The organism is Herbaspirillum sp. GW103 (genome assembly GCF_000261365.1).
Taxonomy (GTDB): domain Bacteria; phylum Pseudomonadota; class Gammaproteobacteria; order Burkholderiales; family Burkholderiaceae_D; genus Herbaspirillum.
Map to the genome: position 1 here is coordinate 692,058 of NZ_AJVC01000004.1, position 114,002 is coordinate 806,059.

Annotated in this window: 106 protein-coding genes and 1 pseudogene (2 of these 107 cut by a window edge); 41 read left to right on the forward strand and 66 right to left on the reverse strand. The window is 62.7% G+C overall.

Going from position 1 to position 114,002, the window contains the following annotated elements; genetic code table 11:
• Positions 1–275, reverse strand: partial view of a branched-chain amino acid ABC transporter permease gene (locus GWL_RS15210; RefSeq protein ID WP_008331767.1) — the start only. Its footprint begins 604 nt before the window's first position; only the first 275 of its 879 coding nucleotides appear in the window; it begins with the start codon at positions 273–275; the stop codon falls past the left edge of the window.
• A 72-nt stretch (positions 276–347) separates the two neighbouring features.
• Positions 348–1,532, reverse strand: coding sequence for an ABC transporter substrate-binding protein (locus GWL_RS15215; protein ID WP_008331769.1), 1,185 nt, complete (start codon positions 1,530–1,532; stop codon positions 348–350).
• Between the two features lie 211 nt (positions 1,533–1,743).
• Here GWL_RS15215 and GWL_RS15220 point away from each other — a divergent pair, with 211 nt between their 5' ends.
• From GWL_RS15220 to GWL_RS15235, 4 genes are read left to right on the forward strand one after another with little or no spacing between them, the layout of a single operon-like run.
• Positions 1,744–2,187 carry a hypothetical protein gene (locus GWL_RS15220; RefSeq protein ID WP_050978124.1) on the forward strand — a complete coding sequence of 148 codons (444 nt, stop codon included), beginning with the start codon at positions 1,744–1,746 and terminating at the stop codon, positions 2,185–2,187.
• 9 nt (positions 2,188–2,196) lie between these two features.
• Positions 2,197–3,165, forward strand: coding sequence for a polysaccharide deacetylase family protein (locus GWL_RS15225; RefSeq protein WP_008331774.1), 969 nt, complete (start codon positions 2,197–2,199; stop codon positions 3,163–3,165).
• A gap of 26 nt (positions 3,166–3,191) precedes the next feature.
• Positions 3,192–4,430, forward strand: a complete 1,239-nt coding sequence (locus GWL_RS15230) for an amidase (RefSeq protein WP_008331776.1) — start codon at positions 3,192–3,194, stop codon at positions 4,428–4,430.
• 31 nt (positions 4,431–4,461) lie between these two features.
• Positions 4,462–5,298, forward strand: coding sequence for a GntR family transcriptional regulator (locus GWL_RS15235; RefSeq protein WP_008331786.1), 837 nt, complete (start codon positions 4,462–4,464; stop codon positions 5,296–5,298).
• Between the two features lie 84 nt (positions 5,299–5,382).
• On the opposite strand, the gene GWL_RS15240 is transcribed toward GWL_RS15235, so the two are convergent.
• The 4 genes from GWL_RS15240 to GWL_RS15255 form a co-directional block, all read right to left on the reverse strand.
• Positions 5,383–6,393 (reverse strand): LLM class flavin-dependent oxidoreductase, encoded by a 1,011-nt coding sequence (locus tag GWL_RS15240; protein ID WP_008331787.1) that lies wholly within the window; start codon positions 6,391–6,393, stop codon positions 5,383–5,385.
• Positions 6,394–6,484: 91 nt separating this feature from the next.
• A complete protein-coding gene (locus GWL_RS15245; protein WP_008331789.1) occupies positions 6,485–7,513 on the reverse strand; it encodes an NADP-dependent oxidoreductase in 1,029 nt (342 codons plus the stop codon).
• 69 nt (positions 7,514–7,582) lie between these two features.
• Entirely contained in the window at positions 7,583–8,188 is a 606-nt protein-coding gene (locus tag GWL_RS15250; RefSeq protein ID WP_008331792.1) for a TetR/AcrR family transcriptional regulator, read from the reverse strand.
• 57 nt (positions 8,189–8,245) lie between these two features.
• The gene (locus GWL_RS15255) at positions 8,246–9,493 is read right to left on the reverse strand and encodes an MFS transporter (protein WP_008331794.1); all 1,248 of its coding nucleotides are present in this window, start codon (positions 9,491–9,493) and stop codon (positions 8,246–8,248) included.
• A 101-nt stretch (positions 9,494–9,594) separates the two neighbouring features.
• Here GWL_RS15255 and GWL_RS15260 point away from each other — a divergent pair, with 101 nt between their 5' ends.
• Positions 9,595–10,554 carry a GlxA family transcriptional regulator gene (locus GWL_RS15260; protein WP_008331796.1) on the forward strand — a complete coding sequence of 320 codons (960 nt, stop codon included), beginning with the start codon at positions 9,595–9,597 and terminating at the stop codon, positions 10,552–10,554.
• Positions 10,555–10,565: 11 nt separating this feature from the next.
• Here GWL_RS15260 and GWL_RS15265 read toward each other — a convergent pair whose 3' ends face one another.
• Positions 10,566–11,723, reverse strand: a complete 1,158-nt coding sequence (locus GWL_RS15265; RefSeq protein ID WP_008331798.1) for a metallophosphoesterase — start codon at positions 11,721–11,723, stop codon at positions 10,566–10,568.
• Positions 11,724–12,050: 327 nt separating this feature from the next.
• Here GWL_RS15265 and GWL_RS15270 point away from each other — a divergent pair, with 327 nt between their 5' ends.
• Entirely contained in the window at positions 12,051–12,593 is a 543-nt protein-coding gene (locus GWL_RS15270; protein ID WP_008331800.1) for a hypothetical protein, read from the forward strand.
• Positions 12,594–12,710: 117 nt separating this feature from the next.
• Here GWL_RS15270 and ppk2 read toward each other — a convergent pair whose 3' ends face one another.
• On the reverse strand, positions 12,711–13,622 hold the full coding sequence (gene ppk2 / locus GWL_RS15275; RefSeq protein ID WP_008331801.1) for a polyphosphate kinase 2: 912 nt from the start codon (positions 13,620–13,622) through the stop codon (positions 12,711–12,713).
• 243 nt (positions 13,623–13,865) lie between these two features.
• On the opposite strand from ppk2, the gene GWL_RS15280 reads away from it, so the two are divergent.
• Entirely contained in the window at positions 13,866–14,813 is a 948-nt protein-coding gene (locus GWL_RS15280) for a LysR substrate-binding domain-containing protein (RefSeq protein ID WP_008331807.1), read from the forward strand.
• Between the two features lie 80 nt (positions 14,814–14,893).
• On the opposite strand, the gene GWL_RS15285 is transcribed toward GWL_RS15280, so the two are convergent.
• The 4 genes from GWL_RS15285 to ugpB all read right to left on the reverse strand — a co-directional run bounded on the left by GWL_RS15285 (position 14,894) and on the right by ugpB (position 19,292).
• Positions 14,894–15,988 (reverse strand): sn-glycerol-3-phosphate import ATP-binding protein UgpC, encoded by a 1,095-nt coding sequence (locus GWL_RS15285; protein WP_008331808.1) that lies wholly within the window; start codon positions 15,986–15,988, stop codon positions 14,894–14,896.
• A gap of 26 nt (positions 15,989–16,014) precedes the next feature.
• Positions 16,015–16,866 (reverse strand): sn-glycerol-3-phosphate ABC transporter permease UgpE, encoded by an 852-nt coding sequence (gene ugpE, locus GWL_RS15290; protein ID WP_008331809.1) that lies wholly within the window; start codon positions 16,864–16,866, stop codon positions 16,015–16,017.
• 52 nt (positions 16,867–16,918) lie between these two features.
• Positions 16,919–17,803 carry a sn-glycerol-3-phosphate ABC transporter permease UgpA gene (ugpA, locus tag GWL_RS15295; protein ID WP_008331810.1) on the reverse strand — a complete coding sequence of 295 codons (885 nt, stop codon included), beginning with the start codon at positions 17,801–17,803 and terminating at the stop codon, positions 16,919–16,921.
• 175 nt (positions 17,804–17,978) lie between these two features.
• Complete coding sequence (gene ugpB, locus GWL_RS15300) at positions 17,979–19,292, reverse strand: sn-glycerol-3-phosphate ABC transporter substrate-binding protein UgpB (RefSeq protein ID WP_008331811.1); 1,314 nt, start codon at positions 19,290–19,292, stop codon at positions 17,979–17,981.
• A 335-nt stretch (positions 19,293–19,627) separates the two neighbouring features.
• Here ugpB and ubiA point away from each other — a divergent pair, with 335 nt between their 5' ends.
• Both ubiA and GWL_RS15310 read left to right on the forward strand, forming a co-directional pair.
• Positions 19,628–20,482 carry a 4-hydroxybenzoate octaprenyltransferase gene (gene ubiA, locus GWL_RS15305; RefSeq protein ID WP_008331812.1) on the forward strand — a complete coding sequence of 285 codons (855 nt, stop codon included), beginning with the start codon at positions 19,628–19,630 and terminating at the stop codon, positions 20,480–20,482.
• A gap of 80 nt (positions 20,483–20,562) precedes the next feature.
• The gene (locus GWL_RS15310; protein ID WP_008331813.1) at positions 20,563–21,222 is read left to right on the forward strand and encodes a thiopurine S-methyltransferase; all 660 of its coding nucleotides are present in this window, start codon (positions 20,563–20,565) and stop codon (positions 21,220–21,222) included.
• 12 nt (positions 21,223–21,234) lie between these two features.
• On the opposite strand, the gene GWL_RS15315 is transcribed toward GWL_RS15310, so the two are convergent.
• The 4 genes from GWL_RS15315 to GWL_RS15330 form a co-directional block, all read right to left on the reverse strand.
• Complete coding sequence (locus GWL_RS15315) at positions 21,235–21,462, reverse strand: hypothetical protein (protein ID WP_008331814.1); 228 nt, start codon at positions 21,460–21,462, stop codon at positions 21,235–21,237.
• Positions 21,463–21,513: 51 nt separating this feature from the next.
• Complete coding sequence (locus GWL_RS15320) at positions 21,514–22,275, reverse strand: peptidoglycan DD-metalloendopeptidase family protein (protein WP_008331815.1); 762 nt, start codon at positions 22,273–22,275, stop codon at positions 21,514–21,516.
• Complete coding sequence (gene proC / locus GWL_RS15325; RefSeq protein ID WP_008331817.1) at positions 22,275–23,087, reverse strand: pyrroline-5-carboxylate reductase; 813 nt, start codon at positions 23,085–23,087, stop codon at positions 22,275–22,277. The genes GWL_RS15320 and proC overlap by 1 nt, the downstream gene beginning before the upstream one ends.
• A 63-nt stretch (positions 23,088–23,150) precedes the next feature.
• On the reverse strand, positions 23,151–23,852 hold the full coding sequence (locus tag GWL_RS15330) for a YggS family pyridoxal phosphate-dependent enzyme (protein WP_008331819.1): 702 nt from the start codon (positions 23,850–23,852) through the stop codon (positions 23,151–23,153).
• Between the two features lie 73 nt (positions 23,853–23,925).
• Here GWL_RS15330 and GWL_RS15335 point away from each other — a divergent pair, with 73 nt between their 5' ends.
• Positions 23,926–24,954, forward strand: a complete 1,029-nt coding sequence (locus tag GWL_RS15335; RefSeq protein WP_008331821.1) for a type IV pilus twitching motility protein PilT — start codon at positions 23,926–23,928, stop codon at positions 24,952–24,954.
• Between the two features lie 83 nt (positions 24,955–25,037).
• Positions 25,038–25,523: a glutathione peroxidase gene (locus tag GWL_RS15340; protein WP_008331823.1), complete on the forward strand. Its 486-nt coding sequence runs from the start codon at positions 25,038–25,040 to the stop codon at positions 25,521–25,523.
• 13 nt (positions 25,524–25,536) lie between these two features.
• On the opposite strand, the gene GWL_RS15345 is transcribed toward GWL_RS15340, so the two are convergent.
• The 3 genes from GWL_RS15345 to GWL_RS15355 form a co-directional block, all read right to left on the reverse strand.
• Positions 25,537–26,433: a phosphate/phosphite/phosphonate ABC transporter substrate-binding protein gene (locus GWL_RS15345; protein WP_008331825.1), complete on the reverse strand. Its 897-nt coding sequence runs from the start codon at positions 26,431–26,433 to the stop codon at positions 25,537–25,539.
• Positions 26,430–28,715 carry an EAL domain-containing protein gene (locus GWL_RS15350; RefSeq protein WP_008331827.1) on the reverse strand — a complete coding sequence of 762 codons (2,286 nt, stop codon included), beginning with the start codon at positions 28,713–28,715 and terminating at the stop codon, positions 26,430–26,432. Before GWL_RS15350 ends, GWL_RS15345 begins: the two co-directional genes overlap by 4 nt.
• Positions 28,716–29,005: 290 nt before the next feature.
• Positions 29,006–30,139, reverse strand: coding sequence for a sigma-54-dependent Fis family transcriptional regulator (locus GWL_RS15355; RefSeq protein ID WP_008331829.1), 1,134 nt, complete (start codon positions 30,137–30,139; stop codon positions 29,006–29,008).
• A 190-nt stretch (positions 30,140–30,329) separates the two neighbouring features.
• Between GWL_RS15355 and GWL_RS15360 the strand changes: the two genes are divergently transcribed.
• From GWL_RS15360 to GWL_RS23435, 4 genes are all read left to right on the forward strand, one after another.
• Entirely contained in the window at positions 30,330–31,268 is a 939-nt protein-coding gene (locus GWL_RS15360) for a LysR family transcriptional regulator (protein ID WP_008331831.1), read from the forward strand.
• Between the two features lie 180 nt (positions 31,269–31,448).
• Complete coding sequence (locus tag GWL_RS23070; RefSeq protein WP_081486091.1) at positions 31,449–32,027, forward strand: CHC2 zinc finger domain-containing protein; 579 nt, start codon at positions 31,449–31,451, stop codon at positions 32,025–32,027.
• Between the two features lie 197 nt (positions 32,028–32,224).
• Entirely contained in the window at positions 32,225–32,788 is a 564-nt protein-coding gene (locus tag GWL_RS15370) for a hypothetical protein (RefSeq protein ID WP_157174257.1), read from the forward strand.
• A gap of 174 nt (positions 32,789–32,962) precedes the next feature.
• Positions 32,963–33,718 carry a hypothetical protein gene (locus GWL_RS23435; protein ID WP_157174258.1) on the forward strand — a complete coding sequence of 252 codons (756 nt, stop codon included), beginning with the start codon at positions 32,963–32,965 and terminating at the stop codon, positions 33,716–33,718.
• A 1,011-nt stretch (positions 33,719–34,729) separates the two neighbouring features.
• Here GWL_RS23435 and GWL_RS15380 read toward each other — a convergent pair.
• The 4 genes from GWL_RS15380 to GWL_RS15395 form a co-directional block, all read right to left on the reverse strand.
• The gene (locus tag GWL_RS15380; RefSeq protein WP_008331835.1) at positions 34,730–35,530 is read right to left on the reverse strand and encodes an SDR family NAD(P)-dependent oxidoreductase; all 801 of its coding nucleotides are present in this window, start codon (positions 35,528–35,530) and stop codon (positions 34,730–34,732) included.
• A gap of 10 nt (positions 35,531–35,540) precedes the next feature.
• A complete protein-coding gene (locus GWL_RS15385; RefSeq protein ID WP_008331842.1) occupies positions 35,541–36,311 on the reverse strand; it encodes an SDR family NAD(P)-dependent oxidoreductase in 771 nt (256 codons plus the stop codon).
• Positions 36,312–36,420: 109 nt separating this feature from the next.
• Positions 36,421–38,304 carry a TRAP transporter large permease subunit gene (locus tag GWL_RS15390; RefSeq protein ID WP_008331844.1) on the reverse strand — a complete coding sequence of 628 codons (1,884 nt, stop codon included), beginning with the start codon at positions 38,302–38,304 and terminating at the stop codon, positions 36,421–36,423.
• A 103-nt stretch (positions 38,305–38,407) separates the two neighbouring features.
• A complete protein-coding gene (locus GWL_RS15395) occupies positions 38,408–39,442 on the reverse strand; it encodes a TRAP transporter substrate-binding protein (RefSeq protein ID WP_034350964.1) in 1,035 nt (344 codons plus the stop codon).
• Between the two features lie 764 nt (positions 39,443–40,206).
• On the opposite strand from GWL_RS15395, the gene GWL_RS15400 reads away from it, so the two are divergent.
• The 4 genes from GWL_RS15400 to GWL_RS15415 all read left to right on the forward strand — a co-directional run bounded on the left by GWL_RS15400 (position 40,207) and on the right by GWL_RS15415 (position 44,137).
• Positions 40,207–41,388, forward strand: a complete 1,182-nt coding sequence (locus GWL_RS15400; RefSeq protein ID WP_008331847.1) for an acetyl-CoA acetyltransferase — start codon at positions 40,207–40,209, stop codon at positions 41,386–41,388.
• Positions 41,389–41,499: 111 nt separating this feature from the next.
• Complete coding sequence (locus GWL_RS15405; RefSeq protein WP_255347973.1) at positions 41,500–43,116, forward strand: acyl-CoA synthetase; 1,617 nt, start codon at positions 41,500–41,502, stop codon at positions 43,114–43,116.
• Entirely contained in the window at positions 43,113–43,682 is a 570-nt protein-coding gene (locus tag GWL_RS15410) for a hypothetical protein (protein ID WP_008331849.1), read from the forward strand. Before GWL_RS15405 ends, GWL_RS15410 begins: the two co-directional genes overlap by 4 nt.
• Before the next feature lie 2 nt (positions 43,683–43,684).
• Positions 43,685–44,137: a PPC domain-containing DNA-binding protein gene (locus tag GWL_RS15415; RefSeq protein ID WP_008331850.1), complete on the forward strand. Its 453-nt coding sequence runs from the start codon at positions 43,685–43,687 to the stop codon at positions 44,135–44,137.
• A 73-nt stretch (positions 44,138–44,210) separates the two neighbouring features.
• Here the strand turns inward: GWL_RS15415 and GWL_RS15420 are convergent, their stop codons facing one another.
• From GWL_RS15420 to GWL_RS15445, 6 genes are all read right to left on the reverse strand, one after another.
• Positions 44,211–45,506, reverse strand: a complete 1,296-nt coding sequence (locus tag GWL_RS15420) for a dicarboxylate/amino acid:cation symporter (protein WP_008331851.1) — start codon at positions 45,504–45,506, stop codon at positions 44,211–44,213.
• Positions 45,507–45,857: 351 nt separating this feature from the next.
• Entirely contained in the window at positions 45,858–47,102 is a 1,245-nt protein-coding gene (gene glcF / locus GWL_RS15425) for a glycolate oxidase subunit GlcF (RefSeq protein ID WP_008331855.1), read from the reverse strand.
• Positions 47,103–47,126: 24 nt separating this feature from the next.
• Positions 47,127–48,200: a glycolate oxidase subunit GlcE gene (gene glcE, locus GWL_RS15430; protein WP_008331858.1), complete on the reverse strand. Its 1,074-nt coding sequence runs from the start codon at positions 48,198–48,200 to the stop codon at positions 47,127–47,129.
• 2 nt (positions 48,201–48,202) lie between these two features.
• A complete protein-coding gene (locus GWL_RS15435; RefSeq protein ID WP_008331860.1) occupies positions 48,203–49,690 on the reverse strand; it encodes an FAD-linked oxidase C-terminal domain-containing protein in 1,488 nt (495 codons plus the stop codon).
• A gap of 251 nt (positions 49,691–49,941) precedes the next feature.
• Positions 49,942–50,832 (reverse strand): LysR substrate-binding domain-containing protein, encoded by an 891-nt coding sequence (locus GWL_RS15440; protein ID WP_008331861.1) that lies wholly within the window; start codon positions 50,830–50,832, stop codon positions 49,942–49,944.
• Between the two features lie 125 nt (positions 50,833–50,957).
• A complete protein-coding gene (locus GWL_RS15445) occupies positions 50,958–52,373 on the reverse strand; it encodes an FAD-binding oxidoreductase (RefSeq protein WP_034350970.1) in 1,416 nt (471 codons plus the stop codon).
• 307 nt (positions 52,374–52,680) lie between these two features.
• On the opposite strand from GWL_RS15445, the gene GWL_RS15450 reads away from it, so the two are divergent.
• Positions 52,681–53,235, forward strand: coding sequence for a cob(I)yrinic acid a,c-diamide adenosyltransferase (locus GWL_RS15450; RefSeq protein WP_008331863.1), 555 nt, complete (start codon positions 52,681–52,683; stop codon positions 53,233–53,235).
• 31 nt (positions 53,236–53,266) lie between these two features.
• On the opposite strand, the gene GWL_RS15455 is transcribed toward GWL_RS15450, so the two are convergent.
• The 5 genes from GWL_RS15455 to GWL_RS15475 all read right to left on the reverse strand — a co-directional run bounded on the left by GWL_RS15455 (position 53,267) and on the right by GWL_RS15475 (position 60,892).
• Positions 53,267–54,610 carry a DUF3999 domain-containing protein gene (locus GWL_RS15455; protein WP_008331864.1) on the reverse strand — a complete coding sequence of 448 codons (1,344 nt, stop codon included), beginning with the start codon at positions 54,608–54,610 and terminating at the stop codon, positions 53,267–53,269.
• Entirely contained in the window at positions 54,607–57,495 is a 2,889-nt protein-coding gene (locus GWL_RS15460) for a DUF2339 domain-containing protein (RefSeq protein WP_008331866.1), read from the reverse strand. The genes GWL_RS15455 and GWL_RS15460 overlap by 4 nt, the downstream gene beginning before the upstream one ends.
• Before the next feature lie 208 nt (positions 57,496–57,703).
• A complete protein-coding gene (dxs, locus tag GWL_RS15465; protein ID WP_008331873.1) occupies positions 57,704–59,569 on the reverse strand; it encodes a 1-deoxy-D-xylulose-5-phosphate synthase in 1,866 nt (621 codons plus the stop codon).
• 91 nt (positions 59,570–59,660) lie between these two features.
• Positions 59,661–60,608, reverse strand: coding sequence for a polyprenyl synthetase family protein (locus GWL_RS15470; RefSeq protein ID WP_034350971.1), 948 nt, complete (start codon positions 60,606–60,608; stop codon positions 59,661–59,663).
• Positions 60,608–60,892, reverse strand: a complete 285-nt coding sequence (locus tag GWL_RS15475) for an exodeoxyribonuclease VII small subunit (protein WP_008331876.1) — start codon at positions 60,890–60,892, stop codon at positions 60,608–60,610. The genes GWL_RS15470 and GWL_RS15475 overlap by 1 nt, the downstream gene beginning before the upstream one ends.
• Before the next feature lie 267 nt (positions 60,893–61,159).
• Between GWL_RS15475 and GWL_RS15480 the strand changes: the two genes are divergently transcribed.
• The 3 genes from GWL_RS15480 (at position 61,160) to GWL_RS15490 (ending at position 64,337) form a co-directional block, all read left to right on the forward strand.
• Positions 61,160–62,281: an aromatic ring-hydroxylating dioxygenase subunit alpha gene (locus GWL_RS15480; protein ID WP_034350972.1), complete on the forward strand. Its 1,122-nt coding sequence runs from the start codon at positions 61,160–61,162 to the stop codon at positions 62,279–62,281.
• Between the two features lie 230 nt (positions 62,282–62,511).
• Entirely contained in the window at positions 62,512–63,429 is a 918-nt protein-coding gene (locus tag GWL_RS15485; protein ID WP_008331881.1) for a DMT family transporter, read from the forward strand.
• 50 nt (positions 63,430–63,479) lie between these two features.
• Complete coding sequence (locus tag GWL_RS15490) at positions 63,480–64,337, forward strand: sulfurtransferase (RefSeq protein ID WP_008331882.1); 858 nt, start codon at positions 63,480–63,482, stop codon at positions 64,335–64,337.
• A 79-nt stretch (positions 64,338–64,416) separates the two neighbouring features.
• Here the strand turns inward: GWL_RS15490 and GWL_RS15495 are convergent, their stop codons facing one another.
• From GWL_RS15495 to GWL_RS15510, 4 genes are all read right to left on the reverse strand, one after another.
• Positions 64,417–66,618 carry a chemotaxis protein CheA gene (locus GWL_RS15495; RefSeq protein ID WP_081486081.1) on the reverse strand — a complete coding sequence of 734 codons (2,202 nt, stop codon included), beginning with the start codon at positions 66,616–66,618 and terminating at the stop codon, positions 64,417–64,419.
• Between the two features lie 15 nt (positions 66,619–66,633).
• Positions 66,634–68,808 (reverse strand): methyl-accepting chemotaxis protein, encoded by a 2,175-nt coding sequence (locus GWL_RS15500; protein ID WP_008331886.1) that lies wholly within the window; start codon positions 68,806–68,808, stop codon positions 66,634–66,636.
• 104 nt (positions 68,809–68,912) lie between these two features.
• Positions 68,913–69,497 carry a chemotaxis protein CheW gene (locus GWL_RS15505; protein WP_008331889.1) on the reverse strand — a complete coding sequence of 195 codons (585 nt, stop codon included), beginning with the start codon at positions 69,495–69,497 and terminating at the stop codon, positions 68,913–68,915.
• A gap of 463 nt (positions 69,498–69,960) precedes the next feature.
• The gene (locus GWL_RS15510) at positions 69,961–70,113 is read right to left on the reverse strand and encodes a rubredoxin (protein ID WP_006461975.1); all 153 of its coding nucleotides are present in this window, start codon (positions 70,111–70,113) and stop codon (positions 69,961–69,963) included.
• A gap of 98 nt (positions 70,114–70,211) precedes the next feature.
• On the opposite strand from GWL_RS15510, the gene GWL_RS15515 reads away from it, so the two are divergent.
• Together GWL_RS15515 and hemL are read left to right on the forward strand one after the other, a co-directional pair.
• A complete protein-coding gene (locus GWL_RS15515) occupies positions 70,212–71,060 on the forward strand; it encodes a hydroxymethylpyrimidine/phosphomethylpyrimidine kinase (RefSeq protein WP_008331894.1) in 849 nt (282 codons plus the stop codon).
• Positions 71,061–71,096: 36 nt separating this feature from the next.
• Complete coding sequence (hemL, locus tag GWL_RS15520; protein WP_008331896.1) at positions 71,097–72,380, forward strand: glutamate-1-semialdehyde 2,1-aminomutase; 1,284 nt, start codon at positions 71,097–71,099, stop codon at positions 72,378–72,380.
• Positions 72,381–72,544: 164 nt separating this feature from the next.
• On the opposite strand, the gene erpA is transcribed toward hemL, so the two are convergent.
• The 6 genes from erpA to rplM form a co-directional block, all read right to left on the reverse strand.
• Positions 72,545–72,910, reverse strand: a complete 366-nt coding sequence (erpA, locus tag GWL_RS15525) for an iron-sulfur cluster insertion protein ErpA (RefSeq protein ID WP_008331898.1) — start codon at positions 72,908–72,910, stop codon at positions 72,545–72,547.
• A 73-nt stretch (positions 72,911–72,983) separates the two neighbouring features.
• Positions 72,984–73,379 carry a polymer-forming cytoskeletal protein gene (locus tag GWL_RS15530; RefSeq protein WP_008331899.1) on the reverse strand — a complete coding sequence of 132 codons (396 nt, stop codon included), beginning with the start codon at positions 73,377–73,379 and terminating at the stop codon, positions 72,984–72,986.
• Between the two features lie 9 nt (positions 73,380–73,388).
• Positions 73,389–74,102 carry a DUF6776 family protein gene (locus GWL_RS15535; protein ID WP_008331900.1) on the reverse strand — a complete coding sequence of 238 codons (714 nt, stop codon included), beginning with the start codon at positions 74,100–74,102 and terminating at the stop codon, positions 73,389–73,391.
• 23 nt (positions 74,103–74,125) lie between these two features.
• Positions 74,126–75,163, reverse strand: coding sequence for an N-acetyl-gamma-glutamyl-phosphate reductase (argC, locus tag GWL_RS15540; protein ID WP_008331901.1), 1,038 nt, complete (start codon positions 75,161–75,163; stop codon positions 74,126–74,128).
• Between the two features lie 293 nt (positions 75,164–75,456).
• Entirely contained in the window at positions 75,457–75,849 is a 393-nt protein-coding gene (gene rpsI / locus GWL_RS15545; protein WP_006461968.1) for a 30S ribosomal protein S9, read from the reverse strand.
• A gap of 9 nt (positions 75,850–75,858) precedes the next feature.
• Complete coding sequence (gene rplM, locus GWL_RS15550; RefSeq protein ID WP_006461967.1) at positions 75,859–76,287, reverse strand: 50S ribosomal protein L13; 429 nt, start codon at positions 76,285–76,287, stop codon at positions 75,859–75,861.
• Between the two features lie 643 nt (positions 76,288–76,930).
• Between rplM and GWL_RS15555 the strand changes: the two genes are divergently transcribed.
• Positions 76,931–77,389 carry an OsmC family protein gene (locus GWL_RS15555; protein ID WP_034350979.1) on the forward strand — a complete coding sequence of 153 codons (459 nt, stop codon included), beginning with the start codon at positions 76,931–76,933 and terminating at the stop codon, positions 77,387–77,389.
• Positions 77,390–77,469: 80 nt separating this feature from the next.
• On the opposite strand, the gene coq7 is transcribed toward GWL_RS15555, so the two are convergent.
• The 9 genes from coq7 to GWL_RS15600 all read right to left on the reverse strand — a co-directional run bounded on the left by coq7 (position 77,470) and on the right by GWL_RS15600 (position 88,431).
• Positions 77,470–78,096 carry a 2-polyprenyl-3-methyl-6-methoxy-1,4-benzoquinone monooxygenase gene (gene coq7, locus GWL_RS15560; protein ID WP_008331904.1) on the reverse strand — a complete coding sequence of 209 codons (627 nt, stop codon included), beginning with the start codon at positions 78,094–78,096 and terminating at the stop codon, positions 77,470–77,472.
• 100 nt (positions 78,097–78,196) lie between these two features.
• A complete protein-coding gene (gene pyrC / locus GWL_RS15565) occupies positions 78,197–79,231 on the reverse strand; it encodes a dihydroorotase (RefSeq protein ID WP_008331906.1) in 1,035 nt (344 codons plus the stop codon).
• Positions 79,232–79,456: 225 nt separating this feature from the next.
• Complete coding sequence (locus GWL_RS15570) at positions 79,457–80,185, reverse strand: amino acid ABC transporter ATP-binding protein (RefSeq protein ID WP_008331909.1); 729 nt, start codon at positions 80,183–80,185, stop codon at positions 79,457–79,459.
• An 82-nt stretch (positions 80,186–80,267) separates the two neighbouring features.
• Positions 80,268–80,963: an amino acid ABC transporter permease gene (locus tag GWL_RS15575; protein WP_008331911.1), complete on the reverse strand. Its 696-nt coding sequence runs from the start codon at positions 80,961–80,963 to the stop codon at positions 80,268–80,270.
• A gap of 3 nt (positions 80,964–80,966) precedes the next feature.
• Positions 80,967–81,716, reverse strand: a complete 750-nt coding sequence (locus GWL_RS15580; protein WP_008331912.1) for an amino acid ABC transporter permease — start codon at positions 81,714–81,716, stop codon at positions 80,967–80,969.
• Between the two features lie 187 nt (positions 81,717–81,903).
• Positions 81,904–82,851, reverse strand: a complete 948-nt coding sequence (locus GWL_RS15585) for an amino acid ABC transporter substrate-binding protein (protein ID WP_034350981.1) — start codon at positions 82,849–82,851, stop codon at positions 81,904–81,906.
• A 926-nt stretch (positions 82,852–83,777) separates the two neighbouring features.
• The gene (locus tag GWL_RS15590; RefSeq protein WP_008331915.1) at positions 83,778–85,070 is read right to left on the reverse strand and encodes a Glu/Leu/Phe/Val dehydrogenase; all 1,293 of its coding nucleotides are present in this window, start codon (positions 85,068–85,070) and stop codon (positions 83,778–83,780) included.
• Positions 85,071–85,398: 328 nt separating this feature from the next.
• Positions 85,399–86,439 (reverse strand): LysR family transcriptional regulator, encoded by a 1,041-nt coding sequence (locus tag GWL_RS15595; protein WP_008331917.1) that lies wholly within the window; start codon positions 86,437–86,439, stop codon positions 85,399–85,401.
• An 87-nt stretch (positions 86,440–86,526) separates the two neighbouring features.
• Complete coding sequence (locus GWL_RS15600) at positions 86,527–88,431, reverse strand: ABC transporter ATP-binding protein/permease (protein ID WP_008331919.1); 1,905 nt, start codon at positions 88,429–88,431, stop codon at positions 86,527–86,529.
• 159 nt (positions 88,432–88,590) lie between these two features.
• Here GWL_RS15600 and GWL_RS15605 point away from each other — a divergent pair, with 159 nt between their 5' ends.
• Together GWL_RS15605 and GWL_RS15610 are read left to right on the forward strand one after the other, a co-directional pair.
• Complete coding sequence (locus tag GWL_RS15605) at positions 88,591–89,025, forward strand: acyl-CoA thioesterase (RefSeq protein WP_008331921.1); 435 nt, start codon at positions 88,591–88,593, stop codon at positions 89,023–89,025.
• Between the two features lie 113 nt (positions 89,026–89,138).
• Positions 89,139–90,089 (forward strand): 2-hydroxyacid dehydrogenase, encoded by a 951-nt coding sequence (locus GWL_RS15610; protein ID WP_008331923.1) that lies wholly within the window; start codon positions 89,139–89,141, stop codon positions 90,087–90,089.
• A gap of 145 nt (positions 90,090–90,234) precedes the next feature.
• Here the strand turns inward: GWL_RS15610 and GWL_RS15615 are convergent, their stop codons facing one another.
• The 10 genes and pseudogenes from GWL_RS15615 to GWL_RS15655 form a co-directional block, all read right to left on the reverse strand.
• Entirely contained in the window at positions 90,235–90,597 is a 363-nt protein-coding gene (locus tag GWL_RS15615) for a DUF1851 domain-containing protein (RefSeq protein WP_008331924.1), read from the reverse strand.
• Between the two features lie 39 nt (positions 90,598–90,636).
• Positions 90,637–90,687: pseudogene (locus GWL_RS24115) on the reverse strand (hypothetical protein); the annotation flags it as partial.
• Positions 90,674–91,297 carry a GAD-like domain-containing protein gene (locus GWL_RS15620; RefSeq protein WP_034350984.1) on the reverse strand — a complete coding sequence of 208 codons (624 nt, stop codon included), beginning with the start codon at positions 91,295–91,297 and terminating at the stop codon, positions 90,674–90,676. The gene GWL_RS15620 and the pseudogene GWL_RS24115, both read right to left, overlap by 14 nt.
• Complete coding sequence (locus tag GWL_RS22770; RefSeq protein ID WP_050978127.1) at positions 91,294–91,746, reverse strand: polymorphic toxin type 15 domain-containing protein; 453 nt, start codon at positions 91,744–91,746, stop codon at positions 91,294–91,296. Before GWL_RS22770 ends, GWL_RS15620 begins: the two co-directional genes overlap by 4 nt.
• The gene (locus GWL_RS15630) at positions 91,739–92,839 is read right to left on the reverse strand and encodes a DUF2169 domain-containing protein (protein ID WP_008331926.1); all 1,101 of its coding nucleotides are present in this window, start codon (positions 92,837–92,839) and stop codon (positions 91,739–91,741) included. Before GWL_RS15630 ends, GWL_RS22770 begins: the two co-directional genes overlap by 8 nt.
• Positions 92,840–92,852: 13 nt before the next feature.
• The gene (locus tag GWL_RS15635) at positions 92,853–93,509 is read right to left on the reverse strand and encodes a type VI secretion system Vgr family protein (RefSeq protein ID WP_008331928.1); all 657 of its coding nucleotides are present in this window, start codon (positions 93,507–93,509) and stop codon (positions 92,853–92,855) included.
• Positions 93,506–93,751 carry a hypothetical protein gene (locus GWL_RS15640; protein ID WP_034350986.1) on the reverse strand — a complete coding sequence of 82 codons (246 nt, stop codon included), beginning with the start codon at positions 93,749–93,751 and terminating at the stop codon, positions 93,506–93,508. The genes GWL_RS15635 and GWL_RS15640 overlap by 4 nt, the downstream gene beginning before the upstream one ends.
• Before the next feature lie 326 nt (positions 93,752–94,077).
• Positions 94,078–95,778, reverse strand: coding sequence for a long-chain fatty acid--CoA ligase (locus tag GWL_RS15645; RefSeq protein ID WP_008331930.1), 1,701 nt, complete (start codon positions 95,776–95,778; stop codon positions 94,078–94,080).
• 252 nt (positions 95,779–96,030) lie between these two features.
• On the reverse strand, positions 96,031–97,176 hold the full coding sequence (locus GWL_RS15650) for an aminopeptidase (protein WP_008331937.1): 1,146 nt from the start codon (positions 97,174–97,176) through the stop codon (positions 96,031–96,033).
• An 8-nt stretch (positions 97,177–97,184) separates the two neighbouring features.
• Positions 97,185–99,284: a molybdopterin-dependent oxidoreductase gene (locus GWL_RS15655; protein ID WP_008331938.1), complete on the reverse strand. Its 2,100-nt coding sequence runs from the start codon at positions 99,282–99,284 to the stop codon at positions 97,185–97,187.
• A 107-nt stretch (positions 99,285–99,391) separates the two neighbouring features.
• Between GWL_RS15655 and GWL_RS15660 the strand changes: the two genes are divergently transcribed.
• On the forward strand, positions 99,392–100,201 hold the full coding sequence (locus tag GWL_RS15660; RefSeq protein WP_008331940.1) for an AraC family transcriptional regulator: 810 nt from the start codon (positions 99,392–99,394) through the stop codon (positions 100,199–100,201).
• Here GWL_RS15660 and GWL_RS15665 read toward each other — a convergent pair.
• On the reverse strand, positions 100,198–100,821 hold the full coding sequence (locus tag GWL_RS15665) for a LysE family translocator (protein ID WP_008331942.1): 624 nt from the start codon (positions 100,819–100,821) through the stop codon (positions 100,198–100,200). The genes GWL_RS15660 and GWL_RS15665 overlap by 4 nt on opposite strands.
• Before the next feature lie 158 nt (positions 100,822–100,979).
• On the opposite strand from GWL_RS15665, the gene GWL_RS15670 reads away from it, so the two are divergent.
• The 4 genes from GWL_RS15670 (at position 100,980) to GWL_RS15685 (ending at position 104,124) form a co-directional block, all read left to right on the forward strand.
• A complete protein-coding gene (locus tag GWL_RS15670) occupies positions 100,980–102,173 on the forward strand; it encodes a M20 aminoacylase family protein (protein ID WP_008331944.1) in 1,194 nt (397 codons plus the stop codon).
• Between the two features lie 130 nt (positions 102,174–102,303).
• Positions 102,304–102,654 (forward strand): DUF1304 domain-containing protein, encoded by a 351-nt coding sequence (locus GWL_RS15675; RefSeq protein WP_008331946.1) that lies wholly within the window; start codon positions 102,304–102,306, stop codon positions 102,652–102,654.
• A 15-nt stretch (positions 102,655–102,669) separates the two neighbouring features.
• Positions 102,670–103,188: a DUF695 domain-containing protein gene (locus GWL_RS15680; protein ID WP_008331948.1), complete on the forward strand. Its 519-nt coding sequence runs from the start codon at positions 102,670–102,672 to the stop codon at positions 103,186–103,188.
• Between the two features lie 216 nt (positions 103,189–103,404).
• Positions 103,405–104,124, forward strand: coding sequence for a DUF4088 domain-containing protein (locus tag GWL_RS15685; protein WP_008331958.1), 720 nt, complete (start codon positions 103,405–103,407; stop codon positions 104,122–104,124).
• An 18-nt stretch (positions 104,125–104,142) separates the two neighbouring features.
• Here the strand turns inward: GWL_RS15685 and GWL_RS15690 are convergent, their stop codons facing one another.
• Together GWL_RS15690 and GWL_RS15695 are read right to left on the reverse strand one after the other, a co-directional pair.
• Positions 104,143–104,919, reverse strand: a complete 777-nt coding sequence (locus GWL_RS15690; protein ID WP_008331961.1) for a DUF3047 domain-containing protein — start codon at positions 104,917–104,919, stop codon at positions 104,143–104,145.
• Positions 104,920–105,147: 228 nt separating this feature from the next.
• On the reverse strand, positions 105,148–106,140 hold the full coding sequence (locus tag GWL_RS15695) for a LysR family transcriptional regulator (protein WP_008331968.1): 993 nt from the start codon (positions 106,138–106,140) through the stop codon (positions 105,148–105,150).
• Between the two features lie 242 nt (positions 106,141–106,382).
• Here GWL_RS15695 and araD1 point away from each other — a divergent pair, with 242 nt between their 5' ends.
• From araD1 to GWL_RS15740, 8 genes are all read left to right on the forward strand, one after another.
• Positions 106,383–107,378 carry an AraD1 family protein gene (gene araD1 / locus GWL_RS15700; protein ID WP_008331969.1) on the forward strand — a complete coding sequence of 332 codons (996 nt, stop codon included), beginning with the start codon at positions 106,383–106,385 and terminating at the stop codon, positions 107,376–107,378.
• Positions 107,379–107,579: 201 nt separating this feature from the next.
• Positions 107,580–108,263, forward strand: coding sequence for an amino acid ABC transporter permease (locus GWL_RS15705; RefSeq protein ID WP_008331973.1), 684 nt, complete (start codon positions 107,580–107,582; stop codon positions 108,261–108,263).
• Between the two features lie 9 nt (positions 108,264–108,272).
• On the forward strand, positions 108,273–108,923 hold the full coding sequence (locus GWL_RS15710; RefSeq protein ID WP_008331975.1) for an amino acid ABC transporter permease: 651 nt from the start codon (positions 108,273–108,275) through the stop codon (positions 108,921–108,923).
• On the forward strand, positions 108,907–109,641 hold the full coding sequence (locus GWL_RS15715; RefSeq protein WP_034350988.1) for an amino acid ABC transporter ATP-binding protein: 735 nt from the start codon (positions 108,907–108,909) through the stop codon (positions 109,639–109,641). The genes GWL_RS15710 and GWL_RS15715 overlap by 17 nt, the downstream gene beginning before the upstream one ends.
• Before the next feature lie 67 nt (positions 109,642–109,708).
• A complete protein-coding gene (locus tag GWL_RS15720) occupies positions 109,709–110,515 on the forward strand; it encodes a transporter substrate-binding domain-containing protein (protein ID WP_008331980.1) in 807 nt (268 codons plus the stop codon).
• Between the two features lie 99 nt (positions 110,516–110,614).
• Positions 110,615–112,150 (forward strand): UxaA family hydrolase, encoded by a 1,536-nt coding sequence (locus tag GWL_RS15725; protein WP_034351254.1) that lies wholly within the window; start codon positions 110,615–110,617, stop codon positions 112,148–112,150.
• A 258-nt stretch (positions 112,151–112,408) separates the two neighbouring features.
• Positions 112,409–113,584, forward strand: a complete 1,176-nt coding sequence (locus tag GWL_RS15735) for a fumarylacetoacetate hydrolase family protein (protein WP_008331984.1) — start codon at positions 112,409–112,411, stop codon at positions 113,582–113,584.
• 16 nt (positions 113,585–113,600) lie between these two features.
• Positions 113,601–114,002, forward strand: partial view of an SDR family oxidoreductase gene (locus GWL_RS15740; RefSeq protein ID WP_008331986.1) — the 5' portion only. 363 nt of this gene lie beyond the right edge of the window; only the first 402 of its 765 coding nucleotides appear in the window; it begins with the start codon at positions 113,601–113,603; the stop codon falls past the right edge of the window.

Sequence of the window (114,002 nt, forward strand, 5' to 3'; positions counted from 1 at the left end):
TTCGATCCCTGGCGCGCAAACGGACGTACCGCCAGCACCTCGACCAGCATGCCGTAGAGCGCGCAGGCGGCCAGCGCCAGCACGATGGCCAGCCACATCGGCCAGCCCAGCGTCTGGGCGAAGGTGAAGCACAGCACGGCACCCAGCATCATGGAGCTGCCCTGCGCAAAATTGACGGTGCCGGAGACGGCATACGTCATGTAAAAACCGAGCGCCATCAGACCGTACATGCTGCCCAGTCCGAATCCGCTGATCAGTGCCGACAACAGCAGCATCGCGTTCTCCTGGCGCCGCCCTGCCCGCGCAAAGCTGCGGGCAGCGGCGGCGCATTGTCTTGACCAAGGGGTTTACCGGGACATGCCGACCGGCAGGATGCGGTTGTCGATGAACTGCGCCCAGACGTAATCATCGGCTTGCAGGGCGTCATGCACGGTCGGGCTGAAAGGCTTGACGTAGGTCTTGATCAGCCCCTCGTAGCGGTCGATCTTGTAGAAACCTTCGCGGATCGCGTCCCCATCGGTGGACCCGGCCTTGGCAATGGCCAGCGCCGCCAGCTGCATGCCGTCGTAGGCATTGGCCACGCCCACGGCGGGGGTGATATCGTCCGGGCCCTTGATGGCGGGATATTTGGCCTTGAGCTCGGCCACCACCTTCTCGCCTACCGGCGAGAGCTTGCCGAAGAAGCTGAAGGTCTGGATGAAGTGGACGTTCTTCGCGTTCGGTCCCGCCAGTTCGGTGAAGCGACCACCGGCCGGGCCCCAGTGCGAGACCACCGGCACCTTCCAGCCCATGCGGTCGAGCGACTTGACCACCTGGGCCGAGGGGCCGACGTTACCCACCAGATACAGGGTATCGGCACCGGCGGCCTTCAGGCGGCTCAGTTGCGGTACCACGTCCACGTCGCTGGCCTCGAACTTCTCGATGCCGGCGGGCTTCAGGCCCTTCTCGGCGAGCGCGGCGACGATGCCCTTTTCATTCGATTCACCCCACGGATTGTTGACCAGAATCAGGCCGGCCTTGCTGCTGTTGAAGGTCTTCTGCGCGTAGTTGAGCATGGCCTTGTCCACCAGCTCATCGACTGCCGAGACGCGGAAGGCATAGTTGGGATTGGCGCCATTCTTGGTCACTCCGGTGCCGGCCGCCCAGGGACCGACGAAGGGCACTTTCTGCTGGTTGATGATGGGCACGATGGCCATCGAGACCGGCGTATCGAGGCCACCGAAGAGCACCGCCACCTTGTCCTTGAAGATCAGTTCACGTGCGGCCACCACCCCCTTGGCCGGATTGCCCTCGTCATCGCGACGCACCAGTTCCAGCTTGCGCCCACCGAGCAGGCCGCCCTTGGCATTGATCTCGTCGATGGCGATGCTCATGCCGCGCGTGAGCGCCTCGCCGGCCTGGGCCGACTGGCCGGACAGCGCGGTGACCAGACCGATCTTGATGGGCTCGGCCGCCATGGCCAGGGGGGACAACGCGGCGGCCAGGGTGGCGGCAGCGACGGCGATGAGGGTGCGGCGGGTAAGGTGGATCATGGTGTTGCCTCCATAAGGTTCCGGTAAGTGAGAGTGACTCTGCCCGGCATGACTTATGCAAGGGCTATGCCAAGCGCAGCAGAAAGACTTAATTTTTGCCGACAATATCTCTCTAATAGTGACGTCATTTAATAATCTTTATTGCCGCTGATAATCCATCCAACTTGCAATCAATAAATGCACAATGCTTGTGCATAACCTGGAGAAAATGATGCACGCCGCACCATCATCAATCACCCCGCAGGCCACTGCCCTGCCCTACGATCCGGCCGCCCTGGTGGACGAATACCTGCGCGTGCTGATGATTCCCGACCCGGTGGCCGCGCGCCGCTTTGTCTCCCCGGAGCTGAAGATCCGTTTTACCGGCGGGCGGGAAATGATCGATCCGGCGCAATGCGCCGCCTTCAATGCCACGCGCTACGGTTGGGTCAAGAAGCGTTTCGAGGGGACCGAAGTGGTGGCCGGCGCCACCGTGGCACAGGCCATCGTCTACAACCGTGGCACGCTGTACGGCGTGTGGCCCGATGGCGAGGCCTTCGAAGGCAATCGCTACGTGGACCGCTATGTGGTCCGCCATGGGCTCATCGTGCAGATGGATGTCTGGAACGACAGTGCCGAACGCCTGCTGGTGCGCGCCGGTTTGGCCGAGCTGTAAGGAGGCCCCATGCAAGCGACGATCCTGCCCCCCGACGCGCGCCAGGCCGCAGGCCATGACGAGGGATGCGCCCCCTTCGGCGCCCTGCGCGCACATGGCCGCTTCGGCTACTCGCCCATCCATCGCCGGCCCGACTATTGCTGGCCCAATGGTGCAAGGCTGGCGGTCTACCTGGGCTTCAACATCGAGCACTTCGCCTTCGGGGAAGGACTGGGGGCCAAGCTGGGGCCGGTGTGCCCCGAGCCCGATGTGCTCAACTATGCCTGGCGTGAATACGGCAACCGCGTCGGTGCCTGGCGCTGCCTGGAATTGTTCGAGCAACTCGGCTTGCCCGCCGGCGTGCTCATCAACACTGCGCTCTACGATCATTGCCCGGAACTGGTCGAAGCCTTCGCCGCGCGGGGTGACGAACTGATCGGCCATGGCCACACCAACGCGCATCAACAGGGCAAGCTGGACGAGTCGGCCGAAGCCGCTCTGCTGCGCCACTGCCGCGACCGCATCCAGGCCGGGAGCGGGGTACTGCCCACGGGCTGGCTCTCGCCCTGGATTTCGGAAAGTCTGGTCACGCCCGACCTGCTGCAGGAGAGCGGCTATCGCTACACCCTCAACTGGGCACATGACGACCAGCCGGTGCACATGCGCACCCGCACCGGCGAAACCCTGTGGTCGATTCCCTACCCGCAGGAATTGAACGACATTCCCATGATCGTGGCGCGCCAGATGGATGGCCGCGACTTTGCCCGGATGATCGTGGACAATTTCGACGAGATGCGCGAGCAGGCCCTGCGCCAACCGCTGGTGATGGGCATTGCCCTGCATCCCTATCTGGTGGGCCAGCCCTATCGCCTGCGCCATCTGCGCGGCGCCCTGCAACACCTGGCGGCGGCGCGCGATCGCGGCGAGATCTGGTTCACCACGCCCGGCGCCATCTGCGACCATGTGGACAGCCTCGAACAACTGCGCCAGCCGTTCTGAGCTGGCATGACGCATCAGGAGAATCAATGAGTACCGCCCAGGCCTTTACCAGCACTACCACCGCCACCGCCTTCGAGATCGATGATCACGTGGCCGCCTTCGTGCCGCATGGCCGCTTCACCCTGGCCGGTGCTGCCAGCGGACCGCTGGCCGGATTGCGCTTTGCCGCCAAGGACCTGTTCGACGTGGCCGGCCACCCGACCGGGGCGGGCAACCCCGACTGGCTGCGCAGCCACCCCATCCCCATGCGCAGCAATGCGCTGGTCGGGCAATTGCTGCAGGCCGGTGCCACGCTGGTGGGCAAGACCCTGACCGACGAGCTGGCCTACAGCATCCACGGCGACAATCACCACTACGGCACCCCGGTCAACAGCGCCGCGCCCGATCGCGTGCCGGGCGGCTCCTCCAGCGGATCGGCGGCGGCGGTGGCCGCGCGCCTGTGCGACTTCGCGCTGGGCACTGACACCGGTGGCTCGACCCGTGTGCCGGCCAGCTATTGCGGCGTGTGGGGGCTGCGTACCAGTTTCGGCCTGCTCTCCACGGCCAGCATGGCACCGCTGTGTCCCAGCTTCGATACGGCGACCTGGCTGGCCCACGATCCCGACACCTTCGAGCGCGTGGGGCAGGTGCTGCTACCCAAGACCGGTTCATTGCAAGTGCGCAAGGTCCTGCTGCCCTTCGATCTGCTGGAACTGGCCGAGCCCGAGTTCCAGCCGGTGGTGCAACGGGTCTACGACGCGCTGCGCTCGGAACTGCCGGGAGAACACATGCGCATGTCGGGTGAGGAAGGCGAACTGGAGAAATGGCGCATGGCCTACATCAAGGCCTCCGCCTTCGATGCCTGGCAATGCCATGGCGCGTGGATCAGCTCGGCGCGTCCGGTATTCGGGTCGGCGGTGCAGGCGCGCTGGGACATGGCGCAGCACATCAGCGCCGACACCGCCCGCGCAGCGCGCGAAAAACAGGACCTGGTGCGGCATCGCGTGCGCTCCCTGCTGGGGGCGGACGGGGTGGCCGTGATGCCGTCGGCCTCCAGCGTAGCGCCCTTGCGCGATGCCTCGGCCGCCGCCATCGATGAGGTGCGTGCGCGCACCTTCGGCCTGACCTGCGTGGCCGGACTGGCGGGCCTGCCGCAGGTGAGCATGCCCTTCACCACTCCCGCCGGGCTGCCGATCGGCGTATCATTGCTCGGCCCGGCCGGCAGCGACCTGGCCCTGATCGGGCTGGCGACCCGCCTGTGGCGCAATCTCCAGGCTGCGCACTGAGACCGGGCAAGATCCACCATTCGAAGAGACGATGAGCGACCTTTCTCCCCGCAAGACTTCCAGGCCGTCTTCCCGCACTGGCAAGCCCCAGGAACACGCCCCCAAGCCAGATCCGGCACGCCAGAGCCGTGCCGGCCGGCCGCGCGTGCGGCACGACGATCTGGCCGACACCTCGCAGCTGGCGCTGGAGGGCGAAGCGGGCGAAGACATCATCGTGCGCATCTACCAGACCGTGTTCGACAGCGTGATGAGCCAGCGCCTCACCCCCGGCACCAAGTTGCCGGAGGCGGCGCTGTGCGAACTGTTCGGGGTGGGCCGCACGGTGGTACAGAAGGCCTTGCAGAAGCTGGCGCATGAACACATCGTCGAGTTGCGACCCAATCGCGGCGCCGTGGTGGCAATGCCCACTCCGGAAGAGACGCGCGAAATCTTCGAGGCCAGGCGCGCCCTGGAAGGCGCCATCATGCGGCTGGCCGTCAGCAATGCAACCCGCGCCGATCTGGCCAAGTTGCGCCGCCAGCTCAAGGAAGAACATCAGGTCATGCACAGCTATGCGCAGACGCACTGGGCACGTCTGGCCTCGTCCTTCCACATGCGGGTGGCCGAGGTGGCGCGCAATCCGACCTTGCAGCGTTATCTGGGCGAGCTGGTATCACGCTGTTCACTGATCGTGGCCCTGCACGAGCCGGCCGGATATGCGGCCTGCGAGCATGACGAGCATACCCATATCGTCGACCTGATCGAACGCGGTGATGCCGAAGGAGCGGTGGCGGCGATGGAAGCGCATCTGCTCTCGCTGGAGGAGCACATCCATCTGGTGAGCGAGAAGAGCGGCAACAGTCTGGCGCGCATGCTGGGAATGGAATAGGCGCTTCATCAGCCCGGCGGCGCAGGTAAAAGAATGGCGGCCAGGACCGCTCCCTGCCGCCATTTTCACGTAGTGCGCTCAAGCTCAGAGCGTGACCGTTTCCTTCAGCGACTCGCGCGCCTGGGCGGCGATTTCGAAGGAATGCAGACGCGCCGCATGGTCGTAGATCTGCGCGGTGATGATGAGCTCATCGGGCGCATGTTCATCGATGAAGGCTTGCAAGCCTTCTTCCACGGTCTCGCGGTCACCGACCACGGCGCAGGAAAGCGAGCGCTCGACATGGGCCTGTTCTCCTGGCTGCCACAGCGCATCGATGTCATCCACCGGCGGGCGCAACTGGCCGGGAGTGCCACGGATGAGATTGAGGAACTGCTGCTGCAGCGAGGTGAAGAGGCGCTCGGCTTCGCGCTGGGTATCGGCGGCGAAGACATTGAGCGCCAGCATCACGTAAGGTTTCTTCAGGGTCGCCGACGGCTTGAAGCGCTCGCGGTAGATCTGCACCGCCGACTTCATGAAGCCCGGCGCGAAGTGCGAGGCGAAGGCGAACGGCAAACCCAGTTCGGCCGCCAGCTGCGCGCTGAACATGCTGGAACCCAGCAGCCAGATTGGCACTTTCAGACCGCTGCCCGGAACGGCGCGCAGCGCCTGGTAGTCCGAGGGTTCATCGAAATATTCCTGCAGTTCCAGCACGTCCTGCGGGAAGTTCTCTGCGGTATCACCGCCCATGTGACGGCGCAGGGCGCGCGCGGTGCGCTGGTCGGAACCGGGCGCACGGCCCAGGCCCAGATCGATGCGTCCGGGATAGAGCGACTCGAGCGTACCGAACTGTTCGGCAATGACCAGCGGCGAATGATTGGGCAGCATGATGCCGCCGGAACCGACGCGGATGGTCCTGGTGTTGGCCGCCACATGCGAGATCACCAGCGCCGTGGCGGCACTGGCGATGCCGGGCATGTTGTGATGCTCGGCCAGCCAGTAACGCCGGTAGCCCAGGGCTTCGGCGCGCTGCGCCAGTTCCTTGCTGTTGTTGAAGGCCTGGGCGGCGGTACTGCCCTGATTGATCGGCGACAGATCGAGGACGGAAAACGGAATCATGCGGCAATCCTTGTCGAGTCGGCACAGCCCTTGCAGGCCGTGCCGGTGGCCGGGTAGCTTCCCCGGAAATGGCATACCGTGGTGCGTGGACTCAGTCCAGCTTCACCACCAGCTTGCCGAAGTTCTTGCCTTGCAGCAGGCCCATGAAGGCTTCGGGGGCCTTCTCCAGGCCCTGCACCACGTCTTCGCGGTAACGCAGCTTGCCTTCCTTGAGCCAGGTGCCGACTTCCTGCTGGAAAGCGGCATACAGGTCGGGGCGGTTGACGTAGTAATCGAAGATGATGAAGCCCTGCACACGAATGCGCTGGGTCAGCAGGCGGCGCAGGATGGCGCCGCTCTCGGTGGCCAGGCTGCCACCGTTGTAGTGGGCGATCAGCCCGCACACAGGCACGCGGGCGTGGATGTTGAGCAAGGGGATGACGGCATCAAGCACGGCGCCACCGACGTTCTCGAAATATACATCGATGCCACGCCCGCAGGCCGCCTTGAGTTGCTCGGCGAAGTCGGGCGCACGATGGTCGATGCAGGCATCGAAGCCCAGTTCCTTGACCGCCGATTCACACTTCTGCGCGCCACCGGCGATGCCGACCACATGGCAGCCACGCTGCTTGGCGATTTGTCCGACCAGCGAACCGACCGCGCCGGTGGCTGCGGCCACCACCACGGTTTCACCGGGGCGCGGCTGGCCGATGTCGATCAGGCCGGCGTAGGCGGTATAGCCGGGCATGCCCAGCACACCCAGCGCGTGCGAAGGATGGTCGAAGTCGGCCGGCAGCTTGTTGGCGCCGCTGCCGTCGGAGATGGCGTACTCCTGCCAGCCGGTGTAGGCCATGACGAGATCGCCTTCCTGAAAATCTGGATGACGCGAACTGACCACGCGCGAGACCACGCCAGCGGTCATGACGCCATCGATTTCCACCGGAGGAGCATAGGAAGGGGCATCGCTCATGCGGCCGCGCATGTAGGGGTCCAGCGAGAGCCATAGTCCACGCAGCAGCATCTGGCCGTCCTCCAATGGCGGGATGGCCACTTCTTCGAGACGGAAATTCTCGGCCGTGGGGGTCGTAGTCGGGCGCGAGGCGAGGACGATGCGGCGATTGGTCTTGGGTAGTTGGGTCATGGAAATCCTTTCCGTATTCGGTTCATGTTCGCTTCATCGAGCGTGTGGGCGACAGGCCGCGGGACTCTGTTACCGTGGAGCCACCAGCACGCGTCGCGTGACCAGCATGGCCGCTTCCATCGGCGCGCGGTCACGCCCGAGCCTGGACAGCAGACTGGCGCCCAGCCATTGCTGGTAAAGCATGGTGGCCGTGGCCTGCGGTTCCAGCACGGTATGCAGCGATCCTTCGGCGATGCCTTCCTCGATGCAGGCGGCGATGCGCCCGATGAAGCGCTGCGTGCCCTCGTGCAGGGCCTGTCGCATGTCGTCGGACAGGTCGGCGACTTCTGCGGAGAGCTTGACCACCAGGCAGCGCTGTTCGGCCTCCTGGCAGCATTGACTTTCCAGCCAATACCCCCAGTACGTCAGCAGACGCTGGCGGGCATCTTCGCCTTGACCCTGGCCGTGGTCGGACAGGGCATGGTCCAGCCGTTCCAGGTAGGCGGACACATAATGCTGGATCAGTTCGCGACCATATTGTTCCTTCGATCCGAAGTAATGATAGAAGGAACCCTTGGGAATCTGCGCCGCCGCCAGGATCTCCGCCAGACCGACGCCGGTATAGCCCTTCTGCGCGATGAGCGCATGGCCGGCTTGCAGGATGTGACGCTTGTTGTGATCGTAGTGTTCTCGCATGCACTGCATTCTAACGGAAAATTAGACCGGTCGTCTAAGGCCGGTCTTTTCCGCGGATCAGCTTGATGCAGGCTGCTTGTGCGCGGACGGAAACAGCGGCAGGACCAGCATCGCCACGATGGCCACGCCGATCCACACGGCGGCCCATCCGTGCCAGTGCAGCAGTACCGGAACCGCCTGCGCGGTCAGGAAGAACACACCGAAGACACAGCTGTTGCCCAGCCCCAGCGCCGTGCCGACCTGGGACGCACCGGCGGCTACGGCCAGTTCGGTGTAGGCCACGCCATGCCAGGCGGAGACCACCACGCCGGCCGCTACCAGCACGCCGCCCAGCCAGGGAAGCGCAGCGGACATGCCGCTGAGCGAGGACAGGCCGAGCAGCAGGAACAGCACCGCACTGCCCAATGCACAAGCCCGCAGATAAGGGCGGCGCTGGCCGCGCCGGTCGGTCCAGCGGCCACTGGCGATGCGCGCCACCGCCGCCCCCAGTTGCACCAGCGTGAGCAACACGCTCATGAGCAGCAGGCTGGCCTGCCCCACTTCATGCAGGAAGATGCCGCCGAAGCTGATCAGCGCCACCTGCGGCGCGCACAGCAAACCGGTGCCCAGCGCCAGCCGCCATACCAGCGCGCTGCGCAAGGCCGATCCGGCAGGCTCCGGGGCTGCCTGCGAACTGGCCACCATGTCCGGTTCGCGCAGCCAGCGCAGCACCAGCCCCCCACTGGCCAGGCACAGTGCCATCAGCAATCCGAATACCGCGCCAAAGCCCGCGCGGTCGGCCAGCGAGGGCAGCAGCAAGGCACCGATACCGCCCCCCAGCGGCACGGCGGTCTGGCGGATACTCATGGCCAGGCCGCGTTCGCCTTCGCCGAACCAGGCCATGATGGCACGTCCGCTGGCGCCGTTGACACTGCCACCCAGCAGACCCGCCAGCATGAGACCGCCATACAGCCACAGGATCGCCGACGCGCCCTGCGTCGGACGGGCCATCGCCATGAGCAGCAGGAGCGCGGCACTGGTGCCCAGCAGGCCCGCCAGCAGGACCTTGCGATCACCCAGGCGGTCGGTCAGTACTCCCCAGGGCAGTTCGCCCAGCGCCACGCCCAGGCTCAACAGGCCCAGCGCCAGTCCCAGTTGCGCATTGCCGAGTTGATAGTCATTGCGCAGCACCAGCGAGGTGACCGGGATGCCGGAAAACACCGCCGAAAAACTGGCGTTGGCGGCAACGCCCGCGGCCAGCACTTTCCAGCGATGTACGGAAGGAACGCCGGTGACTGTTGCGGGAGGGGTGGAGAGGATGGACAAGGCGGGCTCCGGTGGGGATCAGGCCTTGCAGTGTGCCGTGCAGGGGTATGGCTTAAATGTCATAATTCCGGCATTACCAGCCATTTGACGTTTTCTGCACCATGCCCGCGCGCGACATTGCCTTCCTCATTTTTGCCGATTGCAGCATGCTCGATTTCACCGGTCCGCTGTCGGCCTTCGATGCCGCCAACCGGGTCAGCGGGCGCGCGCTCTATCGGATCACGCTGCATTCCGAGCCGGGCGGCATGATCCGCAGTTCGGCGGGGGCGCTGATCCAGACCGAACGCATCGGTCGCGCCAGCTTCGATACCGTGGTGGTAGCAGGAGGCGGGGCACCGCGCGAAGGACTGGTGTCCGAAGGGCTGCGTCGCTACATCGTGCGCGCAGCCGGTCGCTCGCGCCGCATCGCCGGCGTGTGCACGGGCGCGTTCGTGCTGGCGGCAGCGGGCCTGCTCGATGGCAGGCGCGCCACCACGCACTGGCGCATGGCGGCCAAGCTGCAGCAGATGTATCCGCAGGTGAAGGTGGACAGCGAGCGCATCTATTCCTGTGATGGCAAGGTGTGGACCTCGGCGGGAATTTCCGCCGGGATCGATCTGGCCCTGGCGCTGATCGAGGAAGATCACGGTGCCGAACTGGCCAAGGCGGTGGCGCGCGAGCTGGTGGTGTATCACCGGCGTCCGGGCGGACAGTCGCAGTTCTCGGCCCTGCAGGAGATGGATGGTGGCTCGGAACGCATACGCCGCGCCCTCAGTTTTGCGCGCGCGCACCTGCATCAGGAAGTGAGCATCGACACGCTGGCCGAAGTGGCCTGTCTCAGCCGCCGTCAGTTCGATCGCAGCTTCGCGGCCGAGACCGGCCAGACCCCGGCACGTGCCATCGAACAGATGCGTGCGGAAGCGGCGCGGCTACGCATCGAGCAATCGCAGGACAGCCTGGAGAGCATCGCCCGCGCCACCGGCTTTGGCGATGCCGAGCGCATGCGGCGCGCCTGCCTGCGGCTGTTCGGACAACCGCCACAGGCCATGCGGCGCCTGGCGCGTCTGGACGATGCGCAATAGGCGGCGTCGGTTCAGCCTGCGGTCAGGCGTACGCGCGTGATCTCGGAAGGTGCCAGCAGTCGCTTGGGCGGCCCCCAGTAGCCGGTACCCCGGCTGACATAGATCCACAGTCCCTGCAGGCGCTTGAGACCGGCCACATAAGGTTGCTGCAGCGGCACGAAGAAATTCCACGGGAAGAACTGGCCGCCATGCGTATGCCCCGAAAGTTGCAGGTCGAAGCCGGCCTCGACGGCGACGGTGGCGCTGCGGGGCTGGTGCGCCAACAGCACGCGCGGATGGTCGGCGGGCGCGTTGGCAATGGCGGCATGCGGATCGCTGCGATGGGCTTCATCGAAATGATGAGCGGTGTAATCGGTCACACCGGCCAGCACCAGGCCCGCGCCGTCATGGCGCAGGACCACGTGTTCATTCATGAGCACCGTCACGCCCAGGCGGCGCACCTCGTCTATCCATTCGTGGGCGTTGGAGTAGTACTCGTGATTGCCGGTGACGAAGTAGGCACCATGCCGCGCGCGCAGTTGTGCCAGCGGTGCGGTGTGCGGCGCCAGCTGGTGCACGCTGCCATCGACCAGGTCGCCGGTGATGGCCACCACGTCCGGCTGCAGGGCATTGACCCGGTCGACGATGGCTTGCAGGTAGGCTGCCTTGATGGTGGGGCCGACGTGAATATCGCTGATCTGGACGATGGTGAAGCCCTCCAGCGCCGACGGCAGGTTGGCAATCGGCACGCTGACCTCGACCACGGCGGCGGTGCGGCGGGCATTGAGATAGCCGATGACGGTGGCCGCTGCGGTAAGGGCCAGCACCAGCCAGGCGCTCAGCTCGATCATTTCGTGTTGCTGGATGGGCGACAGGTGCAACCAGGGCAGCGCCGCCAGCCCCAGCGCGCGCAACAGGGTCAGGAGCAAGGCCGAGGAAAACGCGCCCATGGCCAGCATGCCGGCCCAGGCCAGACGATCGGCTGCGGTTTCCGACAAACCGCGTCGCTTGAGGTAAGGCACGGCCAGCGCCACCGGCATCAGCAGGAAGGACAGCAACAGCACGACAGCGCCCAGCGTGATCCAGCCCGCCCGGGGAGTCAGTGCCGGCAGCAGTTGCCAGCCGATCCAGGCGTGCAGGGCGGCCAGCAGGCCGAGGACGGTGAACAGCGAGACGAGGCTACGGCGCATGGAAAACCTTTGAAAGAGGAGACATCGCCCGGGATTGCGAAGGCCGGCCTTGCTTGCCGGAAATCTGAGATATGAAGGCTGCAGGGATGCTTTTCAAGCAATTCCTGCGAAAAACCTCGTAAATCCTGCCCAAAATGCCGCATCGGCAGACAGCAGAAACCGCCAGATGAAGAAAAAGTCGGCCACGGGCATGCAGGAAGACGCTCAGAGGAGGATAATATTGCTTCTATCCCCCCGTTTTTAATTCGCGCGACCTTGGCGGCACCTGCCGCATCGATGGCAAGAGCATCGACACCAGGCCGCGCCTGCATCATTGGAAGAGTTATTTTGAGTTCAAGCAAAACCAAACGCTGGCATGGCAATGTCGAGGCGATCAAACCCGAATTCCTCAACGGCGTGATCACCCAGATGAGCTCCTACGGCGACCGCGTCCATTTCAGCATGTTCGGTTCGGTGCAAAAGCCGCACTATGAAGTCATCAACAGCTTCGACAAGAAGATGGCCTTCGATGGCAACCACCACCTGCACCGTGCCGAGGAAACCGAGTTCGGTCCCGGCAACGTGACCCCCATCTTCACCCTTGACCAGATCAAGCGCATCGTCGCCACCGGCGGCAGCGGCACCCGCAGCACGCCCCGTTCGGCACGTGCCTCCTCGGCGCGCAGCGCCGCCGGCACCGCCCGCCCGACCACCGCCGCAGCGCGCGCACGTGAAGCGGTCGATGGCGAGAAGTACGCCTACTTCAAGGCCAATCGCCACATGCTGCCCGATGAAATCAACCAGCATTCCGATGAGATCAGCAAGCTCATGCTCAATGGCATGTCGGCCGAGCAGGCTTTCGGCGAAGTGATTTCCAAGTACTTCGACTGAGACGGGACGACGGCACGATCCGTCTGAACGGCCCTAAAAGGGAAATCAACATGGAAATGGCCGGAGCTTCGTCTCCGGCCATTTTCGTTGAGGCGCCCTGCTCTGCCGATCAATCGATCAGTAGATTTCCGGCACCATCATGGTATCGGGTACCGGGTGGCGCTCATAGTCCTCATGGCGCTCACGCTCGGGCAGCAGCACCGGCGGATGCGGCACTTCGGCATAGGGCATCTGCTGCAGCAGGTGATGGATGCAGTTCAGACGGGCCTTCTTCTTGTCCACTGCCTGCACCACCCACCACGGCGCTTCCGGAATGTGGGTGCGCTCCAGCATCACTTCCTTGGCCTTGGTGTATTCCTCCCAGCGACGACGCGACTCCAGGTCCATGGGGCTCAGCTTCCACTGCTTGAGCGGATCATGAATGCGCGAGAGGAAACGCAGATGCTGTTCTTCATCGGTGATGGAGAACCAGTACTTGATGACCTGGATGCCGGCACGGGTCAACATGCGTTCGAACTCGGGCACGGAGCGGAAGAATTCCTCGTACTGTTCGTCGGTACAGAAACCCATCACCCTTTCCACACCCGCGCGGTTGTACCAGCTGCGGTCGAACAGCACGATCTCGCCGGCCGCCGGCAGATGCGATACATAACGCTGGAAGTACCATTGCGTGCGTTCGCGGTCATTGGGTGCCGGCAGCGCAGCCACGCGGGCCACGCGCGGGTTCAGGCGCTGGGTGATGCGCTTGATCACGCCCCCCTTGCCGGCGGCGTCGCGTCCCTCGAAGACGATCACCACCTTGTGCCCGGTCTGTACCACCCAGTCCTGCAGCTTGACCAGCTCGCCCTGCAGGCGGAACAGTTCGCGGAAATACAGGCGACGGTATTCCTTTTCCTCGCTGCCATGGGCGCTGGAAAATTCACCGGTCACCGGATCGACGGTGCGGTCTTCCAGTTCCAGCTCCATTTCTTCGTCATAGCTGTCGGCCAGTTCGCGGTGGACGCGCTTGACCAGTTCTTCCTTATCCATCATGTCCTCGTGTGCAAGATAAAGTGGCGAACGCGGCACTTCCCTTCGCCTGAAAGTGCGTGACAACATACCTGCCCTTTGTGACCAAGACATGACAGGCGGATAACATCGCAACAGCAATACCGCCGGCCCTGCCCCTGAAGGTCCATCCTGCATCAACTGGCTTCCAAATGCCATGATGCCCTGCAGAACCTGCCGCACGAAAATACGCTATAGTCCCGAAAACGATTCCGGCATAAGAGCATGACACTTACAGAACTCAAATACATCGTGGCCGTCGCGCGGGAAAAGCATTTCGGCCATGCAGCAGAAGCTTGTTTCGTCGCCCAGCCCACGCTGTCGGTGGCCATCAAGAAACTGGAAGATGAGCTGGGCGTTGTCATCTTCGAACGCGGCGGCACCGAGGTCTCGGTCACTCCGCTGGGTGCGCAGATCGTCGCCCAGGCCGAGCGCGTGCTGGAGCAGACCGCCGCCATCAAGGAAATCGCCAACCAGAACAAGGACCCGCTATCGGGCCCCTTGCGTCTGGGCATCATCTACACCATCGGCCCCTACCTGCTGCCTTCGCTGGTCAAGACCATGATCGAGCGGGTGCCGCAGATGCCGCTGATCCTGCAGGAGAATTTCACCACGCGGCTGATCGAACTGCTGCGCCAGGGAGAGCTCGATGCGGCCATCATGGCCCTGCCCTTCCCCGAGCATGGGCTAAACGTGACGCCGCTGTACGACGAGCAATTCATGGTGGCGCTGCCGCGCCAGCACAAGTGGGCCGAGCGCAAGGAAATCGATGCGCGTGAACTCAAGAGCGAGACCATGCTGCTGCTGGGCAACGGCCACTGCTTCCGCGATCAGGTGCTGGAAGTCTGCCCGGAGATGTCGCGCTTCTCCACCAATGGCGATGGCATCGCCCGCACCTTCGAGGGGTCGTCACTGGAGACCATCCGTCATATGGTGTCCTCGGGCATCGGGGTGACCGTGTTGCCGCGCGCCTCCATCGCCGATGCCGACGCGCGCGACGGCATGGTGCGTTATGTTCCCTTCGTCGCGCCGGCCCCTTCGCGCCGAGTGGTCATCGCCTGGCGCAAGAGTTTTACACGGCAGGCCGCCATCGATGCGGTGCATCAGGCGGTGCTGGCTTGCAAGCTCAATGGGGTGGAGATGCTCACCGAAGAGTCGGCCAGCGCGGCTTGATCCCTGCGTCAGCTTGCAAGGAAAAGGGGCCTCGCAATTGCGAGGCCCGTGTCATTTCTGCCAGTACGACGTGTTGGAACTCAGGTAATGCGATGCGTGCTCTTCACATCAAACCAATGCACATCCCCCGCTCCGAACGAAGCCCCGATCCGCTGACCGGTACTGACCGGCACATTGGCCGGGCAGCGCAGCACCAGCGCCTGTCCGCCACAGCGCGCATGCACCAGCAATTCCGCACCCAGCGCTTCGACCAGCTCCACCTCCAGTGACAGCTGCGCGGCCGAGCCGTCGAGGATGGGCAGCAGGTGTTCCGGCCGCACGCCCAGGATGCGCTCCTGGCCGGCCGCACCGGGCAGCGCCTGCGGCAGTCGCACGGTGGCGGCAGCCTCGCCCTTGCTGGCCTCGAAGCTGGCACCGTCAGCCGACAGCCTGCCCTCCAGCAAATTCATCGGCGGCGAACCGATGAAGCTGGCCACGAAAGTGGTGGCCGGACGTGCATAGACTTCAGCGGGCGTACCGATCTGCTCGGCCACGCCGCGGTTCATCACGATCATGCGCTGGCCCAGGGTCATGGCCTCGACCTGATCGTGGGTGACATAGAGACTGGTGGTGCGCAGGCTGGCATGCAGCTTCTGGATTTCCAGACGCATCTGCACGCGCAGCTTGGCGTCCAGATTGGAGAGCGGTTCGTCGAAAAGGAATACGGCGGGCTTTCTCACGATGGCACGGCCCATGGCCACGCGCTGGCGCTGGCCGCCGGAGAGTTGGCGCGGGGTACGCTCCAGCAGCGCGCCGAGTTCGAGGATGGCGGCGGCGCGCTGCACGCGCTCGTCGATCTCGGCCTTGGACAGCCCCTGGATCTTCAGCCCGTAGGCCATGTTCTGGTACACCGTCATGTGCGGATACAAGGCATAGTTCTGGAACACCATGGCGATGTCACGCTCCTTGGGTTCCAGGTCATTGACCACGCGATCACCGATGACGATCTGTCCGCTGCTGATCTCTTCCAGCCCCGCGACCATGCGCAGGAGCGTGGACTTGCCGCAGCCCGAGGGACCGACCATGACGATGAATTCGCCATCGGCGATCTCGGCATCGATGCCATGGATGACGTCGACCGCCTTGGCACCCGTGCCATAGGTCTTGCGGACTTGCTTGAGATGGATTGCTGCCATGGTTGTCAGTAGTTAAATGATATAAATTATTTCTCGGAATCGACCAGGCCCTTGACGAACCATTTCTGCATCAGCACCACCACCAGCCCGGGCGGAAGCATGGCCAGGATCATGGTGGCCATTACCAGGTTCCACTCGACGGCCGAATCGCCACCGGAAATCAAGGTCTTGATGCCGATGCCGATGGGATACATGCTGGTGTCGGTGGCGATGATGAGCGGCCAAAGGTACTGGTTCCAGCCGTAGATGAACATGATCACGAACAGCGCAATGACATTGGTTCGCGACAGCGGCCACAGCACATCCTTGAGGAAGCGCAGCGGCCCGGCACCATCAATGCGCGCGGCTTCGGCCAGTTCATCAGGCACCGTCAGGAAGAACTGGCGGAACAGGAAGGTGGCCGTGGCCGAGGCGATCAGCGGAATGCTCAGACCCGCATAGCTGTTGAGCATGCCCAGGTCGGAAACGACCTGGTAGGTCGGCGTGATGCGCACCTCCACCGGCAGCATCAGCGTGACAAAGATCATCCAGAAGAACAGCCCTCGCCCCGGAAAGCGGAAGTACACGATGGCAAAGGCCGAGAGCATGGAAATGGAGATCTTGCCGATGGCGATGATGAGCGCAGTGGCCAGGCTCACCCACAGCATGTGCAGCACCGGTGGTGCGCTCACCTGGCCGGATGCGCCCTTGAAGAGCACCGCGCCGTAGTTGTTCAGAAATTCCCCGCCCGGCACCAGCGACAGCGGCGACAGCGCCGATTGCTCGGCGGTCTGGGTGCTGGCCACGAAGGCGACATACAGCGGGAAGAACACGATGAGTACACCCAGCACCAGCACCACATGGCTGAGGAAATCGAGGATGGGGCGACGTTCGATCATGCGGTCACCTCTTCGATCTGGAGGAAGAAAAGAGCGTTCATGGGAGCGGGCTTCATGCGTATTGCACCTTCTTTTCAACGTACTTGAACTGCACCACGGTCAGCAGGATCACCAGCGCCATGAGCACCACCGATTGCGCCGCCGAGCCGCCCAGGTCGCCGCCTCTGAAGCCGTCGGTGAAGACCTTGTAGACCAGGATCTCGGTATCCTTGCCGGGACCGCCGTGGGTGGTAGCATCGACGATGACGAAGGTATCGAAGAAGGCATAGACCACGTTGACCACGAAGAGGAAGAACGTGGTCGGCGAGATCAGCGGGAAGACGATGGTGAAGAAGCGCTTGACCGGCCCCGCGCCATCGATGGCGGCGGCTTCGATGAGCGACTTGGGAATCGACTGCAGGCCGGCCAGGAAGAACAGGAAGTTGTAGCTGATCTGCTTCCAGATGGCCGCGATGACGATGAGGATCATGGCATGCGTGCCATTGATCATGTAGTCCCAGGGCAGACCCAGCCAGGTCAGCACGTGCGAGAGGATGCCCAGGGAGGGACTGAGCAGGAACATCCACAGCACCCCGACCACCACCGGCGAGACCGCATAGGGCCAGATGAGGAAGGTCTTGTAGACCGAGGCGCCACGGCGCACACGGTCGGCGAAGACCGCCAGCAGCAAGGATAGCGCCAGGCCGAAGAAGGCCACCAGCGCCGAGAAGATGGCCGTGGTACGGAAGGATTCGAGGTAGGTCGGGTCGGCGAAGAGGGTCTTGAAATTGTCGAGCCAGACGAATTCGGAATAGCCGCCGAAGGCATCCTGCAGCAGCATGGACTGATACAGCGCCTGCACCGCAGGCCAGAAGAAGAACAGCAAAGTGATGATGATCTGCGGTGCCACCAGCAGATAGGGCAACCACTTCGAGGTGAAGCGCGCGCGTTTTTCCACGATCGTTCCGGCCAGGGATCGCCTGGCCGCAGAGGTTGATTGAATCGGAACCGGATGTCAGCTTGCTGACATCCCAAAACGGAAGCCGGCGTTGCCCTCCAGGATCGTGGAGGACAGCGCCGGTTCCTGTCCCGTCGTCGCGTTCAGGCCGGACGGGAGCTACTGCGCAAGGAAATTACTGGTTGCCCTTGTTGGCCTTCTCGAAACGGGCCAGCAGTTCGTCGCCGCGCTTGACGGCGGAGTCCAGCGCTTCCTTGGCGGTCTTCTTGCCGGTCCAGACGTTTTCCAGTTCCTCGTCGAAGACGGTGCGGATCTGCGGATAATTGCCCAGGCGCAGGCCACGCGACTTCTCGGTGGTCTTGACGATCATCTGCTTGACGGCCACGTCGGTGCCCGGATTGCGCTCATAGAAACCGGAGCTCTTGGTCAGCTCGTAGGCCGCCTTGGTGACCGGCAGGTAACCGGTATCCTGGTGCCACTTGGCGGCCACTTCCGGCTTGGAGAGGTAGCTGAAGAACTTGGCCACGCCCTTGTATTCATCGGCCTTCTTGCCGTTCATCACCCACAGCGAAGCGCCGCCGATGACGGTGTTCTGCGGGGCGCCCGGCACGTCGCTGTAGTACGGCAGCGGCGCCACGCCGAACTTGAACTTGGCGTTCTTGCGGATATCCGCGTAGGCCGAGGAAGAGCCGGTGATGATGGCGCATTCGCCCGCGTTGAACTTGGCGTTGGCCTCGTCCTTGCGGCCGGCGTAGGTGAAGTAGCCCTGCTTGGCCCAGTTCGACAGGTTCTCGATGTGGCGCACGTGCAGCGGGCTGTTCATCTTCAGGCGCGCATCCAGGCCGCCGAAGCCGTTGTTCTTGGTCGCCAGCTCAACGTTGTGCCAGGTTGAAAACGATTCCAGATGCACCCAGGATTGCCAGGTCGTGGTGTAGACGCACGATGCGCCGCTGGCCTTGATCTTGGCGGCCATGCCGATGAATTCCTGCCAGGTGGCGGGCGGCTTTTCCGGATTCAGGCCGGCCTTGGCGAACATGTCCTTGTTGTAGAACATGATGGTGGTGGAGCTGTTGAAGGGGAAGGACATCATGCCCTTCGGGGTCGAGTAGTAACCGGCCACGGCGGGCACGTAGGCGTTCTGGTCGAACTTCTCGCCGGCCTGGTGCATCACTTCATAGACCGGTTTGACTGCGCCCTTGGCGTAGATCATGGTGGCGGTGCCCACTTCGAACACCTGCAGGATGTCGGGCGCGTTGCCGGCACGATAGGCGGCAATGGCGGCGGCCATCGATTCGTCGTAGGTCCCCTTGTAGACCGGCACGATCTTGTAATCGCTCTGGGTCTTGTTGAAGTCGTCAGCCAGGGCATTGACGCGTTCGCCCAGGGCGCCGGTCATGGAATGCCACCAGGTGATCTCGGTTGCGGCGAAGGCGGAGGATGTGATCGTCGCCAGGACACCGGTCGCGATCAGTGTTTTCATCATGTTCATCAGAGGGAACCTCTCGAAAAAAGGGGGTTTGATGCTAACAACGCTCCATGACAGCCGCGTTACATTAGCCGTACTGCTGGCTTTGGGCAAAGGAAATGCGTGTGGCCATGCAGCACGAAAACCGAAAACGTCTCAGGAAATGGGAATTGGTTTTTATTATTTCTGCTACAGATGCTACGGATGCTACGGATGCTGCCGCTACGACTGCCTCGCAACGCCGCGCCGCATCGGTCCCGGGACCGGCCCGGCCTGCCGTTGGCACACCAGAAAAAGCACGACGGTGCGAAAACGTCGTCGCGAATTATAATGCGGTCTTTCGATTTTGCGGACATTCCATGGACAGGCTCAGGCTTTACGCGCTGCTGGTGCGCGCCCACAAACCCATCGGCATCCTGCTCTTGTTGTGGCCCACCCTGATTGCCCTGTGGCTGGCGGCGGGCGGTGTGCCCGACTGGCGCATCCTGGTGATCTACGTGCTGGGCACGGTGCTGATGCGTTCGGCCGGCTGTGCCATCAACGACTACGCCGACCGCGACTTCGATCGCCATGTGAAGCGCACCGAACAACGTCCCCTGACCTCCGGCAAGATCAAGTCGTGGGAAGCCCTGATGGTGGCCGGTGTGCTGGCGCTGCTCTCGTTCCTGCTGATCCTGCCGCTCAATGCCTTGACGCTGCAGCTGTCGGTGGCGGCGGTCATCATCGCGGGCAGCTATCCGTATTTCAAGCGCTTCTTCGCCATCCCCCAGGCCTATCTGGGCATTGCCTTCGGCTTTGGCATTCCCATGGGCTTTGCCAGCGTGAGCGGCACGGTGCCGCTGGCAGCCTGGGGCCTGCTGGTGGCCAACATCTTCTGGGCGGTGGCCTATGACACCGAGTATGCGATGGTGGACCGCGATGACGACCTCAAGATCGGCATCAAGACCTCGGCCATCACCTTTGGCCGCTACGATGTCGCCGCGGTCATGCTGTGCTACGGGGTGGCGCTGGCACTGATCTGGGTGGTCGGCCTGCAATACGGACTGGGGCTATGGTTCTCGGCAGGGATGCTGGTGGCCTGCGGCTTTGCGGTGTATCACTACACGCTCATCCGCGAGCGCGACCGCATGCGCTGCTTCGCAGCCTTCAACAACAACAACTGGTTGGGCGCGGCCATCTTCGCCGGTGTCGCGCTGGATTACCTGATGCACTGATGCACTGATGCACTGATGCACTGATGTCCTCACGCACGCCAGGCGGTGACACTGTCTGGCCCAACAACAAAGGAGACGAGATGGAAGCGGAATTCTGGCTGGAACGCTGGCGCGACGGGCGGACACATTTTCACCAGGCGCGGGTGACGCCATTGCTGCAGAAGTACTGGCCGCAGTTGTCCCTGAGCGCGGGCAGCACGGTGCTGGTTCCCCTGTGCGGCAAATCGCTGGACATGCTGTGGCTGGCCGAACAGGGTCACCGTGTACTGGGCGTGGAACTGTCGGAACTGGCCATCACGCAATTCTTCAGCGAGCACCAGCTGACGCCGGTGGTGCATGAAAGCGGGCAAGGCCGACACTACGTGGCGGGCCAGATCGAACTGATCTGCGGCGACATCTTCGCGCTGGAAGACGCCACGCTGGCCGCCTGTGCCGGCGCCTACGACCGGGCGGCCCTGATCGCCCTGCCGCCGGAGATGCGTGCGCGCTACGTCGCGCAGATCTATGGACGCCTGCCGGCGCAGGCACGCAGCCTGTTGATCACGCTCGAATACGACCAGCAGAAGATGGACGGCCCGCCATTCTCGGTGAGCCAGGAAGAAGTCACCACCCTGTACGCCCCGCACAGCGCGGTCGAGGCAATTGACCGGCGCGACATCCTGGAGAAGGAACCCAGGTTCCTGGAGCGCGGCCTGCAGGCGCTGGAGACGGTGGTTTATCGCCTGCAACGCCAGCGCTGAGGCCCTTTTCGCTCACACCTCAGCCGTGGTCCGCACCACCGTCACCCGGCTGATGAAGAATTCCCCGTCCACCACCACGCGAAACGGCACCCCGGCCACATTGAAGCCAGGGCCGCCCTCGTCGTCCCAGACCTGGGCTACGGCATCGAAGTCGCGCGGGGTCATCTGCAGCATCTGTGCGCTGATGACGAAGGTGGCGCCGGTCTTCTGCCGGCGCACGATGTCTTCCAGTTTGGCCATGTGGATTCCTGATTCTGTCCTGCGTTGCGGCGCCAAGCGCCGGCGCCGGTCTCAGCGCGCCGGCAGCAGCGCCATCACGTTGACCGGCTTGCCGTTGCGGCGGATTTCAAAATACAGTTTGACCTTGTTGGTGTCGCTGTTGCCCATGGTGGCGATCTGCTGGCCACGCGTGACCATCTGGCCTTCCTTGACCGTGATCGTCGCATTGTGCGCATACACCGACAGCAGCTGCGGTGTGTGCTTGATGATCACCATGTTGCCGTAGCCGCGAATGCCGTGACCGGCATAGGTGACCTTGCCGGCCGCCGCCGCCACCACCGGCTGCCCCTGGCTGCCGACGATGTCAATGCCCTTCTTGTAGCTGTCGGCACTGGGCGCGGACTTGCCCTGGGTGGGCCACATCCAGTCCAGTCGGGCATCGGCCGGGGCCGGTGCATCGTCCTCCTCATGCGACTTTGACGATGGTTTGGCCGCCGGCCTGCCGGTACTCTTGCGCGAGGCGCTGGCGGCGCCAGGCGAGGATGCCGTCGGCCGCGGCGTCTGCCCGGCACCGGTGCGGGCAACCACGCCGACCGGCGGACGCACCAGCAGGCGCTGGCCGACATCCAGATCATCGGGATTGCGCAGGCGATTCCAGGCCCGCAGGTTGGCCGGACTCTGGTCGAAGTCGCGACCGATGCTGTAGAGCGTGTCACCTCGCCTGACCGTGTAATAGCCATCGCTGTCGGCCGTGGAGGCGCAGCCGGAGAGCAGCAGGGTCGAGACCAGCGGCAAGGCCGCCAGCGCACCGAGGAAGCGGTAAGCCTGTCCCATCAGGCCTTGCCGAATTCGTCGCCCAGCTCCTTGCTGCGGTGGGCGGCGGCTTGCAGGGCATCGACGATGGCCGCCTTCACGCCCGCTTGCTCCAGGCTGGTCAATGCAGCATAGGTGGTACCGCCCTTGGAAGTGACGCGCTCGCGCAGCGTGGCCACCGATTCATCGGAACGGCGCGCCAGTTCGGTAGCGCCGGCAAAGGTGGCCTTGGCCAGTTGCAGGCCGTCTTGCGCGGACAGGCCCAGCTGGGCGGCGGCCTGCTCCATCGCTTCGAGGAAATAGAACACGTAGGCCGGACCACTGCCCGACACGGCTGTCACCGCATCGAGCTTTTCTTCGCTGTCGAGCCACAGGGTTTCGCCCACGGCCTTGAGGATGGAATCGGCCTGCGCGCGCTGCAGGGTCGAGACCTGCGCATGCGGCACCACGCCGGAAATGCCACGGCCGATCAGGGCCGGAGTGTTGGGCATGGCGCGCACGATGGCCTGATGACCATCCAGCCAGCGCGACAGGTCCACCATGCGGATGCCCGCGGCAATCGAGACGATCAGCTGGGCAGCGATGAAGGGCTTGAGACTGGCCACCACCTCGCGCATCTGCTGCGGCTTGACCGCCAGCACCACCACATCCGCATGGGCGATGCTGCCATCGATGGACTGCGCGGTGCTCACGCCAAACTTGTCCTTGAGCGCCTGCAGCGCATCGGCATTGAGGTCGACCACGTGGATGTCTTCTGCTGCGGCGACCTTGCCGGCCAGTCCGCCGATCAAGGCCGCTGCCATGTTGCCGCCGCCGATAAACGCAATCTTCACTTCTGCTCCTTGTGTCTTGTGTGAGGCTGATGATGGTGGGTTGAAAACTTCATACGGGCTGTTTCACCCGTAATGCCGCGCCCCGAAAATGGCGCTGCCGATGCGCACGATGGTGGCCCCTTCGGCCACTGCCGCGGCCAGATCGGCCGACATGCCCATGGACAGAGTATCGAGCGCCAGTCCGCTGGTGCGCAATTGTTCATAGAGCCCCCGAACCGCAGCAAAGGCGGCGCGCTGTTGCTTCATATCGTCGCTGGGGGCCGGTATCGCCATCAGCCCGCGCAGACGCAAACGAGGCAGTTGCGCCACCTGGGCCGCGACCTCGGGCAACTCCTGCGGACTCAGGCCGCTCTTGCTCTGTTCGGCACTGATGTTGACCTGCAGACAAATATCCAGCGGTGCCAGTTCCGCCGGTCGCTGCTCGGACAGGCGCTGCGCGATCTTGAGCCGGTCCACCGAATGCACCCAATCGAAGTGCTCGGCGATGGGCCGGGTCTTGTTGCTCTGAATGGGACCGATGAAATGCCAGGCCAGCGGCGTATCCGGTACCAGAGTCGGCAGCGCGGCGATCTTGTCGAGCGCTTCCTGCAGATAATTCTCACCGAAGGCACGCTGGCCGGCCGCGACGGCTTCGGCCACCGCCTCCGGACCAAAGGTCTTGGAGACCGCCAGCAGCTGGACCGAGGAGGGTGAGCGCCCGGCCTGGCTGGCCGCCTGGGCGATCTGTTGTTGCACGTGTTGCAAGTGTTGAGCGATTGACGACATAATCCGGGAGCCGGAAGGGGCGAGCCTGCAGGGAGATAACGATATTGTTGGTCCAACCTTGCCGGGATTATAAATGGACATTGCCACCCTACTGGCATTTGCCGTCAGGAATCAAGCTTCCGATCTGCATCTTTGTGCCGGGCTGGCCCCTCTGCTGCGGGTCCATGGGGCGATTCGGCGCATCAATCTGCAACCGCTGGACGGCCCGCAACTGACGCAGGCCCTGCTGGCGGTGATGCCGGCGTCGCTGCAAGCGCAGTATCGCGCCGGTGCCGATTGCGATTTCGCGCTGACGCTGGCCGGACTGGGCCGCTTTCGCGTTCACGCCTTCCGGCAGCAACGCGGTCCGGCGGCGGCCATTCGTCCGCTGGGCCAACAGCCGCCCGCACTGGCCGAGCTGGATGCACCGGCCTGCTGCGCCGACCTGGCCGGGCGTGCGCACGGCCTGGTGCTGGTGAGCGGACCGACCGGATCGGGCAAGAGCAGCACCCTGGCGGCCATGGTCCGGCTCATCAATGAGACGCGCCCGGTCCATATCCTCACTCTCGAAGATCCCATCGAATTCCTGCATGCGCCGTGCCGCGCGCTGGTGACCCAGCGCGAAATCGGTACCCATGTCCCCAGCTTTGCGCAGGCCCTGCGCGCGGCCTTGCGCGAGGATCCGGATGTCCTGCTGGTGGGCGAACTGCGTGATACGCCCACCATCCGCCTGGCGCTGAGTGCGGCCGAAACCGGTCATCTGGTCCTGGCCACGCTGCATGCCGCCTCCGCCGCCCGCGCGGTCGACCGTATCATCGATGCTTTCCCCGAAGGTGAAAAGGACACCGCTCGCGGCCTGCTGGCCGAGGCATTGCAGGCAGTGATCGCCCAGATCCTGCTGCCGGACATCACCGGCGCTGCGCGGGTGGCGGCCCATGAGGTGCTGGTGGCCACGGCGGCGGTGCGCAATCTGATCCGCGAAGGACGCAGCGCGCAACTGCTCTCGGCCATGCAGGCCGGTGCCGCGCAGGGCATGCAGACGCTGCAGGCCAGCCTGGCCCTGCTGCTGCAACAGGGCCGCATCAGCGCGGCAACGGCGCGGGAACAGGGCCTGTCGGCCTGAGCCCGCCCGGACGCTCACAAGCAGGCGCGGGCGCTGCGGTTTAGAATGGCGGCCACAACGATGCTAGCCCCGAGGAACAGTCCATGACCACTCTCTACGATTTCCAGCCCAAGCTGGCCGACCAGACGCCCTTTTCCCTGGAACAGCTGCGCGGCAAGGTGCTGCTCATCGTCAATACCGCCAGCAAATGCGGCTTCACCCCGCAATACAACGGCCTGGAAGCCATCCACCGTCAGTTCCACCCACGCGGACTGGAAGTGATGGCCTTCCCCTGCAACCAGTTCGGCGCGCAGGAGCCCGGCAATGCCGAGGAAATCGGCGCCTTCTGCGAAAAGAATTACGGTGTGAGCTTTCCCCTGTTTGCCAAGATCGATGTCAATGGCGAACAGGCCGATCCGCTGTACCAGTACCTGAAGAAGGAAGCCCCGGGTCTCTTGGGCAGCAAGGCCATCAAGTGGAATTTCACCAAGTTCCTGGTACGCCGCGATGGCAGCGTCTTCAAGCGCTACGCGCCGCAGACCCGTCCCGAGGAAATGATTTCCGATATCGAAACACTGTTGGCCGAATAAGTCCGTCCGCCTTTCAGGGCAGCGCGCGGATGATCTGGTAGGCCGCGTCGTGCACCGGCACGAAATGCGTGGCGCGCAGGCTGTCCAGGGTCAGCTTCACGCGCAGCGCGTTCTTGTCCAGGAACACCTCGCGGATCTTCTTGCGGATATCGGCGCACAGCTGGCCGCGATAGACGAAGGGATCGAAGGGAATCGCCCCCGAGCGCCACAGCACGCGCACATCGCTTTTTCTGAGCTGGCCGTCGCTGATCATGCGCGAGAGATTGGTGCTGGCCACAAAGGCCGCATCGGCATTGTGGTTCAACACGGCCATGACGGATCGCTCATGATTGCCGGAATAGCCGATGCGCGAGAAATAGCGTTCGAACTGCAGCTTGTACTGGCGCGCAAACAGATGGCGCGGGATCAGCGCGCCCGAGGTACTGTCCGGATCGGCCAGCGCCAGTACCCGGCCCTTGAGCGAGGCCACGCTGTCATAGGGCCCCTGCTGGCGCGTGATGAGCAGCGAGTAATACACCGATGACACCCCGCCCTGCGCAGCGAAATTGGGCTCCACCTGCTCCATCGAGGCAAAGGGCGTGATCTGCGGATCGCCCTTGTGTGCCGTCACGTAGGAGGCCGGCCCCAGCCGCGCCACATCGACGGCACCGGCGATGAGTCCCTCGATGACACCGCCGTAGGAAGTGGGGATGATCACGTCCACCGGCATCTTCAGGCGTTCGCGCAATTCGTCCACCAGCGGACTGAGCGCCGTCTGCTGGTCGAGATCGCGGCCCTGCGGCACGAAGGAGAAGCGCAGCCGCTGCGGCCGTTCGCAGGCCGCGCGAGCGCCGGCCAGGACCGGTGCCGCGGGCAGCAGCATGCAGGCCGCACCTGCGGCCAGCACCAGGGTGGCGAAGTGGGTCTTCATGCGATATCGAACCTGCCTTTCTGCAAGAGCGGCACCAGTTGCGCGGCCGCGACCGGACGCTGCAGATAGAAGCCCTGCACTTCGTCGCAGCCCATCAGTTTGAGGTGCATCAGTTGCTCGCGCGTCTCCACGCCCTCGGCCACCACCTTCAGTCCGAGATTGCGCGCCAGCGAGACGGTGGAAGCGACGATCATGCCGTCGCTGTTGTCGTTGCGGATGTCACGCACGAAGGAGCGATCGATCTTCAGCGCCACCACCGGCAGCGCCTTGATATGACTGAGACTGGAATAGCCCGTGCCATAGTCATCCAGATAGATGCGCAAGCCTTCGTCGCGCAGCTTTTCCAGGGTCTGGCGCGCCTGCTCCAGGTCGGCAATGAAACAGCTTTCGGTGACCTCGATCTCCAGCCACTGCGCACTGAGCTGGTGGCGCTGCAAGGCTTCGCGCACGGTCGCAATGAGGCGTTCGTCATTGAGCTGCTTGGCCGACACGTTGATGGCCACCGGCACCAGGGGCAGGCCATCGGCGCGCCATTGCGCCAGCTGGCGGCATACGGCTTCGATGATCCAGTGGCCCAGCGGTTGCACCAGGTCATGGGTCTCGGCCAGGCCGATGAATTCGCCCGGATAGATCAGACCGTGCTCGGGATGCTGCCAGCGGATCAGGGCTTCCATGCCGACCACGCGATAGTCCTGCAACTCGACCTTGGGTTGATAGTGCAGGCAGAATTCGTTTTCCTTGAGCGCCTGGCGAAAGCGCCCCAGCAACTCCAGCCCGCGCACCGCAATCGCATTGAGCGAGGCATCGTAGAAGCGGTACAGGCCGCTGCCGGCGTTCTTGGCGCTGTACATGGCCGAATCGGCGTTGGTCATCAGGGTGGCGATGTTCTGGCCATCGCGAGGGTAGAGGGCGATACCGATGCTGGGCGTGGTTTCCACATCGCAGCCCAGCAGATCGGGATAGGGAGCGCGCAGGGTTTCAACCAGCTTGTCGGCGATCTCGGCGACGACTTCCTCGCTGCGGATTTCCGAGACCAGTACCACGAATTCATCCCCGCCCAGGCGCGCCACCAGGTCGTATTCGCGCACGGCTGCGCGCAGCCGACGCGCCACTTCCTGCAGCAGCGCATCGCCCACGGCATGACCGAGGGTATCGTTGATGAGCTTGAACTTGTCCAGGTCGAGAAAGAACAGCGCATACAGGTTGCGGCTGCGACGCGCCCGCGAAAGTTCGGTGGCGGCCAGTTCGTAGAACAGCATGCGATTGGGAATGCCGGTCAGGTAGTCATGCGAGGCCAACTGGTAGGCGCGACTCTTTTCCTCTTCAAGCTGCTGGATCAGGCCGCTCTTCTCCCGTTCGGAATAGCGCAGTTGCTCGTAGAGGAAGCGGCGCCGGTGGGCCATGCCGATCAGACCGCCCGAGAGGACCAGCACCAGCATGGAAATCAGGATGGCCTGCAAGACATACTGCCGGTGCGCCGGCCACAGCTTGCCCAGCAGCACCTGCTGGTCGCGGCTGACCACCACCGCCAGAGGATAATGCGCCAGCCGCCGCTGCACGCCGACATGCTGGGCGACATCGCCCGGACGTAGTGCATGGATGAGTCCGTCACCCTTGCCGGTCAGCAGGAAGGTGGCGTATTCCTGGCCGGCGTAATCGGAGCCGCCCGAGAGGATGCCACCGGCCAGCTCGGCCAGCTGCAGCCCGGCGGTGTTGATGATCTCGATGCGGCTGGAGCCGTCCACGCTGACTTCTTCGTAGGTCTTGAGGAAATAACCGAGATCGAGAATGGCCGCGAAGAAGCCCTGTAGCCTGCCCTTGCCGTCCTGCAAGGGGATGAGCAGCGGCACGCGCCAGCTGTAGCCATCGCGGTTCAGGGGCGGCGTGATGATCATCTGACCGTGTTCGCCGGTGCTGGTGAGCGTGCTCATGAATCCGGCATTGATGAGACGACTCAGTTCTGGCTCGCTCTTCTGTCGTGCCGAGGAATAGACCAGCCGTCCGCGCGCATCGAACATGGCCACGCGCAGATAGGCCGAATCGCCATTGAAGAGGGGATTGAAATAGGCCGACGAGGATTGCTCGCCATTGAGCATGGACTGCCCGATGCGCGAATACAGCAGGGTCTTGCCCAGTACCTCATCCAGATTGGCCGAGACGATGGCAGCCACGTTGCGGCTGTCGGCGATGGACGCGGCGATGGCCAGCTGCTTTTCGTTCTCGATGCGGATGAGGGTGAAGTACCACAGCAGCGACAGCGCCCCGGCAGCGAGCAGCACCATTCCCGCCGACACGCCCCTGCCCGCGAGCAGTCTGGTCAGCAGCCCTTGCGGCTCGAACGATAACGGCTTACGCAATCCCCACTCGCTTGATTGTGGCGCCTTGAGTGACGCCTTCGCTTGTCCCTTTATGATCCGGCGAGGGTAACGGGCATTTATTTCAAGTGAATGACAAGCGCGCGAGCATTAAGAGAAATTTAATGCTGGCCAGCGCGCCGCGGGGAGCGCACTGACCTGGGCCCTTTCTGGACAGAACGCATCTCACGCCTATTGATGAAATGGGTTCTAGCATTTCAGGCGACCGCATAGGCCGCGTGTGCAGGCATGGCCTGATCCCTGACATGCGGGATATCCAGCTGCCGCAACTTGCGATACAGCGAGGCGCGGCACATGCCCAACTGGCGTGAGGCTGCGGAAATGTTCCAACGGCTGCCGTTGAGGGCTTCGATGACGCGGGTGCGCTCATCGCGTCTGAGATCGGCAGGACCGCCCTGCCCCGGCGCCTCCAGTGCCATGCGCGAGGCCGGACGATGCAGGGGCAGCACCTGCGCCAGGCCGGCGGGCTGGAACTGCATCAATTCCTCCGGCAGGTCGCGCAGGGTGATGCGTCCCTCGTTCATGACGGCGCAGCTGTAACGGATCACGGCATGCAGCTGGCGCAGATTGCCCGGCCACGGATAGGCCAGCAGACGCTGCAGGACGGCGGGCTCGATCATGCTGTCCTGGACCGGATGGCCCAGCTCGTCGGCCATCATCTGCATCACCAGCGCGCGCCGGTCGCTGCGTTCGCGCAAGGCGGGCAGGCGCAATACGCCACCGGCAACGCGGTAATACAGGTCTTCCCGGAAGCGGCCATCGGCGATCAGGGTTTTCAAGTCCTGGTGCGTGGCGCAGATCAGTTGTACGTCCACCGGCACCGGGCGTTGTGCGCCCAGGGGCATCACTTCGCGTTCGGAGAGCACGCGTAGCAGGCGCGTTTGCAGCGCAAAGGGCATGTCGCCGATTTCATCGAGGAAGAGCGTGCCGCCATCGGCCTGTTGCACCTTGCCCTTCATCCCGCCGGGCAGCGCACCGGAGAAGGCGCCCTTGCAGTAGCCGAACAGTTCGCTTTCGGCCAGGCTCTCGGGGATCGAGGCGCAATTGACGGCGATCCAGTTGGCGCGACGGCGTGCGCTGTAGTCATGCAGGGCACGGGAGAGATATTCCTTGCCGGTCCCGGTCTCGCCCAGAATGAGCACGGGGATGCCGCGATCGATGAGGCGCTTGCCGCGTTCGACCAGATCGCCCATCAGGTCGTCGCCAGCGGCGAGCTGATCGATGTCGCGATAACGCGGCGCATGAGGCGCGCAAGTCGAATGGGCTGTGCCAGCCGGGATGGAGCAAACGTCACGATCAGGCAAGGGCTGCGCTACCGGGGTGGTCGGCATGATGGTCTCCTGTCTTGGACTGCTTTTTTATCGAGCCGGCATCCGCAGAACCGGTTCTTTATGCGCGGGAACCTGCCTGGGGCGGTCCCGGAAACGTGTCGCAATGGCACGTCTGCGGCAAAGAATAGCCAGTCCGACTCATGACTTCCAATACAATGTACAGACAGAATCAATACCTTGAAGGTATCAAATGATCGAATTGAGACATCTCACCTATTTCCGCACCGTAGCAGAAACCCTGCATTTCGGCCGCGCGGCGGAACTGCTGCACATCTCGCAACCGCCGCTGACACGGCAGATTGCGGCACTGGAGAAGGAGTTGGGAGCGCAATTGTTCGACCGCAGCAAACGCGCCATCCAGCTGACGGCGGCGGGCAAATATTTTTATCGCGACACCACAGAAATTTTCAAGGCCCTGGAACGGGCCAAGCGCAACGTGGCCTCTTCCAGCACGGGTATGAGCGGGGCGCTGAAGGTGGGGTTCATGATGTCCTCGGCCTACAACATCCTGCCAGCGGTGACGCGCCATTATTCGGCGGCCTATCCGGAGGTGGACATGCGCCTGAGCGAATACGTGCCCAACCTGCTGGCCACTGACATTGAGGATGAGAAAATCGATGTGGGCATCATGTATCGCCCCGAGGATTGCCGCCGGCTCGACAGCCACACCATCTACGCCGAACCCTTGCTGGCGGTGCTGCCGCGTGGGCATCGCCTGGCCGACAAAGCCGCGATCTCGGCCGCCGAGCTGGCCGAGGATGCCTTCATCAGCATTCCGCGCCCGATTGCGCCGGTGGTGTATGACCTGATCCGGCAGCATTGCCAGCTGCATGGCTTCCGTCCGCGCATCGTGCTGGAGACCAACCTGCAGCAGACCATCGTCAACCTGGTCGGCGAAGGGCTGGGGGTGGCGCTGGTACCGACCTCGATGCAGGCCATGCACCTGGACACCACGGTCTTCAAGCCGCTCATCGGTGCGCCGACGGTGGAGGTGGCGGTGATCTGGAACCGCGAGAATACCAATCCCTGCATACGGACCTTTGCACAGACGGCGGTGGAGGTTTGGCAGGCAATGCAGTCGGTTAATCAGGGGGCGGGCGCGTTTGGGGATTTCGTTGTCCAGCCCTAGTTAGTTTCTTCGATTAGTACGCTACATGAATTTGCCCCGCGTCACATGAGCAACGAAGAAATTCGGAGGTTTAGGTGGGCGTCACGTGCGACAGATGTGACAGAATGTCAAAAAATGGTAGCTTGTTCATTAAAGAACTTAATAGTTACTTAAAAGCAAATCAAAAAATTGGGGAATTCCGTGGATCGATACGATATCAGTGAGCTTCTTACCAAAGTTTCTTTAGAGGACGTGGTAAGCCGGCTGGGGATAAGAACTGAGCAACGCGGCGCACAGCTCCGTGCGCTTTGTCCATTTCACCAAGATACTCGTCCATCGCTGAATCTCTATGGAGCTGATGGAGTCTCCCCCGCTCATTTTCATTGCTTCGCTTGCGATGCTCACGGTACCGCTATTGACCTAGTAAAGAAAGTTGAGGGCCTTGATTTTTTACCTGCGGTGGAATGGCTCGCCCAGCAATATGGTCTTAAGCCTCTTCGCCAGAAGGCTAGGCAGCAGGGCGAGCGAAAAACGATTAACCAGACCGCGCTGGACTTTGCTTTACGCACTTTCGATGCACAGCACGATGCCGATCATTTCAGGTCGTGGTGTACAGATCGCTCCTTTAGTGATGAATTCCTTTACTGCCAAGGATTACGCTGCGTCAAGCGAGGCGTTTTGGTGGAGGCATTGCAGAGCAAGGACATATCCTCGGCGACTTACCCCCCGGGCGCGCGGAAGACTGGGTACAGGACGACACTCTTGCCGTATTCCCTCTAATCCGTGACAGGGCATGGATTCCGACTTTGGCTGAGCCTCCTTTCGACGCTGACCCGCCAGAGGAGGATCCCACGCTCTCGGCAGACCGACCACCCGAATATCTATTTGGCAAGGATGCGATACTGCATCGCAACATGCGAGTCTTGTCTCCCATAAACCTACGGGTATGGGATAAGGCTAAGTGGAAGGGGACAGGCGTGGCACTTCCGCAGGCCCCAGGGGAATTAGTACCCCCAATTATGGCGCTTGCATTCGAGAACTTCGATGCGGGGCAGAAAATTTTTCGCGGATGGCGTAAAAAAGTGGGGGCGGTAACTCAGGATGGATGGCTGAGCGTGACTATTATCACGGGTATCCGGCGTGATAGCCCATTACACTATCGCGTAGCAATTGGTATCAGCGAGTCTTATATGAAGGCCGCAACGGATGACAATCGTGTGCTGGCCATGGTCTACCGGATACATGATATGACGCCTTCATCTAGTCGCAATCTAGACGTTCTGCAAGAACACTTCCGACGCGCTGGCTCCGTCTTCCTGATCCCCGTGGCATTCAATCCTGTATCGCCAGATATCGAGATGACAAGCAAGAATTTCGATTTAGGTATCAAGCTTTCCCACTTGCAGTTCATTCCGGCATGGAAAGTTAGCGAAAATTCGCCATTGGTCTCGGCCATGAGCGGCATTACTGATCCCGTGCTTCCATCGGGAGTGACCGATGCCCCCTTTTTACAAGCTCTCGAACGTCTCAAACGAAATTAGTGACTCGTCTTCATAGATTGTTTCGTTAAGTCAGGACGCATTATTTGATCGAGCGAACTTGCTATGTGGTCCGACAATATTCTGAGTAACTACCGTGGAATTGTTCCCCGCAACGAAGATTCATTTGAAGTGACGGCGTTGTTCTTCTTGCCACATCGAAAGTAGGCTTAATCTATGCGAAAAGCATGTCACCCCGATACTAATAAACGAATAACTGTTCCCGAATATATTCGTGATTTCGGAAATGACGCAGTTGAAACACATGAGCAAGTCACATGTCCCGTTTGCAAACAACGTTTAAATATCGTCGCTCCATCAACTGTTGATTCCGTGGGACATTTCGCGCATAGGCGAAATTCAGGTTACTGCCCTACAAAAAATAAAGCTGCAGCGCCCTACGTTGGGCTTCATCCCCATCACCCGGATCCAGAAGCTGCCAATAGGATAAAGACAATCTTCTTACAGAATTGGCAGAAACATTTCAAAATGCTCGATTGGCTAGTTAAGGGACTCGCGGTCGATGAATTTATTAGCGTGCTTCGAGCTGCCAATGAAGAAAGAATATGGGAGTACGCACAACTCAGAGAATTTCAATTGCCGTACATTTTTGCAACTCTGATGGATTTCCCTCCGAGTCATAGTTACAGGGAAAAAGATGGCTCGCCCGCGAGGAAGAATTGGTTCCGCTGCTGGTTTGATGCAACGGTACAGCGTTACGATGATCTTTGGATTCATCGACAAGAGCCACTGATGTTTTGGCGTGCTTGGTACGAACTCCCTGAGGGAAAAAAGAAGCCAAGATCGGAAGATCTGCTTGACTCGTATGGAATGGAGTTGAACAGCGACTTCCTGAATCGGGACGTGACGTTATTTCCATTTATAGAAAACAAAATCACGCGATGGCTTGAACGGAATGTTCAAGTGAGTTGAAAAGTAGCTTCATGCAGAGGTCGGGAAATTCGCGATTTATACTCGAACCTGACGACCATGAGACTTCAATTGGTACCGCATTGAAAGATAGGCGATCAATAGCTATACCCGCTCGGTGAGCGAGATTTTCTGACCAACCTTCTGTAAGCAATTTTTCGACATCAGGGAAGTCTTTGCTAGAGCATATCCATGCTCTTAACCCGATATGCGCTGGATTTTTCTCCGCACTTGTCTTCCACTCCAATTCCGAATTCTCAATCTTCAATATGCGCTCGCATGCTTTTATAAAGTCGTCATGGGTGCAAGGAAACGGTAAGAGGTCATAGCGGCATTGAGATCTGCCGGGGCGCGCCTTCGATTCTGAAATTGCCGGAAATCGCAGGCACAGCCTGCGCGCCATACGGACTGGCCACGGCATAGCGGACCGGATAGATCAGCAAGCCTTTTTTGTCGCAATAACTGCATGTCAACATCGCTGCGTTCCTGTTGAATCATCAGTCCCTCCGGCACTTGACCAGTACAGGCTGAAAAGAAAAACGCAGATGTTTGCATGACGACATGCTCACGTCTGTTGAAATACTACGAGAAATCCCAAGCATTTAGGGCCTGTTCACATTAAATTTGCGAGATGCGTTGCCCCCAGAAGGCGTGCTGGCAAGACGCGCGTCAGGGCTGGTGGTGGTGCCCACCAGCCCTGACGTGCAACGCGGCCAGCGCGCCTTCTGGGGGCAACCCTCCGGGAGAGGCCGCCAAGCGTCGCCTGCCGTTGTTGCAGCTCCTTGCCGTGGCACCACCACGGCGCGTCGCTGCGCCTAGGCAGTCAACGCTTGGCGACCTCTCGCACTCGCAGATTTAATGTGAACAGGCCCTAATGTTGAGCACACGCAGTCGGCCAATATGCTCAGAAGAAAAAAACCCGGACGCTCTTGGACGCCCGGGCATCAAACCGCGGCAGGTCGGCTTCCACGCCCGCCTGTCCGTGGTCAACAAACAAATGTCACACCCGGCGGCTCACCCCGCACAGCGCAGCGACAGGCCACCATCGACGATCATGTCCAGCCCCGTGATGTAGCGCGCGTTGTCGGAAGCGAGGAACAGCGCGGCATGCGCCACATCCCAGGCATCCCCCATGAAGCCCATCGGACACTGTGCATTGCGCCTGGCGCGCATCTCTTCGACATCGCCGCCATAGGAGGCCTTGAGCGGTTCGCGGATCATGGGCGTATCCATCATGCCGGGCAGCACGCAATTGGCGCGGATGCCCATGGGCGCATACTGCATCGCCACGTTCTTGGTGAAGGCGAGGATGGCCGCCTTGGTCGCGGTATAACCCAGGTAGGGAAAACCGATCCAGCGCAAGGCCGCCAGCGACGAGATATTGACGATGGCCCCCTTGCCCTGCCGCTCCATGATCGGCAGCACATGCTTGTGCGTCAGGAACAGGCTGGTCTGGTTGACCGCCACCAGCCGGTTCCAGCTCTCTTCACTGGTTTCCACCGGGCCGCCCACCTCGGCGATGCCCACATTGTTGTGCAGCACGTCGACCCGACCGAAATGATCCATGGCCGCCTCCGCCATGGCCTTCACATCAGCACTGCGCGAGACATCGGCGGCCAGCACTTCACACACGCCCCCCTCGCTGCGGATGATGTCTTGCGTCTGCATGGCGGCCTCGATGCTGCGGTCCACCGCCAGCACCCGCCCGCCCTCGCGCGCATACAGCACGGCGGCAGCCTTGCCATTGCCCCAGCCCGCGCCGACCGAACCGGCGCCGGTGACGATGATGGCCTTGCCTTGCATGAGCTTGTCCATGCACGTCCCCTCAGATTTCCAGTACGCCGCCGGCGACGAAGCCCCCATCGACCGGTATCACGTGGCCGGTGATATAGGCTGATTCTTCAGCGGCCAGATAACAGACGGCCGAGGCGATCTCATCGGTTGTGCCATAACGGCGCATGGGGACCAGGCGATAGTAGCTCTGGCGCGTCTGCTCCGAGTGCATGGCCTGGGTCATGGGCGTATCGACCGGACCGGGCGCAACGCTGTTGACGGTGATGCCGTATTGCGCCAGCTCGATGGCCATCTGGCGCGTCAGTCCGATGACGGCGGCCTTGGAGGTGCCATAGGCGGTGCGCCCGGCGCCCGCACGAATGCCCGAGATGGACGAGATATTGACGATGCGTCCCCATCCTTGCCTGAGCATCAGACGCGCCGCCTGCTGGCCTGCCAGCAGCACGCCGGTGACGTTGACGTTCATGGTCTGCAACCAGTTCTCCAGCGGATAGTCGAGGAAGGAATAGGTGCGTGCCACGCCGGCATTGTTGACCAGCACGTCGCAGCGCCCATAGTCCTTCTCGATGTGGGCGAAGGCCTGCGCAATCGACTCGGGGCTGCCGAGATCCATTTGCAGCGGGGCCGCCCGATGGCCGGCGGCCACCAGTGCGTCGGCGGTCTGGGTGGCCGCCTCCAGGTTGATGTCAGCGACCAGGACGATGTGCCCTTTGGCCGCGAGTTGTTGCGAAATGCTGGCGCCGATGCCCATGGCTCCGCCCGTCACGAGCGCCACGCGGGCGCCGCTCTCATTGCGATTCATATTGTCTCCGTGGATTGGGACGGCCCCGCAAGGAGGTGGGGCCGCCGTTTTTAATTAGGGCAGGTCAATCATGGAAGCTTCCCGATCGCTCGCACGACTGGTGAGGGGATCAGAGGAAACCGATGGAAATCCAGGGCACGAAGGCCACCACCAGAAGCGCCACCACCAGCGCGGCCAGATAGCCCCAGACCCGGTTGAAGACGCCGTCCGGCGACACCTTGCCGATGGCGCAGGCGGCATAGAAGCCCACACCGAAGGGCGGTGCGAACAGGCCGATGCCCATGGACAGGATCACCACCATCGCGTAGTGCACGTCATGCACCCCCAGCGAACGTGCCACCGGGAACAGCAGCGGCCCGAACAGCACGATGGCGGGAATGCCTTCCAGCAAACTGCCCAGCACGATGAAGATGACGATGGTGATCAAGAGGAACCCGACCCCGCCTCCCGGCACGCCCTGCATCAGACCCACCAGCTTGGCCGAGAAGCCCGACTGCGTGAGCGCCCAGGCCATCGCGGTGGCCATGCCGATGATGAGCAGGATCGCACCCGACAAGGCGGCGGACTCGACCAGCATCGGATAGAGACGCCTGAAGTTCAGGTGCTTCATGAACAGGTGCATGATCAGCCCGACCACTACCGTATAGGCCACGCCGATGGTGGCCACTTCGGTGGCCGTGGCGACCCCCTCGATGACGGCCACGCGGATCAGCATGGGCAGCGCCAGCGCCGGCAGCGCGGTGATCAGGGTCTTGAGGATGAGCGAGACCGGGGCGCGCTTGACATCCGGCATCGGCTCGCGGCGCGCACGCATCCAGCACACCACGGCGATGGCGATGGTGGCGATGGCCGCCGGCATGAGGCCACCGATGAACAGTGCCGTGATCGATACGCTGCAGACAGCGCCGATGGTGATCAACACCAGGCTGGGCGGAATGGTCTCGGTCATGGCGCCGGAGGACGAGAGCAGTGCCACCAGTTCTTCCGGCTTGGAGCCGCGCTTCTTCATCTCGGGGAACAGCGCCGGAGCAATGGCCGCCATGTCCGCCGCCTTGGAACCGGAAATGCCGGAGACCAGGAACATCGCGCCCAGCAGCACGTATTGCAGGCCGCCGCGCACGTGGCCCAGCAGCGCGGCCATGAAGTCGATCAAGGTCTTGGCCAGGCCCGACATTTCCAGCAACGACCCGAGCAGCACGAACAGCGGCACCGACAACAGGATCAGGCTGGACATGCCTTCGTCCATGCGGCTGACCACGATCATCAGCGGTGCCGTCGTGGCCAGCGCCAGGTACGCCATGGTGGCCGTGCCGAAGGCAAAGGCAATGGGGATGCCGCCGGCCACGCATACACCAATGAGCAACACGAAGAACACGATCAGGTTGTAATTGCCCATGCCCAGCAGCATGGGCTTGGCCAGCCACAGTGCGCCACCGATCACGGCCACCACGGCCAGCGCCGACAGCAGCAGGCGCATCGTGGTCATGGCCGCCATGCGCGAGACCGCCGCCAGCAGCATCAGGATGGCGCCGACCGGCAAGGCTGCCGCGCGCAGGCCGTCGGGAATTTCCAGGGCCGGTGTGGTGATGGGCATCTGTTCCACCGCGTGGTCCACGGCGGGATGGATCACCATCAGCACGAAGATGCAGACCACCAGCGCGGCCACCGTTTCCAGCCAGATGCGGCCCTTCTCGGAACATTTGTTGATGATGGCGGTGAGCCGCATGTGCTCGCCGCGATCCAGCGCCAGCACCGCGCCCAGCATCGACAACCAGATGAAGAGAATCGAGGCCAGTTCATCGGACCATACCAGGGGATCATGCAGGGCATAGCGGTAGATCACGCCCGTGAGCAGCACCACGGTCTCGGCCAGCACCAGGGCCGCCGCCACCGCGCCGACCACGTGCATCACCATGCGATTGAATGCGACCAGGGCGCGCGCTGCCGGGTTCATGTTGACCGGGGCGCGGTAAGTCATTGCAGCTTCCATCATCAAGCTCCAGCGAAATGGATTCAGGGCGACAGGGACAGCATCGGCGATGCCGCCCCCATCGCACCGGGGCTCATGCCTTCACGAGCCCCGGCGAACGGGCCATTCAGGCCAGCTTGCCGGTGTACTTCTCCAGCAGGGCCCAGGGCTCGTCGCCGAACTTCTTCTTCCACTCGGCATAGAAGCCGGCCGCGCGCAGCTTGGCGCGGAAGGAATCGGCATCGGCATTGTTGAAGGCCAGGCCTTTGCCCTTCATTTCGTCGACCAGCGAATCATTGAGCTTGCGCACGTCGACGCGCTGGTTCATGCCGGCTTCGTTGATGACGCGCGCCATCATCTCCTGCAGATCCTTGGGCAGACGTTCGAAGGATTTCTTGTTGCCCAGGAACCAGAAACCATCCCACATGTGGTTGGTGATGGAGCAGTACTTCTGTACTTCGTAGAGCTTGGCGGTGGAGATGATGGCCATGGGGTTTTCCTGGCCTTCCACGATCTTGGTCTGCAGGGCCGAATAGACTTCGGCGAAGTTGATCGAGGTCGGCGCCGCATCGAAGGCCTTGAACATCGAGGTCCACAGCGGGCTCGGCGGTACCCGCAGTTTCATGCCCTTGAGGTCGTCGGCGGTCTTGATGGGCTTGGTGCTGTTGGTGATCTGGCGATAGCCGTTGTCCCAGATCTTCTCGAAGGCGAACAGCGTGGAGCGGGCTTCGATCTGCTTGCGTACGTGTGCGCCCAGTTCGCCATCCATGGCGGGCCAGACCTGGCTGTAATCCTTGAAGGCAAAACCGATGCCGGAAATCTGCGCAGCAGGCACCAGCGTACCCAGAATCAGCGGCGAGAGCGTGAAGAAATCAATGGCACCGGCACGCACCTGCGAGAGCATGTCGGTGTCGGTACCCAGCTGGTTGTTGGGGTAGAGCTGCAGTTCGATGCGGCCCTTGGATTGTTCCGCGATGGCGGCGGCCATTTCCTTGGCGCGCGCATTCATCGGGTGAGTGACCGGCAGATTGTTGGCGTACTTGAAGGTGAACTCGGCCGCATGGGCCGACGTCGATACCAGGCCGGTAGCGGCAGCCGCCGAAGCGACCGAGGCGGTCTTCAAAAAATGGCGGCGCGTGAACTTGCCAGTGGATTGTTCCATCTGCTTGTCTCCTGTTTGTCTGTTTGTAATTTTGAACATTGCTGAATCCGGCACGACCACACAGGGCCGCCAGATCGGGCGTGCAGCTCCCTGTGCCGGGTGGTCAACACTGCCTGTGCAGCGATAGAGCAAGTTGGATGCCAAGCCCCCCGATGCTCCCGCGGCGGCGTGGCAGTGTCCCCTCCTCATCGGCACTGCGCCTGTATTCTCTGCGATAAGGGCGGCCCAGTACAAGCACGCAATCACGCTGGCCGACATTTATTTGTACGCATCCTTGCTGCGACACCTGTCGCAGGACTGTCGCTACAGTGTCGCAACCGTCGACACCTGTGCATGCTGCCCACCGGCAACAAACGCTTCTGCCTGGCTGCTGCAGCGCAATGATTTACGTTAACGTAAAGTACGTGCTATCTTCACGCGGTCGGTGGAGGCTGCCCTGTCCGCTCCGGTTTTTCCCGCATGTCGGGAATGAGAGGAAGGGCCTGACGGACACCTCAGCCCCCATCAACATCAACAACAAAGCGAGACCCGGCGCGGCTTTGCGCCGGACCGCCCAGGAGACGGGCAAGATGCAGGCCGGCGCATGGCAGCGGTTGGGCCGGCAACGGTTGCGCGATGCCCAGGCCAGGGATGCTCGACACCGGCTGCATGCGGTGAGGCGAGCGGTCCTGCGCGTGGCACCGATTTTGCATATTGCCCCTGTGTGTAACAACGGAGCGCCCCTGCTCCATCGACCCCGTCCAAGACGGAAACAAGGACACCCCATGACTGTTTCTGCATCCTCACCCTGCATCACCGGCTGGAACCATTCGCAATTCGGCAAGCTCGACGGCATCGATCCGGAAGTGCTGATCGGCCAGGTCGCCAAGGCCGCCATCGAGCACGCGGGACTGCAACCGGAAGACATCGATTCGATCCACTTCGGCACCTTCAATGCCGGTTTCCTGTACCAGGACTTTCCTTCCTCGCTGGTCATGAACACGCTGCCGCAACTGCGCTTCAAGCCGGCCACGCGCCTGGAGAATGCCTGCGCCACCGGATCGGCGGCCATCCATTCGGGCCTGCAGGCGATCAAGGCCGGGCAATCGAAGCACGTGCTGGTGATCGGCTTCGAGAAGATGACCGAGCTGGCCACACCGCAGGTGGGCGAGGTGCTGCTCAAGGCCTGCTACGCCAAGGAAGAAGCGGGCATCCCGGGCGGTTTTGCGGGCGTCTTCGGCAAGATCGCGCAGAGCTACTTTGACCGCTTCGGCGACCAGTCCGACGCGCTGGCGCAGATCGCGGCCAAGAATCACAAGAACGGCATGGTCAATCCCTACGCCCACATGCGCAAGGATTTCGGCTTCGAGTTCTGCCGCACGGTCTCCGAGAAAAATCCCTTCGTGGCCGGACCGCTCAAGCGCACCGACTGCTCGCTCATTTCCGATGGTGCCGCCGCCCTGGTCATCAGCGCCGCCGATGTGGCCAGGTCCATGCCGCGTGCCGTGCAGTTCCGGGCAGCGGTGCATGTCAATGATTTCCTGCCGCTGTCGCGTCGCGACCCGACCCGCTTCGAAGCGGCCGAGCTGGCCTGGAAAAAAGCGCTGGGTGAGGCCAGCCTGAGCCTCAATGATCTGTCGCTGGTGGAAACGCACGACTGCTTCACCGTGGCCGAGTTGCTGGAATACGAAGCCATGGGCCTGGCCCCGCACGGCCAGGGCGCGCGCGTGATTGCCGAAGGCATCACCGCCAAGGACGGCAAGCTGCCGGTCAATCCCTCGGGCGGGCTGAAGTCCAAGGGCCATCCGGTCGGCGCTACCGGGGTGTCGATGCACGTGATGGCAGCCATGCAGGCGTCCCATGATGCGGGTGACATGCAGATTGCCAATGCGCGCTATGCCGGTGTGTTCAACATGGGCGGTGCGGCCGTGGCCAACTATGTGAGCATTCTGGAGCGTGTGAACTAAAAGCGCATGTGATGCGTCGGCGCGCCGTCCAGCCGTGAGCTGGCGGCGCGCCACATGAAGTAATGTGCAAAAAAACGAGAACAAGACAGCACGCCAATTTCCTTTAGAAAAATCGGGACGAGTGAGACGATGTTAAGCAAAGTGATGAACCTGGGCCGCCTGCTCTCGGATGTGGCGCGCCGCTTTCCGGAAGAGCCGGGACTGATCCTGGCACAAGGCGCCGCCGATGGCAGTGACCGCCTGATCTGCTGGCGCGAGATCAATGCCCGCGTCGATGCGCTGGCGCACGCCCTCACCCGTCGTGGCGTCAAGAAGGGCGACAAGATGCTGGTCCACTCACGCAACAACCAGCAGATCTTCGAGAGTGCCTGGGCCGCCTTCAAGATGGGCGTGGTCTGGGTGCCGACCAATTTCCGCATCACGCCGCCCGAGGCCGCTTATCTGGGCCAGTCCAGCGGCGCCTGCGTGATGCTGTATGACCGTGGTTTCGCGCAGTATGTCGACGCGGTGAAATCCGCCTCGCCGGCACTCGAACACGTGGTGGCCCTGGCCGACGCGCGGCCGGGCGAACTCGATTACGAAGCGCTGGTGGCCGATGGCAGCGGCGAGTCCTTCCCCGAGGCCGAAGTCGATTACGACGATCCGCTCTGGTTCTTCTACACCTCCGGCACCACGGGTAATCCCAAGGCGGGGATGCTCTCGCATGGCCAGATGGCCTTCGTGGTCACCAATCACCTGGCCGACCTGATGCCGGGCCTCACGCATCAATCGCGCTCGCTGGTAGTGGCACCGCTGTCGCACGGCGCAGGCGTGCATGCAGTGGTCAATACCGCACGCGGTGCGGCCAGCATCCTGCTTTCGTCCGAACGGCTGGTGGTCGAGGAAGCCTGGCAGCTGGTGGAGAAATACCAGGTGGACAATCTCTTCACGGTGCCCACCATCGTCAAGATCCTGGTCGAGGATGAGTCCGTCGACCGCTACGACCACAGCTCGCTGAAACACGTCATCTATGCCGGCGCGCCCATGTATCGCGCCGACCAGGTCCACGCATTGAAGAAGCTGGGCAAGGTGCTGGTGCAGTATTACGGCCTGGGCGAAGTGACCGGCAACATCACCTTCCTGCCGCCTTACCTGCACTTCGAGGATGACGCCCATCCGCAGGCGCGCGTCGGGACCTGCGGCATGCCGCGCACCGGCATGCAGATCGCCATCCTCAATGACGACGGCCAGGAACTGGCCCCCTTCGAGACCGGCGAAATCTGCGTGCGCGGACCGGCCGTCTTCATGGGCTATCACAACAATCCCGAGGCCAATGCCAAGGCCTTCAAGCATGACTGGTTCCATACCGGCGACCTCGGGCATGTGGACCGGGATGGCTTCCTCTACATCACCGGACGCTCTTCGGACATGTACATCTCGGGCGGCTCCAACGTCTATCCGCGCGAGATCGAGGAAGCGCTGCTGACGCACCCGGCGGTCTCCGAAGTGGCCGTGCTGGGCGTGCCCGATCCCAAGTGGGGCGAAAGCGGGCTGGCGGTGATCGTCTGCAAGGCAGGACAGCAGGTCGATGGCGAAGCCTTGTTGGCGCATCTGGAGACACGCATCGGCAAGTACAAGTGGCCACGTCGTTTCGTCTACTGGGACAGCATGCCCAAGTCGGGCTACGGCAAGATCGTCAAGAAACAGATCAAGGCGCTGCTGGAAGAGCAAGGCGACTACCGTCTATGAAACTCTCCAGCAAACCTGGCGAGACCACGGCCAGCGCCGGTTTCCTGGCGGTGCGCAAATTCCTTCATGCAGGCCAGCCGAGCTATCCGCGCACGCTGGACCTGGAGGCCGACCCCGCCGAGGAACTTCGTATCACCCTGCAACCCGGCACCCCGGTCGGCCCGGCCTTGCGCCGCGTGCTGGCACGCTATGGCCAGCGCGGCGGCGTCGGGCGGCTGTGCGGCGGGACCGCGCGACGCCTGCATTACCACCGCATCGAACAGACCGGCGACGCCAGCCGGCCTTATGACTATGGACCACCGCATGTATTGGAAGGCGTCATCAGCTTCGTGACCGGCGCCATCACCATCGGCCAGAACGCCGACGGAAAAGTTTTACTGCATTGCCACTCAGGTTTCATCGATGGCGATGGTACGCTGCATGGCGGCCATCTGCTGCTCGACACGGTGGAGGTGGGCGACGATCCGCTCATCCTGCGCCTGTGCCTGTTTTCCCGCAGCGCCTTCGTCGTCAACAGCGATGAAGAGACGCACTTCAGTCTATTGCATCCGACACCCATGGAATGATGATGACGCTCCCCGCCCATGACAGCGACTCCCTTGACGACCACATCCACGTAGAACAGGGCCAGCTCGGCAAGCTGGTGATGGCCCGCCTCAAACCCAACCAGGACCTCACCGAAAGCGTGGAAGCGCTGTGCCGCCAGCACGGCATGGACAAGGCCATCGTGCGGGGCGCCATCGGCAGCCTCATCGATGCCCATCTGCAATACGCCACGCCGACCGGTCTGCGCGAGATGGAGATCAACGGGCCGGGGGTGGAAATCCTCAATGTGTTCGGTGAAATCGGATTTGCCGATGGACCTGCCAGCGCGCATCCGCTGCAAGGCGTGGTGGCCGATACGGAGGGGCGCATCTTTGCCGGTCGCTTCGTGCGCGGTGCCAATCTCTCTTTCATCACCATCGAGATCACCTTGCAGGAATGGATTGCGGTCAAGCAATCCGAAGCGCTGCCGGCCTGAATCACTTTCCTTGCTCCCATGAAAAATGCCGCCCGGCTCATCACCTGGCGGCATTGTTCAAACCTTGAGCTAATCAGGCTTCCGTATGCAGCGTGGCTTCGGCTTCCTGTTCGATCTCGACTTCGGCGCGGGCCGCTTCTTCTTCGCTGAGCAGACCGCCTTCCCACTTGGCCACTACGGCCGAGGCAATCGAGTTGCCCACCGCATTGGTGGCCGAACGGCCCATGTCGAGGAAGGTATCGATGCCCAGGATCACCAAGAGGCCCGCTTCCGGAATGTTGAACTGGTGCAGGGTCGCGGCAATCACCACCAGCGAAGCGCGCGGCACGCCGGCGATGCCCTTGGAGGTCAGCATGAGCACCAGCATCATGGTGATCTGGGTGGAGATGGGCATGTGGATGCCATAGGCCTGGGCGATGAAGAGCGTGGCGAAGGTGCAGTAGATCATCGAACCATCGAGGTTGAAGGAATACCCCATCGGCATGACGAAGCTGGAAATCTTGCGCTTGACGCCGAACCGATCCAGCGCATCCAGCAGCTTGGGATAGGCCGCTTCCGAGCTGGCGGTGGCGAAGGCCAGCAGGAAGGCTTCCTTGATCAGGGCCAGCAGATGGAAGATGCGCTTCTTCAGGAACACGAAGCCCACCGCAATGAGCAGCAACCACAGCAGCACCAGCGAGAAATAGAAGTCACGCATGAAGACCGCGAAACTGACCAGGATGTCCAGGCCATTGACGGCAACCGTTGCCGCCATGGCGGCAAACACGGCCACGGGTGCGAACTTCATGACGTAGACCGTGATCTTGAGCATGGTGTGCGAGAGGTCGTCGATGACGGCCAGCAGGTGCTTGCCACGCTCCCCCAGGGCCGCCAGGGCGATGCCAAAGAACATCGAGAACACCACCACCTGCAGGATTTCGTTCTGCGCCATGGCTTCCACAATCGACTTGGGTACCAGGTGGTTGAAGAATTCCTTGACCGTGAACTTGCCGGTGGCCAGGCCCGCACCGGCAGCATCCGGCGAAGGCAGCGCCACGCCGGCACCCGGTTGCAGCAGGTTGGCCATGATCATGCCCAGCGCCAGCGAGACCAGCGAGGCGATGAAGAACCAGGCCAGCGACTTGCCGAAGATGCGGCCCACCGACTTGGCATCGCCCATATGGGCGATGCCCACCACCAGGGTCGAGAACACCAGCGGTGCGATGACCATCTTGATGAGGCGCAGGAACAGGTCCGAGGCAATCGAGACGTAGCCGGCCAACTCCTTGGCCTCATCCTTGCCGTAGTGATTGAAAATCAGATAGCCGACCAGGATGCCCAGCAGCATGGCGGCAAAAATGTAGGCGGCTTGTGGAATGCGTTTGTTCATGTGTTCTCCTGCCCTCGCTCGCCACCGGCACCAGGTACCGGTGAGAGGACGATGATGTATGGCTTGCGGGCGGCGCCGGCCGGTGCGGTGACAGGGGCGCCATGCTTTTGGATGGTCAGGAAGCGTCAGTTTCTGATGAGAAACCCTGACCGTTTTTTCCCGCCGCGCGGAAAAAAGGACGAAGCTTATTGACTTATGCCCCTTGCCGTCAAGCCGCATCGAATAAATAGGGTCAAAATGCCTCGGGGGTGATCAAAAAGCCCACAAACAGGCACAAAAAAGCCCCGCAAAGCGGGGCTGGTGTTGTGTTGCGGGAAACTTCACGCGGACCGGACGAGTGTCAGCGCATCGTCAGGAAGGTGCTTGCAGGGCGGCGTCCAGCAATTCGATCCAGTGTCGCACCGGGGTCTCGGTCCCGGATTGCAGGTGCGTGACGCAACCGATGTTGCCGGTGACGATCATGTCCGGATCGGTGGCCTGCAGCTTGCTGATCTTGTTGTCGCGCAGACGATAGGACAGCTCCGGTTGCAATACCGAATAAGTCCCCGCCGAACCGCAGCAGAGATGGCTGTCGGCACAAAGTTGTACATCCACGCCGGCCGCGCGCAGGATGCCTTCGACCTTGCCGCGGATCTTCTGGCCATGCTGCAGGGTGCAGGGCGGATGATAGGCCACGCGCTTGCCGTTGAAATCCCTGAGCTTGTGCTGCAGCTGCTGTTCGAACTCGGGCAGGATCTCGCTGATGTCGCGCGTCATGTGGGAGATGCGGCGCGCCTTCTCGGCATAGTCCGGATCGTGTTGCAGCAGGTGGCCGTATTCCTTGACGGTGGCACCGCAGCCCGAGGCATTCATGACGATGGTATCGGCACGGATACCATCGCGGCCTTCAATGTAGGGCCACCAGGCGTCGATATTGCGGCGCATGTCGTCCAGGCCGCCATCCTGATCATTGAGGTGATAACGGATGGCACCGCAGCAGCCGGCCTTGGGCGGCGCGAACAATTGCACGCCGAGCGCATCGAGCACGCGCGCAGTGGCGCTGTTGATGTTGGGGGCCATCGACGGCTGCACGCAACCTTCAAGCAGCAGCATCTGGCGCGCATGGGTGCGCGTGGGCCAGGTTCCGGCCTCCTGCGGCAGCGGCACCTTGTTCTGCAGCAGCTTGGGCAGCAGCGGGCGCACCATCTGCCCCGCCTTCATGGCCGGACGGAAGATCCACTTGCGCGGCACCAGTTCCTTCAGGGCGGTGCGCAAGACACGCTCGCCGAAGGGACGCTGCACCTGCTCTTCCACCACCTTGCGGCCGATGTCGACCAGTCGTCCGTACTGCACCCCGGACGGGCAAGTCGATTCGCAGTTGCGGCAGGTCAGGCAACGGTCCAGGTGCGATTGCGTGGCGGCCGTGGCGGGCTTGCCTTCGAGCACCTGCTTGATGAGATAGATGCGGCCGCGTGGCCCGTCCAGTTCATCGCCCAGCAATTGATAGGTGGGACAAGTGGCGGTACAGAAACCGCAATGCACACAGGAACGCAGGATGCTGTCGGCTTCCTCGCCGGCCTGGGTGTTGCGGATGAAATCAGCCAAGTTGGTCTGCATGATGATCGCTTGGAAAAGAGGCGCTTACAGGCTGGCGTACAGGCGGCCGGGATTGAAGATGCCCTGCGGGTCGAATTGCTGCTTGAGACGGCGATGGATCATTTCCACCGCGGGCTGCAAGGGATGGAAGACACCGATGCCCTTGTCACCGCCGCGATGCAGGCTGGCGTGACCACCGACGGCCAGTGCGGCGGCACGGATGGCGACGGCATCCACATTGGATTCCGGACGCAGCCAGCGCTGTGCCCCGCCCCACTCGATCAGCTGGCGGCCCGGCAGGTCGATGGGCGGGGCCACCGACGGCACGGACAGACGCCACAGCGGGGCTTGCAGGTCGGCGAAGAAGGGATGCGTCTGCTCGCGCAGGTCGGTCCAGTAATCTTCCGGATTGCTTAATTCGGTGCCACCCATCTTTTTGATTGCTGAATCCACGGCGGCCTGTGCGCCCGACAAACGGATGGTGAGCACATTGTTGACCCAGGCGCTGGCTACCAGCGGCAGGGGTTGTCCTGCGCTCTGGTTCAGCAGGCGCAGCGCGCCCTCCTGGTTGATCTCGAAGACGCGGGTGCTGCTGGCAATCGGTCGCGGCAATACTTTCAGCGAGACCTGCAGGATCAGGCCCAGGGTGCCCAGCGAACCGGCCAGCAGGCGCGAGATGTCGTAACCGGCGACGTTCTTCATGACCTGTCCGCCGAAGTGCAGTTGCTCGCCCTGCGCATCCATCAGCACGGCACCCAGCACGAAATCACGCACGGCGCCGGCACTGGCGCGCGAGGGACCGGACAGACCCGCAGCCACCATGCCGCCGACGGTGGCCGCGCCGCCGAAGCGCGGCGGCTCCCAGGCCAGCATCTGATTGTGCTCGGCCAGGGCGGCATCGATCTCGGCCAGCGATGTCCCGCAGCGGGCGGTGATGACCAGCTCGGTCGGCTCGTAGTCGATGATGCCGCGGTAGGCGCGCGTGTCGAGCACGTCACCGGTGGGCTCTTGTCCGTACCAGTCCTTGGTGCCGCCACCACGGATCTGCAGAGGGCGACCGGAGAGGATGCGTTCGCGGAAGGAGGCCAGCACGGCCTCCATGTCTTGTTGTGCTTGCATGGTCAGAATCTCGGCAGATCGGGGAAGCGCAGCTGGCCGCGCTGCACGTGCATCTTGCCGTACTCGGCACAGCGATGCAGGGTGGGAATGGCCTTATCCGGATTGAGCAGGAAGGCCGGGTCGAAGGCACGCTTCAACTTGAAGAAGGCCTCGCGCTCGGCGGGAGAAAACTGTACGCACATGGAGTTGATCTTCTCGATGCCCACGCCGTGTTCGCCGGTGATGGTGCCGCCCACTTCCACGCACAGCTCCAGGATCTCGGCGCCGAACAGTTCGGCACGGTGGAATTCGTCGGCGATGTTGGCATCGAAGAGGATCAGCGGATGCAGGTTGCCATCGCCCGCATGGAAGACGTTGGCGCAGCGCAGGCCGTATTTCTTTTCCATCTCGGCGATGCCCAGCAGCACCTGCGCCAGCTTCTTGCGCGGGATGGTGCCATCCATGCAGTAGTAGTCGGGCGAGATGCGGCCCGCCGCCGGGAAGGCATTCTTGCGGCCGGACCAGAAGCGCAGGCGCTCGGCTTCCGACTGCGAACAGGCAATCGCCGTCGCGCCGCTGGCGTTGAGCACGTCGGTCATGCGGCCGATTTCTTCTTCCACTTCTTCCACGGTGCCGTCGGATTCGCACAGCAGGATGGCTTCGGCATCGATGTCATAGCCGGCTTTCACGAACGGCTCGACCATGCGCGAGCTGGTCTTGTCCATCATCTCCAGCCCGGCGGGGATGATGCCGGCGGCGATCACGTTGGCCACCGCATTGCCGCCTTTGACCACATCGTCGAAGGAAGCCATGATCACGCGCGCCGCCTGGGGCTTGGGCACCAGCTTGACGGTCACTTCGGTGACCACGCCCAGCATGCCTTCGGAACCGATGAAGACGGCCAGCAGATCCAGTCCCGGCGCATCCAGTGCGCCACTGCCCAGTTCCACCACTTCGCCTTCGATGCTGACCATGCGTACGCGCAGCACGTTGTGCACCGTCAGGCCGTATTTCAGGCAGTGCACCCCGCCCGAATTCTCGGCCACGTTGCCGCCGATGGAACAGGCGATCTGCGAGGACGGGTCCGGGGCGTAATACAGGCCGTGCGGGGCGGCCGCTTCGGAGATGGCCAGGTTGCGCACGCCGGGCTGGACCACGGCGGTGCGCGAATATTTGTCCAGTTTGACGATCTGGTTGAACTTGGCAGTGGAGACCACCACGCCATCGGCAATGGGCATGGCCCCACCAGAGAGGCCGGTACCGGCGCCGCGCGGCACGATCTGCACCTGCAGTTGGTGGCAGGTCTTCATGATGGCGACGACCTGCGCCTCGTTCTCGGGCAGCACCACCACCATGGGCAGCTGGCGATAGGCGGCCAGGCCGTCGCATTCGTAGGGGCGGGTATCTTCCTCGTCGAACAGCACGCAGTGCGCGGGGACGACCCGGCGTAGCGCATCGACGACTTCGCGCTGGCGGGCCGGCGCGAAGGACGGTTGGGCGGGAGCATTCATGCTGGACCTCGGCGGTAAGCTAGGCAGGCGTGCGGCGCTGGATGTCCCTCTTCTTGCATCCGGTGCTGCGGCTCACGCTGTCTCGTTTGTTGTCGACCCGCATGGGGCGGGCTTTTTCAGTCCGACAAGTGTAACGAATTTTGCCGCTCTGCACGGTCCCCTGTTGTCTGACGGCCCACTGAAAAGAATTTCCGGCCGCCGTGAATTATTTTCAGGGCGGCCGGACCAGAGAGAGGTGATGCAAAGGCGAGTCAGATGTTGCGGAAGGCGTTCTGGATCCAGCTGATGAAGGTATCGACCTCGGGCCGCTCGCGCACGGCGCGTTCGTAGACCACGTAATACGCATGCGGCGGGGTGCGCAGGCGCACGTCGAACAGTTCCACGATCTCGCCCCGGGCCAGCAGTTCTTCGGCGAAATGCTGGCGCGTGAGGCCGATGCCGTAGCCATGGCGCACGGCTTCCAGCAACAGGCCCAGGTCATCCACGCGCAACCCCGCCGAGGGTTCCACCCAGTCTTTCAGACCGGCCGCCTCGAACCAGGGCTGCCAGGGTTCCAGTGCCGAACGCAGCAGGGTCGCATGCTGCAGGTCGGCGGGCGATTTCATCGGCGGCAGGGTCTTCAGGTAGCCGGGGCTGGCCACGGCAAAGGCAGGTTCTTCGAACAGCTTCTCGGTGATGATGTTGGGATAGTTGCCGGCCCCGAAACGGATCTCGACGTCACTCTCCGACAGCGACAGGTCATACAGCGGCACCGACAGGTAGAGCTCGACCACGATCTCCGGATGACGCTGGGTGAAGTCGGCAATGCGCGGCATGAGCAGGTGGCGCGCGAAGGTGGGCGGCAGCATCACCTTGATCTTGGGCTGCACGGCGGCATTGCGATGGGGCATCGGGAAATCGGTCAGCGTACGCAAGGCGCTGCGGACCACGTCCAGATAGCGCCGACCGAATTCGGACAGCCCGATGGAGCGTCCATCGCGATAGAACAGGCGCTCGCCGACGAATTCTTCCAGCAGACGGATCCGGTGCGACAGCGCCGAGGGGGTAATGCACAACTCCTCGGCGGCAATCGCGAAGGAGTTGTGGCGGGCTGCAGCCTCGAAGGCGGACAGGGCATGGACGGGGGGGAGGCGGGTAGCCATGGATGGTGGATTCCTGCAGCGGTTCAAGCAAAACTGATGAAAACTAACATTGCGTTACCGAAAAACTAAAAGGGCAAGAGCATGAAACCAGGTTTTTCTTCCCTGGCCTGCCTGACACATCGACCTCACTGCTCCCAGCGCAGGATCTTGCCGGGGTTCATGATGTTCTTCGGATCGAGCGCATGCTTGATGGCGCGCATGACGGCAATGGCGCCGTCGCCATGCTCCTGGATCAGGAAGTCCATCTTGTGCAGGCCCACGCCGTGTTCTCCGGTGCAGGTGCCATCCATGTCGAGGGCACGCGCCACCATGCGGGCGTTGACGCCTTCGGCGCGGGCGATGTCGGCGGGGTCATTCGGATCCACCATCATCTGCACGTGGAAATTGCCATCGCCGACATGGCCGATGATGGCGTGGATCAGGCCCTGCTCTTCGCAATTGGCCTTGGTGGCCAGCACGCATTCGGCCAGGCGCGAGATTGGTACGCAGCAGTCGGTAGAAATCGCGCGCGCCCCCGGACGCAATTGCAGCAGCGCGAAGTAGGCGTTGTGACGGGCGGTCCACAGGCGTGTGCGGTCTTCGGGACGGGTCGCCCATTCGAAGCCGAGGGCATGAAATTCGCGGGCGATGTCCTGGACCAGTTCGGCCTGTTCCTTGACACCATTGTCGCTGCCATGGAATTCAAACAGCAGCAGCGGATTGACCGGCAGGTTCAGCTTGTCGTGGGCATTGATAGCGCGTACGCCATTTTCATCGAGCAGCTCCACGCGCGCCAGGGGCACGCCCATCTGGATGGTCTGGATGACGGTGTTGACGGCGTCGGCGACGGTGGGGAAAGAACAGATCGCCGCCGAAATGGCCTCGGGCTGGGGATACAGACGCACGGTCACTTCGGTGATGATGCCCAGCGTGCCTTCGCTGCCGACATAGATGCGGGTCAGGTCGTAGCCGGCCGAGGACTTCTTGGCGCGGGTACCGGTCTTGATGATCTCGCCCTGGGCGGTCACCACCGTCAGGGTCAGGGTGTTTTCCTTCATCGTGCCGTAGCGCACGGCATTGGTGCCCGATGCGCGGGTGGAAGCCATGCCGCCCAGCGAGGCATCGGCACCGGGGTCGATGGGGAAGAACAGTCCCGTATCCTTGATCTCCTGGTTCAACTGCTTGCGGGTGACACCGGCCTGGACGGTGGCGGTCAGGTCTTCGGCATTGACGGCCAGGACCTGGTTCATCTGCGACAGGTCCACCGTCACGCCGCCCTGCAGGGCCAGCACGTGGCCCTCCAGCGAGGTGCCGGCACCGTAGGGGATGATGGGAGTGTCGTACTGGCTGCAGAGCTTGACGAAGGCGGCGACTTCCTCGGTGCTGTGGGCGAAGACCACGGCATCGGGCAGCATGGGATCGTAAGAGGATTCATCGCGACCGTGGTGCTCGCGCATGGCCAGGGTGGTGGAGCAGCGCTCGCCGAAGAGGGCCTTGAGCTCGTCGAGCAGGGCCTGGGGCACGGGGCGTTTCAGTTTCCGGGCGTCAACTAGGTGATTCATGCAGATTCTCTCAGGGGTCTGGTGTCTCGGTTCTTGTTATGGTCTTGTGCGGGAAGGATGCAGGGGCCGGTGAAGCGGCATCGCTCGCCGCTCCAGTGGACTGACCACTGATCCAATCGGTGAATTTTACTCTCTTGCGGGCGCGAATTTGCGCAAATGTCGGCGCCCAAGCCGCGCAGTCAGACAAATCAAGTGAATTGTTTACGCAATTTTTCCAGCAGGCGCGGCGCGCCTCGCAAGGTGTGGGAAACACTTGCCTTGGCCCTTGCTTGCGCTTAAGCTGCCCGGCGAATCAACAAGGAGCATGATGGGTAACCGACTTTCCAAGATCGCCACCCGCACGGGCGACGATGGCAGCACCGGCCTGGGCGATGGCAGTCGCGTGGGCAAGGACAGCCTGCGCATCCAGGCACTGGGTGATGTGGATGAATTGAATTCGCAGCTGGGCCTGCTGCTGTGCGAGACGCTGCCGGCTGCGCTGCGGGAGGAACTGGTGTCGATCCAGCACGACCTGTTCGACCTGGGCGGAGAGCTCTGCATTCCCGGTTATACGGTGCTGGCCGATGCGCACCTGGCGCGGCTGGATGCGCTGCTGGAGAAATACAACGCCACCCTGCCCCCGTTGAAGGAATTCATCCTGCCGGGCGGCTCACGCACGGCGGCGCTGGCACATGTATGCCGCACTGTGTGCCGCCGCGCCGAGCGCAGCGTGGTGATGCTGGAAAAATCGGAGGCGGGGGTGAATGCCCCGGCACGGCAGTATCTGAATCGCCTCTCCGACCTGTGCTTCGTACTGGCGCGCGTACTCAATCGCGAAGCGGGCGGGCAGGACGTGTTGTGGGAGAAGGGGCGGGAGCGCTGAGCGCACTCCCGCTGCGAGGCGAGGACGAAGGCTACTGCGACGCGTCGGTCGGTTTGCTGCGCGCCAGACGCCAGGCGATCCCGCCCAGGGTGGCAACGGCGAGGATCAAGGTCATCCAGAGCACGATGTGGCGGGCACTGGCCGCAATGCGCGGCTCCTTTTCCTGCGCCATCGGCAGCCGTACACCCAGCGTGGCGATGCCCGTCTCGGGATGCGCGCCCATCAGCAATTCCCCGGTCGGCTGCGCCACCGCCGTGAGCGCGGCATTGCCCGCGCCGATCCTGAACGGCGCTGATCCCCGTGCTACGAAGGTCAGCTGCGCCGGGCGCCAGCCCAGGCTCACCTGAGGCAAGCCACTGCCGAGGCCGCCGTTGCGCATGTCCACCAAGATGCGCCAGTCACGCGCGGACGTGGCCTCGAATTGCAACGGTGCCGAGCGCTCCTCTCCTGACTTTCCTTGCAAGCGGAACGCGGTTCCCGTGGCGATGCCGCGCCAGGCTGCCTTGGCATCATCGCGGCTCTGCAAGCTGACCTTGGCGATGGTATTGGGCTGCGGCAAATCGATGCGCAGGCTTTCTACCGGATAGACGCCGCCGCTGGCGAACACATATTCTCCCGCCTGGCTGCCGGCTCGGACCTGCGCTGCGGCCTGCCAGCGCAAGGGGGCGGCGCCGCTCCCGGCGACTGGCTCCGCCAGCAAGGTCTCGGATGCGATCTCGGCGATTTCGGGCATGCCATCGGGCCAGCTCAGCCGCAGGTAGCGTTGTCGCAATCCTTCCAGCGCCACGCGCTCCTGGCGCAACTGCTTGTCGTTCGCGGAGGCGTTGAGCAGCTCGGCTTCCCCCACGGCGTGCCACTGCGTCAGGTCCGCGCTGCTTTCCACCCGGACGCGGCCCTGATATTGCGCCCCACGCAGATGAATACGCAAGGCGCTGACGGCTGCCTCCCGGCCCAGATCGACCAGGACGGTATCGTCAGAGGCGCGCGGCGCGGCGGGCGCACCAAGCTCGGCGCGCAAGCTACCATCGGCCCCCAGCAAGACCCCCAGCCGGCCCTGGCCAGCCGTCCTGGCCGCCGTGGGCACGGCAAACCAGTTCACCGGCGCCAGCACCGCGCGCTGGATCGGGGCGGGAACGCTGGCCGCCTCCAGCGAGAACGGTACCTGCTCTCCGGCCCCGTTGAGGATGCGTACATCACCCAGGTCGCTGCGCTGGCTGGCCGCATAAATCTCCGGCGGCAAGCGCATGCGGTAATACGGACCGGTGCCGCTCACGGTGAGCCCATACCATTGCGTCACGACCGGCGGCGGCGCCTCACCGGCCTGCGCCACCAGCGCCACCAGGCTGGCGCAGAAACCCATCATCATCCGCTTCATGGCTTGACCTCCTCTGGCGTAGCCTGCCTGGGTGGCAAGGGCGAGAAATACCCCACCAGCAACAGCAGCACCCCGACCCCGATGAAGGCCACAATCCTTTCCAGGCCCTGGATGCGCGAGAGGTCGAACAGGAACAGCTTGATCACCGTCCCCCCCAGCAGGGCGCCACCGGCGAACCACAGCATGCGCATGCCGCCGCGCGTGGCAATGACCTGCATGGTGAGCGCGCACAAAGCCCAGAACACCGTCAACGCGGCCTGGGCCAGCGCGGAATGCGAAATGTCGGCCAGCGTGTACGGCAGCCCGGTCCAGTGATGCAGGGTGCGCAGCAGCAGCGCGTTGAACCACAGGAACACCGTGGCGAATGCCAGATAATTCATTTCCACCGGCGGTTCACTCACCTTCAGTTGGCGCAAACGCCCTATCCATGCGGCCACTGCAACAAAGGCCAGTAATTGCGCTACGTCCAGGGGGTTGAGCAGGGGCAGCCAGAACAGTGGTGCGGCGTCGCCCTCGCTGGCGGCACTGCCGATGCTCCAGACCCACAACAGCAGCGCCAGTGGTGCTGCGCCCCAGACCTGGTAAAGCCAGGCATGCGCGGCCACCGGCCAGCGCAGCCGGGAACCCAGGGTAGCCACCGCCAGCAGGCACAGTCCCAGTCCATAGGCCCAGGCGCTCCAGCTCCACGCGCCTTCGGGGACGAATTGGCGCAGGCGCCAGTAGCCCTCGAAGGCCAGCAAGGCACACAACATCCAGAAACTGAGCAGGTGCTGCAGGGCATGGGGCGACCAGCGTGACGTCTCTTCGCGCTCTTGCCCCTTCTCCAGGCGCCACAGGATGGCGTAGGTCGACACCACGGCCAGCGGCCAGGCCAACCATCCCCAAGCGGTCAGCGGCGCCGCAGATGTGAGGAACAGGCCCAGTGTCAGCAGAGCCAGCAGCGGTGCCAACGCCTGCTCGACGCATCGGGCCAGCGGCCAGGCCAGCAGGCAACGTGCAGCATGTGCCAGCCAGGCCGTGAGAATGGCCCACAGCACCAGCGCCGGCAGGATGAAGGACACCGCCTCGGGGTAGGCCAGCGGGGCGGCGTGGGACTGGATCTCCCGCACTCCGGCAGCCGCCCACCAGCACAGGCCCCAGAGCGCAGCGGCCAGTCCCGCTTCGGGCAGCCAGACGTGCCAGCGTCCCGCATCGCTGCGCACCTGCAACCACCATCCGATGAAGAGCCCCGCCAGCGCGATCATCAGCATGAACAGGAAGCCGGCATTGGCCACGGGCAGCGCCGAGATGCCGACCGGCTCGCCCCAGGAAGCCAGGAAGGCCACTGCCGCCGCACCCTGCATCAGCAAGCCGGACAGCAGTGCCAGCAGCCGGCGCTGGCGCACCGACATCCAGACCAGGGCGGCTCCCTCGATCGCCCAGGCGGCACCGGTGGTCTGCCCGGAGAATGCGAAGGGCAGCGCCAGGGTGGCAAAGATGGCACCGAGCGCGAGCATGGCATCGAACAGCAAGCCCAGCCGCTGCCGCCAGCGCATCAGTCCCGCTGCGACCAGCAGATAGAAAGCCGACAAGGCCACGGCGCTCCAGGCCAGGCCGAAAGGCATGGACTTGACCATTGCCGCCTGCAGCGCCGTGGCGGCAATGGGCGTACCGAACACCAGCGTCCCATCCACATAATGCTGTACGACGCACTCGCGGCGCAGGGCATACAGGAGAGATATCCCGACATACATGAGCAGGAACAGCACCAGGAAGGCTTCGGTGCTGGCGAAATGCTCCGGAGCATAGGCGGTCGCGCCCCAGATCGAACCGATCACGAAGGTGAAGGAAAATCCCAGCAGGTTGAGCGCGCGCCAGGCCTTGAACCAGGCGATGGCAAAGATGCCGGCGTTGAGCAAGGCGTAATAGCTGAACAGTGCGACATGGCTGCCGCCGCCGCTACTGACCAGCACCGGCGCCAGAGAGCCGCCCGCGCTGCCCATGAAGGCCAGGGTAGCCGCATCCTGCCGGATCGCCAGAAAGGCGCTCAGGGCGCAGATCACCACCATCAGAGGCAAGGCCATGCCGGGGGCAATGAGCGCATACAGTTTGACTGCCGCAAAGACCGTGAGATACAGCACCCCCACCCCGCCGCCTTGCAGCAGGAGTCCGTACACGGTGCGACGCTCACGCAGGCGCCAGCCCAGCCCCAGCAGAACGGCTGCGCCCAGGGCGGTCCCGGCCAGACGCAATTCGATGGGCAGCAGGCTGTTGCTGGCAGCGTACTTGAGCAGGAAGGCGACGCCAAAGAACAGCACGATGATCCCCACGCGGACCACTGTATTGCCGCCCAGCAGCCAGTCCCGCGCTGCATGGAAAGCACGCTCCAGCAGGTCCGGTGCGGCAGGCATGGCAGGCGGCACCTCAGCTTTGCGCTGGGCAGTCGTGCTCGCCTGGACCGCAGGTGGATGCTCGGGTTGCGCAAGGGACGGGACGATGGCCGGGTCAGGCGCTGGTGCAAGCGATTCGGACACGGAGGACGCAGTGAGAGCGACAGGCTTGCTGTCGGCACGACGGGGCCGGACGTCTTCAGGGAGATCCGCCGCGATGGGCGGTTCAGGTTGAGGCAGGTAATGAGGGGATTCCCGGCGTAGCCGCTCCACCTCTTCACTGAGCATGTTCACCCGGTCTTCCAGCTGTCTCACGCGTGCGGCCAGCGAGGCCGTCGGTGCCGTACCGGTGAAGGCGGCCGGCGGCGCCTCTTCCTCGACCGGTGCAAACATCACGTTGCCGAGCCAGAAACCCAGCCCCGCTACCAGGATCATCGTGGGGCCGATGGACCAATCACCGGCCAAGGCCAGCACGATGCCCGCTATACCGCCGACTATCGTCAACACCCATCTCATGGGCCTCTCCTCATTTGAATTCTTGCAGGAAGATTTCAGGAGCGAGCGCGCACAGCCGCCGGTCACCCCTTCACGAAAAATATTTCCACAAGGAAATTATTTGAATGAACGAGGTCTTTGACCGGTGCGGCTGCAGGATGTTCAACCGATGAGAAAATGCGCCGCATCCCTCGGCTGCCGAGGGATGCGGCTGGCGGGGAAAGAAGCGTCAGCCGTTGTTGACGACCAGCCGGGTCTGGTCCTTGCCGAAACGCTGCACGATGGACTGGGCAATGCCATCGGCATCCAGCCCGCATTGCGCCAGCAGTTGTGCGGCATCACCGTGATCGATGAAGCGGTCCGGCAGGCCCAGGTGCAGCACCGGCTTGTTGATGCCGGCTGCGGCCAGTGCTTCGGAGACGGCCGCACCGGCGCCGCCCATGATGCAGCCCTCTTCCACCGTGACCAGCGCATCGTGGGAGGCGGCCAGTTGTTTGACCAGTTCCACGTCCAGCGGCTTGATGAAGCGCATGTTGGCCACCGTGGCATTGAGCTTGTCGCCCGCGCTCAGGGCGGGTGCCAGCAGGCTGCCGAAAGCCAGGATGGCGACATCCCGGCCCTGGCGGCGAATTTCGCCGCGGCCCAGCGGCAGGGTCTCCAAGGTCTTCTCCACTGCCGCACCCACGCCTGCACCGCGCGGATAACGCACTGCGGCCGGGCCGGGATACTGATAGGCCGTAGAGAGCATCTTGCGGCACTCGTTCTCGTCGGAAGCGGCCATCACCACCATGTTGGGAATGCAGCGCAGGAAGGCCAGGTCATAGTTGCCGGCGTGGGTGGCACCATCGGCACCGACCAGACCGGCGCGGTCCAGGGCGAAGGTCACGTCCAGGTTCTGCAGGGCCACGTCATGGATCAACTGGTCGTAGGCGCGTTGCAGGAAGGTCGAGTAGATCGCCACCACCGGCTTCATGCCCTCGCAGGCCATGCCGGCGGCGAAGGTGACGGCGTGCTGTTCGGCGATGCCGACGTCGTAATAACGTTTCGGGAAGGTCTTCTCAAAGCCCACCATGCCCGAGCCCTCGCGCATGGCCGGGGTGATACCGACCAGTTTTTCATCGGCGGCGGCCATGTCGCACAGCCATTGACCGAAGACCTGGGTATAGGTCAGCTTGCCGCCCGCGCTGGGCTTGATGCCTTCGCTGGGATTGAATTTGCCGGGACCGTGATAGAGCACCGGATCGGCCTCGGCCAGCTTGTAGCCTTGTCCCTTCTTGGTGACCACGTGCAGGAACTGCGGTCCCTTGAGCTGCTTCAGGTTCTGCAGCGTGGGGATGAGCGAATCGAGATCATGGCCATCGATGGGGCCGATGTAGTTGAAGCCGAATTCCTCGAACATGGTGGCCGGGACCACCATGCCCTTGGCGTGTTCTTCCAGACGCTTGGCCAGCTCCAGCACCGGGCCGGGCAGCACCGACTTGCCCACGTCGCGCGCCTTTGCGTAGAACTTGCCCGACATCAGGCGCGCCAGGTAGCGATTGAGCGCACCCACCGGCGGCGAGATCGACATGTCATTGTCGTTGAGGATCACCAGCAGGTTGATGTCCTCATGCACGCCCGCATTGTTGAGCGCTTCGAAAGCCATGCCCGCAGTCATGGCGCCGTCGCCGATGACGGCAATCGCATGGCGGTCCGAACCCTGCGTCCTGGCCGCCAGCGCCATGCCCAGCGCGGCCGAGATGGAGGTCGAGGAATGCGCCGTGCCGAAGGTGTCGTATTGACTTTCGATACGGCGCGGGAAGCCCGAGATGCCCTCCTGCTGGCGCAGCGTATCCATGCGGTCACGACGGCCGGTGAGGATCTTGTGCGGATAAGTCTGATGGCCCACGTCCCAGACGATGCGGTCTTCAGGGGTGTTGAAGACGTAATGCAGCGCGATGGTCAGCTCGACCGTGCCCAGGTTCGAAGACAAGTGGCCGCCGGTCTTGGAGACCGAGTCCAGCAGGAAACCGCGCAGCTCTTCGGCCAGCGGCTTCAATTGAGGGCGGGACAGGCGGCGCAGGTCGGCCGGGTCGTTGATGGTAGTGAGGAGCATCTGTTCTTACCGTGTTGGGATCTGAAGCCCGCGCCTGGCATATGCCGCGCGGTCCGTCTTCATGCCTGGGTTGTGTCGGTGATCGGGTCGCTCAAGTCTTTCTCTGCACGATCAGGTCGGCCAGCTCGCGCAGGCGGCGCGCCTTCTCGCCAAAGGGCAGCAGCGCCGCATGCGCGTTGCCGCGCAGTTTCTCGGCCAGCGCCTGAGATTCGGCCAGGCCCAGGATCGAGACATAGGTCGGCTTGTTGTCGGCCGCATCCTTGCCCGCCGTCTTGCCCAGCGTGGCCGAGTCGGCGGTGGCATCAAGGATGTCATCGACCACCTGAAAAGCCAGGCCGATGGCGCGCGCATACTCGTCCAGCGCGGCGCTCTCGTCGGCCGTCAGGGCCTTGCCGCCCAGCGCGCCCAGCAGCACGGCTGCGCGCAGCAGGGCACCGGTCTTGAGGCGGTGCATCTGTTCCAGTTCGGCCAGCGACAGGGTCATGCCGACGCTGGCCAGGTCAATCGCCTGGCCGCCGCACATGCCCACCGAACCGGCCGCCTGGGCCAGCAGGTTGACCATGCGCAGCTGGCGCGCCGAAAGACCGGGATCGTGCTGGCCGAGTTCGGCCTCCAGCGGCGCCGACAGGGTCTCGAAAGCCTGTGCCTGCAGGGCATCACCGACCAGCAGCGCAGTCGCTTCGTCGTACTGCACGTGCACGGTAGGCTTGCCGCGGCGCAGGGCATCGTCATCCATGCAGGGCATGTCGTCATGCACCAGCGAATAGACGTGGATCATCTCGACTGCAGCCGCAGCCCGGTCCAGCAGCACGCGCGGCGTGGCGAAGATGTCTCCGGCCGCGTAGACCAGCAGCGGGCGCACCCGCTTGCCGCCCTCCATGGCAGTGTAGCGCATGGCTTCATGCAGGCGCGCCGGCACTACCGAAGTCGGCGCCAGGAAGCGGTCCAGCACGTCTTCCATGCCACCCTGCACCTGACCAGTCCAGTCGGCAAAAGCTAGCGGGGCCTGCGCGCTGGCGGCCGGCATCTGTGCATTCATCAATCGTCCCCGGCGGAAGCGTCCGCTGCGTTGAAGGGCTTGAGCATGTCGCCCTCGAGCAGCTTGACCTGGCTGTCCACCTTCTCGAGCTGACCGGCACAGAACTTGACCAGTTCGGAACCGCGCTTGTAGGCGGCCACCGAAGCTTCCAGCGGCAGCTCGCCGGCTTCCATGCGGGCCACGAGCTGTTCCAGCTCCTTCATCGCGTCTTCGAAGGAGACAGGCAGGGCCTCGGCCGCCGCAGAGGCAGCAGCAGAGGATGCAGCAGCAGAGGTTCTAGGCATATCGACCCATTCAAAAATTCAGCCGGGTATTTTAGAACAAACCGGCGATCCCCAAGTCAATGAAGGGCGTGGAAATGTCGGGGCATTTCGAGCCGAGCTTGTAAATTCGGCCAATTTACTGGCATTTTGGCCACAAAACCCGGCCCCTTATGGGGGTTTTATGGCATAATCCACGGTTCTGTCCAAAATTTCCTCTTCATATTATTTGAACACAGGTTTTTGCGGATTTTCTTCCTTAGGTTGGTGCAAATTAATTTGGGGGCGGAAATGTCCGATCTTGCTACTTTTGCCAAATTGGCGCGTTCAAACGCGCAACTTCCAGTCCACGTCTACTTCGACGAACCGCTCCATCAGCGGGAACTGAAACAACTCTTCCAGCAAGGACCTCGTTACGTCGGCCATGAGCTGATGGTGCCCGAAGCGGGTGACTATGCCACGCTGCCGTGGGAAAACGAAGGCCGCATGCTGGTGCGCAATGCGCAGGGTATTGAACTGCTGTCCAACGTGTGCCGTCACCGCCAGGCCAAGATGCTTGATGGTCGCGGCCATGCTGCCAACATCGTCTGTCCCCTGCATCGCTGGACCTACGATCTGAAGGGCGAACTGATCGGCGCGCCGCATTTCGGCGAGACGCCGTGCATGAACCTGTCCAAGACTGCGCTGCAAAGCTGGAACGGGCTGCTGTTCGAGAACAACGGCGTCAACATCGCCGACAAGCTCAAACACCTGGGTGTGACGCGCGATCTGGATTTCTCGGGCTATCTGTACGACCACACCGAAGTGCACGAGTGCGACTACAACTGGAAGACCTTCATTGAGGTCTATCTGGAGGATTACCACGTCGAGCCCTTCCATCCTGGCCTGGGCAACTTCGTGAGCTGCTCCGATCTGAAGTGGGAATTCGGCCGCGACTACAGCGTCCAGACCGTGGGCGTGAACCACGGCCTGATCAAGTCCGGCTCGCCCACCTACGCCAAGTGGCAGGAAAAGCTGCTGCAGTTCTCCAACGGCAAGCCGCCCAAGTACGGCGCCATCTGGTTGACGCTCTACCCCAACATCATGGTGGAGTGGTATCCGCACGTGCTGGTGGTGTCCACGCTCTGGCCGACCGGTCCGCAGAAGACCACCAATGTGGTGGAGTTCTACTATCCGGAAGAGATCGCCCTCTTCGAACGCGAACTGGTGCAAGCCGAGCGCGCCGCCTACATGGAGACCTGCGTCGAGGATGACGAGATCGCCCAGCGCATGGATGCCGGTCGTCGTATACTGATGGATCGCGGCACCAGCGAAGTCGGTCCCTACCAGTCGCCCATGGAAGACGGCATGCAGCACTTCCACGAGTGGTATCGCCAGCAGCTGGACGTGCCGCAGGGAACCAGCACACCATAACCAGGCCCACAGGCCGCGCAGGGGGAAAGCAGATGCAGGCAACGCGGCAAGCTCACGACGGACGCAATCTGCGTCGTCATTGTCCGCCGCCCTCGCCCGACCTCTGCTCCTGCTGCACAACGGCAGCCCCGGTTCACGCCGGGGCTGCCGTTTTCTTTGGCACCGGCGCCTGCCCGGCTCTTACTGCCTGCGCCTTGCTCCTTCTCCCCTCACTCTACTGAACCGCCGCCATGCAATCGCTCTGGATGCTCGTTGCCTCATTCCTCTTTGCCGTCATGGGTGCGTGCGTCAAGCTCGCCAGCAGTTACTACTCGACGTCGGAGATCGTGCTCTGCCGGGGCGTGATCGGCGTGCTCTTCATCCTCGGTCTGATCCGTGTGCGCGGCGGCACGCTGCGCACCCCCTTCCCGCGCGATCACTTCATCCGCGGCGGCGTGGGCGTGATCTCGTTGTGGATGTGGTTCTACTCGTTCAGCCTGCTGCCGGTGGCGACGGCGACGACGCTGAACTACATGTCCTCGATCTGGATCGCGGTGATGCTGTTCGTGGCCGGCTGGTGGCAGGGACAGAAGAAATTTGAATGGGGACTGGCCGGCACGGTGGCGCTGAGCTTCCTGGGCGTGGCACTCTTGATGCGGCCTTCGCTCAATGCCGAGCAGTTGCTGGGCGGTGCCATCTCGCTGGCCTCCGGCGTACTCTCGGCACTGGTGTACCTGCAGGTGCGCAAGCTGGGACTGCTGGGGGAACCGGAGTACCGCGTGGTGTTCTACTTTTCTGCCACCGGCGTTCTGGCCGGTCTGATCGGTAGCGTGGTGACCGGCCGCGTACCGCTATGGCACAGCCATTCCTGGATCGGTGCACTGCTGGTGCTCATGATAGGCTTGACGGCCACCACCGCGCAGATTGCCATGACGCGCGCCTACCGGCTCGGCAATACGCTGGTCACCGCCAACCTGCAATACACCGGCATCGTCTTTTCCAGCCTCTTCGGGGTGCTGATCTGGGGCGACGCGCCGGGCTGGATCGGCTGGCTGGGCATGGCCATCATCCTGGCCAGCGGCATGTTGGCCACCTATCGCAACCAGCGCAAGACTCAGGCGCTGGCCAGGAACGTTCCCAAGGTGGACCCGATCGCCACCGAAGTGTGAATCACCGAATCCTGCCCGTCTGCAGGGCCTATGAACAAAAGGAGAGCCTCATGACCTATCAGACCCTCATCAGCGCCAGCGAGCTGAAGTCGCGCGCGCAATATCTGAACATTGTTGTCGTGGATTGCCGTCACGACCTGAGCAACCCCGCCTTCGGCCGCGAAGCCTACGCTGCCGGCCACCTGCCGCAGGCACGCTTTGCCCATCTGGATGAGTTGCTCTCCGGTCCCAAGACCGATGCCGCCGGGCGCTTCCACGGTCGCCATCCGCTGCCGGACCGTCAGCAGTTCGTGCAGGCCATGCGCGAGCTGGGCATCAACAACGACACCCAGGTGGTGGCCTATGACGCCCAAGGCGGCATGTATGCCGCGCGCCTGTGGTGGCTGCTGCGCTGGATCGGCCACGGCGACGTGGCCGTACTCGATGGCGGCATGGCGGCCTGGCAGGCACTGGGCGAGACCCTCACCAGCGAGATACCTGGACCGGCGGTGCCCGGCAACATCCAGGATCTCTCCTCGCTGGTAAAGACGGTGGATGCGCAAACCCTGCTGGACAATCTCAAGAGCCAGACGCTGCAGGTGGTCGATGCACGCGCACCGGACCGCTTCCGCGGCGAGAACGAAACCATTGATGCCGTGGGCGGCCATATCCCGGGCGCGAAGAATCGCTTCTTCAAGGACAATCTGCAAGCCGATGGCCACTTCAAGAGTGCCGCTCAACTGCGCGAGGAATGGCTGTCGGTGCTGGGTGACCCGCAGGCCGCAGTGATGCAGTGCGGCTCGGGCGTGACAGCCTGCCACAACCTGCTGGCGCTGGAAGTGGCGGGCTTGCCGGGGGCGCATTTGTATCCGGGCTCGTGGAGCGAATGGAGTTCCGATCCGCAGCGCCCGGTGGCCACCGGCCACTGACAGGCGCAGCCAGCGGTCCCTGGCGAACGTGTGCCTGGTGCGAACGCCGAAGCAGGCGCCGCTGGCCCGCCCAAGACCACTATCGTACGTTGGCAGCCGCCGCGCCGTCATCGACACGGCGCGAGCCGGCCAGCAGCAGCGGGTTGATGATGAGCACGATCTGCCCGTCTCCCAGCACGGTGGCACCGACCATGCCGGACAGCGTAGCCACCTGCGGCCCGACCGGCTTGACCACCACTTCGCGGTTGCCGCTGACGTGATCGGCCATGATGACCATCAGTTCATCGCCGTTCTTGATGAGCAAGGCAAAGGCCGAATCCGCATCACCACTGCCTGGCGGCGACACCGGCGGCGGCTCGTCCAGCAGGCTGTGCAGTGGATGCAGCGCCAGTTGCCGGCCATTGACCTCCAATGCGCGCTGCGCCAACGCCTGGCGCGCCTGTTGGCTGCGCAGCTGGATCACGCTGCCGATGAGGGTGGAGGGGATGGCGTACTGCTGCTGCCCGTGGTGCAGCAGGCAGACCTGCTGCACCGCCAGCGACAGCGGCAGATAGAGCGTGAAGAGCACGCCCTGCCCCGGCCACGAATGCACGGTGATGCGCCCGCCCAGCGCGGCCACTTCGGCGCGCACCACATCCATGCCGATGCCGCGCCCGGCCAGGGCCGAGACCTGAGCGCTGGTGCTGAAGCCGGGTTCGAAGATCAGCTCGGCCAGGCGCGCCTCGCTCCAGTGCTCCACGCCGGGCAGACCACGTTGCAGCGCCTTGCGGCGAATGGCGGCGAGGTCCAGGCCGTGGCCATCGTCGCGCACGCGGATGACGGCTTCATTGCCTTCGTGCCCGGCCTGGATGCGCAGGTGGCCGCTGGCCGGCTTGCCGGCCGCGCGGCGCAAGGGCGCCTCCTCGATGCCGTGTACGGCGGCATTGCGCAGCAGGTGTTCCAATGGCCCCATGAGGCGCTCCAGGATGGCGCGGTCGATCTGCAGGCGGCAGTCCGACAGGTCCAGCGCCAGGGGCTTCCCGGTTTCGGCCGCGACCTGGCGCGCCAGGTGCTGCATGCGAGGCTCCATGCTGTTGAACTTGACCATGCGTGCATGAATAAGCTCCTGTTGCAGCTCACGCGTGGTGCGACCTTGCAGCCGCAGCCCTTCCCGGGTTTTCATCACCCGCTGCAACAACTGCTTCTGGCGCGCCATGGCGGCCGCCAGGGCTGCTTCCATGACCTGGGCCAGCTCGCTCAGGCCTGCGCTGGCGTCACCTCGGGGGACCAGGCTGCCCTGCTCCAAGCCGCGCTGCCAGCGCCGCAACTGCCGGGCCAGGGAGTCCAGTTCTTCACCCAGTACGCGAGCATCGCCCTGCAGGGCGCCTATTTCATTGTCCAGCTGGGCACGGCTGATCGACACTTCACCCACCTGGTTCAGCAGCCTGTCCAGCACGGTGGTGCGGATACGTACCAGCGGCGCAGTCAGCCGTCCCTCGGCGGCCTTGCTGCCCGGCGCGGGGGCGGGCATGGTCGCGCTGGTGGCAGCACCGGGCAGGGCAACCAGGCCCTGCTCCAGGATGCTGAAATGTTCTACCGCCTGGTCATACAGGGCCAGCAAGGCAGCCACGCTGCGCGGCGCAGGACTACCGGGGCTGCCCAGCCGTTGCAAGGCGCCTTCCATGTCATGCAGGCAGCGGCTCAGGTGCAGTGCCCCCACCATGCGCGCGCTGCCCTTGAGCGTATGCAGGGGACGCGCCAGTTCGGCCAGCAGACTGCTCTCGACGGCATCGGGATGCTCGCCCTCGGGCAGCACCAGCAAGGTCTCGCCGATGCCGGCGATGAGCTCTTGCGCCTCCTCCAGGAACACCGGCAGCAGCACCGGATCGATGACTTCGGGCGGCAAGCGGGTCGCCGGCGTCAAGGCTCCGTCCAACTGGGCTGACAAGGTCTGGATGCCGGCTTCGATGAGATCTTGCAGGCCCGCCTGCACGCCAGCCTCGCTGCAGTGCTGCAGCTGTTGCAGCAGGCCCGAGGCCGACTCGGCAAAGACGCTGGCGCCGCTGTTGGCGGCGTAATCGCGCAGCGCCGCCAGCGTACGCAAGACCAGGGCGGGCAGTCGCGGCGCACCGTCTCCCTGACCGAGGCGGGCGGCCCAGGCGGCGCTTTGCTGGCGCACGATCACCAGCAGCGGACGCAAGGTCTCGCGCAAGCGTTCGTCAACGCCGCCCGGGCGTACGTCGGCTGAGGTGACGACCGAGGAAGGGCACTGGGCGGCTGGCATGTCGTGTCCGGTGATCATGGGCGGCAATCGGGGTCAAGTCACCTTGATGCGGAAGCGCGAGACCGAGCTTTCCAGCTGGCGGGCGGCATCCCACAATTCTTCATACAGCGTGGACACCTGCTCGCGGCTCTGCTCGATGATGTCGTTCTCGCGCAGGATGCCCTGGATCTGCTGGGCCACGCCATTGGCCGACACCGCCTGCCCGCGGGTGGATACGGCCATGCCCTGGATCAGTTCGGCCAGGCGCTTGGAGACGCTGCGGATATCGGCCAGGGCACTGCCGGCTGCATCCGACAGCACGGCACCATCAGTGACGCCGGTGGTGGATTTTTCCATCGCCACCACGACGTCGCGGGTATCGGCCTGGATCATCCTGACCAGCGCGCCGATTTCGCGCGTGGCGGCACTGGAGCGCTCGGCCAGGTGCTGCACTTCCTCGGCCACCACCGAGAAGCCGCGCCCGGCCTCGCCTGCCGAGGCGGCCTGGATGGCGGCATTGAGCGCGAGCACATTGGTGCGCTCGGTAATGTCGGAAATGAGCTCGGTGATCTCCCCGATCATCTGCGACGAGGCTCCCAAGCGCTTGATGCGCTCGGAGGTCTCGCGGATCTGCTCTCCGATGCCGTCCATGGCCTTGACCGCATCTTCCACCGCGCGCGCGCCACGCTCGGCCACCACCACGGCGTGGCGGGCGACATCGGCGGATTCGTCGGCCGAGACCGAGATACCGGTGATGTGATTGGACATTTCCAGCATGGCCTGGGCGATGCGCTGGATGCGCCGCGCCTGGGCCCGCGCGGCGGCGCCCAGCTCGGTGGTGGTGCCGCGCACATGTTCGGAACTGTGCGCCACCTTGGCGGCCATCTGCGTGACCTGCTCGACCAGACCGCGCAGGGCTTCGACGGTGTAGTTGACGGAGTCGGCGATGGCTCCGGTGACATCATCCGATACCGTGGTATGCACCGTCAGGTCGCCATCGGCCACGCGCTGCAGCTCGGTCATCAGGCGCAGCACGGCAGCCTGGGTCAGGTGGTTGGCGCGCATGGCCTTTTCTTCTTCCTGCTGGGCCAGCTGACGCTGCAGCTCGGCCTCCTGGCGCCGCAGCTCGGCGGCGGCGGCGTTGTTGCGGCTGCTCTGCAACTGCACCAGGGCAATCCCGATGGCACTCAAGAGTGCCAGCGCCATCGCGCAGAGCACCGCCCAGAAGGTCCAGGAACGCGCTTTCAGGGCCACCCGGTAGGCTTCCTGCAGGTCGGTCAGATGGCGCTTGAGGGTCTCGTTTTCAGTGAAGACCAACTGCTCGGAACGCTTGGCCGCGATGAAATTCTGCAGATTGCCCAGAATGCCGGTGACCTGCGGCTGGTAATCGCCGAAGACCCGCGTGAGGTCCTGCAGCTTGGTACGCAGGTCGGGATCGCTGGCAGCCCGCAGGCGCAGCATGTCGTTGCCCTCCAGCAGACTCTTGAGCAGATCGCCGAAGGCGGTGATGTCCTTGCCGAGCATGAAGGCGGTTTCGGCGTTGACGCCATCGGAGGTGAGGAACTCATTGGAGCTGCGACCCAGGCGCAGGGTCAGCATCACCAGCTGGCTGGCAGCGGTCATCTCGCGCGTGGTCGGGCGGCCCTGGGACTGCAGCATGGCGATCTGCTCGCTCAGGTCCAGCATGACCGGCAGCAGTTCGTTGAGCCGCTTCAGGGTAGTGCCGAACCCGGTCAGTTCCCTTTCCATGCCGAGGATGGTCTCGGCCGCCAGGTCGGTACGGCGCCACAGACGTGCCACGTTCTCCAGCGCCGGCTTGAGGGCAGGATCAGGCAGGCCGATATTTTGTCCCTGGTAGGGCCCGCCGCTGCTGAGCAACAGCAGCCCGCGATTGAATTCGAGACGGCTCTGCGCCAGTTGCACAAAGGCCTGTGGATTGCCCTGTATGGCATTGGGCACGGCCTTGCCGATGCGCTGGGAGTGCATCACCAGGTCCGATGCCAGATTGGTCTGCAGGGTGGCCAGCAGATACAGGCGCGCTCCCAGCCACATGAACAGGCACAGCGCGGCCAGCGACAGCGCCAGCACGCCCAGCAGCACCCGGGTCTGGGTGCGCAGTGAATAACGATGCAGCCAGGGCAGGCGCAGACCGCTGCCAGGCGGCACGGCAGGCCGCCTGGCAGCGGCCACGGCATTCTTTTTCGACAGAGACGGCAAGGTCGGTTCCATGGCCGGTGTTCCTATTCCCTCTTGGCAGATCTCGAAGATCTTTCGGATTTCTCAGGTATTTCAGGTATTCGTATTGCCCGCACTGCTGATCCGGCGACCCGCTGCTAGCGGCCGATCTGCAGGAACCGGCTATCCTGGATCAACTGCGACAGGTCCAATTCATCCCATTGCTGACCACTGTTGTCTTTATAACGTCCGTTGATGCCCGGTAACGCGATTTCCGTCTCGAAGTTTTTCGATATTCGCGTCATTTCTGTGATGTCTCGCAAGCCCAGGACGCGTGAGAGCAGCAAAGCGCAATGGGGCGCCAGGCCATCGGCCAGCAGCAAGGCATGACTACCGCGCCCGATTTCCTGCAATGCGGCCTCGGCCAGTCCCATGAGGTCAGCCAGGCCGATGAGACTGCCGCGGATGTTGAGCAGACCGAGAAACCACGCCTGCGTGGCCGGGACGGGCGTGACGGGCAGGCCGGCCAGCGGGACGATCTCGCCGGCCTGGGCCAGCGGTATCAGATAGTGCTGCTCGCCCATGGCCACCGCCAGGCGGCGTGAGCGCATGCTTTCATTGTCGGACGCGGCCATGCGCGTGATCAGCGAGGCCTGGAACTGCTCCAGCCCCTCGCGCTCCTGCAGGCCGGGCGAGTCGCAGACGGGGGCTGCATCGATGACGAAATCCTTGGTGTGTGGCATACCAGCCTCATGTGACAGTTGGAAAAGGCCATGTCATCCGGCACGCCCGGCATGGGCGATGCGCACGCGCGCCATACCGCTCCGGCGGCGCGATGGCGTGGCTGGACTCAATGACAAGACCGTTGGGGGAGGTTGCCTCACGGCGGACGGGCGGACATCTGTGCGTCCTGTTTCCGGTCACGCAGGCAAAGCTGGTACTGGAGGAGATTTTACCCAGAAAAGTTCACCGTTTTTCCAGCGGGCAAAGGGCCTGCACCACCAGGCAGAAAAAATGATGGGAAAACGAGACGAACCCGTGAGATTGGGAGAGTTTGATCCACATCAAATCCCGCCCAGCAGGAAAAAAGAGCGGGTGTACGGCGCCTCTTCGGGTGAAGGAGACGCCGCCAGCGCAGCGCCAGGAGCCTGGCGCCGGTGCGCGTTGCCGAAACCGTCGGCGGCGGTCATTGCGTTCAGGCGGCGATCAGATCGCCACCATCTCGAAATCTTCCTTGCGGGCGCCACATTCCGGGCAGGTCCAGTTGATGGGGACGTCGTCCCAGCGGGTGCCTGGGGCGATGCCTTCTTCGGGCAGGCCTGCTTCTTCGTCGTAGATCCAACCACAGATCAGGCACATCCAGGTTTTGAATTCGGTTTGGCTGCTATTCGTCACGGCTGACTATCCCTAAAATCAATCAAGTAAAATGCTAAGTCAGCTATCTTAATCTACTCGACGTGCAAAACCAAACTCCTCCCCTCATCCTCAGCTTCGGCGCCGCCGATCCGGTCGGCGCCACGGGCGTGCAGGCCGATCTCGCCACTTTCGCCGCCATGGGCTGCCACGGTTTGTCGGTGGTGACGGCTTTGCTCATCGGCGACACCGCCCGCGTCGAAGACGTGCAGGTGGTCGACGTGGACTGGGTCGCCGACCAGGCCCGCGTGATCCTCGAAGACATGGCCGTGGCCGCCTTCAAGGTGGGCGCCCTGGGCAGTATCGAGAACATCTCGGTGATTGCCGAGATCGTCTCCGACTACCCCGACGTTCCGCTGATCCTGGACCCGTTCATCAGCGCCCTGGCCAATCAGGAGGACGAGGATGACCGCCTGATTGCCATCCGCGAACTGCTGATCCCGCAGGCCACCGTGCTGATCTGCTCGGCCGGCGAGCTTACCCGCCTGGCCGAGACCTGGCGCGAACCGGTGCCGGGCGATGCGCTCGAACTGGACGCCATGCACATCATCGAGATGGGCTGCGAATACCTGCTGGTGACCAATACCCAGACCGACCTGCAGGAAGTGGCCAATTCGCTCTTCGACGAATCCGGCCTGGTGCGCCAGGATGCCTGGCCGCGCCTGCCCGGCTCCTTCGTCGGTGCCGGCAGCACGCTCTCGGGCGCCATGGCGGCCATGCTGGCCAATGACCTGGAAGTGCCGCTGGCAGCCTCCGAGGCGCAGGAGTTCACCCTGGCCGCGCTGGCCAATGCCCAGCGAATCGGCATGGGCAAGCTGCTGCCCGACCGCTATTTCTGGGCGCGCGAATCGGAGGATCCCGCCGATCTGGACGCGCCGCCCTCCATCAACTGATCTGATCCACGAATCCGGACTCGACTCCGCAAGCTCATGACCAAGACCAATGCAACCCTGTTCGCCCGCGCCCAGCAAAGTACGCCGGGCGGCGTCAACTCCCCGGTACGTGCCTTCCGCTCGGTAGGCGGCACCCCGCGCTTCATCGAACGCGCCGAAGGCCCCTGGTTCTGGGATGCCGAAGGCCAGCGCTACATCGACTACATCGGCTCCTGGGGCCCGGCCATCGTCGGCCACGCCCATCCGGAAGTGGTCAAGGCGGTGCAACTGGCGGCCGCGCGCGGCCTGTCCTTTGGCGCGCCGACGGAGGCCGAGATCGAGATGGCCGAGGAAATCATCAAGCTGGTCTCCTCCATCGAACAGATCCGCCTGGTCTCCTCCGGCACCGAAGCCACCATGAGCGCGCTGCGCCTGGCCCGTGGTGCCACCGGTCGCGACAAGATCATCAAGTTCGAAGGCTGCTATCACGGCCACGCCGATTCCCTGCTGGTCAAGGCCGGCAGCGGCTTGCTGACCTTCGGCAATCCGACCTCGGCCGGGGTGCCGGAAGATTTTGCCAAGCACACCCTGGTGCTGGACTACAACAATGCCCAGCAGCTGGAAGAAGCCTTCAAGACTGCCGGCAACGAGATCGCCTGCGTGATCGTGGAGCCGGTGGCCGGCAACATGAACCTGGTGCGGGCCACCGACGAATTCCTGCGCACCATGCGCCGCCTGTGCACCGAATACGGCGCCATCCTGATCTTCGATGAAGTGATGTCCGGTTTCCGCGTGGCCCGTGGCGGCGCCCAGGAATTGAATGGCATCGTCCCCGACCTGACGGCGCTGGGCAAGGTGATCGGCGGCGGCCTGCCGGTGGCGGCCTTCGGCGGTCGTGCCGAGGTGATGAAGCATCTGGCGCCGCTGGGCGGGGTCTATCAGGCAGGCACGCTGTCGGGCAACCCGGTCACCGTGGCGGCCGGCATGGCGACCCTGAAGATCATCCAGCAGCCCGACTTCTACGAACTCCTGGCAGCACAGACCCGCAAGCTGACCGATGGCCTGAGCGCGGCGGCCAAGGCGGCTGGTGTGCGTTTTGCCGCCGATGCGATTGGCGGCATGTTCGGCCTGTACTTCGATACCAAGGTGCCGACCAGCTATGCCGAGGTGATGCAGGGCGACAAGGAGCGCTTCAACCGCTTCTTCCACAAGATGCTGGATGCGGGCGTGTACTTTGCACCGTCGGCCTTCGAGGCTGGCTTCGTATCGGCCCAGCACAGCGATGCCATCATCGAGGAAACCATCGCCGCTGCGGCAAAAGCCTTCACTGAATTGGGGTAAGGCGAACAAGGGCTTTTGCGGCGTCCAGGAACAGACGTCGGAAAGGCCCGCCGGACGGTGGCCGCAGGCCGATATGAAGATTCAAGACATGAAAAAAGGACGCCGAGGCGTCCTTTTTCTTCATCTCCCCGCAAACCAGCATGGTACGGGGAGTCTGGCGGCACTTACACCGAGAAGGAAGAGCCGCAACCGCAAGTGGTCGTGGCGTTCGGATTCTTGATGACGAATTGCGCGCCTTCCAGGTCGTCCTTGTAGTCGATCTCGGCGCCCACCAGATACTGGTAGCTCATCGAGTCGATCAACAGCTGGACGCCGTTCTTGCTCATGGTGGTGTCGTCTTCGTTGACGATTTCATCGAAGGTGAAACCGTACTGGAAACCCGAGCAACCACCGCCCTGCACGAAGACGCGCAGTTTCAGGTCGGGATTGCCTTCTTCCTCGATCAGCTGGGCCACCTTGGCGGCTGCGCTGTCGCTGAAGTTGATCGGGGCGGGCATGTCGGTTTGTTGCAGTTCGGCTACGGCATTCATTTCGGGCTCCTGCTGGGCTTGAGGCGGATCAATACATTAGATCGATAAAGCCATTATAAGCGCTTGCGGATTTTCATGCTTCCGACGATACGGCCAGCTTCAGCATGGGCGTCTCCGCCTGCTGGTCATGGCTGAGCTTGCCCGACACCAGGGCCCCGCCGTGCATCTCCAGGGCCTTGTAGAAGACGTTGCCGGTAATGCGAGCCTTGGGCTGCAGCTCCAGCAGTTCGGTGGAGTGGACGTCACCAATGATCTCGCCATTGACGATCAGATGCGCCGCACGCACCTCGCCGATCACCTTGGCGTGTTCCGAGATGACCAGCACGCTGGGCTGACCGCTCTCGGCATTGATATTGCCGGTAATGGTGCCGTCAATGCGCAGGCCGCCCTTGAAACCGACGTCGCCCGTGATGCTGGTGGACATGCCGATGAGGCTGTCGATCGTGCTCTTGGTCTTGCGTGTAAACATGGAATCACCTCACAGATCTACCGACTGCTGGGCACGCACCTGGCCGCGGTCGAGAACTCGGACCGCCACCGATTTAACGATGGCGCCCTCGGGAATGGTCAGCAGGCCTTCGACCCGCTGATAGTACTTGAATGCGAGCCGGTAGCGCGCCTGGTCAGTGGCATTGCTCTCCGGAAAGTTGATGGTAACACCTTTGCCGCCCTGCACCATATTGACACTAAGCTGTAGGTTTCCTGCAAACTGTTGCGTTCCCCCACCACCCTGCATGACCAGCACGCGATAGCGTACCTGGTTGGGCGCCGCCTGTTCGGCCTTGAAGCGCTGGATGGTGATGCCGGGCGCGCCCAGGTTGGTGGGCAGCAGGCTGTCGAAGAAAGCCAGGTCTTCCTTCTGACGGTTGTTTTCCGCCTCCAGGTTCTTGACCTGGGTCGCCAGGGTGGCCTGCGCCGTCTGGGCAATCTTCAATTCATTTTGCGACGCGTTGGCGGCGGATTGCAAGCGCTCATTTTCGGCGCTCAACTTCTTGACCTGCTCGCTCAACTGCTCGATCTGCTCGCTGGCATCGCCGGCATCGGCCTGCAGGCCCGGCAGGTTGTTGCGGCCGAGCTGGTAGGTCCAGACCGCCGCCGCCGCACCCACGCCCACCACGGCAGCCCACAGAAGGATCATCAGCGGCCAGGGCAGGTGCCGCTTGATGGTCATCTTCGGCGCTGAAATCGTCATGCGCCGACGCCACAAGCGGTACTTCACGGCAGGACCGGGACCTGCTGCAGGCCGGTGGTTTCTTCCAGCCCGAACATCAGGTTCATGCACTGCACGGCCTGACCGGAAGCGCCCTTGACCAGGTTGTCCTGGACCACCAGCACCACCACGGTATCGCCATTGTCCGGACGATGCACGGCCAGGCGCAGCATGTTGGAGGCGCGCGTGGTGCGGGTCTCGGGATGCGAACCGAAGGGCAGCACATCGACGAAGGGCTCATCCTTGTAAGCCTCCTCGAACAGGGCCTGCAGGGCGGCGTTGTCGATGTCCTTGTTCAGACGCGCGTAGAGGGTGGAGTGCATGCCACGGATCATCGGCACCAGGTGCGGAGTGAACAGCAGGCCCACCTTGTCACTGGTCAGGTGCGAGAGGCGTTCGATGGTTTCGGGCGAGTGGCGATGGCCGGAGACGCCATAGGCCTTGAAGTTGTCGGAAGCTTCCGAGAACAGCAGGCTCAGTTCAGCCTTGCGGCCAGCGCCGGAAACGCCGGACTTGCAGTCGGCGATCAGGTGCGAGGCATCGATCACGCCGGCCTTCAAGAGCGGGGCAAAGCCCAGCTGCATGGTGGTCGGATAGCAACCCGGGTTGCCCACCACGCGCGCCTTGCGGATGGCTTCGCGGTTCAGTTCGGGCAGGCCGTAGGCGGCTTCCTTCAACAGGTCTGTGCAGCTGTGCGGCAGCTTGTACCACTTCTCGAAGGCGGCCACGTCCTGCATGCGGAAGTCGGCAGCAAGGTCGATCACCTTCACACCGGCGGCCACCAGTTCCGGGGCCTGGGCCATGGCCACGCCGTGCGGGGTGGCGAAGAAAACCACGTCACAGTCGGTCAGGCGCGCCTTGTCGGGCGAAGAGAAGGCCACGTCCACGCGGCCGCGCAGGGAAGGATACATCTCGGCCACCGGCATGCCGTCTTCCTTGCGCGAGGTCACGGCTTCCACCCGGGCCTGGGGGTGCGTGGCAAAAATACGCAGCAATTCGACACCGGTGTAACCGGTTCCGCCAACGATACCTACCTTGATCATGTCTGTTCCTTGCGAAAAAAAGCGAAGAAATACGCCGTGGCGGATGAGCGCTGCAGGTACGCGCATCGACTGCATCGACCCCATCGCGACATCACACGCCGGAAAGCTTTCAATTCTAGCAGGAGAATATTTCCCCCTGATTTCCCATTGGGAAGTTATTTCCGTAAATAGCCGGAATACTCGTCACAATGCGAGACGCGCTGTCGGTACCGCCCCTTGCGGCAAAGCAGGCAGGCAAGAAAGCAAAAAGCCGTCGGCAGCATGCCGACGGCTTTCCGTAATGCAGGAAACGATTAACGCTTCGAGAATTGCTTTGCGCGACGTGCCTTGCGCAGACCAACCTTCTTACGTTCGACTTCACGCGCGTCACGGGTGACGAAGCCTGCGTTGGACAGAGCCGACTTCAGGCCTGCATCGTAATCGATCAGAGCGCGGGTGATGCCGTGGCGAACAGCGCCGGCCTGGCCGGACTCGCCGCCACCGTGGACGTTCACCTTGATGTCGAAACGTTCGACGTTGCCGGTCAGTTCCAGCGGCTGACGGATCACCATCAGGCCGGTTTCGCGGGAGAAGTATTCAGCGGCGGGCTTGCCATTGACGATGATGTTGCCCGAACCTGCCTTGATGAAAACACGCGCCACTGCACTCTTGCGACGGCCGGTTCCGTAATTGTAGTTACCGATCATGTCTGTTCCTTAGAGGGCGAGGGGTTTCGGTTGCTGGGCCGAGTGCGGATGGTTGCCATCTGCATAGACCTTCAGCTTCTTGATCATGGCGTAGCCCAGCGGACCCTTGGGCAGCATGCCCTTGACGGCCTTCTCCAGCGCACGGCCGGGGAAACGCTGCTGCATCTTCAGGAAGTTGGTTTCGTAGATGCCGCCCGGATAACCGCTGTGGCGGAAATAGGTCTTTTCAGTGGCCTTGGTGCCGGTCACGCGCAGCTTGCCTGCGTTGACGACGACGATGAAGTCACCGGTATCGACGTGCGGAGTGAATTCGGGTTTGTGCTTGCCGCGCAGTCGGAGTGCCACTTCGCTGGCAACACGTCCGAGGACCAAGTCCGTCGCGTCAATCACGAACCACTCGCGCTGAACCTCATGGGCTTTAGCGGAAAAGGTCTTCATGTTTGACTTTCTCTATCAGTATATAAACGCTCAAATGGCGGTTCCGCTCATGCGGGCCAGCCGGCCGATGCCTGCTGTCCTTGCTGCTTCGCTTTGCGGACTCATCCTTCTATCTTCCCGAGCGCATGGGAAAGCCGGCAAGTATAGCCTTTTCAAGGACTTAGCGTCAAAAGGTTTCGCGGGATTGTGGCGGCGATCCGGCAATTTTCCCGGGTTTTATCGCGGGAAGGCGGCATTTCGTTGCCGCCGGAGCAACTTTGCATCGTGCTTTGACCGAGTTTGCCGGAAAAAAGACAAAAAAAACCCGGACACTGAGGTTCCGGGTTTAATCCACACCAATGAGGAGGGTGGAGGAGACATCGTTACGTGCTGCAAAAACTTCCGTTGAATTCAATATAGCAAAGCGGTTTGTGCGACGCAATAACGCGCAGCGAATAAATTTGTAACTGTCTGCAAGCGGCATCACTACTGAGTTACAAGTTGCCGAAAGCGCAGTGGAAATGCGATAGATGAATAATAATTCGACAATTTTTCCGCAGCGCAAAAATCATGAAGCTTCACATGCCCTCCCCTGCACTGGCTGCGGGCGCGCGCATCAAAAGCTACAATACGCAGCTTCATGGAACCGATTGGGACGATACAGATGGAATGCACAGTACGTTGGACCGGCTTGTCCGGCATGACCTTCACGGCGGAAACCGGTTCGGGCCACCTGCTGACGATGGATGGCGCGCCCGATGGCGGCGGCCGCAACCTGGCGCCGCGTCCGATGGAAGTGGTGCTGGCCGGCACCGGCGGCTGCACCGCCTATGACGTGGTGGTGATCCTGCGCAAGAGCGGCCAGGACGTGCGCGGCTGCGACGTGACCCTGAAGTCGGAACGTGCCGAGACCGATCCCAAGGTCTTCACCAAGATTCATTTCCACTTTACCGTGCGTGGCCGCAACCTGAAGACCAATGTGGTCGAGCGCGCCATCAAGCTGTCCCACGACAAGTACTGCTCGGCCTCGATCATGCTGGAGAAGACGGCCGAGATCACGCACTCCTTCGAGATCATCGACGACCTGACCGATACCTCCTCGGCGGCCGCCCAGCAGCAGTAAGGTCCGGTATTGGATGCAGCAAGAAAAAAAGCGGCCGGGGCCGCTTTTTTCATGTCCGCCACGCCTGTGGCGATCCGATATCAGATCCGGTAAGCCACCGTGGTCATGACCTTGGCCATGGCCTTCATCATCCCGCGCACCGGAGCCGGCACTTCGGCCGCGCCCAGATCACGTGCGGCCTGGCCGTGTTCGATTTCATCCAGGCGCATCTGGTCGACGATGGCGCGCGAGCGGTTGTCCTGGGCCGGCAGCTTGTCCAGGTGGCCCAGCAGGTGGTGCTCGACCTGGCGTTCGGTCTCGGAGACGAAGCCCAGGTTGCGCGCATCCCCCAGCCGTGCCGCAATACTGCCCAGTACATAGGCCCCGCCATACCACAGCGGATTGAGCAGACTGGTATGTGAACCCAGCTCACGCAGGCGTTCGGCAGTCCAGGCCAGGTGATCCTCTTCCTCAATGCCTGCGCGCCGGAAGGCTTGCTTGATATCCTCGGTCTGGGCAAACCGGCCCTGGGCATCGTAGAGCGCCTGGGCACAGACCTCCCCGACGTTGTTGACCCGCATCAGCCCGGCCGCGTGGCGCTTCTCGGCCTCGTTCATGACACCGTCCGGCAGGCCGCGCCCCGGGTTGGGACGGCTCTCGAACACCACGCCGTTGATCACGCGCAGTGCCTTGTCGAAATCGGTAATCAGTTCATCGACGAATTGCATACAGCTCGCCTTTCTTTCGTTGTGATGGACAGCCCGGCCCTTGCAGTCGGAAGCCGGGGACGAAGCAACACGGCTGATCCGCGAAGCAGACCAGACTCTGTCAGACCATCTTCCAGTGGATCTGTTCGCCCGCCGACAGCGGCACCACGGTGGCCTCGCCCATGGGCAGCTCGGCCGGGATGGCCCAGGTCTCGCGCTTCAGGGTGACGGTGCCGGTGTTGCGCGGCAGGTTGTAGAAGTCCGGACCGTTGAAGCTGGCGAAGGCCTCGAACTTGTCCAGCGCACCGGCGCTGTCGAAGGCCTGGGCATACAGCTCCAGCGCGTGCAGCGCGGTGTAGCAGCCGGCACAGCCACAGGCGTGCTCCTTGGCGCCCTTGGCATGCGGCGCCGAATCGGTGCCGAGGAAGAACTTGTCATTGCCCGAGGTCGCTGCCGCCACCAGTGCCTTGCGATGGGTCTCGCGCTTCAAGACCGGCAGGCAGTAGTAGTGCGGACGAATGCCGCCCTTGAAGATCTCGTTGCGGTTGAACAGGAGGTGGTGCGCGGTGATGGTGGCCGCCGTCGGGCCCTCACCGGCCAGTACGTAGTCGGCCGCTTCCTTGGTGGTGATGTGCTCGAAGACCACCTTCAGTTCCGGCATGGCCTGACGCAGCGGCTTCATGATGCGCTCGATGAAGACGGCTTCGCGGTCGAACAGGTCGATCTCGGGGTCGGTCACTTCACCGTGGACCAGGAAGGGCATGCCCACTTCCTGCAGTACTTCCAGGGTCTTGTAGCACTTGGAGAGATCGGTCACGCCGGCATCCGAATTGGTGGTGGCGCCGGCCGGATAGAGCTTCACGGCCTTGACGAAGCCGCTTTCCTTGGCACGGCGGATTTCCTCGGGCGGGGTATTGTCGGTCAGGTAGAGCACCATCAGCGGCTCGAAGTCCATGCCGGCGGGCAAGGCCGCCAGGATGCGATCGCGATACGCACCGGCTTGCGCGGTGGTGGTCACCGGCGGCTTCAGGTTGGGCATGACGATGGCGCGGGCGAACTGGCGTGCGGTATGCGGCAGCACGTCCTGCATGGTGGCGCCGTCGCGCAGGTGCAGGTGCCAGTCGTCCGGGCGGGTGATGGTCAATACGTTGCTCATTGCGATGCTCTTTCGGTCTTGGAGTGGGGGTCAGTCTCAATGTCTGGCAAGGCATCCCGGCGGATGCGGGCTGTGGAGAGCCAGCCGCGATGTCTTCAAGGGCGACATTCTACCGTAGCCGTCAAGCACCCCGGGAGCAAGCCCTGACCCGCTTTTGACCTGGCACAAACGACAAGGGCCGCCCCGTTGCCGGAGCGGCCCTTGCATTGACTCAGGCTAGAGCGATCAGTGGGTGATGATCTTGGCCAGGAAGTCACGTGCGCGTTCCGAGCGCGGCGAAGCGAAGAACTCGTCCTTGGCGCAATCTTCCACCACCAGGCCCTTGTCCATGAAGACCACGCGGTTGGCGACCTTGCGGGCAAAGCCCATTTCGTGGGTCACGACCATCATGGTCATGCCTTCCTGGGCCAGGCCGACCATGACGTCCAGCACTTCATTGATCATTTCCGGGTCCAGCGCCGAGGTCGGTTCATCGAACAGCATGGCGATCGGGTCCATCGACAGTGCGCGGGCAATCGCCACGCGCTGCTGCTGGCCGCCGGAGAGCTGGCCGGGGAACTTGTCCTTGTGTGCCAGCAGGCCCACGCGGTCCAGGTACTTCAGACCCTTTTCGGTAGCCTCTTCCTTGGAACGACCCAGCACCTTGATCTGGCCGATGGTCAGGTTCTCGCGGATGGAGAGGTGCGGGAACAGCTCGAAATTCTGAAACACCATGCCGATGCGCGCGCGCAGCTTGGACAGGTTGGTCTTGGGGTCGCCCACCGAGACACCATCGACCGTGATGGTGCCCTTCTGGAACGGCTCCAGGCCGTTGACGGTCTTGATCAGCGTGGACTTGCCCGAACCGGACGGGCCGCACACCACCACCACATCGCCCTTCTTGACGGAGGTCGAGCAGTCGGTCAGGACCTGGAAGCTGCCGTACCACTTGCTGACGTTGTTGAGTTCAATCATTGGATTCTCCTGGATTTCTGAATTCTGGATTCACTGGCCGCCACCTGGCGCAACAGCGCACGGGCGGCGGCCGTCAAAGGCATTAGCGGATGATGGCGATCTTCTTCTGGAAGCGCTTCACCAAGGCCGACAGGCTGAAGCTGAGGATGAAGTAGACCACGGCCACGAACAGATACATTTCCACCAGACGGCCATCACGCTGCGCGATCTTGGAGGCGCTGGTGACGAAGTCGGGCACCGAACCCAGCACGTAGACCAGCGACACGTCCTGGAACAGCACGATGGTTTGCGTGAGCAGAATCGGGGTCATGTTGCGGAAGGCCTGCGGCAGCACCACGTTGCCCATCATCTGCCAGTAGTTCATGCCGATGGCATAGCCGGCGAACACCTGACCACGCGGGATGGACTGGATACCCGAACGCATGATCTCGCAGTAATACGCCGCCTCGAACAGGATGAAGGTGATCAGGGCCGATTCGAAGGCGCCGACCTGGATAGGCTCGGAGGCACCGATGATCCAGGCGCCGATGAAAGGCACCAGGAAGTAGAACCAGAAGATCACCAGCACCAGCGGAATGGAGCGGATCAGGTTGACGTAGGTCGTGGCGACGAATGACAGCGGCTTGTTGGACGACAGGCGCATCATGGCCAGCAGCGTCCCCAGGATGATCCCGCCCAGCATGGCCGAGAAGGTCAGGATGAGCGTGAACTTCAGGCCGGTCGTGAACAGGTAGACCCAGGAACGCTGGATGACGTCGAAATCGAAATTGCTGAACATGGATCAATGCCCTCCTGCGCTGGTGCTGCCGCCGGTGATATAGCCGGGAACGGCGGTGACTTTTTCCAGCAGACGCGCCAGGAACAGCGCGATGACCGAAATGATCACGTAGATGATGGTGGCGCCAGTGAGGGCCTCGAAGGTCTGGAAGGTGAATTCGCGCATCGAGTAGGTCGCCGCGGTCAGTTCCACCAGACCGATGGTCAGCGCCACCGAGCTGTTCTTGATGATGGCGGCAAATTCGTTGGTCAGCGCCGGAATGATGATGCGGAAAGCCATCGGCAACAGCACATAGCGGTAGGTCTGCGTGGGCGTCAGGCCCAGTGCGGCGCCGGCCATGCGCTGGCCGCGCGGCAGCGCCTGGATGCCGGTGGTCACCTGCACGGCCACACGGGAGGAAGTGAAGAAGCCCAGGGCCAGGGTCGCGGTCACGAAGGACGCATCCGGCAGGCTCTTGATCCAGTCACCGAGGCCCTTGGGCAGCAGTTCCGGTATCACGAAATACCACAGGAACATCTGCACCAGCAGCGGGATGTTGCGGAACAGTTCCACGTAGCCGTTGGCAATGCGCACGACCCAGGGCTTGGTGGTGGTACGCAGGGTACCGAAGATGGTGCCCAGGACCAGTGCCATGATCCAGGCGCAGGCGGCCGTGGCCAGGGTCCATTTCAGACCCGCCAGCAGCGTATCGATGTAGGGGATGCCATCGGGAGACATCTCCCAGAAGATTCCCCAATTCCAGTTGTAATGCATAAATGGCCTCGTCTGTGTTCGAAGTCTGTGTTCTCGGGCGCGGTCACCAGGCAAATGCCGCGCCGCTTCTTGTTGGGTCAGCACCGGCGCCACCCCTGCCTTGCTGCCGGGCAAGCGGGGCAGCTCCGGCTAAACAAAACGGGGGACAGGCCCCCGTTTCATCCAATTGCACGAAGCAATGTGCTGATTACTTCTTCTTGCCCATGTTCTTCTGCGCTTCCGGCACGACAGCGTAGGCAGCCGGATCGTAGGAGTCCGTCGGCTTGGCCAGCACGGCCTGCAGCTGCGGGCTCATCGGCACGTTCAGGTTGACACCCTTGGGCGGGATCGGCGACTGGAACCACTTGGCGTAGATCTTCTTGATGTCGTCACCCTTGTAGACCACGGTCAGCGCATCGTCCACGACCTTCTTGAACTCCTTGTCACCCTTGGGCAGGATCAGGCCGTACGGCTCGACCGACAGGGCTTCCGAGGACACCTGGTAGTCGCCCGGCGCCTTGGAGTTGGCAGCCAGCGAGGACAGCAGGATGTCGTCCATCACGAAGGCAGCGGCACGGCCGGTTTCCACCATCAGGAAGGCTTCGGCGTGGTCCTTGGCAGCCAGGATGTTCATGCCCAGGTTGCGTTCGGCGTTCAGCGCAGTAATCTGCTTCAGGTTGGAAGTGCCGGAGGTCGACACGATGGTCTTGCCCTTGAGGTCATCCAGCGTCTTCAGGTTGGCCGACTTCTTGGACAGGAACTTGTTGGCGGTCACGAACTCGGTCATCGAGAAGGCCACCTGGTTCCAGCGCTCCTGGTTGTTGGTCGCGGAGTCGCAGGAAATGTCGGTGGTACCGTTGGCGATGAGCGGAATGCGGGTGGCCGACGTCACGGGCACCATCTTGATGTTCAGCGAGGTCAGGCCCAGCTTCTTCTGGATCGCGGTCGCGGCCTTCAGGCACAGGTCGATCGAGTAGCCCTGGTAGGACTGCTTGTCGTCCAGATAGGAGAAGGGGATCGACGAATCGCGCACACCCAGCGTCAGGGTACCCGAGTCCTTGATCTTCTTCAGACGGCCGGTGAATTCCTCAGCATGCACCGAGCTCATCAGTACGCTTGCCCCAACCAAAACCCCTGCTAGCTTCAATAACTTCATTGTGTGACCTCCTGGAAAAATTTTTTACGTAACGTATCAAATGACCCGCTGGCGGATCCGCTTGCGCGGAGCCCGACATCGGGCTGGCCGGCCGTATTGACGAACCTGTTATTGTTCTCTGCCGTGTCGCCTATTCTGTGTGCTAACACAGTTCTTTGCCAGCTTTGTTTGATGCACCACTGGTGACGTCTTGCAACGACCACCCCCTCGGTGATCCACAGGCTGGCAAATTACCCAAGCGCAACTGGCGGCGGGCGCATTGTACGACATATGCCGCCCGGTCAGGCAATCCGCAAAAACCCTCATGGCCGCAACACCACGATCCGATGCGCTGAGGACGGCTTCGCACCACGCAGGAAGCGCTGGCCCAGCCACAGACGCCACGACAGCACCCCCGTTCCGGTCAGCAATATCCATGCCAGAAACCAACTGCGCAGGCCACACGCGAGCGTGCAGGCGCAGCCGACGACACGGTCTGTCGAGGCGACGGGCAAGGGCTTCGAGAGAATCCGGAAGTGGCAGCGCCAAGCCCGTGTGGAGGCGGCTTGCGAGGCGATATGAAGAAAAGTGCAAGGAAGCAGCGAGCGCAGCGTCCTGGGGACGAATGCGAGTGCGGCAGGGGTGAAGGGATCTGTCAAAAACACGTCGCCTGGTCCACAGTGCAAGGTCGGCCGGCACGCCCTGCGAGGCAGACGCCGAACCGGACGCACATGCGGCAGCGCCCGGCATGTCGATGCCGGGTCCCGTACTGAAGATATTGCGCCGCAAGGCTGGTTGGCCTGCGGTGCGCATGCGCACTGCAACCACGTCTCCTCCGAACCAGAGTGTTCTGGAATCATGGCCGACGATCTGTGGCGCACTGCGCCGCCGTCTTGGGCCGTGGTGGTCCGGTGCTCGCCGGACCGATCTTTCAAGGCATCACTGCATCACGGATACAGACCACGCATCTCGCGCGCCTGCAGCACGCGGGTACAGGCCACGATGAAGGCCGCCGTACGCAGCGACACCTTCTTCTCTTCGGCCAGCTGCCAGACGGCGGCAAAGGCTTCGCGCATGATGCGGGTCAGGCGCAGGTTGATTTCGTCTTCGGTCCAGAAGAAGCTGGAGAAGTCCTGCACCCATTCGAAGTAGCTCACCGTCACGCCACCGGCGTTGGCAATCACGTCGGGCACGATCAGCACGCCCTTGTCGCGCAGGATGTCGTCGGCAGCCGGCGTGGTCGGGCCGTTGGCGCCTTCCAGGATGATCTTGGCCTTGATCTGATTGGCGTTGGCTTCGGTGATCTGCTGTTCCAGTGCGGCAGGCACCAGAATGTCGCAGTCGACCGACCAGAATTGGGCACGATCGGTGATCTCGTCCGCACCAGGGAAACCCTTGACGCTGCCATTGCTGGCGACGTACGCCTGCAGTGCCGGCACGTCCAGGCCAGCGGCGTTGAAGACCGTGGTCACGTGATCCTGCACGGCCACCACCTTGGCGCCGGCTTCAGCGAACAGGCGTGCAGCGATGCCGCCGACGTTGCCGAAACCTTGCACCGCGACCTTGGCATCCTTGATGTCCATGCCGCGCTTGACAGCGGCTTCGCAACCGACCACGAAGACGCCGCGACCGGTGGCTTCATGACGGCCGAGGCTACCGCCCAGCGAGATGGGCTTGCCGGTAACCACGCCCGAAGAGGTGCTGCCCTGATTCATGGAATAGGTATCCATCATCCAGGCCATGATCTGCGAATCGGTGTTGACGTCGGGAGCCGGAATGTCCTTGTTGGGGCCGATGATGATGCCGATTTCGCTGGTATAGCGGCGCGTGACGCGCTGCAGCTCACCACGGGAGAGAGTCTTGGGATCGACGCGGATACCGCCCTTGGCGCCACCATAGGGCACGTTCACGGCGGCATTCTTGACGGTCATCCAGGCCGACAGCGCCATCACTTCGGAGAGCGTCACATCCTGGTGGAAACGCACGCCGCCCTTGCCGGGGCCGCGCGAAGTGTTGTGCTGCACGCGGTAGCCTTCGAAGTGGGCGATGGTGCCATCGTCACGTTCGATGGGGACATCAACCACCAGGATGCGCTTGGGTCGCTTCAGGGTTTCCACCCAGCGCGCCAGCGAGCCCAGGTAGGGCGTCACGCGGTCGATCTGTTCGAGATACACGCCCCACGGACCGATGCCGTGCGGGACGAGATAGGAAGGCACTTCGTGATTAGGTACGTTCGACATGATGCAATCGCTCCTTTGGATAGCCGTGCTGTTCAAGACGAGAGGCCTGCAAATTCCGAAGTTCGCCAGGGCATGTTACTCCGTCGGCAGCGGCCTGCAAGTCGCGCCGGCAGGGCGCGCACCAAGGCGGCGACGGAGGCGCGCCTGCCAGCCCGGCCCTGGTGCGCCAGCTGGAAATTCGTGCCTGTCCGATTCAGCGCCGCCATCGTAGCCAGCCGGCCAAAACAAGGCTAATGCTTTGTGAGCATGTAATTATGCAGCGCCTGCATAACCTTTGGAAACCCTCTATCATAAAGGGATTGCGCCGTTCGAGCCTGTTAATTTTTGATCAGGATTCGCGTTTTTCAGTAGTGCGTACCGACTTTGCGCCCGCAGCCCTTGCGGGGCTGGCGGGAGCCGACCTGGGACGCTCACCACGCTCGCTGCGCCCCGTCTTTTCTTGCCGCTGCGCATCCAGATCCACCAGGTATTCCCACAGCCGCGCCACCAGCGCCTTGCCGGTACGCTGCGCGGTCGGACGTTCACGATAGAGGCGGATTTCCATCTCCACTTCCCACTCCCCGGTCGGACCATCAGTGCGGGCGAGCTGGCGATTGCGCACCTCGCGCACCACCGAGGATTCCGGCAGGAAGGCCACCCCGTGCCCCTCCAGCGCCATCATCTTGAGACTTTCCGACATGTCGGTTTCGTAGTGCTTCATCAGGTGCAGCGGGCGCTTGGTGTCGGCCATCATCAGTTCCACCATGCGGCCCAGGTAGGCATTGCTGGTGTAGGAAAGAAACGGCACGGGCGCCTTGGCACTGCCCGGAAAGACGTAATCCGGCTTGCCATTGCGGTCGCAGCGCGAATACGGACGCAGGGTTTCGGTGCCCATGGTGAGCATGTCGTAGCGGCTGGCATCGAGCTGCACCGGCTGGCGCGGATGGTGATAGCACAGCAGCAGGTCGCAGCCGCCTTCGACGATGGTCATGACGGCATCGTGGACGTTGAGCGCGATCAGGCGGGTATTGATGGAGCCGAACCCCGACTCCAGGGCGCTCAACCACTTGGGCATGTAGGTCAGCGAGAGCGTATGGGGGACGGCGAAGTCGATGGTGGTCTGGGCCGTGGGCCGCTTGCCGCGCAGCAGGGCGCGGGTGTTGTTGATCTGGCCCAGCATGGCCACGGCCTGTTCATAGAAGACTTCGCCGGCGGCCGTCAGGCGCGTGGGATAGGAGGTGCGGTCGATCAGGTCGGTGCCCAGCCAGGCTTCCAGCGACTGGATGCGCCGCGAGAAGGCCGGTTGCGTCACATGCCGCAACTCCGCCGAGCGACTGAAACTGCGCGTCTCCGCCAGGGAGACGAAATCCTCAAGCCATTTGCTTTCCATTGCCCGCCCACTTCCCTTTCCAGGTCGAATGGGCGAATTGTGCCGCTGCGCCCGCGCCGGCGCAAGCTGCACGCGCGTATGGAGGCCTTAGCGCCGTCCGGCCGGCATCAGCACCGTGGGTTCGGCGTCCGGCTCGCCTGCCGGCACGGCGCCCTCGGGTTGCGGCAGCGCCGAACCACCCTCGTCCTCGGCCCCGGCCTGCTGGCGCAGCCACATCTGCGCATACAGACCATTGGCCATCAACAGTCCTGCATGCGTACCGCGTTCGACGATGCGACCGTGATCCATCACCAGGATCTGGTGGGCATTGACGATGGTGGACAGGCGATGCGCAATGACCAGCGTGGTCCGCTCACGGGCGATTTCTTCGAGCTGTTGCTGGATGGCCTGCTCGGCGCGCGAGTCGAGGGCCGAGGTGGCTTCATCGAAGATGAGGATGGCCGGATCCTTGAGCAGGGTGCGGGCAATCGCCACGCGCTGCTTTTCACCGCCCGACAATTTCAGTCCGCGCTCGCCGACCATGCTCGCATAGCCTTCCGGCAGCGATTCGATGAAGTCGTGGATATAGGCCGCCTTGGCCGCCGCCACGATCTGCTCTCGCGTGGCGCCGGGCTTGCCGTAGGCGATGTTGTATTCGATGGTGTCGTTGAACAGCACCGTGTCCTGAGGGACGATGCCGATGGCCTGGCGCAGCGAGGCTTGCGTGACATTGCGCACATCCTGCGCGTCGATACGGATGGCGCCCTGGTCGACGTCGTAGAAGCGATACAGCAGACGCGACAGCGTCGACTTGCCCGAACCGCTGTGGCCGACCACGGCGGTGGTGGTGCCTGCCTGCACCTTGAAATCGACATCGAAGAGGATCTGACGATTGCGCTCGTAGCTGAAGTCCACATGCTCGAAATGCAGTTCCGCACCTTGCGTCCTGAGCGGCTGCGCACCGGGCCGGTCGGCCACTTCGCGGTTTTCTTCCAGCAGCGAGAACAGGCGTTCCATGTCCGCCAGACTCTGCTTGATTTCACGATAGAGCACACCGAGGAAATTGAGCGGAATGTACAACTGGATCATGAAGGCATTGACCAGCACCATGTCCCCCAGAGTCATGCTGCCAGCGATGACACCGGCGATGGCGCGCCACAGGATGAGCGTGACCGCAATGGCGATGATGGCGGACTGCCCGGTATTGAGCAGCGAGAGCGAACTCTGCGATTTCACCGCCGCGCGCTCATAGCGCTGCAGGCCTTCGTCATAGCGGCGCGCTTCGAATTCCTCGTTGCCGAAATACTTCACCGTCTCGTAGTTGAGCAGCGAGTCGATGGCGCGCGTGTTGGCATGCGAATCCAGCTCGTTCATGGTGCGCCGGAAATGGGTGCGCCACTCGGTCACCGTGATGGTGAAGAGGATGTAGAGCACCAGCGCACCGGCCGTGATGAGCGAGAACCAGATGTCGTAATGCGTGCTCAGGTAGGCCAGCACCAGCACGATCTCGATGATGGTGGGCAGGATCGAGAAGAGCGTATAGGACACCAGCGTGGAGACCCCGCGCGTGCCGCGCTCGATGTCGCGCGTCATGCCGCCGGTCTGGCGGTTCAGGTGGAAGCGCAGCGACAGCGCATGCAGATGGCGGAAGACCTGCAGTGCGATGGTGCGCACGGCACGCTGCGTGACGCGGGCAAACATGAGTTCGCGCAATTCGGTGAAGAGGGCCGTGGCCAGCCGAAGCGCGCCGTAGGCCACCAGCAAGCCGAGGGGCAGCACCAGCAAGGCTTGCGGATGGGTCGGCGTGATGGTCATGGCATCGACCAGTCTCTTCAACACCAGCGGCACGCCCACGTTGGCCAGCTTGGCCCCGACCAGGAAGGCCAGCGCCAGCATCACGCGCCACTTGTAGGTCCACAGGTAGGGCAGCAGCGTGCGGACGACTTCCCAGTCGCCACGCTGGCGTTTGATGGGGGCTTGCGATGAGGAGGCGGAATTGGGGTAGCGGCGCATGGGCGGGTCGGGTTGAAAGGGGTCGGGCACGGCAACACAGCAGGAGGGCAACATCCGATACACTAGGCCGTTGCCGCGCCTGCGGGCGCACAGCCGCAAAACCGAATTATAAGAGCCATCCCGGCGCGCCGCCGGACATCACCTGCAAAGGAGCCTTCCATGTCATCCACCGTTTCCCAACTTCCGCCTGGCAAGGCACCGCAGCTGCGCGTCATGCCCATGCCGTCGGATGCCAATGTCTATGGCGACGTCTTCGGCGGCTGGATCATGGCCCAGGTCGACATCGCCGGCTCGCTGCCGGCCACGCGCCGCGCCAACGGGCGAGTGGCCACCATTGCGGTCAATTCCTTCCTGTTCAAGAATCCGGTGTTCGTGGGGGACCTGCTGTCCTTCTATGCCGATATCGTCAAGGTCGGCAATACCTCCATCACCGTCAACGTTGAAGTGTATGCGGAGCGCAATCGCCTGCAGACCGAAATCGTCAAGGTGACCGAAGCCACCCTCACCTACGTGGCCACCGATGAAAACCGCAAGCCGCGCCCGCTACCGCCGCTGGATCCGGTGCGCGAAGCGGGGGCCAGCCCGGCGATCTGAGCGCCGCCCTTCCCCTCCTGCGGGCTTGAAAATTTTTCAGCCCGCGGGGTGCGGCGCAGACGTATCGTTATGCCTCCCTCACTGTCTTCCTCTTCCTCTTCTTCATACTGCCCATGACTTCCTTCAGCCGCCCTGTCGTCCTCATCGTCGCCCGCCTGCCGCAGCACCTGCTGGACTTGCTGCAGCAGAACTTCACCTGCCACAACCTCATCCTCGATCCGCTCACCGATGAAGCGCTCGCTGCCATCGCGCCGCAGGTGCGCGGCATTGCCGCCAATGGCGAAGCCAAGGTCGGGCGCGAGTTCATGGCGCGCTTCCCGGCGCTGGAGATCGTCTCGGTGTTCGGGGTTGGCTATGACGGGGTGGATGTACCGGCCGCCCGCGAGCGCGGCATCCATGTGACCCACACGCCCGACGTGCTCACCGAGGATGTGGCCGACATGGCCATTGCGCTGATGCTGGCCGTGGCGCGCAACGTGGTGCGGGCCGACCGCTTTGCCCGTAGCGGCGAATGGAAGAAGGGGCCCTTCCCCTTCACCACCAAGGTCAGCGGCGCGCGCCTGGGCATCGTCGGCCTGGGCCGCATCGGGCAAGCCATTGCGCAGCGGGCGGCCGCGTTCGACATGCAGATTGCGTATCACAACCGTTCGCGCAAGGACGTGCCCTACACCTATGTGGAAGACATCGTCTCGCTGGCGCGCGAGGTCGATTTCCTGGTGATGATCACGCCGGGTGGTGCCGGGACGCGGGCGCTGGTCAATGCCGAGGTGCTGGAGGCGCTGGGCCCCAAGGGCTTCCTCATCAATGTGGCGCGCGGTTCGGTGGTGGATGAAAAGGCGCTCATCGCGGCGCTGCAGGCCGGGACGATTGCCGGTGCGGGGCTGGACGTGTTCGAGAATGAGCCGAGCATTCCGGCCGAACTGGCCGCGCTGGAGAACGTGGTGCTGACGCCGCACATGGCCAGCGGCACGCTGGTCACCAGGACGGCCATGGCGGAACTGGCGTTCACCAATTTGCAGGCGCATTTTTCTGGCAAGCCGGTGCTGACGCCGGTGCCTGATTGAAGCTTCATACAGGGGAAAAGCCGCTGCCGGAAGGGGTTCACGGACAGCGGCTTTTTTCTGATGGGTTCAGGGCGAGCGGTTTCGGTCCAAGGAGTCTTGCCCTGAGTCATTCCGTACTTGGGTGATGACTTGGGGTGTGCTATCACTACTGCGTGTCTGACTCGTCAAGCCACTCTTCAATGTCGATCCCCGAGAATGGGAATGTCGGCTCGCCGAACATGCGGAGAAGCGTCAGGTGCACATTGGCCTTCACTTTCACCAGATTTTCGAGCAGGAAGCTCCCGCCCAGGACGATGGCGGGCTGGAAACCATATATTTCATGCGGTTCAAGCGGACCTAGTTTGGATCGCGCACGTTCAAAGAGGGGCTGACCATCCTCGTCTTTCAGGTCAAACTGATCCGGCTCAAGGCATGCGAATAACGAACGAATCGAAAAATCCAAGTCTTCCTTGGATTTGGGCTTCAGTTCATTTTCGAAAGCAGAGACGCTATGGAGCACGCAGTTCATCGAAACGCTGCTGCCTGTCTTCTCTCCACACACGTAGAGTTTGCCAAATGCAGACCTCGCAATGACGTGGAAGACGTCAACTCCCTCCAATTCGGTGTCCGCGAATCGTCAGGTGCACATTGGCATTCACTTTCGCCAGATTTTCGAGGAGAATTTTTCCTCCTAGCACGATTGCCGGCTCGAATCCGTAGATTTCGTGCGTTTCGAGTGGGCCTAGTTTGGCTAGAGCGCGTTCGAAGAGCGGCTGTCCACTCTCGTCTTTGATATCAAGCTGGGCGGGCTTACTGTAAGCAAAAAAGAAACGGATCGAAAAATCTAATTCTTCCTTATTTTTTTCCTTCAATCCATTTTGTAGAGCAGAGATCATATTAAGGGCGCAGCGAATCGTGACACTGCACCCGGTATTCTCACCACACAAATAGAGCGTCCCAAATGCAGTCCTTGCAATTACGTGGAACGCGTCAATTTCATCTAGTCCTGTGTCGGCAAGCCATTCATCAACGATATCTTCATAGTCGTCAGGGTCAACTGTACAAAAGAGGCCGTTCGAAAATTCGCACCATCCTTCTTGCTCCCAGTATCTTAATAACTGGTCCGGCAGCTTGCCGCGCCATTTTTCAAGGCTTGCGGGGGGCACCGGGGAGCTCTTGGTAGCCTCGCCAAAGTTGCTAATAAAATATTCAAAGTCTTCGTCTCTCATCTCATTCCCTTGCCGCGGCAAGGCTCCAATTTGACATTCATTTTCTGATTTCCACGGCCGTTATCAATCGCATGTTGGGCTTCACGATCCATCTCCTGCACCCTAGTCAGAGCTTTCTGCCCTGAATTCCGACTTTCAGGCGGCGTGTAAGCCTGATTCCAGCTTGCTCCAATTGACTTATTCACGTCAGCGCGGCCGATGCTACTGGTCTTGTGTTGCATCCAACCTCCGGCGACCATGTCTGGCTCATGCAATGCGGCTAATTTTTTCATTACTTCTTTTGCTTGAACTCTGGCCTGCGTTTCTGCCTCCGCCTGGCTCATACCTCGATTACGCAGGCTCTCGGTCATACCCTTCGATATGTCATCAAGGACCATCTCCCGATGGCTTTCTTGCGCCGCGCCAGCCGCCGGATTCCGATTCATTTTCTTAAACGCATCCCTAGCCATCGCGTGCTGTTGCGGCCCCCGCAGGGCAGAGGTTGGAGAGCGTGATGGTTTCATCGCCATCCAGATGAGGAATGACTTGCTGGTCCGCAGGCGCAGCGTTCCAGTACGCAAAATCAAAATCAGCGGGCAACCCGGGATGCCACCCTTCCAGCCACTGCTGGTCGTAAGTGCCCGCGAGGCGCAGGCGGGGCTGCCAGGCGCGTCCGATAATGCCCAAGCCCACTGGCATGCACGCTTCACCAAAGCGTAACGGGGGCTCATTGCGCGCTTGAATTTGCGGCACGGGTACCCGGGTTGCTTTTGTCGCACGGAGATACCATTCCTCCGCAAAGCCAAGGCCTATCGGATTGTGTTCATGCACCGCATGGGCGATGGCTTGCTGCATATCGCCGTCAGTGGCAGATTCAGGCAACGGCTTGCGCTCTGGAAGTCGATGCTTTTTGTTCACACGTGTGGCCGCCGGGTCGGTTTCAAGAATCTTGTTCTCGCCTCCGTAGGCGTATTCGTAACGTAGTGGCAGCGTCGTGATGGCTTGTGGCGTAGTCAGCTTCCATGCAGGAAGCACAAACAGCGTCAGCGCCCGGAGCAAGGCAGAACGCCTGCGCCATTCGCGTGGACCCGTGACAAGCAGCGTCTTGGACAAAATGAGCGGGCCTTGCCTGGCCTGCTCCGTCAAGCGCGTACACTCTTGCCGCCACTGCGCCATGCGCTCGGGCGAAGCATGCTGCAAGGGATTCAAGCCATGAGGTTCAGGCGGCAACTCGGGCTCGACCGGCGCGCCGTTGATCTTGATGGCGACCTCGAACTCGCGGGCCGCGCGTCCCTGCGGCGCGTGCGCGTCGGCAATGACGATGACGTCGGTATGCGGCTTGTACGGCGCCAGATCCGATTCCTGCCTGACGCTGGAGCAGTTCAGTTCGCCGTAGTACTCGTCGGAGGTGACCAGCGGTGTTTGCTCGGGTGCGAGCAGGAGCTGGCCGTCATCCTGCAATTCAAAAGTCAGTCGCATCGCGACGACGTGAAAGCGCTGGTCATGCTGGTCGAGCGCGTCGAACGCCATCGCCGGATAAGGCGTGAGGTTGCGAAATTCCATGATCAGTGCCCGGTTAGTTGATATCGACGTCTTTGCCGGACAACTGCATCGGCCCGCTGGCCTCGATGCCGATCTCGGCACCGTTGATGGAGATCTTGCCGTCGGCCGTCATGCGCAAACTGGCCTTGCCCACCGAAATGGAAAGCTCCTCACCCGCCGTGATCGACAGGGTGTTGCCGACCTTGGTGATCTGGTTGATGCCAACCACCGTCGCCATCACAGTGCCCACGTTGAGGTTGTAGGCCAGGCCGACGTTTTCCATGCGGCCCATGCCGACGTTCTGCATGTAGGCCATGCCGATGGTTTCGGTCTTCATCCGCGCAACTTGGGTCGACCAGTTCTTGCCGATCTGGTCCTTGCGGTTCTTGCCGATGGTCTTGGTACGGTTGCTGCCGATGCTGATGGTTTCGTTGTTGTCGACCGTCTCGGTACGGTTGTTGTGGACCGTGATGGTCTCGTCGTTGTCGACCGTCTCGGTGCGGTCATGCCCGATGTGGGAGGTCTCGTCGTGGTCGATGGTCTTGCGGCGATCATGGCCGACCCATTTGTCTTCGTCGTGCTCGACCTCGGTCAGCTGGTCGCGCTCGGCGTGCAGCCATAACTGCTCCTGGCCCTTCTTGTCTTCGAAGCGCAGCGCATTGGCATTGTCGTAGCCGCCCTTGGTCGTCATGGCCGCTTGTTCCGCGTCCTGTCGCGCAGGAGGCAGGTCAGGTTTCCGGGTTCAGGTCTGGCGTTATCCGCCCGATGCCAACGATTGAGAGCGAAGTCGCGTGAACGACCGTGGCTGGCGTCAAGCTTGTTGACGAGCAGTTCAGAAAGGGGAGCGTCGTTGTCTGGGAAAGTGAGCCGCAGAATGCGGGCGTGCTGATAGTCTGAAAGCAGCCGTTCCAGACCGTGGAGGGTTTTGCGCATGCAGGATTCCTGTGTTCATCAAGTTTCCCTCCCTGATGTAACACCGGCGCGCATTTTAATATTTCCCAATGGAAACGTGCAACTCCTGAATGACGATGGCGGGCGACTGCATGAATTTTCGCCCCAAGGTGCAATAACTCTTCAGGCAAGGAGCCGGCCTGCCCCTCCAGAGAATCCGATCTGCTCAGGAAAATGACGACTCACCACCCGCGATGTTATGTGAGCCCAAACTGAAAAGGCCTGGGTCCGGTGCAATACCGAACTCAGGCCTTGATGCAGAAACTGACTGACGAACGCAAGAAGATCAGATTACGGCAGCGCTCGTTTCACGCCGCCTGCTTCTGCGCCGCCTTCGCAGGATCATCCCGCAACTCGCGGCGCAGAATCTTGCCCACGTTGGTCTTGGGCAGCTCATCACGGAACTCGATGTACTTCGGCTTCTTGTAGCCGGTGAACTGTTCCTTGCAGTACGCCATCAACTGCTCGCTGGTCAGCGACTTGTCCTTGCGCACCACGAAGAGCTTGACCGCTTCGCCGGTATGCTCATCGGGCACTCCAACGCAGGCGCATTCCAGCACACCGGGATGCTGCGCCACCACGCCTTCGATTTCATTCGGATAGACGTTGAAGCCGGAGACCAGGATCATGTCCTTCTTGCGGTCCACGATCCTGGTGTATCCGCGCGCGTCCATCACACCGATGTCACCGGTCTTGAAGAAGCCGTCCGGTGTCATGACCTTGGCCGTCTCGTCAGGACGCTGCCAGTAACCCGGCATCACCTGCGGACCACGAATGGCGATCTCGCCCGGCTGGCCCAGCGGCACCGGATGGCCATCATCATCGAGGATGGCGATTTCGGTGGACGGCAGCGGCAGGCCGATGGTCCCGGTGTATTCATCAATGGTGCAAGGGTTCGCGCTGGCGATCGGCGAAGTTTCGGACAAACCGTAACCTTCGATGATGGGACAGCCGGTCAGCTTCTTCCACTTGTCGGCCACGCTCTTCTGCACCGCCATGCCGCCACCCACGCAGCAGCGATAGCCGGAGAAATCCAGCTTGGCAAAGTCGGCATTGTTGAGCAGCGCGTTGTAAAGCGTATTGACCGCCGGGAAGGTATTGACCTTGTACTTGGCCAGCTCCTTGACGAACCCCGGAATATCGCGCGGATTCGGGATCAGCAGGTTCAGCGCACCTTCACGCGTGCCCAGCAGGTTGCAAACGGTGAGCGCAAAGATGTGATACAGCGGCAGTGCGCAGACGAACACCAGCTGGTCGATGGGCTTGCCGGACTTCAGCGCCGGGGTCAGCCATTCTTCGGCTTGCAGTACGTTGGCGATCAGGTTGCGATGAGTCAGCACCGCCCCCTTGGCCACGCCCGTGGTACCGCCAGTGTATTGCAGGAAGGCGACATCATCGGGCGTGAGCGATACCTTCTGCAAGGTCTTGCCCTCGCCCTGCGACAGCGCGCGGCTGAAGGAGACGGCATTGGGCAGCGACCAGGCCGGCACCATCTTCTTGACGTGCCGCACCACCAGGTTGACGATGGCCCCCTTGAGCGTGCCGAGCAGCTCGCCCATGCTGGCCACCACGATGTGCTTGACCTGGGTATGGGCTACCACCTTCTGCAACGTGCAGGCAAAGTTCTCCAGCACGAAGATGGCTTCGGCACCGGAATCCTTCAGCTGGTGTTCCAGCTCGCGGGCAGTGTAGAGCGGATTGACGTTGACCACCGTGTAGCCGGCACGCAGGATGGCGGCAATGGCGATCGGGTATTGCAACACGTTGGGCATCATGATCGCCACGCGAGCCCCCTTCTGCAGGCCAAGGCCTTGCAGCCACGCGCCCATGGCGCGCGACATGGCATCGAGTTCGCCATAGCGGAGATACTTGCCCATGCAGACGTAAGCGTTCCGATCGGCATGCTTGGCGAAAGCCTCTTCGATCATCTGCACCAGCGAACCATAAGCGCTGGGATCGATATCAGCGGGAACGCCTGCGGGATACGATGCAAGCCAGAATCTTTCCATAGTGTGTCCTCTGTCTCCGGTCATAACGTGCGCTGGGGCTGCGCAGTGAAGCAAGACCACCGCGTTGGCGCGCACAGCAAAAAAAGCACGAGTGTTTTTTTATTTAACGCAGATGCTATCCAGCATTCGACGGCGGGGCAAGCATTTTGCGCCCCAAATTTGAGATTTTTTGCAAAATGGCTGCCAACGGCAGCGATATCACGGTCAGTCCCGGCCTGTTACGTTCAACGGCAAGCCAGCGACTGCCCAAATTTATCCGGCATGATACGCCGGCCTACCGTCCTTGGGCCGGCCATTGGTGCAGGGTGGAAATATTTCTGCATCGGCCTTGCCCCTGCTCAAGGGCGCATCACCGAGGGCGGCATGACGTGCCGCCTTGTCCATGCGCGACAGCGTGCGCACCTTGTCATAGAAATCAGGGAAGCCACTGCTACGCGCAAACAATTGACGGAACGCCGGCACCAGATCGTGATACGCCCCCACCAGCGCCAGATGCGCATTGGACAAGGGCATGGCAAACCAGCGGTCGTAACCGGCATAGCCGTGCCAGCGGCTGGCCTTGATCTGCGCGTATTCGGCATGCAGGGCGGCGAAGATGGCGGCCTTGCACTGGCGTTTTTGGGCGTCACTGGCGTGGCTGTCGTAGTTTTCCTTCAACCGGGCGCGATACTTGTCCAGCAGGGCCAGGAATTCGCGCTTGCGGGCGGCAAAGCGGTGGTAGGCCTCGAACATCGCCGGATCGTGGCGCGCCGCCAGCCAGCGCTCCACGCCCAGCTCTTCCACGGCCACCGCAAAGCCTTCATTGAAGGAAGTATCACCAGGCGCATACACCGTCTGGTGCGCCAGCTCATGGAAGATCAGCCGCGCCAGTTCGCCATCGGGATACTGGATGAAGGTCGAGATCACCGGATCATCGAACCAGCCCAGCGTGGAATATGCCGGCACGCCCGCCACCTGGACGTCGTAGCCCTCGGCCTTGAGCGTCTCGGCATAGGCCTGGGCATCCTTGAGATGATAGTAGCCGCGATAGTCCACGCAGCCCGCAATCGGGAAGCACCATTGCTTGGGCTGGAGCGAAAGTTCGGGTGCGGCCACCACGTTCCACAGCACGAAGGGCCGGTCCAGCTGGGCATAGCTGCGATAGCTGCCATTGTCGGGCAGATCCAGTTCGGTGACGGCGTAGCGGCGGATCTCGCGCACGGTCTGCAACTTGGCCTTGAGCGCAGACGAGGTAGCGGGATCATCAATCCAGTCCTGCAGCGGCTTGGCCTGGGCCAGCAGCGAAAACTGGCCATGTGCGGCCTGGGCGTAATACGAGACGCTTGAGCATCCCGTGAGCGCCCACAGCGCCGCCAGCGCGGCAACGATGGCGCCCCATCGCACACGGCGGCGCAGCACGGAAAACCTCAGGCCGCCACCGGCTGCTGCAGTTTTTCCACCTGCACCAGTACGTCATAGAAAGTCGGCGCATTGCCCATGTCGGTCAGGCGCTGGCTGGTGACTTCGTTGGCGTTCTTGCCATCGGCGGCAAATTTCTTCCACCAGATCGACAGGCCCACCACCAGTCCCATGCGCGCCTTGTCGGTCACGCGCACGCGTGCCTGCATGCTGCCGCGGTCATTGAAGATGCGGACCGTCTCACCCTGGGCGATGCCGCGTGCGGCGGCATCCTGCGGGTGCATGTCGAGGTGCGGCTCACCTTCCGTATCGCGCAGGCTCTGCACGTTGACGAAGGAGGAATTGAGGAAATTGCGTGCCGGCGGCGAGATCATCGCCAGCGGGTATTTCGCGCCCAGCTGCGGATTGCTGGCCACCGATTCATAGGGCGCGATATAGGTCGGCAACGGATCGAGACCTGCGGCCTTCATCTGCTCGGAATAGAACTCGCACTTGCCCGAGGGCGTGGCAAACCCGCCTTCGGCAAAGGGCGCCACCGGCACCGACAGGCGCTGCCAGCCCTTCTGCTTCAACTGTTCCCAGTCGTAGCCGACGCTGCGCGGGTCGTCGCGCTTGAAGGCCACGGCGGCCAACTGATCGTCGCTGTCCTTGAAGCAGTCCTCTGCAAAGCCCATCGCTGCGGCCAGCAGGCGGAAGATCTCGGTATTCGGTTTGGCCTCGCCCAGCGGGGCGATGGCGGCATTGTTGGCCATCATGTAGACGTGGCCATACGAGGCATGCACATCGATGTGCTCCAGCTGCGTAGTCGCGGGCAGGAGGATATCGGCATAGTCGGCGGTATCGGTCTGGAAATGTTCCAGCACCACCGTGAACAGATCCTCACGCGCAAAGCCCTGCGCCACCTTGCCCGACTCCGGGGCCACCGCCACCGGGTTGGAGTTGTAGACGATCACCGCCTCCACCTGGGGACCGAAGTCGGGCGAAGCCGGCTTCAACAAGTCATCGCCGATGGTGCTCATGTTGATGACGCGGCTGGGCTTGCCATGACGCGCGGCCAGGTCGGGACGGCTCAGGGCGGCGGCATCCTTGGGGAAGCTGTCCGACACCGACAACTGGATGCCTCCCGAAGCATGACGCCATGCACCGACCAGCGCCGGCAGGCAGGCCACATTGCGCGCGGCCATGCCACCGCCGCGTACGCGCTGCAGGCCGTAATTGGCGCGGATGAAGGCGCCCTCCCCGGCCAGCGCGACGCGGCCGTATTCGCGGGCCAGGTTCTGCACTTCGTCCGCACTGATGCCGCACACTTCAGCGGTACGGGCCGGAGTCCATTCAGCCACGCGCTCCTTGAGCTGGTCGAAGCCCAGCGTGTAGCGTGCGATGTAATCGTGGTCCAGCAAGTCTTCTGCGATCAGCACGTGCATCAGGCCCAGCGCCAGCGCGGCATCGGTGCCGGGCAAGAGCGCGATGTGCTGGTGGCATTTCTCCGCGGTCAGCGAGCGATATGGATCAATGGCGATCAGGCGTGCACCGTTGCGCTTGGCCGCTTGCACACGGGTCCAGAAATGCAGGTTGGAGGCAATCGGATTGCCGCCCCAGATGATGATGAGCTTGGCGTGATCGACCTGCTCCAGGTCGGCACCGATGCGCGCGCCGATGGTGTAGCGATAGCCTGCGCCACCGGCCGAGGCGCAGATGGTGCGGTCCAGCTGCGAGGCACCGAGACGGTTGAAGAAACGGCCGGCCATCGATTCGCCCTGCACTTGGCCCATGGTCCCGGCATAGCTGTAGGGCAGGATGGCTTGCGGATCGCGCAGGGCGATCTGGCCCAGGCGCTCTGCGATGGTGGCGATGGCCTCGTCCCAGCTGATGCGTTCGAACTTGCCCTCGCCCTTCTTGCCCACGCGGCGCATGGGGTGCAGCAGGCGGTCCTGGTGATAGGTGCGCTCGGCATAGCGCGAGACCTTGGTGCAGAGCACGCCGGCCGTCGGCGGGTGCGCCGGATCGCCGCGCACTTCGGTGGCGACGCCGTCCTTGACGGTCACCAGCAGGGCGCAGGTATCAGGGCAATCATGGGGACAGGCGGCACGGACGATGGTGGTGGTCATGGCAGAGAAGAAAGCGGGGAAAGAAAAAACGGAAGCCCTCGGCGCGCGCGAGGCAAGCAGCTACTTTATCTTAAAATGGCGCGTCACGACTCTTCCGTAGTGCTGCCATGTCTCCTTCACCGCACTTCTGGCGTCCTCCCGCCCTGCCCTTCTTCGAAGGCCGTCGCGCCACCGGCAGCCTGTCCTGCTATGCGCCGCATACGCATGACAGTTTTTCCATCGGCGTCGTCGACGGTGGGCACAGCGTCTTCACGCTGGCCGATCGCAGCGAGCCCATTTTCCCTGGCGACGTGATCCTGGTACAGGCTGGCGATGTGCACAGCTGCAATCCGGCAGACCTGCAGCGCTGGAGCTATCGCATGTTCCATCTGGACACCAACTGGCTTGCCGCCCTGCTGGCGCAAACCCCGGCCACATGCGGGTTGCTGGTGCGCATGCCGTCGCAGGTCGTGCGTTCGCCGGAGGCACTGCAATGGCTGGACCGCATGACGCATGCGCTGGAGCATGGCCACCCGGACCTGCAGAGCGAAGTGATACGTTGCCTGCAGCAAGTGATGCGCGCGTGCGCCGATGCCTGCGCGCCCGCGCAGCACGGCGATGCGCCCGAAGACGACGGCCTGCAGCGCGCCCATGATTACCTCCTGGCCCATTGCCGCGACCGCGTCTCGCTGGCGACCCTGGCGGAACTGGCCGGCACCAGCCGCTACCAGGTGATCCGCCAGTTCCGCCGCCGCTTCGGGCTGACCCCGCATGCCCTGCAGCTGGACATGAGGATCCGCCAGGCACGCACCCTGCTGCAGCGGGGTGCCAGCACCGTCCATGCCGCGCTCGATACCGGTTTTGCCGACCAGAGCCACTTCCATCGCGCCTTCAAGTCCCGGGTGGCGGCCACACCGCTGCAATATCGCCGCGCCTAGCTGCGACTGGCGACCAGTGCGGCGGCAGCGAGCATCAACAGCAGGCCCGCGCCCCGCTCGATGAGCGGCAGCACGCGCGTGAGCGCCCGCATCACGCGCTGCTGTCCGATGAAATACACCAGCGCGGCATCCCAGGCCAGTACAGCCCCGAACATCCAGATGCCATAGAAGAGCTTGGTCGACGCACCGGTCTGCGCGGACACGATGACGGTGAACAGGCCGAAGTAAAACACGCCATTCTTGGGATTGAGTGCGGCCGATAGAAACCCCGTCCCCAATGCGGCCCATGGCGCGACCTTGGCAGTCAACATTGCCGCATCAGGCAAGACCGCCGCGTGCCGTCCGGCGCGCCAGAAGACCCATCCCAGCCAGGCCAGGTAGAACGCCGCCAGCCACTGCATGGCCGCCAGCAGCAGCGGCGCTCGCTGCAACAGGCTGAAGCCGCCGATGGCCAGCTCGATATAGAGCCCGTTGGCCAGCGCAATCCCCAGGGCGGCAGCCAGCCCATAGGCCTGCCCATGGCGCAGGCTGCCCCGCAGCAGCAAGAGGAAATCCGGACCGGGACTGGCCAGCGCCAGCAGGTGCGCACCCGCCAGCAGGAAGAATTCGGAAGAAAGCATCATGTGTCCTGGCGCCTGCCCGGCGCCCCCTGATAAAAATGTGCATGCTAGGCAGGCTCGCGGCCGTTGTATTGAACGAAATTGCACAGGCGCTCTTGCGCCGCCAAGGCGCGGTAAGATAGGCACACTTGTTACCAACGCCATTGCACCAGACTCCCATGAAACTCATCGACCCCATCGTCCAGTTCCACGCCGAACTGCAGAAGATCCGCCGCGACATCCACGCCCATCCCGAGCTGTGCTACGAAGAAGTGCGCACCGCCGACGTGGTGGCGCAAAAGCTGACCGAGTGGGGGATTCCAGTCGTACGCGGGCTCGGTGTCACGGGCGTGGTCGGCATCATCAAGGCGGGCGACAGCCCGCGCGCCATTGGCCTGCGGGCCGACATGGATGCGTTGCCCATGGCCGAAATCAATACCTTCGACCATGCCTCGCGCCATCCCGGCAAGATGCACGCCTGCGGGCATGACGGGCATACCGCCATGCTGCTGGGCGCTGCCCGTTACCTGGCGCAGCACCGCAATTTCGATGGCACCGTCTACGTGATCTTCCAGCCGGCTGAAGAAGGCGGACGCGGCGCCGAGCGCATGATCCAGGATGGCCTGTTTGAAAAGTACCCGATGGATGCCGTCTTCGGCATGCACAACTGGCCGGGTATCCCGGCCGGGCATTTCGGTGTGACGCCCGGTGCGCAGATGGCTTCCAGCAACGAATTCCATGTCACCGTCCGGGGCAAGGGATCGCATGCGGCTCAACCGCACAAGGCGGTCGATCCGGTGATGACGGCGGTTCACATCGCCCAGGCCTGGCAGAGCATCGTGGCACGCAACGTCAATCCGAACGATCCCGCCGTGGTATCGATCACCCAGATCCATACCGGCAGCGCCACCAACGTCATTCCGGATGAGGCCATGATGGTCGGCACCGTGCGTACCTTCAGCCTGCCGGTGCTGGACCTGATCGAGCGCCGCATGCAGGAAATCGCCGAGCACACAGCCGCCGCCTTCGATGCCACGGTCGAGTTCCGCTTCAACCGCAACTATCCGCCGTTGATCAACCATCCCAAGGAGACCGCCTTCGCCGTCGAGGTACTGACCGAACAGTTCGGCGCCGAGCATGTGGATGCGCAGACCGAGCCGACCATGGGTGCCGAGGATTTCGCCTTCATGTTGCAGCACAAGCCGGGCTGCTACGTCTTTTTGGGCAATGGCGATGGCGGTCATCGCGATCAGGGCCATGGACTGGGTCCGTGCAACCTGCACAACCCCAGCTACGATTTCAACGACGACCTGTTGCCCATCGGCGCCACCTACTGGGTGCGACTGGCCGAGAAATTCCTGCAGGCGAAGTAAGCGCGGCAGCGCCGCGCAGGGCATTGGCGAGCGGGCCCATTTCAGGCATGATCGCCAAAGCCCGCCGCCCGGAGAACTCTGTACGCAGCGACGGCGCTGCAAGAACGTATAACGACAACAGGGAGAAACCTTGCACACGCTCGCCACCATTCTGGTTCTGCTGGTCGCTCTGGAACATGTCTGGATCCTGATTCTGGAAATGTTCCTGTGGACCAAACCGCTGGGCCTGAAGACGTTCCGCCAGTCGCGCCAGGCCGCCGAAGCCACTCGCGTACTGGCCGCCAACCAGGGCCTCTATAACGGTTTCCTGGCCGCCGGGCTGTTCTGGAGCCTGGCCACGGGCGATCATGCCGTGCAGGTATTCTTCGTGAGCTGCGTGCTGGTGGCCGGCATCTATGGCGGCCTCACCGCCAAGCGCAGCATTCTTTACATCCAGGGCCTGCCCGCCTTGCTGGCGTTGCTGGCCTTGCTGGCCAGTTGAACCGGCCCGACGACCATGACCCGCGCCCTCTTGCTGGCCTTGCTGCTCCTGCTGGCGCGCTCCGGCCTGGCGCAGGATACCGAGCCTGAGTGGTGGAGTTACCAGTCCCAGCGCGGGGAGAGTCTGAGCCTGGTCAAACTGGACATGAGCTTGCGGCGCAGCTTCCCGTTGTCCGGTTTTCCGTACGTGGTGGTGACCCGGGTGAGTTACGTTCCCGCCACGCCCGACGGCTTGCCGGCGCTGCCCGAGCAGGATCGGCTGGAAGCCCTGTCCGACCAGCTGGCTGCCGCCATCGCCAAGAAGACCCGCAGCCTCTACGTGGGTACGGCGTTCAGCCAGGGATTGCAGCAATCCTGGTTCTACGTGACCGATCCCAATGGCCTGGAGCCCGTGGTCGCTGGCGTGCACGCCCAACTGTGCCAAGGCTGCAAGACCAGCACCGCGATCCTGGCCGATCCGACCTGGGCGCTCTACCGCGATCAATTGCTGCCCGACTGGGAAACCCGGCAGCGCTACGGATTACGCAGTTACTAGGGCCTGTTCACATTAAATCTGCGAGATGCAGATTTAATGTGAACAGGCCCTAACATTCAGCCCCGGGGCGAACAGGTAAAGTTTACGGGACGAACTGCCGATAACAAGTTTCCTGACAGCATCATCATTGACATTGCGTCATCACAACCAGCCCGGTATGCCGCCAGTCGCGGCGGCCGGAACCACAACGTCGGACCGGGTCCGAGGGGAAGCCGCATGAAACAGATCAAACTCATCCTCAAGGACGAGATCTACGACTCGCTGGAGCGGGACTATCACAACTTCGTGCGGCTCTCGACCAAGATCGACTCGGGCTTCGTCAAACCCTCCTTCGACAGCTACCTGCTGGCCAAGCTCTCCGAGAACACCAATTTCCTCACCGAAGAAGCGGTACAGCACCTGATGCTCTCGGGCCAGTATGCGTGGGCGCGACGGGCGATGGACAAGGAATTCCCTGACGTGGTGCAGATCCTCATCGAGCAGGCCGCCAACTACGGTTTCTGGATCGCGGTGCGCCATGACTGGGGTACCGAAGAACTGGTCAATGCCTCGCGGGCCTGGGCCAGCGCCATCATCAAGCAGGCCAAGGGAGATGAAACCCAGATCGACGTGCTGGCCGCGCAAATCAAGGCCTCTGCCACCAATATCGCCGTCGTGCAGGAGCGTCTGAAGACGCCTGCCTCGCAACTGGCCCATGCGATGGTGCAGGAACTGCGCGAGACCCACATTGCCATCGAACATGCCTCCGGCATGGTGGCGCGCGAAAAGCTGGGGGCCATGCGTACCCTGCTCAAACTCGGGCGCGCCTACGGCAACGTCTCGGAAAAGGCCGAACAGGACATGATGGACAAGCTCAAGCGCGAAAAACCCTGGCTCTTCGACACCGGTCCCAAGGGTTTCTGGGGCCACGTCGCTGCCTGGTGGCGCGGGGTCTGAACCCGCAGTCCGGTTTCTTCAGGGAGCCTGCACGGGCTCGGCCTGGCGCATGAGGCGGATGTCGCCATACCAGGCTTGCATCTTCTGGACGGTGTTGTCGGTATCGGTGAGCACCCCCACACCGATCAGGCGGCCGGGCTTTTCACCGAAGGCGCGCTCATAGTCCTCGGCCACGTTGCGTTGGTAATTGCGCCACTGCCCCACATGTTGCGCACCGCTTTCGGCCACCAGCATCTGGATGCGGCCAGTGCGCCCGTTGGCGATGACAGTGCCCACGGGCGCCTTGGGATCCCATACGTACATCAGCGTGGCATAGGGTAAATCATGGCCGGTAAGCAACTTGGCCGTATCGAAGAGGATGGTATCCATCAGCGAAAGCTTGTCGTGGTCGCCATCGAAGGCCAGCACGATGCGTACGGGAGAGTCATCGGTTTCCCGGTGCGCGAGGTCGGCGCCGGGAATCATACCGGCCGCCTTCCAGCTCCAGATCAACCAGGGTTTCTTGTTGATGTCGATGTCGACCGGATGACGCAGTCCGGAAGAAGCGCGGTCAGCAACGGCATGCAGCACGCTGCGGCCATTGTCCTGTACCAGGCCGTATTGGGTCGGAATCTTCTTGCGGGTAAAGACCAGGGGCTCCCAGCCAGCCGGCAGGCCTTCGGGCGGGTTGGCCGAGAACAGCGCCAGGGCCTGATCCAGCCGGGCCTGCCTGGCGACGTCGTTGGGCGGTTGCGGCTTCTGAGCGGCACAACCGGCCAGCAGGATGGCACCGGTCACGCAGAGCGGGACCAGCATGGTGTGCGTGAACGAGACTGGAAAGGACACAGGACCGAGAGCAGCAAGGCGCGTGCGCACGCGCGTGAGACGCAAATTCATGAAGGCCAACCGGAGAAATCGGAATCTGAGGGAAAGTCTGCGGCCACCCCGACCGCAGACGAACACTAACAGGAAAATCACGCGAGACGATATCGGGAAAACCCTTGGCAAGTAAAAAAACATCAGCAATGCAGCGCGACAGCCTGCTCAGTTTTGCTGCCGCAGGATCTGGATGAACATCTTGGCCAGCGACGATAGCGTGCTGTTCTTGCGCGTAACGATGCCGTAATGCTCGATGCGCGTCTTCAGGTTCACCGGCAGGATGCCCAGCATCTGGCGCGCAGCGAAGAAGTGGGCGATGTCCAGCGGCATCACCGCCACCATGTTCGATTGCGCCAGCAGGGTGATGGTGACGAAGGGCGAGGCCGTCTCGATCACGTTGCCGGGCACCTTGAGTCCCTCCAGCTTGAATTCATGCTCGATCCAGATGCGCATCGGCATGTTGCTGGAATACAGAATCCAGGAAGCCCCGGCCAGCTCCTGCAGGCGCACCTTCTGCGCCGTGGCCAGCGGATGGTCGATACCGCTGACGATGCACATGGGCTCGCCGCGCAGCATTTCGTAGTGATACAGATTGGGCTGCGAGCTGACCGAAGAACGCCCGATCATCAGGTCAATACGCCCCTGATCCAGCAGCAGCAGCTGACGCGCGCTGGTATCTTCGCTGATCTCGATGGAGACATCCGGCTGGATCTCGCGCAGGCGTGACAGCGCGCGCGTGACAAAGGGGGCCGCGCCCATGATGGTACCGATGGACAGGCGCCCGCCGCGGCCGCTGATCATGTTCTGCAATTCCTCGCGCAGGTTGGCCACGTCGCTCTGGATCAGGCGCGCATAGCGGATCACGCAACGCCCAAGCTCGGTGGCCTCGATGCCGCGCGGGGAGCGGTCGAACAAGGTCACGCCCAACGCATCCTCCATTTCATGCAAGGCCTTGGTAGCGGCCGGCTGGGTCATGTGCATGACCTCGGCCGCCTTGTGCAGCGAGCCCTGCTCGTCGAGCGCCGTCAGCAATGCGACCTGGCGGAAGCGCAGGCGGCTGACGATGGAGCCGACCGAAGGCAGTGCATCGCCCGCGACGCCCGCAGGGCCGTCCTCTTCCAGTCGGTTATCACCCGATGAATTAAGCTCATTAGACATCCTCTTGCCAGCCTCTTATAGTCGTCCCGGAAAAACCACAATGCTAGCGCATCTGCCTCCTGCCCACGGCGATGCGTGAAAAAAGCTCAGGAGACGACGGGCAGATTGATCCACAGGTGGCTTGGCCTGACGGCAGTGTCCTGCCGCTTGCCAATCGCGGCCCCTGTTCTGCACTGCGCGCCTCCTGGCTCTGACCGCCCCTGACCGGCGGCCTGTGGATGAAGACAGTACAAGGAGACCCGGTGAGGCTGATTCAATATCGCGACCTGCATGGCCAACGTCATGTCGGCATCGTCAATGGTCCCGCCATCCAGGCGCTGGGCGAGGTCGCCACCATGCGCGAACTGGGCCTGCTGGCCATCGAACGCAACACCGGGCTGGAACGCCTGGCCCAACTGCTCAATACCGACCGGTCCGAGGACTACGCAGCGATCCTGGACGAGGGCCGCATCCTGGCACCGCTGGATCATCCCGATCCTGCACATTGTCGCGTCTCCGGCGCGGGCACCACACACCTGGGCAGCGCCACCACGCGCGACAAGATGCACCGCCGGCTGGAAGGCGATGAACTCGACAAGACCGATACGCAGCTGATGATCGAATGGGGCATTGCCGGGGGCCGTCCCGCCCCGGGTACGGTGGGCGTGCAGCCGGAATGGTTTTACAAGGGTGATGGCAATTGCATCGTCGCGCCCGGCCAGCCGCTGCCGCGTCCCGACTTCGCGCTGGATGGCGGCGAGGAACCGGAGATCGTCGGTCTGTACCTGATCGATGCCGCGGGTTGTCCGCGCCGCCTCGGCTTTGCCATCGGCAACGAGTTCTCGGATCACGTGATGGAGCGCCGCAACTACCTCTACCAGGGGCACTCCAAGCTGCGCCACTGCGCCTTCGGGCCGGAGCTGCTGGTGGGTCTGCCTCCTGCACACCTGATCGGCATGACACGCATCCGGCGCCGTGGCCGCGTGATCTGGGAACAGGAATTCCTGACCGGCCCGGACAACATGTGCCATGCCATCGAGAATCTCGAATATCACTATTTCAAATACGCCCACCTGCTGCACGCGGGGGACGTGCACGTGCACTTCATGGGCGCGGCCAACCTGTCCTTCGCCTACAGTGTGCGTACCGAGGACGGTGACAGCATCGAAATCAGTATTCCCGACTTCGGCGCACCGCTGGTCAATGGCATTGAGTACGTGAAGTCGATGTTTCAACCGGGCGGTGTCAGGCAGCTCTAGCTGCGCTGCAGTTGCACCGTCGTTGCAGCCACACCGCCCGGCCCCAGGCGCGCCGCCAGGCGCATGACATACCGGCAATCGTGCCAAGGCCCCGACCTCGCGGTCATACAACAAGAGGCCGCCCCCAGGAAATTCAACCAAGGAGACCACCCTCATGCAGCTATACCCGCCTCGCCCCCACGCCGTAAGGACGGAGCGTCGATGAACTACACCTTCGATTTCATGAGCGTCTTCGCCAACTGGGACCGCCTGCTGATGGGCGCCTGGCTGACGATACAGCTCTCGGCCTTGTCCATCGTATCGGGCTTCGTGGTCGGCACGCTCTGCGCGATTGCCGGCAAGAGCCGACTGGCGCTGGTGCGCGGCCTGGTGCAGGCGTATGTCGAAATCATCCGCAACACGCCACTGCTGGTGCAGGTGTTCCTGGTGTTCTTCGGCCTGGCCAGCATCGGCTGGAAGCTGACCGCCGAGACTGCCGCAGTCATTGCGCTCACCGTCAACGTGGGTGCCTATACCACCGAGATCATGCGCGCCGGCATCAACTCCATCCATCCGGGCCAGATCGAGGCGGCCGAATGCCTGGGCATGTCGCGCTTTCACGTCTACTGGCACGTGGTGCTGCTGCCGGCGGTGGAGCGCGTCTATCCCTCGCTGACCAGCCAGTTCATCCTGCTGATGCTGGCCTCCAGCATCACCTCGCAGATTTCGGCAGAAGAGCTGACCGCCACCGCCAACCTGGTGCAGTCGGAAACCTTCCGCAGCTTCGAGGTGTATGCAGTCATCGCGGTGGCCTACCTGGTGCTGTCCTTCCTGTTCCGGGGCGCCTTCTGGGCAATCAGCCAGATGGCCTTCGTGCGCAAGCGCAAGCTTGGCACCAATCTTTGAGGAGACGTGATGAACGCATTCAGTTTCCTGCACGTGGAATATCTGCTGCAAGCTGCCGTCTGGACCGTGGTGCTGTCACTGGTCGCCTTTGTCTTCGGTGGCGTGGCCGGTTTCGTGATCGCCTTGTGGCGGGTCTCGCCCAATGCCCTTCTGCGCGGCATCGCCAGTACCTACATCCAGGTGGTGCAAGGCATTCCGCTGCTGGTGATCCTGTTCGTGGCCTACTTCGGACTGGCCATCGCCGGCCTGAAGCTGACCCCGCTGGTGGCCGCCGGAATTTCCTTTGCGATCTACTGCGCCGCCTTCCTCGGCGAGATCTGGCGCGGCTGCATCCAGGCAGTTCCCAAGACCCAATGGGAAGCCTCGGAATGCCTGGGCTTCAACCGCTTCGAGCAGCTCACCAAGGTGATCCTGCCGCAGGCGATCAAGATCGCCACGCCGCCGACCGTGGGCTTCATGGTGCAGATCGTCAAGAACACCTCGCTGGCATCGGTGATCGGCTTCGTCGATCTCTCGCGCGCCGGCCAGATCATCAACAACTCGACCTTCCAGCCGTTCACCGTATTCGGCTGCGTCGCCCTCATCTATTTTTGCCTGTGCTTCCCGCTGTCAGCGCTGTCCAAGCACTTTGAAAGGAAACTGAATGTCAGCCATCGTTAAGATCAAGGACCTGCACAAGAGCTTCGGCAGCAACAAGGTATTGAACGGCGTGTCGCTGGATGTGCAGAAGGGCCAGATGGTGGCCATCATCGGCAAGAGCGGCTCGGGCAAGAGCACGCTGCTGCGTTGCCTGAACGGTCTGGAGAAAGTCGACGGCGGTGACATCCATGTATGCGGACATGATATTCATCATCCGGACAAGCTCAACCTGCGTGAGTTGCGCAAGCAGGTCGGCATCGTCTTCCAGAGCTACAACCTGTTCCCGCACCTGACGGTGGAGCGCAACATCACGCTGGCGCTGACCACCATCAAGAAGATGTCGACCGAGCAAGCCAAGACGATCGCCCACAAGGTGCTGCAACTGGTCGGGCTGGAAAACAAGAAGGAAGCCTATCCCGAGCAGCTCTCCGGAGGCCAGGCGCAACGCGTGGCGATTGCCCGCTCGCTGGCCATGGCGCCGGAACTGATGCTGTTCGACGAGGTGACCTCGGCGCTGGATCCGGAACTGACGGCCGAAGTGCTCAAGGTGATGGAAGACCTGGCACGCGGCGGCATGACCATGGTGCTGGTCACGCACGAGATGGCCTTTGCCCGCAAGCTGGCCGATGTGCTGGTGTTCATGCACCAGGGCCAGGTGTGGGAGATCGGCCCGCCCGACGAACTCTTCAGCAACCCGAAGACGGCTGAATTGCAGAAGTTCGTCTCCAGCGACCTGTGACGAGCACGTTTTCAGCTTGTATGGATTTTTTTTCAGCAGCACCCCTACAATCACTCAGGAGACATCAATGAAAAAACTGTTCAACTTCACCAAGAAGGCCGCCGCCATCGTGCTGGGCCTGGCCTGCTTTGCCCAGGCTGCCCACGCCGATGCGCTGGCCGACATCAAGGCGCGCAAGAAGGTGCTCATCGCCATCGACCTCGGGGCGCCGCCCTTCGGCATGACCAATGCCAAGCTGGAACCGCAGGGCTCGGATGTGGAAACGGCGCGCCTGCTGGCCAAGGATATGGGCGTGGAGCTGGAGATCGTGCAGGTGACCGGTCCCAACCGCATTCCCTTCCTGATGACCGGCAAGGCCGACATGGTGATCTCGTCCTTCTCCATCACCCCGGAACGCCAGAAGGTAGTCGCCTTCACCCAGCCCTATGGCGCCTCGCAGTTCGTGGTGGCCGCCCCCAAGAGCGAGAACATCAAGAGCCTCAATGACCTGGTCGGCAAGCGCGTGGCCGTGGTACGCGGCAACATGCAGGATTCGCTGCTGACCCCGATCGCGCCCAAGGGTACCAGCATCGTGCGCTTCGATGACGATGCCACCGTGACGGCGGCCATCATCTCGGGCCAGGTCGATGCACTGTGCACGCCCAATTCGCTGGCCTCGGCCATTGCCAAGCAGAACCCGTCCAAGAACCTGGAAACCAAGTTCGCCATCAAGGACATCCCCTATGCCATCGGCCTGCGCAAGGGCGAGCCGGCACTGGAGAAGTGGCTCAACGACTGGATCACCACCAACCTCAAGAATGGCAAGCTGCCCGGCATCTACCAGCAATGGGTGGGCAGCCCCATGCCTGATCTGGCCCAGTTCGCCGCCAAGTAAGACTGTCGTTTCCGGCATGCCGCGCCTGCAACCGGGCCCGGCATGCGCCCGCCGCCCGCGCGGCCAGCCTGCAGCATCCACGTTCTCACCGAGATCAACATGAAAGCACACTCTCCCGTCATCCGCCTGAATCCGGTCGATGATGTCGTCATTGCCCGCCAGCAGCTCATTTCCGGCACCGTACTGCAAGACGAAGGCGGCCTCAAGGTCCAGGGCCTCATTCCCGCCGGCCACAAGATGGCCACCCGCGCCATCGCCAGCGGTGAGCCGGTCAAGCGCTATGGCCAGATCATCGGCACGGCCAGCCAGGACATCGCGCCCGGCCAGCACGTGCACACCCACAACCTGGCCATGGCCGAGTTCTCGCGTGAACACCATTTCGGCGCGGACGTGAAACCGGTCGATTTCGTCGCCCAGCCGGCTACCTTCATGGGCATCGTGCGTCCGGATGGCCGCGTGGCCACACGCAACTACATCGGCGTGCTGACCTCGGTGAACTGCTCGGCCACGGCGGCCCGCGCCATCGCCGATTACTTCCGGCGCGATATCCATCCTGAAGTGCTGGCCGACTATCCCAACATCGATGGCGTGGTGGCGCTGACCCACGGCCAGGGCTGTGCGCTCGATTCGCAGGGCGAGCCCTTGCAGATCCTGCGCCGCACCCTGGCCGGCTATGCCACCCATCCCAACTTCGCCGCCGTGCTGGTAGTGGGCTTGGGCTGCGAGACCAACCAGATCTCCGGCCTCATGGAAAGCCACAACCTCAAGGAAGGCGAATACTTCCACACCTTCACCATCCAGGGCACCGGTGGCACCGCCAAGACCGTGGCGCTGGGGATCGAGAAGATCAAGAAGATGCTGCCCAAGGCCAACGACATCAAGCGCGAGCCGGTATCGGCCAAACATCTGACGCTGGGCCTGCAATGTGGCGGTTCCGATGGCTATTCGGGCATCACTGCCAACCCGGCGCTGGGTGCAGCGGTGGACTTGCTGGTGCGGCATGGCGGTACTGCCATCCTTTCTGAAACACCGGAAATCTATGGTGCCGAACACCTGTTGACCCGTCGTGCGGTGACGCCGGAAGTCGGTGAGAAGCTGCTGGCGCGCATTGCCTGGTGGGAGGAGTATTGCGCCAAGAACGATGCCGAGATGAACAACAATCCCTCGGCCGGCAACAAGGCCGGTGGCCTGACCACCATCCTGGAGAAATCGCTGGGCGCAGTTGCCAAGGGCGGCACCACCAACCTGGTGGATGTCTACAAGTATGCCGAGACCGTGACCGCACGCGGCTTTGTCTTCATGGATACCCCGGGCTATGACCCCATCTCGGCCACCGGCCAGGTCGCCGGCGGCGCCAACATGATCTGCTTCACCACCGGCCGTGGTTCGGCCTATGGCTGCGCACCGGCCCCCTCGCTCAAGCTGGCGACCAACACGGCGCTGTGGCAACGCCAGGAAGAAGACATGGACATCAACTGTGGCGAGATTGCCGACGGGAATGTTACCCCGCAGGAAATTGGTGAGCGCTTCTTCCAGATGATCCTCGACACCGCCTCCGGCAAGAAGACCAAGAGCGAACTGCATGGCTATGGGCAGGATGAATTCGTGCCCTGGCATATCGGTGTCTATACCTGATGCTGATGCAGATCATCAGGGCCCGGCTGCGTTTGGGCTAGTGTCATTCACAGTCAATCATGCCGATCCGTATTACCGCGACACAGGTCGCGTAATACGGGCTGCCGGCCAAGCATCCTTGCCTTCGGGCATCCACGCGGATGAGGATGCTTCGCCCGCGGTTGGTGCGGTCCGTCTTCCCCCTGCAGAACAACATATTGTGGCGCCGCCCGCTTCCCGTGTAGTCCGGGTACGCCTCCAACATAAGGAATCAAGAACATGACTCACAGTTACTCGCTCCAGGCACATCTGCCTGAAGACCACGCAGAGGCCACGCTGATCGGCCGTCTCTGGCAACCGGGCGTGGGCCCGGTGCTGGTGAGGATTGATGCCGATGGTGCGTATGACCTCACGCTCATCGCCGCGACGTCCAGTCAATTGCTGGAACTCGATGATCCCGCCGCCGCCGTGCGCGCGGCCACCAACATGACGCGCCTGGCCACGCTGCAGGAGCTGCTGGACAATGCCGACGCCGGCCGCCGTGACACTTCGCGCCCCTGGCTGCTGGCGCCCATCGACCTGCAGGCCGTCAAGGCCAGCGGCGTGACCTTCGTGGCCAGCATGCTGGAGCGCGTGATCGAGGAACAGGCACGCGGCGACGCCGGCAAGGCGGAGTCGGTACGCAAGGCGATCACGGCAGTGATCGGTGACAACCTCTCCAGCGTGGTGCCGGGCTCGCCGGAAGCCGCGCGCCTGAAGGAAGTATTGCTGGAGCAAGGCGTGTGGTCGCAATACCTGGAAGTGGGCATCGGTCCGGATGCGGAGATCTTTACCAAGGCGCAACCGATGTCGTCGGTGGGGCTGGGCGATGAGGTCGGCATTCATCCCAAGTCGGCCTGGAACAATCCGGAACCGGAGATCGTGCTGGCCATCAACAGCAGGGGCAAGGTGGTCGGCGCTACGCTGGGCAATGACGTCAACCTGCGCGACTTCGAAGGCCGCAGCGCACTGTTGCTGGGCAAGGCCAAGGACAACAACGCCTCCTGCGCAGTCGGACCTTTCATTCGTCTGTTCGACGCAAACTTTTCAATTGACGATGTACGCCGCGCCGAACTTACAATGCGGGTCGATGGTACGGAAGGCTTCACGCTCAAGGGCAGCAGCTCGATGTCCATGATCAGTCGCGATCCGCTGCAACTGGTGGAACATGCGATCGGTCCCAATCACCAGTATCCGGATGGGCTGGTGCTGTTCCTGGGCACCATGTTCGCACCGACCCAGGACCGCTTCGGTCCCGGCCAGGGATTCACGCATCAGGTGGCTGACATCGTCACCATCTCCACGCCCCGGTTGGGTGCACTGGTGAACACGGTGAACTTCAGCGACCAGACGGCACCGTGGACCTTCGGGCTTACCGCGCTGTTCAAGAATCTGGCCCACCGCAAACTCATTTAATCGCAAAGGAACAAGCATGTCCGCATCCACTGGCCGCCTCGCCGGCAAGACCGTCCTCATCACCGCTGCCGCCCAGGGCATTGGCCGCGCCTCCACCGAACTGTTTGCGCGGGAAGGTGCGCGCGTCATCGCCACCGACATCAGCAAGACGCACCTCGATGAGCTGGCCTCCATCGCCGGTGTGGAAACGCATCTGCTGGATGTCACCGATGACGCAGCCATCAAGGCACTGGTGGCCAAGGTCGGCACCGTCGATGTGCTGTTCAACTGCGCCGGCTATGTCGCTGCAGGCAACATCCTGGAGTGTGATGACAAGGCTTGGGACTTCTCCTTCAACCTCAATGCCAAGGCCATGTTCCATACCATCCGTGCGGTGTTGCCTGGCATGCTGGCCAAGAAGGCCGGTTCCATCGTCAAT

What these genes read in the sequence shown, in the direction of transcription:
- GWL_RS15215 (WP_008331769.1), bottom strand. Translation starts at nt 1,532, where the DNA reads ATGATCCACCTTACCCGCCGCACCCTCATCGCCGTCGCTGCCGCCACC.
- GWL_RS15220 (WP_050978124.1), top strand. Translation starts at nt 1,744, where the DNA reads ATGCACGCCGCACCATCATCAATCACCCCGCAGGCCACTGCCCTGCCC.
- GWL_RS15225 (WP_008331774.1), top strand. Translation starts at nt 2,197, where the DNA reads ATGCAAGCGACGATCCTGCCCCCCGACGCGCGCCAGGCCGCAGGCCAT.
- GWL_RS15230 (WP_008331776.1), top strand. Translation starts at nt 3,192, where the DNA reads ATGAGTACCGCCCAGGCCTTTACCAGCACTACCACCGCCACCGCCTTC.
- GWL_RS15235 (WP_008331786.1), top strand. Translation starts at nt 4,462, where the DNA reads ATGAGCGACCTTTCTCCCCGCAAGACTTCCAGGCCGTCTTCCCGCACT.
- GWL_RS15240 (WP_008331787.1), bottom strand. Translation starts at nt 6,393, where the DNA reads ATGATTCCGTTTTCCGTCCTCGATCTGTCGCCGATCAATCAGGGCAGT.
- GWL_RS15245 (WP_008331789.1), bottom strand. Translation starts at nt 7,513, where the DNA reads ATGACCCAACTACCCAAGACCAATCGCCGCATCGTCCTCGCCTCGCGC.
- GWL_RS15250 (WP_008331792.1), bottom strand. Translation starts at nt 8,188, where the DNA reads ATGCGAGAACACTACGATCACAACAAGCGTCACATCCTGCAAGCCGGC.
- GWL_RS15260 (WP_008331796.1), top strand. Translation starts at nt 9,595, where the DNA reads ATGCCCGCGCGCGACATTGCCTTCCTCATTTTTGCCGATTGCAGCATG.
- GWL_RS15265 (WP_008331798.1), bottom strand. Translation starts at nt 11,723, where the DNA reads ATGCGCCGTAGCCTCGTCTCGCTGTTCACCGTCCTCGGCCTGCTGGCC.
- ppk2 (WP_008331801.1), bottom strand. Translation starts at nt 13,622, where the DNA reads ATGGATAAGGAAGAACTGGTCAAGCGCGTCCACCGCGAACTGGCCGAC.
- GWL_RS15280 (WP_008331807.1), top strand. Translation starts at nt 13,866, where the DNA reads ATGACACTTACAGAACTCAAATACATCGTGGCCGTCGCGCGGGAAAAG.
- GWL_RS15285 (WP_008331808.1), bottom strand. Translation starts at nt 15,988, where the DNA reads ATGGCAGCAATCCATCTCAAGCAAGTCCGCAAGACCTATGGCACGGGT.
- ugpE (WP_008331809.1), bottom strand. Translation starts at nt 16,866, where the DNA reads ATGATCGAACGTCGCCCCATCCTCGATTTCCTCAGCCATGTGGTGCTG.
- ugpB (WP_008331811.1), bottom strand. Translation starts at nt 19,292, where the DNA reads ATGAACATGATGAAAACACTGATCGCGACCGGTGTCCTGGCGACGATC.
- ubiA (WP_008331812.1), top strand. Translation starts at nt 19,628, where the DNA reads ATGGACAGGCTCAGGCTTTACGCGCTGCTGGTGCGCGCCCACAAACCC.
- GWL_RS15310 (WP_008331813.1), top strand. Translation starts at nt 20,563, where the DNA reads ATGGAAGCGGAATTCTGGCTGGAACGCTGGCGCGACGGGCGGACACAT.
- GWL_RS15315 (WP_008331814.1), bottom strand. Translation starts at nt 21,462, where the DNA reads ATGGCCAAACTGGAAGACATCGTGCGCCGGCAGAAGACCGGCGCCACC.
- GWL_RS15320 (WP_008331815.1), bottom strand. Translation starts at nt 22,275, where the DNA reads ATGGGACAGGCTTACCGCTTCCTCGGTGCGCTGGCGGCCTTGCCGCTG.
- GWL_RS15330 (WP_008331819.1), bottom strand. Translation starts at nt 23,852, where the DNA reads ATGTCGTCAATCGCTCAACACTTGCAACACGTGCAACAACAGATCGCC.
- GWL_RS15335 (WP_008331821.1), top strand. Translation starts at nt 23,926, where the DNA reads ATGGACATTGCCACCCTACTGGCATTTGCCGTCAGGAATCAAGCTTCC.
- GWL_RS15340 (WP_008331823.1), top strand. Translation starts at nt 25,038, where the DNA reads ATGACCACTCTCTACGATTTCCAGCCCAAGCTGGCCGACCAGACGCCC.
- GWL_RS15345 (WP_008331825.1), bottom strand. Translation starts at nt 26,433, where the DNA reads ATGAAGACCCACTTCGCCACCCTGGTGCTGGCCGCAGGTGCGGCCTGC.
- GWL_RS15350 (WP_008331827.1), bottom strand. Translation starts at nt 28,715, where the DNA reads ATGGTGCTGCTCGCTGCCGGGGCGCTGTCGCTGCTGTGGTACTTCACC.
- GWL_RS15355 (WP_008331829.1), bottom strand. Translation starts at nt 30,139, where the DNA reads ATGCCGACCACCCCGGTAGCGCAGCCCTTGCCTGATCGTGACGTTTGC.
- GWL_RS15360 (WP_008331831.1), top strand. Translation starts at nt 30,330, where the DNA reads ATGATCGAATTGAGACATCTCACCTATTTCCGCACCGTAGCAGAAACC.
- GWL_RS23435 (WP_157174258.1), top strand. Translation starts at nt 32,963, where the DNA reads ATGCGAAAAGCATGTCACCCCGATACTAATAAACGAATAACTGTTCCC.
- GWL_RS15380 (WP_008331835.1), bottom strand. Translation starts at nt 35,530, where the DNA reads ATGGACAAGCTCATGCAAGGCAAGGCCATCATCGTCACCGGCGCCGGT.
- GWL_RS15385 (WP_008331842.1), bottom strand. Translation starts at nt 36,311, where the DNA reads ATGAATCGCAATGAGAGCGGCGCCCGCGTGGCGCTCGTGACGGGCGGA.
- GWL_RS15390 (WP_008331844.1), bottom strand. Translation starts at nt 38,304, where the DNA reads ATGATGGAAGCTGCAATGACTTACCGCGCCCCGGTCAACATGAACCCG.
- GWL_RS15395 (WP_034350964.1), bottom strand. Translation starts at nt 39,442, where the DNA reads ATGGAACAATCCACTGGCAAGTTCACGCGCCGCCATTTTTTGAAGACC.
- GWL_RS15400 (WP_008331847.1), top strand. Translation starts at nt 40,207, where the DNA reads ATGACTGTTTCTGCATCCTCACCCTGCATCACCGGCTGGAACCATTCG.
- GWL_RS15410 (WP_008331849.1), top strand. Translation starts at nt 43,113, where the DNA reads ATGAAACTCTCCAGCAAACCTGGCGAGACCACGGCCAGCGCCGGTTTC.
- GWL_RS15415 (WP_008331850.1), top strand. Translation starts at nt 43,685, where the DNA reads ATGACGCTCCCCGCCCATGACAGCGACTCCCTTGACGACCACATCCAC.
- GWL_RS15420 (WP_008331851.1), bottom strand. Translation starts at nt 45,506, where the DNA reads ATGAACAAACGCATTCCACAAGCCGCCTACATTTTTGCCGCCATGCTG.
- glcF (WP_008331855.1), bottom strand. Translation starts at nt 47,102, where the DNA reads ATGCAGACCAACTTGGCTGATTTCATCCGCAACACCCAGGCCGGCGAG.
- glcE (WP_008331858.1), bottom strand. Translation starts at nt 48,200, where the DNA reads ATGCAAGCACAACAAGACATGGAGGCCGTGCTGGCCTCCTTCCGCGAA.
- GWL_RS15435 (WP_008331860.1), bottom strand. Translation starts at nt 49,690, where the DNA reads ATGAATGCTCCCGCCCAACCGTCCTTCGCGCCGGCCCGCCAGCGCGAA.
- GWL_RS15440 (WP_008331861.1), bottom strand. Translation starts at nt 50,832, where the DNA reads ATGGCTACCCGCCTCCCCCCCGTCCATGCCCTGTCCGCCTTCGAGGCT.
- GWL_RS15445 (WP_034350970.1), bottom strand. Translation starts at nt 52,373, where the DNA reads ATGAATCACCTAGTTGACGCCCGGAAACTGAAACGCCCCGTGCCCCAG.
- GWL_RS15450 (WP_008331863.1), top strand. Translation starts at nt 52,681, where the DNA reads ATGGGTAACCGACTTTCCAAGATCGCCACCCGCACGGGCGACGATGGC.
- GWL_RS15455 (WP_008331864.1), bottom strand. Translation starts at nt 54,610, where the DNA reads ATGAAGCGGATGATGATGGGTTTCTGCGCCAGCCTGGTGGCGCTGGTG.
- GWL_RS15460 (WP_008331866.1), bottom strand. Translation starts at nt 57,495, where the DNA reads ATGAGATGGGTGTTGACGATAGTCGGCGGTATAGCGGGCATCGTGCTG.
- dxs (WP_008331873.1), bottom strand. Translation starts at nt 59,569, where the DNA reads ATGCTCCTCACTACCATCAACGACCCGGCCGACCTGCGCCGCCTGTCC.
- GWL_RS15470 (WP_034350971.1), bottom strand. Translation starts at nt 60,608, where the DNA reads ATGAATGCACAGATGCCGGCCGCCAGCGCGCAGGCCCCGCTAGCTTTT.
- GWL_RS15475 (WP_008331876.1), bottom strand. Translation starts at nt 60,892, where the DNA reads ATGCCTAGAACCTCTGCTGCTGCATCCTCTGCTGCTGCCTCTGCGGCG.
- GWL_RS15480 (WP_034350972.1), top strand. Translation starts at nt 61,160, where the DNA reads ATGTCCGATCTTGCTACTTTTGCCAAATTGGCGCGTTCAAACGCGCAA.
- GWL_RS15485 (WP_008331881.1), top strand. Translation starts at nt 62,512, where the DNA reads ATGCAATCGCTCTGGATGCTCGTTGCCTCATTCCTCTTTGCCGTCATG.
- GWL_RS15490 (WP_008331882.1), top strand. Translation starts at nt 63,480, where the DNA reads ATGACCTATCAGACCCTCATCAGCGCCAGCGAGCTGAAGTCGCGCGCG.
- GWL_RS15495 (WP_081486081.1), bottom strand. Translation starts at nt 66,618, where the DNA reads ATGATCACCGGACACGACATGCCAGCCGCCCAGTGCCCTTCCTCGGTC.
- GWL_RS15500 (WP_008331886.1), bottom strand. Translation starts at nt 68,808, where the DNA reads ATGGAACCGACCTTGCCGTCTCTGTCGAAAAAGAATGCCGTGGCCGCT.
- GWL_RS15505 (WP_008331889.1), bottom strand. Translation starts at nt 69,497, where the DNA reads ATGCCACACACCAAGGATTTCGTCATCGATGCAGCCCCCGTCTGCGAC.
- GWL_RS15510 (WP_006461975.1), bottom strand. Translation starts at nt 70,113, where the DNA reads ATGTGCCTGATCTGTGGTTGGATCTACGACGAAGAAGCAGGCCTGCCC.
- hemL (WP_008331896.1), top strand. Translation starts at nt 71,097, where the DNA reads ATGACCAAGACCAATGCAACCCTGTTCGCCCGCGCCCAGCAAAGTACG.
- erpA (WP_008331898.1), bottom strand. Translation starts at nt 72,910, where the DNA reads ATGAATGCCGTAGCCGAACTGCAACAAACCGACATGCCCGCCCCGATC.
- GWL_RS15530 (WP_008331899.1), bottom strand. Translation starts at nt 73,379, where the DNA reads ATGTTTACACGCAAGACCAAGAGCACGATCGACAGCCTCATCGGCATG.
- GWL_RS15535 (WP_008331900.1), bottom strand. Translation starts at nt 74,102, where the DNA reads ATGACGATTTCAGCGCCGAAGATGACCATCAAGCGGCACCTGCCCTGG.
- argC (WP_008331901.1), bottom strand. Translation starts at nt 75,163, where the DNA reads ATGATCAAGGTAGGTATCGTTGGCGGAACCGGTTACACCGGTGTCGAA.
- rpsI (WP_006461968.1), bottom strand. Translation starts at nt 75,849, where the DNA reads ATGATCGGTAACTACAATTACGGAACCGGCCGTCGCAAGAGTGCAGTG.
- rplM (WP_006461967.1), bottom strand. Translation starts at nt 76,287, where the DNA reads ATGAAGACCTTTTCCGCTAAAGCCCATGAGGTTCAGCGCGAGTGGTTC.
- GWL_RS15555 (WP_034350979.1), top strand. Translation starts at nt 76,931, where the DNA reads ATGGAATGCACAGTACGTTGGACCGGCTTGTCCGGCATGACCTTCACG.
- coq7 (WP_008331904.1), bottom strand. Translation starts at nt 78,096, where the DNA reads ATGCAATTCGTCGATGAACTGATTACCGATTTCGACAAGGCACTGCGC.
- pyrC (WP_008331906.1), bottom strand. Translation starts at nt 79,231, where the DNA reads ATGAGCAACGTATTGACCATCACCCGCCCGGACGACTGGCACCTGCAC.
- GWL_RS15570 (WP_008331909.1), bottom strand. Translation starts at nt 80,185, where the DNA reads ATGATTGAACTCAACAACGTCAGCAAGTGGTACGGCAGCTTCCAGGTC.
- GWL_RS15575 (WP_008331911.1), bottom strand. Translation starts at nt 80,963, where the DNA reads ATGTTCAGCAATTTCGATTTCGACGTCATCCAGCGTTCCTGGGTCTAC.
- GWL_RS15580 (WP_008331912.1), bottom strand. Translation starts at nt 81,716, where the DNA reads ATGCATTACAACTGGAATTGGGGAATCTTCTGGGAGATGTCTCCCGAT.
- GWL_RS15585 (WP_034350981.1), bottom strand. Translation starts at nt 82,851, where the DNA reads ATGAAGTTATTGAAGCTAGCAGGGGTTTTGGTTGGGGCAAGCGTACTG.
- GWL_RS15590 (WP_008331915.1), bottom strand. Translation starts at nt 85,070, where the DNA reads ATGTCGAACGTACCTAATCACGAAGTGCCTTCCTATCTCGTCCCGCAC.
- GWL_RS15595 (WP_008331917.1), bottom strand. Translation starts at nt 86,439, where the DNA reads ATGGAAAGCAAATGGCTTGAGGATTTCGTCTCCCTGGCGGAGACGCGC.
- GWL_RS15600 (WP_008331919.1), bottom strand. Translation starts at nt 88,431, where the DNA reads ATGCGCCGCTACCCCAATTCCGCCTCCTCATCGCAAGCCCCCATCAAA.
- GWL_RS15605 (WP_008331921.1), top strand. Translation starts at nt 88,591, where the DNA reads ATGTCATCCACCGTTTCCCAACTTCCGCCTGGCAAGGCACCGCAGCTG.
- GWL_RS15610 (WP_008331923.1), top strand. Translation starts at nt 89,139, where the DNA reads ATGACTTCCTTCAGCCGCCCTGTCGTCCTCATCGTCGCCCGCCTGCCG.
- GWL_RS15615 (WP_008331924.1), bottom strand. Translation starts at nt 90,597, where the DNA reads ATGAACTGCGTGCTCCATAGCGTCTCTGCTTTCGAAAATGAACTGAAG.
- GWL_RS15620 (WP_034350984.1), bottom strand. Translation starts at nt 91,297, where the DNA reads ATGAGAGACGAAGACTTTGAATATTTTATTAGCAACTTTGGCGAGGCT.
- GWL_RS22770 (WP_050978127.1), bottom strand. Translation starts at nt 91,746, where the DNA reads ATGGCTAGGGATGCGTTTAAGAAAATGAATCGGAATCCGGCGGCTGGC.
- GWL_RS15630 (WP_008331926.1), bottom strand. Translation starts at nt 92,839, where the DNA reads ATGGAATTTCGCAACCTCACGCCTTATCCGGCGATGGCGTTCGACGCG.
- GWL_RS15635 (WP_008331928.1), bottom strand. Translation starts at nt 93,509, where the DNA reads ATGACGACCAAGGGCGGCTACGACAATGCCAATGCGCTGCGCTTCGAA.
- GWL_RS15640 (WP_034350986.1), bottom strand. Translation starts at nt 93,751, where the DNA reads ATGCGCAAAACCCTCCACGGTCTGGAACGGCTGCTTTCAGACTATCAG.
- GWL_RS15645 (WP_008331930.1), bottom strand. Translation starts at nt 95,778, where the DNA reads ATGGAAAGATTCTGGCTTGCATCGTATCCCGCAGGCGTTCCCGCTGAT.
- GWL_RS15655 (WP_008331938.1), bottom strand. Translation starts at nt 99,284, where the DNA reads ATGACCACCACCATCGTCCGTGCCGCCTGTCCCCATGATTGCCCTGAT.
- GWL_RS15660 (WP_008331940.1), top strand. Translation starts at nt 99,392, where the DNA reads ATGTCTCCTTCACCGCACTTCTGGCGTCCTCCCGCCCTGCCCTTCTTC.
- GWL_RS15665 (WP_008331942.1), bottom strand. Translation starts at nt 100,821, where the DNA reads ATGCTTTCTTCCGAATTCTTCCTGCTGGCGGGTGCGCACCTGCTGGCG.
- GWL_RS15670 (WP_008331944.1), top strand. Translation starts at nt 100,980, where the DNA reads ATGAAACTCATCGACCCCATCGTCCAGTTCCACGCCGAACTGCAGAAG.
- GWL_RS15680 (WP_008331948.1), top strand. Translation starts at nt 102,670, where the DNA reads ATGACCCGCGCCCTCTTGCTGGCCTTGCTGCTCCTGCTGGCGCGCTCC.
- GWL_RS15685 (WP_008331958.1), top strand. Translation starts at nt 103,405, where the DNA reads ATGAAACAGATCAAACTCATCCTCAAGGACGAGATCTACGACTCGCTG.
- GWL_RS15690 (WP_008331961.1), bottom strand. Translation starts at nt 104,919, where the DNA reads ATGCTGGTCCCGCTCTGCGTGACCGGTGCCATCCTGCTGGCCGGTTGT.
- GWL_RS15695 (WP_008331968.1), bottom strand. Translation starts at nt 106,140, where the DNA reads ATGTCTAATGAGCTTAATTCATCGGGTGATAACCGACTGGAAGAGGAC.
- GWL_RS15705 (WP_008331973.1), top strand. Translation starts at nt 107,580, where the DNA reads ATGAACTACACCTTCGATTTCATGAGCGTCTTCGCCAACTGGGACCGC.
- GWL_RS15710 (WP_008331975.1), top strand. Translation starts at nt 108,273, where the DNA reads ATGAACGCATTCAGTTTCCTGCACGTGGAATATCTGCTGCAAGCTGCC.
- GWL_RS15715 (WP_034350988.1), top strand. Translation starts at nt 108,907, where the DNA reads ATGTCAGCCATCGTTAAGATCAAGGACCTGCACAAGAGCTTCGGCAGC.
- GWL_RS15720 (WP_008331980.1), top strand. Translation starts at nt 109,709, where the DNA reads ATGAAAAAACTGTTCAACTTCACCAAGAAGGCCGCCGCCATCGTGCTG.
- GWL_RS15725 (WP_034351254.1), top strand. Translation starts at nt 110,615, where the DNA reads ATGAAAGCACACTCTCCCGTCATCCGCCTGAATCCGGTCGATGATGTC.
- GWL_RS15735 (WP_008331984.1), top strand. Translation starts at nt 112,409, where the DNA reads ATGACTCACAGTTACTCGCTCCAGGCACATCTGCCTGAAGACCACGCA.